Origin of the sequence: Streptomyces sp. yr375 (assembly GCF_900110755.1) — a bacterium.
Classification (GTDB): Bacteria; Actinomycetota; Actinomycetes; order Streptomycetales; family Streptomycetaceae; genus Streptomyces.
The window spans coordinates 1-115343 of record NZ_FOFF01000017.1 but is presented as its reverse complement, the minus strand read 5'-3'; the positions used below and the strand labels follow the sequence as shown (position 1 = coordinate 115343).

Here is a 115343-nt window from a genome sequence, read left to right as displayed (position 1 = left end):
GTTCAGCCGCAGTTTCAGGATCAGGAACCCGTTGACGGCGCCGATCACCATACCCACCAGCAGGCAGAGCGGGACGGCCGTCCACTCGGGGAGCAGCCCGAGCCCCGTGAACCGCGCCCCGCTCGTCGGCAGGACCAGCCAGACGGCGATGACCGGAGCCACGCCGATGGTGGACTCCAGGGACAGGTCCATGCGGCCGCAGATCAGGATCAGCGCGGTGGCGAGGACGAGCAGGCTCAGCTCCGTGGACTGCTGGGCCACGCCGATCAGGTTGTCGTAGGTCAGGAAGGCCGGCGAGACGATGAACCCGATCAGACCCAGGACCAGGATCGCCGGGATCAGCGACAGCTCACGGAACCGGCCGAGGTCGAGCCCACGCCCGCGCCCGGGCTCCTCGGCGGTCTTGCGCGCCACGCCCGCTGCGGGGTCGGTGACATCAGTGGTGGCGGACATGACTACCTTTCGTCCTCGTCGGTCTCGATACCTTCACCGGCACCGGACACCTCGCCGGTGTTGTCGGGTGCTTCGTCCGTGCCAAGTGCCGTGTCTGTAGCCGGTGTTGTGGCCCGGTCGGCGACGCCCTCCATGGCGGCGACCACCTGCTCGTCCCGCCAGCCGGGCGCGAACTCCGCGACCACACGGCCGTGGAACATCACGACGACCCGGTCGCAGACCCGCAGGTCGTCCAGCTCGTCGGAGACGATCAGCGCGGCCCGCCCGCCGTCCGCGACCTCGCGGATCCGGTGCAGCAGGAACTCCTTGGACTTGACGTCCACCCCGTTGGTGGGCCGGACGGCGACCAGCACCCGCGGGTCGGTGGCCAGCGCCCGGGCGACGACGACCTTCTGCTGGTTGCCGCCGGACAACGCGGAGACCGGGGTGGCCGCGCCCGGCGTCTTGATGTCGAGATCCCGGATCATGCGCTGGGCGAAGATCCGGGTCCGGGACGGCAACACCGTGCCGAACGGGCCCAGTTGGTCGGTGACGGTGAGCGTCGCGTTCTCCGCCACGCTGCGGTTGTGCACCAGCCCCTGGAGATGACGGTCCTCCGGGACCAGACCGACGCCCGCGGCCAGCGCCGCCGGAACACTCCCGGTGCGTACGGCACGGCCGCCGACCGAGATCCGGCCCTCCGCGGCGCGATGCAGACCGGCGACGGCCTCCCCGACCCGCACATTGCCGCTTGCTGCCGCTCCGGCCAGCCCCACCACCTCACCGGAGCGGACCGACAGCGACAGGCCGTCGCAGGCACCGGGGAGCGTGAGCCCCTCGATCGCGAGCAGTTCAGGGCCTTCACTGGGCACCACGGCACCGTCCCCACGGGCAGCGGTACGGGAAGTGGTGGCGGTCGTGGTGCTGGACGTCTCCCCGGTCATCGCCTCCACCAGGGCCTGGTGGCCGACCTCGGCCACGGGCGCGGTGAGGATGTGGGTCGCGTCGCGGTAGACCGTGACCGTCGTGCAGAGGTCGTACACCTCTTGGAGGTGGTGCGAGATGAACAGGAAGGCGACGCCCTGGCGTTGGAGGTCGCGGAGCTTGTCGAAGAGCCGGCCGATACCGCGCGCGTCGAGCTTCGCGGTCGGCTCGTCGAGGACGATGAACCGCGCGCCGAACGACAGCGCGCGGGCGATCTCCACGAACTGCCGCTGCTCCACGGTGAGTTCCCTGGCCCGCGCGCCCGCGTCGACGTCCACGCCGTACTCGCCGAGGAGTTCCTCGGCCCTGCGCCGCAACTCCCGCCAGCGGATGGGCCGGAGCGGACCGGCGCTCTGCCGGTTCAGGAAGAGGTTCTCCGCGACCGTCAGGTCCTGGATGATCGTGGACTGCTGGTAGACGCAGGCCACCCGGGACCGCCAGGCGTCGATGTCACCGACGGGCGGCGCGAGTTCGCCGTGGAAGCGCACGGTGCCGGTGTCGGGCCTGCGCAGTCCGGTCAGGAGCGACACGAGCGTCGACTTGCCGGCCCCGTTGCGGCCCACCAGCGCGTGCGACTCGCCGGGGGCGACGGCGATACGGGCGTCGCGCAGCGCGACGGTGGCGCCGAACCGCTTGCCGACCGCGATGGCCTCGGCCACCGGGGTCGGTCCGGTGTCTCCGTGCCCCGTCACGGGCGCGGTCGCGGTGTCCGCCATGGGGATACCGTCCTTCCAGGGGTACGGGCGCGGTTGCCGGTCCGGTCGGTCACTGGCCGACGGTGTTGCCCCACAGGGTCTTGTCCTCCACGTTCTCCTTGGTCACCAGCGGCGCCGGCAACTGGTCCTCGAGACCGCCCGGGATCTTGATGATCGTGGAGTCGTGGTCGGTCTTGCCCGGCTTGAACGTCTTGCCCTCGGCCCCGGCCTTGGCGTAGTACAGCGCGTACTTGGCGTAGAGGTCGGCGGGCTGGGAGACGGTCGCGTCGATCTGGCCCTTGCGGATCGCGTCGAACTCCTGCGGGATGCCGTCGTTGGAGATGATCGAGATGTGCCCCTTCTGGCCCGCCGGCTTGAGCAGGCCCTTCTGCTCCAGCAGGGCCAGGGTCGGCTGCAGGAAGACACCGCCCGCCTGCATGTAGATGCCGTTCAGATCGGGGTGCTGGGCGAGCAGGCTCTGCAGCTTGGCGGAGGCCACGTCGCCCTTCCAGTCGGTGGGCAGCTCGAACACCTTGATGGCGGGGAACTTCTCCTTCATGCACGCGGCGAACGCCTCGGAGCGGTCCCGCCCGTTGATGGAGTCCAGCGCGCCCTGCAACTCGGCGACCTTGCCCTTGCCGCCGAGCTGCTTGCCGAGAAACTCGCAGGCCTTGGTGCCGTACGCCCGGTTGTCGGCGCGTACGACCATGTAGACGTCACCCTTGTCGGGGCGGGTGTCGACACTGACCACCGGGATCTTCTTCGACGCGAGGGTGTCCAGCGTGGAGGCGATCGCGCCGGTGTCCTGCGGGGCCATGACGACGGCCTTGGCGCCCGTGTTCTGGAACACCTGCACATTGGCGACCAGCTTGGTGACGTCGTTCTGCGAGTTGCTCAGCGGCAGCGCCTTGATGCCCTCGGACTTGATGCCCTTCTGGACGTACTCGGCGTAGGAGTTCCAGAAGTCGGAGTCGGAACGCGGCAGGTCGATCCCGATGGCGGGAGCGTCGCCGCCCGAGCCGCCAGAGCCGCCCGATCCCGCGCTGTCGCGGTTGCACGCGGTGAGAAGAGTGAGGGCCGCGACGACGACGCCGACTGCGGCGGCGCGGGTGGAGCGGGTGCGAGCGAGCTGGGCGAGCTTCATGGCCGGGTTTTCTCCTTAGCCAGGGCTGGGAGCCGCACGAGGGCGGGAGGAGGAAAGGGGGAGAAGGATGAGAGAGGGAGCAGAGAGGGAGCAGACAAGGAAGGGGAGGGGAAGGAAGAGGAAGGGAGGCGAGGCGCGGTGATTCCTCCGATGTATCTCGAACGTCGAGGACGTTACGACGGCGTTGCCTGTGCTGACAAGGGGTTGTGTTCAAACGTATCTGCGGATTTTCTGGGGGTGTTGTCAGGGCGTCACGAGGCCCCTACAGTCGCAGTTCCGTCATTCCTCCGACCTCCGATGAATGAGGGCCGGCAAGCAAGAAAGGCGTCCCCTTGACCGCAACCCCCGCCCGGATCATCGCGGTGGACACCCACGACATCCGCTTTCCGACCTCGCGGGAGCTGGACGGCTCCGACGCGATGAACCCGGATCCCGACTACTCCGCCGCCTACGTCGTGCTGCGCACCGACGCCGGCGACGGGCTGGAGGGCCACGGCTTCACCTTCACCATCGGACGCGGCAACGACGTCCAGGTCGCCGCGATCGCCGCCCTGCGCCACCACGTCCTGGGGCGGACTGTGGCCGAACTGTGCGCCGACCCGGGCTCCCTCAACCGCGACCTGATCGGCGACAGCCAACTGCGCTGGCTCGGCCCGGAGAAGGGCGTGATGCACATGGCCGTCGGCGCGGTGGTCAACGCGGTGTGGGACCTCGCCGCCAAGCGCGCCGGACAGCCGCTGTGGCGGCTGCTCGCCCACGCCGACCCCGAATGGCTGGTCTCCCAGGTCGACTTCCGCTACATCGCCGACGCCCTCACCCCCGAAGACGCCCTCACCCTGCTGCGGGACGGGCGCACCGGGCTCGCCGAGCGCGAGGCGGCGCTGCTGGAGCGCGGCTACCCCGCCTACACCACCTCACCGGGCTGGCTCGGCTACTCCGACGAGAAGCTCACCCGGCTCGCCAAGCAGGCCGTCGCCGACGGCTTCACCCAGATCAAGCTCAAGGTCGGCGCCGACCTCGACGACGACCTACGGCGGCTGCGCACCGCCCGCGCCGCCGTCGGCCCGGCCATCCGCATCGCCGTCGACGCCAACCAGCGCTGGAACATCGGCGAGGCCGTCGAATGGACCCGCGCGCTCGCCGAGTTCGACCCGTACTGGATCGAGGAGCCGACCAGCCCCGACGACATCCTCGGCCACGCGGCCATCCGCGCGGCGGTCGCGCCGGTGAAGGTCGCCACCGGCGAACACGTCCAGAACCGCATCGTCTTCAAGCAGTTGCTCCAGGCCGACGCCCTCGACGTGCTCCAGATCGACGCGGCCCGGGTCGGCGGCGTCAACGAGAACCTCGCGATCCTGCTGCTCGCCGCCAAGTTCGGCGTACCGGTCTGCCCGCACGCCGGCGGCGTCGGCCTGTGCGAACTCGTGCAGCACCTCTCGATGTTCGACTACCTGGCCCTGTCCGGCACCACCGAGGACCGCGTCATCGAGTACGTCGACCATCTGCACGACCACTTCCTCGCCCCGGTGGTGATCCGCGACGGCCACTACACCGCCCCGCTCACCCCCGGCTTCTCCGCCGCCATGCACTCAGCCTCCCTCGCCGAGTACCGCTACCCGGACGGCACGTTCTGGGCGGCCGACCTCGCGGGTCGGGCGCAGGGAGCCTGACGGTCAGGGGTACCCCCAGCGGCGTCTTGGCGGTTGCCGGGGGACCCCGCCATGCGCGATGCCTTGACGTGTACTTGGTGCGATGGCTTGATGGGAGCGCTCCCACATGCAAGCTCCGAACCCCATCTGCCACCTGAGTTTCTTGGCCTCACTCCTGGAGTCGCAGTGAGAACAACAAGAAGCACGACAAGCAGCACGACGAGCAGTTCGACACGAAGCACAGCAGCAGGAAGCGCGACCAGAGGTACGACGAGCGGCACCCCACGACCGCGCCCCTCGACCGCCCTGCTGGCCAGACTCGCCGCTCTGCTGGGCCTGTTGGCCCTCGTCGGCGCTCTCTGCCCGGCCGCCGCGCAGGCCCAGGGCGGGGTCCTGGCCGGGGCCTCGTCGCCGCGCGCCCTCGCCACCGGTCTCCACATCAGCGAGGGCCGGCTGGTCGAGGGCAACGGGAACGACTTCATCATGCGCGGCGTCAACCACGCCCACACCTGGTACCCGGGCCGGACGCAGCAGTCGCTGGCCGACATCAAGGCGATGGGCGCCAACACCGTGCGCGTCGTCCTCGCCGACGGCCACCGCTGGAGCGCCAACAGCGCCGCGGACGTGGCGAACGTCGTCGCCCAGTGCAAGGCCAACCGGCTGATCTGCGTACTGGAGGTGCACGACACCACCGGCTACGGCGAGGACAGCGCGGCCGGCACGCTCGACCAGGCGGCCGACTACTGGATCGGCCTGAAGGACGTGCTCGCCGGCCAGGAGAACTACATCATCGTGAACATCGGCAACGAGCCCTGGGGCAACACCAGCCCCGAGGGCTGGACCGATCCCACGATCGCCGCGATCAAGAAGCTGCGCACCGCCGGCTTCCAGCACACCATCATGGTGGACGCGCCCAACTGGGGACAGGACTGGCGGGGCGTCATGCGGGCCAACGCCCGGTCCGTGTACGCCGCCGACCCCACCGGCAACCTGATCTTCTCGATCCACATGTACAGCGTCTTCGACACCGCCACGGAGATCACCGACTACCTGAACGCCTTCGTCGACGCCAAACTCCCCCTCCTCATCGGCGAGTTCGGCGGCCCCGCCGACCAGTACGGCGACCCCGACGAGGACACCATGATGGCCGCCGCCCAGCAGCTCAGGCTCGGCTACCTGGCCTGGTCGTGGAGCGGCAACACCGACCCGATCCTCGATCTGACGCTCAACTTCGATCCCACGCAGCTCAGTTCGTGGGGTCAGCGCGTCTTCAACGGCGTCAATGGCATCGCCCAGACCGCCAAGGAAGCCACCGTCTACGGCGGCGCCACCCCGGGCGACACCCAGGCCCCGACCGCCCCCGGCACCCCGACCGCCGGTACCGTGACGGCCACCTCCGCCGCCCTCGCCTGGCCCGCCGCGACCGACAACGTCGGCGTCGCCGGCTACGACGTCGTACGGATCAGCGGGACCACCGAGACGGCCGTCGCCGCGTCCACCAGCAACGCCGCGACCGTCACCGGCCTGACGGCGAACACCGCGTACACCTTCGCCGTCTACGCCCGCGACGCCGCCGGGAACCGCTCCGCCCGCTCGGCCACGGTGAGCGTCACCACCGGCAGCGCGCCCGCCGTGGCCTGCTCCGTCGGCTATCGCGTCGTGGGGGAGTGGCAGGGCGGCTTCCAGGGCGAGATCGTCCTGCGCAACACCGGCACCTCCGTCATCAGCGGCTGGAAGCTCGGCTTCGCCTTCGCCGACGGTCAGACCGTCACCAACATGTGGGGCGGGACCGCCACGCAGACCGGCGGCACGGTGAGCGTGGCCCCCGCCTCCTACACCTCCACCATCCCCGCCGGCGGCTCGGTCACCGTCGGCTTCATCGGCAGCAAGAGCGCGGCCAACACCGCGCCGACGGCGTTCACGCTCAACGGCGGTGCCTGCACGATCAGTTGACGGAACGTCATATGACGTCGTGTCGACCGGCGGTGGTGGTGACGGGCGCACCACCGCCGCCGGTCGGGGGCCGGTACCCGTCGGGCGAGAGGGCGCGGAGGGGTTTTGCCGAGATATGGTTGAACCGTGAAGTAGATATCATGGTAGGTAATGTGTGCGCATGTCCACGACGCCCCGTTGGCTCAACTCCGACGAACGACGAGCCTGGCTGGCCTACGTCGACTTCTCCGTCCTCCTCGCCGACTACCTCAACCGGCAGTTGCGGCGCGACGCCGGGATGACGCACGCCGACTACAGCCTGCTGGCCTACCTCTCCCTGGAGTCGGACGGGACCCTGAGCATGTCGGAGCTCGCGGAGCGTCTGAAGATCACCCGCAGCCGGCTCACCCACGCGGTGAACCGGCTGCGCGAGGTCGGTCTCGTGGACCGCAGGGAGGACCCCACCGACGGCCGTGGCCAGCTCGCCTTCCTCACCGACGAGGGCAAGGCCCTGCTGGAGAAGGTCGCCCCCGGGCATGTGGAGGCCGTGCGCCGGGCGGTGTTCGACGCCCTCACCCCCGAGCAGGTGCACCAGCTCGCGGAGATCGGCGAGGCGATCAGCGATGCCCTGCACCGGGCCGAGAACGTCGGGTCCGACCCCGCCGGGCTGCCCTGGAGACGCAGATAGCGGCTGCCCGGTCCGCGGTGATCGGCGCGCGGAACAGGAGCGGAAAAAGGAGCGGAAAAGGAATCGGCGCGGTATCGAGAAGAACCGGCCGACGGTCCGTACCTGGTGGTACCGGGGGCCGCGCGCCCCTCCGACCACGGCACCGATCCTAGGGACGTACCTCGTGAACGCAACCGCCGCCATCGGCGTCACCGGCCTCGGCGTGATGGGCCGCAACCTCGCGCGCAACTTCGCCCGCAACGGTTACCCCGTCGCCGTCCACAACCGCACCGCCGGACGCACGCGCGCGCTCGTCGAGGAGTTCGGCCACGAGGGCACGTTCGTCCCCGCCGAGTCGGCCGCGGACTTCGTGGCCGCGCTCGAACGCCCCCGCCGGTTGATGATCATGGTGCAGGCGGGCGCGGTCACCGACGCGGTCATCGACGAGTTCGCCCCGCTCCTGGAGCCCGGCGACATGATCATCGACGGCGGCAACGCCCACTACGCCGACACCCGCCGCCGCGAGGAGGCCCTGCGCGAGCGCGGCCTGCACTTCGTCGGCGCCGGCGTCTCCGGCGGCGAGGAGGGCGCGCTGAACGGGCCGGCCGTCATGGTCGGCGGCTCCACGGAGTCGTACGACGTCCTGGGCCCCATGTTCGAGTCGATCAGTGCGAAGGTCGACGGCGAGCCGTGCGCCACGCACATCGGCACCGACGGCGCCGGACACTTCGTCAAGATGGTGCACAACGGCATCGAGTACGCCGACATGCAGCTCATCGCCGAGGCCTACGACCTGCTGCGCCAGGTGGCCGGCTACACCCCGGCCGAGATCGCCGACATCTTCCGCACCTGGAACGAGGGCCGGCTCGGCTCCTACCTGATCGAGATCACCGCCGAGGTCCTCGCCCACACCGACGCCGCCACCGGCGAGCCGTTCGTCGACGTCGTGACCGACGCCGCCGGCCAGAAGGGCACCGGCCGCTGGACCGTGCAGACCGCCCTGGACCTGGGCTCCCCGGTCACCGCCATCGCCCAGGCCACCTTCGCCCGCGCCGCCTCAGGACAGCGTGAACTGCGCGCCGCCTACGCGGGGTTGCCCGGCGGCACCACGCCCCCGCTGAGCCGCACCGAGGCCACCCGCTTCACCTCGCAGGTCGAGCACGCCCTGTACGCGTCGAAGGTCGTCGCCTACGACCAGGGCTGGAAGATGATCCAGGACGCGGCCGGCGAGTTCGGCTGGAAGATCGACCTCGGCGCGGTCGCCCGGATCTGGCGCGGCGGCTGCATCATCCGGGCCTCGTTCCTCGACCGGATCCGCGCCGCGTACGCCGCAGACCCGGAACTGGTCAGTCTGCTCGGCGAGATGGAGTTCGCCATGGAGATCACCGACGCGCAGGTGCCCTGGCGGGAGACCGTGGCCTCCGCCGCCCGCCGCGGCATCCCCGTCCCCGCCTTCTCCGCCGCGCTCGCCCACTACGACACCCTGCGCGCCGGCCGGCTGCCCGCCGCCCTCCTCCAGGGCCAGCGCGACTACTTCGGCGCCCACACCTACGGCCGTACCGACCGCCCGGGCGCTTTCCACACCCACTGGGCCGAGCCGGGCCGCCCCGAGACCTCGGCCTGACCGGCCCGGCACACAGGAGCGGGGCGCCCTCCGGTCGGGGGGCGCCCCATGCTTCCCGCGGTCAGCCGGTCTCAGACGCCCGTCGCCGGGTACGTCGGGTACTCCACCCCGGAGACGTGCTGGACGACGCGGACGACCTGGCAGGAGTAGCCGAACTCGTTGTCGTACCAGAGGTAGAGGATCGCGTTGTCGCCGTCGACCTTGGTGGCGCCGGCGTCGATGATCGAGGCGTGGCGCGAGCCGATGAAGTCCATGGAGACCGCGTCCGGCGCCGTGGTGAAGTCGATCTGGCGCTTGAGCGGCGAGGTCAGCGAGACCTCGCGCAGGTACTCGAGGACCTCCTCGCGGCTGGTCTCGCGCCCGAGGCGCAGACTGAGGATCGCGATCGACACGTCCGGCACCGGCACCCGGATCGAGCTGCCGGTGATCGGCGCCTTGAGGTCGGGCAGCGCCTTGGCGACGGCGGACGCGGCGCCCGTCTCGGTGATGACCATGTTCAGCGGCGCCGAACGGCCGCGCCGGTCCGCCTTGTGGTAGTTGTCCAGCAGGTTCTGGTCGTTGGTGAACGAGTGGACGGTCTCCACGTGGCCGCGCAGCACGCCGTACTCGTCCGCCATCGCCTTCAGCGGCGGGACGATCGCGTTGGTCGTGCAGGACGCGCAGGACAGGACCTGCTCGTCCTGCTTGATCGTGTCGTGGTTGACGCCGTGCACGATGTTCGGCACGTCGCCCTTGCCGGGCGCGGTCAGCACGACCTTGTCGATGCCCGGCCGCAGATGCTTCGAGAGCCCCTCGCGGTCGCGCCACTTGCCGGTGTTGTCGATCAGGATGGCGTTGTCGATGCCGTACGCCGTGTAGTCGACCTCGGTCGGGTCGTCGGCGTAGATCACCGTGATCTCGTTGCCGTTGGCGATGATCCTGCTGTTGGCCTCGTCGACCGTGATCGTGCCCTGGAACTGGCCGTGGACGGAGTCCCGGCGCAGCAGTGACGCCCGCTTGACGAGATCCTGCTCGCCGCCGCCGCGCACCACGATGGCGCGCAGCCGCAGGCCGTTGCCGGAGCCGGACTTCTCGATGAGCAGGCGGGCCACGAGCCGGCCGATGCGGCCGAAGCCGTACAGCACGACGTCGCGCGGCTCACAACGGTCGATCTTGTTCGCGCCGGTGGCGCCGGCCACGGCCTCGGCGGTGAACTCGACCACCGACAGACCGCGGTCGTCGGCCCGGTAGGTCGCGGCGAGCATGCCGATGTCGATCTGGGACGGCCCGAGGTCGAGCGTGGTGAGGGCCTGGAGGAAGGGCAGCGTCTCGGTGACCGAGAGCTCCTCGCCCGCGATCTGCCGGGCGAACCGGTGGGTCTTGAGGATGCTGACCACCGACCTGTTCACCAGGGAGCGGCTGTGCAGCAGGATCGTCACGTCCCGCTCGCGGTGCAGCTTCCCGATCATCGGGATCATCGACTCCGCGATCTCCTCGCGGTTCTTCCAGTTGGTGAACGAATCGTCGTTGAGCGTCACGGGCCTATCTTTCGAGCTAGGTGGCGCTCATATGCTAACCCCCTGGTTTTTCGATCATTCAAGCGGGCCCGCGCTCAGGTGTGCACGCGGCCGGGCTGCCCGCCCGCCGCGGCCTCCTCGGGTGCCTGCTGCCGGCGCGGGATGCCCAGGGCGCACAGCGCGCCGGCGAACACCACCGCGACGCCCACCCACACGGCGGGGTGCAGCCCGTCCACGAACTCCTGCGGCCCGCGCGTGCTGCCGTGCGCCACGAACACCGTGCTCAGTACGGCGATGCCGAGCGCGCCGCCGATCTCGCGGACCGTGCTGTTCGCGCCGGACGCCTTGCCCGCGTGCTCCTTGGCGACCGAGCCGAGCACGACCGCCGCCGTCGGCGCGAACACGAAGCCCATGCCGACACCGGCCACGATCATCGGGCCGACCAGCGACGCGTACGCCGTGTCGACGTCCGCGACCAGGTTGATCCAGCCCAGGCCGACGCCCTGGAGGAAGAGGCCGAGGGCCATCAGCCGGCCGCCGCCCACCTTGTCGGTGAGCAGACCGGCCACCGGGGCGACGAACATCGGCATCAGCGTCCACGCCAGGGTGCGCACACCGGCCTCCAGCGGGGTGCGCGACGGCACGATCTGGAGGTACTGGGCCAGCAGGAACAGCGAGCCGAACACGCCGAAGTACATGGCCGCCGACACGATGTTGGTGAGCGTGAAGGACCGCACCGCGTAGAAGGACAGCGGCAGCATCGGCTCCGGCACCCGGGCCTCCCACGCCACGAACCCGGCCAGCAGCACCACGCCCGCCAGGAACGTGCCCAGCACCTTCGCCGACGTCCAGCCGTCCGGCTCGCCGTGCACGATCGCCCACACCACCGCGCACAGACCGGCCGCCGCGAGCGCCATGCCGAGCAGGTCGAGGCGGACGCCGGGCAGCCTGCTCTCCCGCAGCGCGAACAGGACCAGCGGGATCGCGATCACACACACCGGAACGTTGATCCAGAAGATCCACCGCCAGTCCAGACCGTCGACCACCGCGCCGCCCACCACCGGGCCCATCGCCACGGCCAGACCGCTCACCCCGGACCACACGCCCAGCGCCATCCCGCGCAGCCGCTCCGGCACCGCCTGCGACAGCAGGGTCAGCGACAGCGGCATGACGGCCGCCGCGCCGAAGCCCTGGATCGTCCGGAAGGCGATCAACTGGGCGCTGGTGTCGGCCAGTCCGCAGCCGATGGAGGCCAGCGTGAACAGGGCGATGCCGACGACGAACACCCTCCGCCGCCCGAACCGGTCGCCGAGCGCGGCGCCGGTCATCAGCAGGCAGGCGAAGCTCAGCACATACGCGTTGACGAACCACTGCAGTTCCTGCGTGTCCGCCTTCAGGTCCACGGCCAGGGTGTGCAGAGCGGTGGAGACGACGAGGTTGTCGAGCGCGACCATGAACATCGGCACGCTCGCCGCGACGATCGCGAGCCAGAGGGGTATCCGGCGGCCCTCGGCCACGGGGGCGGGGGCGGCCGATTTGTCGAGGACCGGCGTCTTTGTGGTCCGGCGTGGGGTGGGCATGGCTGAGGTCCTTCTCTCCGGAGGCGCGAGGCAATATTGGATACCTCCACTATCCATGTTAGACAGTGCAGGTATCCAGTTTCCAGAGCGGAGTCGAACCGAATGCGCATCTCCGAACTGAGCCGCCGTAGTGGGGTCTCCGTGACGACGATCAAGTACTACCTTCGCGAGGGCCTGCTCCAGCCCGGCCGGCAGACGTCGGCCACCCAGGCCGAGTACGACGAGCAGCACCTGCGCCGGCTCCGCCTGATCCGCGCGCTGACCGGGGTGCGCGGGCTGTCCGTCAGCACCACCCGCGAGGTGCTGGACGCGCTCGCCGAGCACAGCGGCGACACCCACCGGCTGCTCGGCCTCGCCCTGGGCTCCCTGCGGGTGGCCGGGGAAGCCACCGAAGAGACCCCGGAGGCGGCCGAAGTGGGGGAGTTGGTCCAGGAGTTGGGCTGGCATGTGCACGAGTCGGCCCCCGCCCGCGCCACCCTCGCCGAGACCCTGTCCACGCTGCGCTCTCTCGGCGTCCCGCTGGACTGGCGCACCCTGCTGCCGTACGCGCACCTCGCCGAGCGCACCGCCGCCCTCGACCTCGACCAACTCGACGGCCTCACCGACCCGTTGGAGGTGGCCGAGCGCGCCCTGCTGCTGACCGTCCTGCTGGAACCCGCCCTGATGGCGCTCAGGCGCATGGCCCAGGAGAACGAGTCGGCCCACCGGCACGCTCCCTAGTCACCCAAGTCGCCGGTCGCCCAACATCAGGGAGGGACCCCGGCCCCGAAGCCGCCCCTCCGGGCCGGGCATGTCATGGACCTGCACCCGGCCGCTCGCCCGGCGCTCGGTGTCCGGCGTCCGGCGTCCGGCGGGACGACCGTCGTGGCACTGCCGCGGACCCGTCCGGCGCGAGCCCGACCCCCACCGGGGGATTGATCCTCCGCCGGTCGGGTACGCGAGGCCGGACCGCCGCTACCAGGGAGAGCTGCCATGGAGACACCCGCGAACAACCGCCCCGACAACCCCGCCGCGCTGGCGCTGGACGCGCTGGCCCGGGACACCGAGGACAGGGCGGCGCTGGACACGCTCGCGCACTGCGACGTCCTCGTGCCCGTGCCCGACGACGCCACCGACGAGGACGTCAGCGACCCGACCACGGTCGCCCTGCCCGTACTGGAGCAGTCAGGGGGCGCGCCCGTGGTGCCGGTGTTCACCTCCGAACCGGAGATGGCGGACCTGCTGCCGAACGTCGCCCGCTACCGTCTGGTGCCCCTCGGGGCGCTCGCCGCGCAGTGGCCGACCGGTGAGCTGTCCCTCGCCATCGACGCGGCCGGCGACCATCCGCTGACCCTCACCTCGGAAGGCGTCCGCACCCTGCTCGCCCGCTGAGCCCTGTTCCCGTGCGGCTTCCTAGGGGGTTTCCCGGCTGGTTTCCCGGGCGGTGCCCAGCATCCGGTCCAGGGCCGCCCGCTGGAGCGGGAGCACCTCCGTGTGCAGGTCGCGGCCCTTGCGGGTGAGGGCGACCCACACGCCGCGCCGGTCCTCCATGCAGACGGAACGCTCCACCAGGCCTTCCTTCTCCAGGCGGCCGATGAGGCGGGACAGCGCGCTCTGGCTGAGGTGCACCCGGCCGACGAGGTTCTGCACCCGGCAGTGGTCGCCCTCGCGGGGGGCCTCGGAGGCGAGGATGTCGAGCACCTCGAAGTCGCTCGCGCCGAGGCCGTGCGGATGCAGTGAGCGATCGATCTCGCACATCGTGCGGGCGTGCACGGACAGAATGTCCCGCCACCGCTCCTCGAGGCCCGCCCCGGCCGTCTTCGCTGCCATACCCGCACGGTAACACCGATCCGGCAGTCATTGACCGTGCAACTAGTGCGGGCGCAAGCAGTCTGTCAGGACGGGTCCTGGAGGAGCCCCACGAGGTTTCCGTCCGGGTCCTTCACGGAGGCGATCAGCCGGCCGTTGCCGACGTCGCGCACGTCCTGGAGCACCTCGGCGCCCGCCGCCACCAGCGCCGCGAGGCGCTCCCTGAGGTCGGTGACGTGCCAGAACGGCACCGGCCCGGTCATGCCCTGGGCGTGCCCGTTCGGGTCGAGGCCGACGTCCTGGCCGGCGGCCTTGTAGCCGACGTAGTAGGGCTCGTCCGCGTACGGCTCGACCTCCAGCAGCGCGCTGAACAGGGCCTTCGCCCGGACGACGTCCTTGACGGGGTAGATGATCGTCTGCAGCCCGGTGGTGGTCATGAGGGTCACTCCTCGCTGGTGCGTGGTCCGACGGGATCGCGTCGGTGGTTTCACGCTAAGCCGGGGAGGGGGCGGCCCGCTTCTCCGATCCTGACCGAAACGGAGGGGGAACGGGGGACGGGGAAAGGGGGCCGGTCGCTGGGACCGGCCCCCTTCATGCCCGAGGCACCCGAGGGACCTCGTGCGCCTCAGGTGGACTCGCGTTTCACCAGTTCCGTCGGGAGGATCACCGCCGCCGGGTCCTCGCCCCCGATCTGTGCGAGCAGCACCCGGACCATCTCGTTGCTGATCCGGTCCCAGGGCTGGCGGATCGTGGTGAGGGAGGGGCTGGCCGCGGTCGCCGCGGGGGAGTCGTCGAAGCCGCCGACCGAGACGTCCTGCGGGACCCGCCGGCCCGCCCGGTGCAGCGCCGTCAGCACGCCCTGCGCCATCAGGTCGGACGCCACGAACACCGCGTCCAGGTCCGGCACCCGGGCCAGCAGCCGCTCGGCGCCCGCCTCACCGCTGGCCCGGCTGTAGTCGCCGGAGACGACGAGCCGCTCGTCGTAGGCGACCTCCGCCTCGGCGAGCACCTCCCGGTACCCGGCGAGCCGCTCCACACCGCCGGGGGTGTCCAGCGGACCGGTGACCACACCGACGCGCTGGCGGCCCTGCGCCAGCAGATGCCGCACCATGTCCCGGGCGCCGTCCCGGTCGTCGGCGGCCACGTAACTCACCTTGGAACCGATCCCGATCGGCTTGCCGCACGCGACCAGCGGCACGCCCGCCTCGCGCAGTTCGGTGGCGATCGGGTCCCCGGAGTGGCTGGAGACCAGCAGCACCCCGTCGACATGCCCGGCGGTGATGTACCGCGTGATGCGCCGGCGTTCGTCCTCGGTGCTGGCCAGCATCAGCAGCAGGGGGATGTCGTGCGCGGCCAGCGCCTGCGTGCAACCGCGCAGCAGGACATTGAAGTTGGGGTCCTCGAAGAACCGTTCCTGAGGCTCCGTCAGCAGAAAGCCCACCGAGTCGGAGCGGCCGGTGATCAGCGAGCGGGCGTGCCGGTTGACGACGTAACCCGTCCTGCGGATGGCGGAGTTGACCGCCTCCGCCGCCGAAGGGCTGACGTAGTGCCCGCCGTTGAGCACGCGCGAGACGGTCCCCCGGGAGACCCCCGCCTCCCGTGCCACGTCGTGGATCGTCGGCGGTTTGCGCCTGCCCCCCGCAGCGTTGTTCATGGTCATGACTTTACGGCTCCGGACAGCAGATCCAGGCTCCAGAACCGCTGAATGACCAGGAACAGCGCCACCAGCGGGACGACCGCCAGGAACGCGCCGGTGATCACCAACGTGTACAGCGCCGGGGTGTTGGCGCCCTGTTCCAGGAGCGTGAACAGGCCGAGCGTGATCGGGAACTTCTCGTCGTCGCTGAGCATGATGTACGGCAGCAGGAAGTTGTTCCAGATCGCCACGAACTGGAACAGGAACACCGTCACCATGCCGGGCACCATCATCGGCAGCGCGATCCGCGTGAAGATCCGCCACTCGCTCGCCCCGTCCATCCGCCCGGCCTCCACCACGTCGCTCGGCACGGCCGCCGTCGCGTAGATGCGCGAGAGGTAGACGCCGTACGGGGAGAGGATCTGCGGCAGCAGCACCGACCAGTAGGAGTCCGTCAGGTCCGCCTGCGCCATCAGCAGGTACTGCGGGATGGCGAGGATGATCGGCGGCATCAGCACGCCCGCGAGCAGCACGTTGAACATCGCCTCGCGGCCCCGGAAGCGGTACGTCGCCAGCGCGTAGCCGCTGAACGCCGACACGCACGTCGACACCAGCGCGCCGAGCACCGCGTACAGGGCGGAGTTGCCCATCCACTGCCAGTAGATGCCGTCGCGGTAGGCGCCGAGGTCCGCGAGGTTGTCGGCGAAGCCGGTGCCCGGCAGGAAGGTGAAGGTGGAGAACAGCTCACTGCCGGACTTGGTGGACGCGATCACCACCCACGCCACCGGCAGCAGGCAGTAGACCGCGCCCAGCAGCAGCGTGATCGTCGGCACCAGCGCGATCCGGCTGCGCAGCGGCGGGCGGCGGTGGGCCGTGCCCGTGGCGCCGGCCGCGGCGGGGGTCTTGTGGACAGCGAGAGAACTCATCGGGCCGCCTCCTGCTTGTTACGACGGTTCGCGGCGCGCAGGAACCCGAAGGACAGCACCAGCGTGGCGATCGCGATGAGCACGGCCTCGGCCGCCGCCTGGTAGATGTCACCGGTGCCGAACGCGTCCCGGTACACCTTCATCAGCGGACTCCAGGTCGTGGACACGGAGTTGGTGAGCGGCTTCAGCGTGGTCGGCTCGCTGAACACCTGGAGCGTCGCGATGATCGAGAAGAAGAAGGTCAGCACCAGCGAGGACGCCACCATCGGGATCTTGATCCGCAGCGCGATCTGCAGCGGGGTGGCGCCGTCCAGCTTCGCCGCCTCGTACACCTCGGCCGGAATGGCCTGCAACGAGGTGTAGATGACGATCATGTTGAAGCCGGTGCCGCCCCAGACCGCGATGTTCGACAGGGCGAGGTACAGCGGACCGCCGTCCAGCAGGTCCGGCTGCGGCAGGCCGAGCCGCTCGAGCACGTAGTAGAAGGGGCTGACGTCCGGCAGGTACAGGAAGCCCCACAGCAGCGCCGCGACCACGCCGGGGATGGCGTACGGCAGGAAGATCGCGAGCCGGGTGAAGGGGGCGAGCCGCACCTTGTCGGAGTCCAGCATCAGCGCGAACAGCAGCGCCACGCCCAGCATCAGGGGGATGACGATGCAGCCGTACCCGAGGACGCGCAGCGTGCCGTCGAGCAGCTCGCTGTCGGTGAGGGCGTCGGTGTAGTTCTCGATGCCGGCCCAGACCTCCTTCCGCGCACCCGACCCCAGGCCGAGGCCGGAGACGTGCACCTTGTGGAGGCTGAGCCACACCGCGTACCCGATGGGCAGCGCGAAGAACAGGGCGAACAGGATCGTCGCGGGAAGGAGGAAGGCGTACGGGGCCCCCTTGACCCCGTACGACGTCCGGCGGGGTGCGGTGGTCACTCGGAGACCTCGAAGCCCTGCTTCTTCATGTCGGCGACGGTGGCCGACTGCATCTTCGCCAGGGCGGCGGAGAAGTCCGACTTGTCCTTGGCGGCGGCGCCGAACGCGTCCTTGAAGGTCGTGTAGGCGACGTTCACGTTCGGGCCCCAGGCCGCCGGCGCCGTGGTCTTCGCGATCTTCGCGGCGGTGGTGTAGAAGTCCGGCTGGTTGGAGAAGAAGGCCGGCGGGGTGGTGAAGGCGCCGCTGAGCTGGGCGGAGCTGGAGGCCGGGTAGATGCCGCTCTCCTTGGCCAGCGCGTTCAGGGCGTCGCCGTCGGTGTTGAGCCAGGCGGCGAACTTGGCGGCGGCCTCCTTGTGCTTGGAGTCCGTCGTCACGGCCGTGGAGGAACCGCCCCAACTGCCCGTCACGTTCTTGGCGTTGGACCACTGGGGGAGCGGGGCCATGGCCCACTTGCCCTTCGTGTCGGGCGCGGCGGTGGTCAGCGTGCCCGGGGCCCACACGGCGGAGACCCAGGCGATCTGCTTGCCGGTGTTGAGCGCCTTGTTCCACGCCGGGGTGTACATCGGCTGGTTGTCGACGGCGCCCTCCTTGACGAGGCCGCCCCAGAAGTCGGCGACCTTCCTGGTGGCCGCGTCGTCGATGCCGACCTTCCACTTGTCGCCGGCGGTGGTCCACCACTGGGCGCCGGCCTGCTGGGCGAGGCCCGCGAAGAGACCGGAGTCGTTGGCGGAGAACGTGGTGAGGTCGGTGTCCGGGGCCTTCTCCTTCAGCGCGCGGGCGGTCGCCGCGAACTGCTCCCAGGTCGCCGGGACCGTCAGGCCGTACTTCTTGAAGAGGTCCGCGCGGTAGTAGAACATCATCGGGCCGATGTCCTGCGGCACCGCGTACACGGCGTCCGTGCCCAGCGTCGTCTGCTGCCAGACACCGTCGGCGAACTTGCCCTTGGCGTCCCCGACGTTCTTCGCTATGTCCGCCAGCGCGTCATTGCTGACCAGCGTCGGCAGCGCCTGGTACTCGGCCTGGACCAGGTCCGGCGCCTTGCCCGCCTTGTGCGCGGTGAGGATCTTGGTGACCAGCGTGTCGCCGGACGCCTGCTTCTTCACCGTGACGGAGATCTGGTCCTTCTTGCCCGGGCCCTTGTTCCACAGGTCCACGACCTTGTCCATGCCGGGCGCCCACGTCCAGTACGTGAGCGAGACCGGACCGGACGCGGCGTCGCTGTCGTCGCCGGACGAGCCGCAGCCCGCGAGGGCGGTGCTGCCGAGGGCGACGGCGACGACGGATGTCACGAGGCGGCGGCGCTTCGTGTTGGGCATGGATCTCTCCCCTGACCTGGGTTCTGACGTCTGTGAGCGTTCACAGTAGAGAAACATCCCGGACACTTGTCAATGGTTGTTGCTGTGCGGTTATGTTGGGCTCGCACCGCCAGTTGGATGTGTGCACGTTCCCAAATGTTCGATCAAAGCGGGAGAGATCCATGCCGGAGACCACGCCCACGGGCCTCACCAGGCTCGCGTTCGGCGGGGACTACAACCCCGAGCAGTGGCCGGAAACCGTCTGGCAGGACGACGTGCGGCTGATGCGGGAGGCCGGCGTCACCATGGTGAGCGTCGGGATCTTCTCCTGGGCCCTGCTGGAGCCCGCGCCCGGGGTGTACGACTTCGGCTGGCTGGACCGGATCATCGACCTGCTGCACGCGAACGGCATCCGCGTCGACCTCGGCACCCCGACCGTCTGCCCACCGGTCTGGTTCTACCGCGACCACCCGGACGCGCTGCCCGTGACCCCCGAGGGCGTGCGCTACGAGTTCGGCTCCCGCGCCGCGATCTGCCATAGCAACGCCCACTACCGCGCGGCGGCGGCGAACATCACCACCCGGCTCGCCGAGCGCTACGGCGACCACCCGGCGCTCGCGATGTGGCACGTGCACAACGAGTACGGCGTCCCCGTCTCCGCCTGCTACTGCGACTCCTGCGCCGCCCACTTCCGCCGCTGGCTCGCGACGACGTACGGCACGGTCGAGGCGGTCAACGAGGCCTGGGGCACCGCCTTCTGGGGCCAGCGCTACGCGAGCCTCGACGACGTCAACCCGCCGCGCGCCACCCCGACCGTCGGCAACCCGGGCCAGGCGCTGGACTACAAGCGGTTCGCCGACGCGACCATGCGCGAGAACTTCGTGACGGAGCGGGACATCCTGCACCGCCTCGCGCCGGGCCTGCCGGTCACCACCAACTTCATGACCGCCCTCAGCCAGTGCGACTCGGTCGACTACTGGGCCTGGGGCCGCGAGGTCGACATCGTCACCAACGACCACTACCTGATCACCGACGGCCGCCGCACCCACGTCAACCTCGCGATGGCCGCCGACCTCACCCGCTCGGTCGGCGCGGGCGCGCCCTGGATCCTCCTCGAACACTCCACCTCGGGCGTCAACTGGCAGCCCCGCAACCCCGCCAAGGCCCCCGGCCAGATGGCCCGCAACTCCCTCGCGCACGTGGCCCGCGGCTCCGAGGGCGCCATGTTCTTCCAGTGGCGGCAGTCCCGGCGCGGCGCGGAGAAGTTCCACTCGGCGATGCTCCCGCACGGCGGCACCGGCACGCGCGTGTGGCGCGAGGTCGTCGAACTCGGCACGTCCCTCGACTCCCTGTCCGCGATCCGCGGCACCCGCACCGAGGCCGACGTGGCGATGCTGTGGGACTGGAACTCCTGGTGGGCGCAGAACCTCGCCTGGCGCCCCAGCGAGGACGCCGACCCGCGCGAGCGCGCCGACGCCTTCTACGAGGTCCTCTACGACCGCCACCTCACCGTCGACTTCGCCCACCCCGAGGCCGACCTGTCGAGGTACCCGCTGGTCGTGGTGCCCGCGCTGTACCTGATGACCGAGGCCGCCGGGAACAACCTCAAGGAGTACGTCGAGAACGGCGGCACCCTCGTCGTGTCGTACTTCTCCGGCATCGTCGACGAGCACGACGCCGTCCACGAGGGGGCCTACCCCGGCGCGCTGCGGGACGTCCTCGGCCTCACGGTCGAGGAGTTCTCCCCGCTGCTCCAGGGCGAGAGCGTGCGCGTCACCGGCCCCGACGGCTCCGAGCTCGCCGGCGACGTGTGGACGGAGTTCGTGGTGCCGCAGGGCGCGGAGCCCGTCTGGACGTACGCCGACGGCCTCACCGCGGGACACCCGGCCGTCACCCGCCACCGCCTCGGCGAGGGCACCGCCTGGTACGTCTCCACCCGCCTCGGCCACGAGGGCCTGGACGCCCTGCTCGGCTGGGCCGCCGAGGACGCGGCGATCGCCCCGCGCGCCGACCTGCCCCACGACGTCGAGGTCGTGCGCCGCACCGGCGCGAGCGGCAGCTACCTCTTCGTCGTCAACCACACCGCCACCGACGCCAAGGTGCCGCTGGGGACCCCCGGCACCGAACTGCTGACGGGCGAACCCGCCGCCGGCCGCCTCGCGGTCCCGGCGGGAGCCGTACGGGTCGTACGACTCGACGGCTGAGCCGACTCCCCCTTCGCCCGTGGAGCCGCGAGCCGCGGGCGGAGGGGGTCCTCCCCCACCGGGAGAACCCACCGGGAGAACCCACCAGGAGGACCCTCCGGGATCTCACGGGGAACCCCCCCATCCCCATCACGTCGAAGGGACGACGGACGACGATGTTCCATCCCAGACGCACTGTGACCAGGCGCACTCTGAGGGCCCTGCTGCTGCCGCTCGCCGCGGGGCTCGCCCTCACCGCCCTGCCGGCCCAGACCGCGACGGCGGCGAGCACGCTCACCAACGCCGGCTTCGAGACCGACGGCACCGGCGCGGCCTCCCCCAACGGCTGGACCGAATACGGCGACACCGGCGCGAGCTTCGTCGAGTCCGGTGGACACGGCGGCAGTTACCGGCTGTCGCACTGGGCGTCCACCGCCTACAAGGTGGAGACGTACCAGTACCTCTCGGGTCTGACCAACGGCAGCTACAAGCTGACCGCGTGGGTCCGCTCCGGCGGCGGCCAGAACGCGGCCTACATAGCCCTCAAGGGCTGCGGCGGCACCGACCAGCGCACCGACCTCCCGGTCTCGTCCAGTGGCTGGGTCCACATCGTCACGCCGGTCAATGTGACGAACGGTCAGTGCACCATCAGCATCAACAGCGACGCGAACGCCGGCAACTGGATCAATGTCGACGACCTGGCCTTCACGTCCGGCACGACCGGACTGGCGATCAAGGGATCCGACATCTCCTCCCTCGCCAAGAGCGAGGCCAAGGGCGGCGTCTACAAGACGAGTTCGGGCACCACCGGCGACGCGGTCACCATCCTGAAGAACGCCGGCATGAACTACGCGCGCCTGAAGGTCTGGGTCGACCCGGCCGACGGCTACAACAACAAGACGCGCGTCCTCGCCATGGCCAAGCGCGTCAAGGCCGCCGGCATGAAGCTGCTGGTCGACTTCCACTACTCGGACACCTGGGCCGACCCGGGCGCCCAGTCCAAGCCGGCCGCCTGGTCGGGCCACTCGTACAGCCAACTCAAAACCGACGTGTACAACCACACGTACGACGTGTTGAACGCGTTGAAGGCTCAAGGCACCACCGCCGACATGGTCCAGGTGGGCAATGAGATCAACGGCGGCATGATGTGGTCCGAGGGCTCCACCGACAACTGGGGCCAACTGGCCGGGCTGCTCAACTCCGGCTACGACGCCGTCAAGGCGGTCGACTCGTCCACCACCGTCGCCCTGCACCTCGCCAAGGGCGGCGACCTGACCGGCACCCGCTGGTGGTTCGACAGCGCGCTCTCCAACGGCGTGAAGTTCGACGCGATCGGCCTGTCGTACTACGGCTACTGGCACGGCACCCTCGCCGACTTCCAGACCACCCTGGACGACGCCGCCGCCCGCTACGCCAAGCCGGTGTTCGTCGCCGAGACGGCCTACCCCTTCCGGCTCGACAGCGACGACTCGCTCACCAACCAGATCGACCTGTCCTCCGAACTCGTCACCGGCTACCCGGCCACCGCCGCGGGCCAGTTGGCGTGGATGAACGCCGTCGCGAACATCGTCGAGGCCGTCCCGAACGGCCGCGGTCTGGGCATCTTCTACTGGGAGGCGACCTGGACGGCCGTCACCGGCAACGGCTGGGACCCGGCCGACGCCGCCTCCGGCAACGGCTGGGAGAACCAGGCCCTGTTCGGCTACGACGACAAGGCCCTGTCCTCGATGGCGTGGTTCAGCCACCGCTGATCCCGCCACCCGACCCGACGCGTGGAGAGGGGGCCCGGCCGCAGCCCGCGGCCGGGCCCCCGCCCGTTCGGAAAAGCCCTGCAAAAGACCACGAAAACGACCCACCCACGCCACGTCTGCCTGCGAGGATGGCCGCCTCCCGAAGGAAGGGCGGACCTCATATGGACCGTCGGACGCCTCTCGTCCCCCTCAGGTACATCACACTCCCCGGGCACGGCCCGGAAGACGTCGTCGCCGACCCGAGAGGGCGGGTACTGACCGGGGTGGCGGACGGGAGGATCCTGCGGATCGACGGTCTGGAGGACCCGCCCGCCGCCCGGGTCGAGCACATCGGCGAGATCGGCGGCCGCCCGCTCGGCCTCGAACTCCTCCCGGACGGCGACCTGTTGGTGTGCTGCGCCGACGGCGCGCTGCTGCGCCTGGACCCCGACGGCGGCACCTGCAAGGTCCGCGTCCTGACCGACTCGGCGGCGGGGGAGCGGCTGCGGTTCTGCAGCAACGCCGTCGCCCTGCCCGACGGCACCGTGTACTTCACCGTCTCCAGCCGGGTCCACCCGCTGCGGGACTGGCTCGGCGACATCGTCGAACACGGCGGCACCGGACGCCTGCTGCGCCTCGCCCCCGGCGCCCGCGAGGCCGAAGTCGCCCTGGAAGGACTCCAGTTCGCCAACGGCCTGGCCCGCAGCGCCGACGACTCCTGCCTGATCGTCGCCGAGACCGGCGCCCGCCGCCTCACCCGCTACCGGCTCACCGGCCCCCGCGCCGGACAGGCCGAACCCCTCGTCGAGAACCTGCCCGGCTTCCCGGACAACCTGTGGCGCGGCGCGCCCGACGGCCCCGTCTGGGTCGCCCTGGCCGGCCCGCGCGTGCCACCCCTCGACCTCCTGCACCGCGCCGCCCCCGCCGTACGCCGCCGCGCCGCCCGGGTGGCCCTGAGGGCGCCCTACCGTCCCGCCGCCCGGGCCGGCGTGCTCGCGGTCGACGACGACGGCCAAGTCCTGCACCACCTCACCCGCCGCCGCTCCGGATTCCGCATGGTCACCAGCGTCTGCGAGACCGGCGGCAAGCTGGTCCTGGGCAGCCTCTGGGAGCGGGGCATCGCGGTCTGCGAGGCGCCCGTCACCAAATGAGGCGGCGCTAGGCTGGTGCCCGGCCGTGATCACCCCGACGACACGGGGTCGTCCCGGCCGGGCAGGAGACGTACGACATGACAACTCCGGAGGCGGGCAGCCTCCGTACCGGCGTACCGCGGCGCACCACCGGGGCCGGTCAGCTCCCGGTGGTCGCCGTCGTGGCGGTCGGCGGCGGGATCGGCGCCGCCGCCCGCTACGCGGCCTCGCTGTGGTGGCCCACGCACAGCGGCGGCTTCCCCTGGACGACCTTCTGGGTGAACGTCGTCGGCTGCGCCGTGATCGGCGTCTTCCTGGTCCTCGTCACCGAGGCCCTGACCGTCCACCGGCTGGTGCGCCCCTTCTTCGGCACCGGCATCCTCGGCGGCTTCACCACCTTCTCCACGTACACCGTGGACATCCAGCGCCTCGTCGACGCCGGCCGCCCCGGCACGGCCCTGGCCTATCTCGCCGCGACCCTGTGCGCGGCGCTCACGGCGGTGTGGCTCGCGGCCACCGCGACCCGCCGCGCTCTCCAGTGGAGGCTGCGATGACGCGACTCACCGGCAGCGCCCTGCGGCTGACCGTCTTCGTCGGCGAGAACGACACCTGGCACCGCAAGCCCCTCTACACGGAGATCGTGCACCGCGCGCACACACGGCGGGTCTGGCCGGCGCCAGCGTGTTCCGGGGCATCGAGGGCTTCGGCGCGTCGTCCCGCATCCACACCTCCCGGCTGCTCTCGCTCAGCGAGGACCTGCCGGTGGCGATCGTCGTCGTGGACACCGAGGAGCGGGTACGGGCCTTCCTCCCGCAGCTCGACGAACTCGTCACGGAGGGGATGGTCACCCTCGACCCGTGCGAGGTCATCAGGTACGTCGGCCGGGTCGAGAAGCCGGCCCAGGGCCGCCACGGAGACCAGGGCGATTCGGACACGAAGGGTAAGAAGTCGTTGTGAACTGGCTGGTGGTCGTCGTCGGCGGCATGATCGGCGCCCCGCTGCGCTACCTGACCGACCGCACGGTGCAGGCGCGGCACGACTCGGTCTTCCCCTGGGGCACCTTCGTCGTCAACATCACCGGCTGCCTCATCCTCGGCACCCTGACCGGCGCCGCCGACATCACCCCCGACCTGCGATTGTTCCTGGGAACGGGGCTGTGCGGGGCCCTGACGACGTACTCCACGTTCTCGTACGAGACACTCCGGCTGACCGAGACCGGCGCGGGCCTCTACGCCGCCGCCAACGCCGCCGCGAGCGTGGTCGTCGGCCTCGGGGCCGCGTTCGCCGGGGTCGCGATAGGCCAGACGGTGTGGGCGTAGACCCCTTAACCGGCTGAGGGCCTGGTAGGACTGTCTACGACACCGGACCGTCTACAACGTTGTCGACCGATTCGTCTTCTCAGAACTGGATCCCATGAGCGCCATCTCCGTCGGCCAAGCCGTCGTCCTCGGAGCCGTCGAGGGAGTGACCGAGTTCCTCCCCGTCTCCTCGACCGGACACCTGAAGATCACCGAAGGCCTGATGAACATCCCGGTCGACGACGACGCCGTCGTCGGCTTCTCGGCCGTGATCCAGGTCGGGGCGATCGCCGCCGTGCTGGTGTACTTCCGCAAGGACATCGTGCGGATCGTGTCGGCCTGGTTCCGGGGACTGCGCGACCGCGGGGAACGCCACCACCACGACTACAAGTTCGCCTGGTGGGTGATCTACGCGACGATCCCGATCGTCGTCGTGGGCCTCGCCGCCAAGCCGCTCATCGAGGGGCCGCTGGCCTCCCTGTGGGTGGTCGCGGGCTCGCTGATCGTCGGCAGCGGTGTGATGTGGGCGGCCGACCAGATGGGCCGCCACAAGCGCGGCGAGGACGACACCTCGTTCAAGGACGCGATGCTCGTCGGCAGTTCCCAGATCCTGGCGCTGCTCTTCCCCGGCTTCTCCCGCTCCGGCGCCACCATGTCCACCGCGCTCATCCTCGACCTGGACCGGGTCGCCGCCACCCGCCTGTCGTTCTTCCTCGGCATCCCCGCCCTGACGGGCGCCGGGATCTACGAGCTGAAGGACGCCCTGGGCACCGGCGCGGGCGCGGCGCCGCTGGTCGTCGGCACGGCCGTGTCCTTCGTCGTCGCCTACGCGTCCATCGCCTGGCTGCTGAAGTTCGTCGCCAAGCACTCCTTCAACGCGTTCGTCGTCTACCGCATCGTCGTCGGCCTGGCGCTGTTCGGACTGCTGGCCACCGGGGTCCTCGCCGGCTGAGCACCGAAAACCCCGCAGGGGGCGAGGCGTTGCCATTCAGGCCGCCCGCCCCCTGAATTTTTGTTTTCAGTTTGTCTTGACAGCGACCTTCGGCCACCCGCAGGATCACTCCCGTGAACCTGTCAGACAGCCAGACAGGTGGCTCGGCACCGCGGCGCGTCAGCGCGATGGAAGCGGTCCTCACCCACCTCCGCGTCGCCATCGAGCGCGGTGAGTACGCCATCGGCGACAAGCTCCCCTCCGAGGCGGAGCTCTGCCGAACCCTCGAGGTGTCCCGGCCCGTCCTGCGCGAGGCCCTGCGCGCGCTGCAGACCATGGGCCTGACGGTCGCCAAGACCGGCAAGGGCACCTTCGTGATCGCGAACACCGTCGAGGACCCCACCTTCGGCGACTACGCGGCCAGCGACCTGCTGGAGGTGCGCCGGCACGTCGAGATCCCGGTCGCCGGGTACGCGGCGCTGCGCCGCACCCCCGAGAACCTGGACCACCTGGCGCACCTCCTGGACCGCATGGAGCGGGAGACGGACACCACCGCGTGGGTCGCGATGGACAGCCTCTTCCACCTGACCGTCGCCGAGTCCGCCCAGAACCCGGTGTTCCGCCGGGTCATCGAGGAGATCCGGGACGCGCTGGCGCGTCAGTCCGCCTTCCTCAACGAACTGGGCGGGCGGCGCGAGCAGTCCAACCGCGAGCACCGGGCGATCGTCGAGGCCCTGATCGACGGTTCCGAACCCGACGCGGTGGAGGCGATGAGCCATCACCTCGACCGCGTCGAGACCACCCTCACCGACATCGTGCGCGCCCCGCGCACGCACTCCCCCCTGGAAGGCGGACCCGCGGCGTGAGCGACCAGCACCTCGAAGACGAGACGCGCACCTCCCCCCGTCACGTCGACGCCGGAGACGAGGGCTACAGCAAGTCGCTGAAGTCCCGGCACGTCAACATGATCGCCATCGGCGGAGCCATCGGCACCGGCCTCTTCCTCGGCGCCGGCGGCCGCCTCGCCGACGCCGGACCCTCCCTCTTCATCGCCTACGCGGTCTGCGGAGTCTTCGCCTTCCTCGTCGTGCGCGCCCTCGGCGAACTCGTCCTGTACCGCCCGTCCTCCGGCGCGTTCGTGTCGTACGCCCGGGAGTTCCTCGGCGAGAAGGGCGCGTACACGGCCGGCTGGATGTACTTCCTGAACTGGGCCACCACCGGCATCGCCGACATCACCGCGGTCGCCACCTACACCCACTACTGGGGCATGTTCTCCGACATCCCCCAGTGGGTGATCGCGCTGATCGCCCTGGCCGTGGTCCTCACCGTGAACCTGATCTCGGTGAAGATCTTCGGCGAGCTGGAGTTCTGGTTCGCCATCGTGAAGGTCAGCGCGCTGGTGATCTTCATGTGCATCGGCATCTTCCTGCTGGTCACCCAGCACCCCGTCGACGGCACGACCCCCGGCCCGTCCCTCATCACCGACAACGGCGGCATCTTCCCCAACGGCCTGCTGCCCATGCTGCTGATCATCCAGGGCGTCGTCTTCGCCTACGCCTCGGTCGAACTCGTCGGCGTCGCGGCGGGCGAGACGCAGAACCCCGAGAAGATCATGCCGAAGGCGATCAACTCGATCATGTGGCGCGTCGGCCTGTTCTACGTCGGCTCGGTCGTCCTGCTGTCGATGCTGATGCCGTGGAACAAGTACACGTCCGGCGAGAGCCCCTTCGTGACGGTCCTGTCCAACATCGGCATCCCGGCGGCGGGCGGCGTGATGAACCTGGTGGTGCTCACCGCCGCCATGTCGTCCCTGAACTCCGGCCTGTACTCCACCGGCCGCATCCTGCGCTCCATGGCCATGTCGGGCTCCGCCCCCAGGTTCACCGGCGTGATGAGCCGCAGCCAGGTCCCGTACGGCGGCATCCTGCTCACCAGCGGGATCTGCGTCCTCGGCGTCGGCCTGAACTTCGTCGTCCCGGCGGACGCCTTCGAGATCGTCCTCAACTTCGCGGCGCTCGGCATCATCTCCACCTGGGGCATGATCATGATCTGTCACCTCCTCTTCTGGCAGAAGACCCAGAAGGGCGAGCTGACGCGCCCGAGCTACCAGCTCCCGGGCTCCCCCTGGACCGAACTCGTCACGCTGTTCTTCCTCGCCTCGGTCCTGGTCCTCATGTACGCCGACGGCGGCGCCGGACGCACCACCGTGCTGTGCCTGCCGCTGATCGTCGCCGCGCTGGTCGCCGGCTGGTACGCCATCCGCCGCAACCGCGCCCGTACGGCGGCCAAGGCCGACGCGTGACCCCGGCGCCGCTCCCCGACACCCCACCCGAGACCCAGGCAGTGATGTACGGCAGTTCCCTCGCCCAGGCGCCCGCGATCCGCGAACCCCGCCACGCACCCGTCGCCCAGCTCGTGCGCGGCGGGGTGACCGAGGGGATCCACTACGGCTCCGTCGTCGTCCTCGGCGCGGGCGGCGAGGTCGAGTTCCAGCTCGGCGACATCGAGGCCGCGTGCTACCCGCGCTCGGCGCTCAAGCCCGTCCAGGCCGTCGCCATGCTGCGGGCCGGGCTGCCGCTCGAAGGCGAGCTGCTCTCGCTCGCCGCCGCCAGCCACTCCGGCGAGGAACGCCACCTCGCCGGGGCCCGGCGGATCCTCGAACTGGGCGGTGTCACGGAGGACGACCTGCGCAACGTGCCGGACCTGCCGTACGGCCCGGCGGTCCGCGACGCGTGGATACGGGAGGGCCGCGAGCCCTCCCGGCTGGCCCAGAACTGCTCCGGCAAGCACGCGGCCATGCTGTACACGTGCGTGCTCAACGGCTGGTCCCTCGACGGTTACCTCGACCCGGGGCACCCGCTCCAGCAGGCGATAGCCGAGATCGTCGAGGACCTCACCGGGCAGCGGATCGCCCGGGTCACCGTCGACGGGTGCGGCGCCCCGCTCTTCTCCGTCTCCCTGCACGGCCTCGCCCGGGCCGTCGCCCGCATCACCACGGCGGCCCCCGGCACCCCGGAGGCCCGCGTCGCGGACGCCATGCGCGACCACGCCGAGATGGCCTCCGGCGCCGGCCGGGACGTCGCCGCCCTGATGCGGGCCGTCCCCGGCCTCCTGGCCAAGGACGGCTTCGAGGGCGTCGGGGTCGCCGCCCTCCCCGACGGCCGGGCGGTCGCCGTCAAGATCTCCGACGGCGCGAACCGCGCCCGCGTCCCGGTGACGGCGGCGGCCCTCGCCCGAGCGGGCGTGGACCCCGCCCTCCTCACCGAATTCAAGGGCGAGCCCCTCCTCGGCGGCGGCCAACCAGTCGGCCACATCCACCCAACCCAAACCCTCGACCCGGCCGGTCCCAGCACCTGACCCACACGAACCAACGCGGCCGCTGCGCCGGTGCCCTTCCGGCCGGTCGGACACCGGGAGCCGTCCGGCGACCGGCCGTCACGGCCGGTCGCCGGTCGGACGGCCCACCGCCACCCTGCCGGTCGGACCGTCACCGCCGGTCGTCGGGCGGGGCCGTCGGGCCGTCACCGTCGTCCGGTCGGGACCGGCTCGGCGTCCACCGGGCAGGTGCGCGGCCACAGCGAGGTTGTCGCCCTGGAGGTGCCGTCCAGCCGCTGGATCAGCGGGGCTGTCGGCACCGCCGAGTGGACCGGGGACGTGTCCATCGGGGGCGTCGGCCGTCTGGGCCGGCCACCGGGGGTGCCGCGGTCGCCGTTCGGCCCTACCGGCCGAGTCGGGCCCCCGTCGGACGTCAGTCATCCTCTTCTCGCCCTCACCCTCAGAAAGAGGCCGTGCTCTCATGACCGTCGCTGTCAGCCGTAGCGAACACGATCTGCTCGGTGATCGGGATGTTCCCGTCGACGCGTACTGGGGTGTTCACACCCTGCGTGCCACGGAGAACTTTCCGATCACCGGGACGCCGATCTCCGCCTACCCGCACCTCATCGACGCCCTCGCCGCAGTCAAGGAGGCCGCCGCACTCGCCAACGAGGAGCTTGGTCTGCTGGCGCCGGACAAGGCGGCCGCCATCGTCGCCGCCTGCCGTGAGATCCGGGCCGGAAAGCTGCACGACCAGTTCGTCGTGGACGTCATCCAGGGTGGCGCCGGCACCTCGACGAACATGAACGCCAACGAGGTCGTCGCCAACCGTGCGCTGGAGCTGCTCGGCCACGCGAAGGGGCAGTACGAGCATCTGCATCCCAACGAGGACGTCAACCTGGGCCAGTCCACCAACGACGTCTACCCGACCGCCGTCAAGATAGCGACCGTCTTCGCCGTACGTGGACTGCTCAAGGCGATGTCCGTACTCCAGGACGCGTTCGCCCGTAAGGCCGTCGAATTCCGTGACGTGCTCAAGATGGGCCGTACACAGTTGCAGGACGCGGTCCCCATGACGCTCGGTCAAGAATTCTCCGCATATGCCGTCATGATTGACGAGGACCGCAACCGTCTTGACGAGGCAGTCCAGTTGATCCATGAGATCAACCTGGGCGCCACGGCCATCGGCACCGGCCTCAACGCCCCCGCCGGATACGCCGAGTCGGCCCGCCGCCACCTCGCCGAGATCACCGGACTGCCCCTCGTGACCGCCGCGAACCTGGTCGAAGCCACCCAGGACTGCGGTGCGTTCGTCCAGATGTCGGGCGTGCTCAAGCGGGTCGCCGTCAAGCTCTCGAAGAGCTGCAACGACCTGCGACTGCTGTCCTCCGGGCCGCGCGCCGGCCTCGGCGAGATCAACCTGCCGCCCGTGCAGGCCGGTTCGTCCATCATGCCCGGCAAGGTCAACCCGGTGATCCCCGAGGTCGTCAACCAGGTCGCCTTCGAGGTGATCGGCAACGACGTCACCATCACCATGGCGGCCGAGGCCGGACAGCTCCAGCTCAACGCCTTCGAGCCGATCATCCTGCACTCGCTGTCGGAGTCCATCACTCACCTACGGGCGGCCTGCCTGACCCTCGCCGAGCGCTGCGTGGAAGGGATCACCGCCAACACCGACGCCCTGCGCGCGAGCGTGGAGAACTCCATCGGCCTGGTCACCGCCCTCAACCCGCACATCGGATACACGGCGGCCACCGACATCGCCAAGGAGGCCCTCGCCACCGGCCGCGGCGTCGCCGAACTCGTCCTGGAGAAGGGCCTGTTGCCCGCCGAACGACTCGCCGACCTATTGCGCCCGGAGATCCTCGCAGGCAGCGGAACACCGGTGTCCTGACCGGCAGACGTCCGACCGGCAGGCGTCCGACCTGCGGCGACGCGCCAGAACCGGCGCGGAGGGAGAATAGTGATCATGACAATGACGTCGTCCCGTACCTTCCAGCCGGTCCTGGAGCGGATAGCCGCGGAACTCGCCCTGGCCCCCGGCCGGGGCCGCCCCGCCGACTACATCCCGGCCCTCGCGGCCCGCGACCCGCGCAGCTTCGGCATGGCCGTCGCCGAACCGGACGGCACGGTGTACGGCGTGGGGGACTGGCGGGAGCCGTTCTCCGCCCAGTCGCTCACCAAGGTCTTCACCCTCGCCCTCGTCCTGGACCGCGAGGGCGACGCGCTCTGGGAGCACGTGGGCCGCGAACCCTCGGGCAACCCCTTCAACTCCCTGGTCCAGTTGGAGTACGAGAACGGCATCCCGCGCAACCCGTTCATCAACGCCGGCGCGCTGGTGGTCACCGACCGCCTCCACACCCGTACCGGGGACGCGGCCGGTGAACTCCTCGCGTTCCTGCGCGCCGAGAGCGGCAACCCCACGCTCGGCTTCGACGAGGACGTCGCCGCCTCCGAGTCCGCGCACGGCGACCGCAACGCCGCCCTCGCCCATTTCATGGCGTCCTACGGCAACATCGACAACGACGTACCGGTCCTCCTCGACCAGTACTTCCGCCAGTGCTCCCTCACCGCGTCCTGCGCCGACCTCGCGCTGGCCACCGGCTTCCTCGCCCGGCCCGGCATCCGCGCCGACGGCACCCGGCTGCTCACCCGCAGCCAGGCCAAGCAGGTCAACGCGGTGATGCTGACCTGCGGCACGTACGACGCGGCCGGTGAGTTCGCCTACCGGGTCGGCCTGCCCGGCAAGAGCGGCGTGGGCGGCGGCATCATCGCCGTCGTACCGGGCCGCTGCACGCTGTGCGTATGGAGCCCGGGCCTGGACGAACACGGCAACTCGGTGGCGGGAGTCGCCGCCCTGGACCGGTTCACCACCCTGACCGGCCTGTCCGTGTTCTGAACCCGCAGGTGTACGGAACCCGCAGGTGTCCTGAACCCGCAGGTGTCCTGAACCCGCAGGTGTACTGAACCGCTCCCGCTCACACGCCGGTCACGCGCAGGCCGCCGCCCGGAAGGCGGGACGTCGCTCTCCGGCCACCCGGCGTTGACACCATGACGGAGTGTTGGCCAAGGCATTTCCCATCGATCTCCGTCGCTGTCAGGTGCTGGGCCTGGCCGGCACGGCCTGTCTCGCGCTCGGCGGTGAGACGGCCGGCGCGCTGCCCGCCCGCGAGCTGCTGGCTCCGTCGTCGGTGCACGCCGCGCTCGGTCTGGTCGGCGTGTACTGCGGACTGGCGCTGCTGACCACGGCCTGGGTCCTGCTGGGCCGACTGGTGCGCGGCACGGATCCGCCGACGCCGCGCGCCCTCGTCCTGGTCCTCGTCGTCTGGGCGGCGCCGCTGCTGATCGCACCCCCGCTGTTCAGCCGGGACGTGTACAGCTACCTGGCCCAGGGCGCCATGGTGGACGCCCATCTCGACGTGTACACGCACGGTCCGGCCCGGCTCGGCGGCCCGCTCGCCGACGAGGTCGCCCCGCTGTGGCGGCACACCGGAGCCCCGTACGGCCCCGTCTTCCTCGCCCTCGCCGGGGCGCTGGCCGGTGTGACCCGGGGCGCGCTGCCCGCCGGGCTGTTCGGCATGCGGTGCGTCGCGGTGATCGGGGTGGCGCTGATGACGGCCGCCCTGCCCCGGATCGCCCGGCACTGCGGCGCGGACCCGGCCGCCGCGCTGTGGCTCGGCGCCCTCAACCCGCTGGTGCTGCTGCACCTGGTGGCCGGCGCCCACAACGACGCGATCATGCTCGGCCTGCTCGGCGTCGGCCTGGTCGCCGCGCTCGGCCGCCGACCGGTGGCGGCAGCCGTCCTGATCACTCTCGCCGCCCTGGTCAAGGCACCCGCCGCGCTGGGCCTCGTCGCGGTCGTGGTCCTGCAACTGCGGGCCGGCCGCCGCCCGGTCCCGGCCCTGCTGACGACGGGGGCCGCGACCGCCGTCACCACGGTCGCGGCGACCGCCGTCGCGGGCACCGGATACGGCTGGATAGGAGCCCTGGACACCCCCGTCTCCGCACAGAACTGGGCGCTCACCAGCCTGTTCGGCCGCGCCACCCGCGCCCTCCTCGAACACCTCGACAGCGACCTGGCGCCCCTCGCGATCCCGGTCTGGCACCTGCTGGGGCTCGCGGTGACGGCCGTCGCCCTCGTCGTCATCTGGTGGCGGCTGCGCCCGCGTCCGGTGTACGCGCTCGGACTGAGCCTCGCCGCGGTCGCCGCGTTCGGCCCGGCGATCCGCCCCTGGTACGCGCTGTGGGGCCTGTTCCTCATCGCCGCGGCGGCCCCCGACGCCCCCGACACCCTGATACGGCACCGTACGGCGGCCGTGGCGGGCGTCCTCGCCCTCGCCGTCCTGCCCGACGGCGGGCCCGCCGACACCGGCCGCCTGATGCTCGCCGTCTCCGGCGTCGCCCTCGCCGTGGTCGTCCTGTGGCAGGCCCACCTCGCGGCACAGGCACCGAACGCCCTGGGAGGGACGGCATGAGACCGACAGCCGTCCGGGGCCTGAAACCGCCCGGCACCGACCGCGGCCGCCTTCTGCTGCTGCTCACGCTCGCCACCCTCGTCGCCGTCTTCACCGCCACGGTTCCGCTGCTGCGTGACTGGTTCGATCTGCGCGTCTACTACGGCACCGTCAACAGTTGGATCCACGACGGCGGACGCGTCTACGACTACCGGGTGCCGGGCACGTCGTACGGCTTCACCTACCCGCCGTTCGCGGCCGTCGTCATGCTGCCGATGGCGCTGGTCGGCCTGCGCACCGCGATCCTCACCGCCCTGCTGCTCAACCTGGCGGCGCTGGCCGTCGTCGCGCGCGTGCTGGTCGGGCCGCGCAGGCGGCGCCACGGCTGGTACGGCGTCGGCCTCGCCGCCTGCGCCCTCGCCCTATTCGAACCGCTGCGCGACACCTTCAGCTTCGGCCAGGTCAACCTGCTGCTCCTGGCCCTCGTCCTGGTCGACGCCTGGCTGCTGACGACCGGCCGGACCCGCTGGGCGGGGGTCGGTATCGGGCTGGCGGCGGCGGTGAAGCTGACGCCCGCGCTCTTCATCGGCCTGCTGCTGGTCACCCGCCGTTGGCGGGAGGCGGCCGTGGCCACGGCCGTGGCGGCCGCCGCCACGGCGTTCGCGGCCCTGGTCGCCCCGGACGCCTCACGCTTCTACTGGACGGACGCCCTGTGGGACACGAGCCGGGTGGGCCGGCTCGACTACGTCTCCAACCAGTCGCTCCAGGGCGTCCTGGCCCGGCTGGGCGTGGAGAGCCGCGCGGTGTGGGGGGTGCTGGTCCTGGCGGTGCTGTGCTGGTGGGCGTGGCGGGCCCGGCGCGCGGTGGCCGTGGGGGACTGGCAGGCGGCGTTCGCCCTCACCGGCCTCACCGCCTGCCTGGTCAGTCCCGTCACCTGGGTGCACCACCTGGTCTGGCTGCTGCCGTCGTTCGCCGTGCTGATCCGCGCGGGGCGCCGACGCGTCGCGGGCGTCCTCTACGCGGTGCTGTGCACCAGCGTGGTGTGGCTGTGGTTCCACGACGCGTCGGGCGTCGACGGCTTCCTCGGCAGCAACGCCTACACCTGGATCACGCTCGGTCTGCTCCTGTGGCTGCCGGTCGGTCACCTGTCCGACGGGCGGCGGCCCGTGAGCCGCAGTACGAGTGCCACGGCGGCCCCGCCGAGCCCGGCGACGCCCGCGATCAGCGCCGCCGCCGACCAGCCCGACCAGCCCGACCAGCCGCCGGTGTCGTCGACGGCGGTCGCCGCCGGGGCGGGTGCCGACGCGGCCACCGGAGCCGACCGTTCCGGGAGGATCGGGCCGGGTCCCGGCTGAGGACGCCGGACGGGCTGCGGGCGCGCCGGTGCCCGCAGCCCGTCCAGCGAGCCCACCGCGTCGACCCGCCCGGCGGCCGCGAACCCCCAGTCCAGCAGCTCGCGCGCCTCCTCGTAGACGGTGAACCCGCCGCCCGCCTGCGGGTTCATCACCGTCACGACGAGGGTGCGGCCGCCGTGGCGGGCGGCGGCGACGAGGGTGTTGCCGGCGTTGCTGGTGTAGCCGTTCTTGATCCCGATCAGCCCCGGATACGGCTCGACGCCGTCCGCCCCGGTCAGCAGCCGGTTGGTGTTCGCGATCCCGTACGACCCGCCCCCGTCGCCGGGGAAGCTGGCCTCCGCGGTGCCGCAGTACCGCGCGAAGTCCGCGTTGCGCAGCCCCGCCCGCCCGAACACGGCCAGGTCGTACGCCGACGACACCTGGCCCGGCGTGTCGTACCCGTCGGGCGACCGCACCTGCGTGTCCAGGGCGCCCAGGGACCGCGCCTTGGCCTGCATCCGGACGGCCGCGACGTCCCAGCCGCCGCTGAGCGCCGCGAGGACGTGCACGGCGTCGTTGCCGGAGTTGAGGAACACCCCGCGCCACAGGTCGGCGACCTGGTACGTGTGTCCCTCGGCGACGCCGACGAGGCTGCTGCCGGGCCCGATGCCCATCAGCTCCTCCTCGCTCACCCGGTGCCGTAGACCGCCGGGCAGGGTCGGCAGCACCGTGAGCGCGAAGAGGGTCTTCAGCGTGCTGGCGGGGGGCAGTCTGCGGTGCGCGTTCGACGCGGCGAGCACCTCGCCGGTGCCCGCGTCGGCCACCAGCCACGACAGGGCGGAGACGTCCGGCACCTCGGGGCTGTCCCGGTGCGGTCTGACCTGCGTGCCGGACCGGTACAGCAGGGACGGCAGCGGCGCCAGCACCCGTGGCCCACCGGGTCCGCCGGGACCGCCGGGCACGGCGAGGCCGCCGGGCGCCGGTGCCGCGGGGTCCGCGTCGGCGAAGGAGGCCACGGCGGTGGGGGCGGCGGGCCCGAGGGCCAGAGCGCCGGCCACGCAGAACGCGCAGGCCGCCACAGCAGCCCGGGAAGAGAATCCGATCGTCATATGATCAACGTAGGAACGAACCGGGCATTCCCCGCGCTGCCCGTGCCGAACAGCCACCCGCGAGCACCCGGATGCCACACGCCGTACGTCATACCTCGGGCGTCGTACCTCGTACGTCATACATGGTGTGTCAGGCGGCGGGCAGCGTCGGCTGGATGCGCCGCAGGAAGGTCGCGTTGTCCGGGGTCGCGCGCATCCGCTCCAGGAGCGTCTCCAGGTTCGCGTGGCCGTCCCGGGTCTGAAGAGCCCGGCGCAGGCCGCGCGTGGCGGTCAACTCGCCGGGGGAGAGCAGGAGTTCCTCGCGGCGGGTGCCGGAGGTGTTGATGTCGAGGGCCGGGAAGACGCGCCGGGAGGCGGTTTCGCGGTCGAGGCGGAGCTCCATGTTGCCGGTGCTCTTCAGTTCCTCGAAGTAGAAGTCGTCGGCGCGGGAGCCGGTTTCGACCAGGGCGGTGGCGAGGACGGTGAGCGAGCCGCCCTCCTCGGCCGCCCGCGCGGCGCCGAAGAACCGCTTGGGGCCGATCAGCGCGGTGGCGTCGACGCCACCGCTGAGGGTGCGGCCCCCGGCGGCGGCCGCGTTGTTGTGGGCCCGGCACAGCCGGGTCAGCGAGTCGAGCAGGATGACGACGTCCTCGCCCGCCTCGACGAGCCGCTTGGCCCGCTCGATGACGAGTTCGGCGAGGGCGATGTGCTGCTTGGGCGTCCGGTCGAACGTCGACGCGTACACCTCGCCGCGCACGGAGCGCCGCATGTCGGTGACCTCCTCGGGCCGCTCGTCGAGCAGCACGACCATCAACCGCGCCTCGGGATGGTTGCCGGCGACAGCGGCGGCGAACTGCTGGAGCAGTACGGTCTTGCCGGTCTTCGGCGGGGCGACGATCAGCCCGCGCTGGCCCTTGCCGACGGGCGCGAGGAGATCGGCGACCCGTCCGGCGAGCCCGGCCGCCGGGTGTTCCAGACGGAGCCGCTCGTGGGGGTGCAGGGGGGTGAGGTCGCGGAAGTGACGGCGCGCGTGCGGCGCGTCGGGCGTACGGCCGTTGACGCGCGCGATCTCGGTCAGGGCACGCTGGGTGCCGCGCACGCCTTCGACGAGGTCGCCCTTGCGCAGGCCGTGACGGCGGATCAGCGCGGCCGGGACCTGGAGGTCGGCGGCCGTGGCCAGGAGGTCCGCGGGGCGCAACTGCCCCTTCCCGCTCGCGTCGACGTCGAGGACGCCGGCGGCGACCCGGGCCGGAGACTGCTGCACCGGGGGGTGTTCGAGAGTGGTGGTCATGAGGGTGGTTGTCCTTTCACGGACGGAAGCCATGAGCCAGGAGGCTTGAGCCACAAGGCATGAGGCATGAGGCATGTGGAGAGGGGGAGCGGCCGCGAAGGGAGGGCGCTCGGCGCACCTCGTGCGGCGGGAACAGCACCTCGGCCACGGCGGAACCGCGCCGGGCGGCGAGATGATGCGGGAAAGCCGATGCACCGGCCGGAAAGAGGCGGGTGACGCGGCGAACTGAAGAGAAATCGGAACTCGCACCGGCGCCCGGACTCGGGGCGTACACAAGTGCTACCGGCACTGTAGCACGCCGGTCGGTTCCGCGCCCCGCAGGGGTCGAGTCCGGGGACGAAAAGTCCGGGCCTCGCCGTTGTTTACGGCAGATGTCCCCAGACCATAACGATCCATGACGGCACGGGACTTGACCCCTCTTTCTGCCTTATCTTCACGTCATGTCCACGCCGTCTCAGCCTCCGGAGCAGCCGGAGCAGCCGTCCGGGGCGCCGGCCCAGCCGAGCGCGTACCCCTATCCGCATCCGCATCCGCAGCCGCATCCGCAGTCGTCTGGCCCGGTCGGGCCGCCGACCCAGCAGACCTTCTACGCCCAGCCGACCCTGGCCGGCAATCCGTACGCCCAGCACGCCCCGTACCCCGTCGTCGGCCCGCCGCCCACCGGGGGCGGCGGCGCGGGACGGGCGGTGCTGTGGGCCGTGGTCGGCGCGGTGGTGACGTCGGCCGCATGGGCCGCCGGAGTCTTCCTGATCGGCACCGGAACCGACCCCGACCTGCGCGGCTACACGGCGCCGTCGAACCTGTGCAACGCCACCGACTACTCGTCCTTCAAGGAGGAGTACCCGGCGAGCGACACCGCCCCGACCCACAACAACCTCGAGGACGACGCCCTCGACGAGGGGCTGTGCAGCCTCAGCCTGAAGAAGACCGGGTCGACCTACTCGGACGCCTACCTCTCCGTCCAACTGGACCGGCACAAGAAGACCGACCCCGGCCCGGAGTTCACCGCCACCTGGAAGAACTACGCCGACAGCCACACGGGTTACGACGTGGAGACCGTCACCGGCATCGGCGACGAGGCCTACCTCGTCAGCGACGACACCACCGCCGGCTCGTCGACCGGCTCCCTCTACGCCACGCTCGCCGTACGGGACGGCTGGGTGACCTACACGATGAGCTACAGCGCCTACTACACCTCGTACGACACGGACACCGATCCGCCGAAGCTCGACGAGGTCTCGGACTGGCTGAAGACGGACACCAGGACGACCCTGGGCGACCTCAGGGACTGAAGTACTGGCGCGGCCTGACGTCAGGTCAGGAGGCGGCGGCCGACCGGGTCTCCGCCTCCTGCGCGATGTCCGCGAACTGCGCGCCCATCGCCGCCGCGAGAGCCTGCGCACCCGACAACGGGCGGACCATGACGGTGAGTTCGTCGATGAGCCCGGCCTCGTTCAGGTGGATGAAGTCGCAGCCGGTCAGCTCCCGTCCGCCCACCCGCGCCGTGAACACCAGCGCGTGGTCGCGCCCGTCGCCCCCGCCGAGCTCCCGCTCGTACCGGAAGTCCTCGAAGACCTTCACCACCCCGCGCAGGATCGCCGCGGTGATCGCCTTGCCCGGGTACGGCTTGAACACGACCGGGCTGGTGAACACCACGTCCTCGGCCAACAGCGCCTCGACGGCGTCGAGATCGCCGGCCTCGACCGCCTCACGGAACGCGCGCATCGGATCACCTCGTGGATATATGGATCGACATGAACAGATAGTGATGGACAGTACAGTTGTCGGGTGCTGCACCCGGCGGACGCCGTAGGCTGACGCGGATGTTCAGCCCCGAAGGTCCCACTCTGCGCGAACTCGCCGTCCAGGCCCTGTCGTCCGTCGAGCACGGCTACGACCTTCTCGCGCCGAAGTTCGACCACACCCCCTTCCGCACCCCGGACTCCGTCCTGACCGCGGTCGCCACGGCGCTGAAGGAGTCCGGGCCGTACGAGGACGGACTCGACCTGTGCTGCGGCACGGGGGCCGGGGTCGACGTCCTGGCCACGGTGTGCCGGGGCCGGGTGACCGGCGTCGACTTCAGCGCGGGCATGCTCGACGAGGCGCGCGGGCGCGGCCGTCCGGCGGGGTCGCGGGTGTCGTGGGTGCGCGCGGACGCCCGCGCGCTGCCGTTCACGGCCCGCTTCGACCTCGTCGTCAGCTTCGGCGCGTTCGGGCACTTCCTGCCCCGCGAACTGCCGGGCCTGTTCGCGCAGGTGTACGGCGTGCTGCGGCCGGGCGGCCGCTTCGCGTTCCCCGTGCCGGCCCCGCCCCGGCCGTCCGCCCCGGCCTTCTGGGCGCTCCTCGGCTTCGACGCGGTGATGCGGGTGCGCAACGCCCTGTGGCGGCCGCCGTTCGTGATGTACTACCGCGCCTTCCGGCTCGGCGAGGTCCGGCGCGAGCTGGAGCGCGCCGGGTTCAGCGTCGCCCTGCGCGCCCTGCCCGAGTTCGGCACGCGGAGCGACGGCAGCCCACGGGTCCGTATGGTCGAGGCGCGCCGGCCGGACTGAGCCCGTCACAGCGCGCTGTACAGGGCGTCCACCAGCGCCTTCTTGCGCGGGTCGCCGGAGATGTGCGGCCCCATGCGGTTCATCACGTACCCCAGCGACACCCCCGCCTCCGGGTCCGCGAGGCCGAAGGAACCGCCGAAGCCGTCGTGCCCGTACGCGCGCGGGTTGGGTCCGTACGAGCCGTTCGGGCCGCTGAGCCACAGCCCGAGCCCGGCCTCCGTGTCGTGTCCGAAGGCGGCCCCCAGCACCATGTCCCGGCACCTGCCCTGCCCTTCCCGCACCCGCTCGGCCGCCTCGGCGGAGAGGATGCGATGGCCGCCGTACGTGCCCCGGCCGGCGAAGATCCCGTACAGCGCGGCGACGGCGCGCGCGGTGCCGTGGCCGTTCGCGGCCGGCAGCTCCGCGGCCCGCCACCGCGGCGAGTTGGCCTCGGTCGGGCCCACCGGCGGGTTGGTCAGGGCGGCGAGAACCGCGGGCGCCAACTGGCTGAACACCGCGGCCTGTTCGCCGGCCGAGGCGGACGGCGGAGGCACCAGCTCGGCCGCCCGGCCGGCCTCCTTCTCCGGCAGCCCGATCGTGAAGTCGATGCCCAGCGGGCCGGTCACCTCCCGCTCCAGGAAGGCCCCCGGCAGCAGCCCCGACACCCGCCGCACGACCTCCCCGACCAGGAAGCCGTAGGTGAGGGCGTGATAGCCGGACCGGGAACCCGGCTCCCACCAGGGCTCGGTGGCCGCGAGGCGCTCGGTGGTCACCTCCCAGTCGTAGAGCTGCTCCAGAGAGTGCGGCTCGCGCAGTCCGGACAGGCCCGCGCGGTGCGACAGCAGATGCCGGACGAGCACCCGCTCCTTGCCCGCCGCGGCGAACTCCGGCCAGTACACGGCCACCGGCGCGTCCAGGTCGAGCAGCCCCCGGTCGGCGAGGAGGTGCGCGCACAGCGCCGTCGGCCCCTTCGACGTGGACCAGACGTTGACCAGCGTGTCCCGCTCCCACGCGCGCGTGCGCGCCGGGTCGGCCCAGCCGCCCCACAGATCGGCCACCGGCACGCCGTCGACCGTGACGCTCACCGCCGCGCCCAGTTCGCCGCGCTCGCGGAAGTTCTCCTCGAACGCGGCGCGCACCGCGGCGAACCGCGGGTCGCAGTGGCCGTGAACCTGCGGCACGTGCTCGGACATGGGGCCTCCGTGGTCCGGGTGGACTCCGGACCGCGACGATGCGACCCGGGCACCCCGAACGTACCGACTGGTCGGACCGGAGGGAAGTCGTCGGCCGGTCAGGTGTACGAGCGCAGCCAGCGCAGTCGGGCCGCGTCCTGGTAGGGGCCGCCGCCCTCGTGGTCGTTGAACTCGTACACCTCGATCGCCTTGTCCTGGTGCGCCCACGCGTTGAAGGCGGCGAAGACGGTCGACGGCGGGCAGGTCTGGTCCTCCAGGGCCACCGAGAACAGGGCGGGCGCCGAGCCACGGGACGCGAAGTGCACGCCGTCGAAGTACGACAGCGTGCGCAGGGTGTCCCGGGCGCGCCCCCGGTGCGTCTTGAGGAACAGGCCTATCTCGCGGTACGGGTGACGGTCCGTCAGCGTCGTGGCGCGCGGGAAGTCGCACAGGAACGGCACGTCCGGGGCGATCGCCGCCAGGTCCGGCACCAGTCCGCCGACGGCCAGCGTGAGACCGCCGCCCTGACTCTCGCCGAGCGCCACGGTCCGCGACGCGTCGGTCAGCGGGTGGGAACGCGCCGCCTCGACCGCGCGCACCGCGTCCGTGATCACCCGGCGGTAGTAGTAGTTCTCGGGGGCGTCGACGCCCCGGGTCATGAACCCGGGGTAGGAGGGCGCACCGCCCACCGGGTCCGGGGTGCCGCCCCCGCCGCCCCACGCGCTGCCCTGGCCTCGGGTGTCCATGACGAAGTGCGCGCGGCCCGTCGACGCCCACAGCAGACGCTCGTGCGGCAGACCGCGCCCGCCGCCGTACCCGAGGAACTCCACGACCAGGGGCAGCGGTCCGGCGGCGCTCGCGGCGTCGGCGGGCAGCACCAGCCAGCCCTTCACCGGGTGCCCGCCGAACCCGGCGAACGTCACGTCGTGCACCCGCACCGTGGTCAGGCCCGTGTCGACCGGCTCGAAACGCGCGTTGAGGTCGTGCTCGCGGGCTTCCTGGAGGGTCCTGGACCAGAACGCGTCGAAGTCCTCGGGCTCGGTGGACGCGCTGCGGTACTCGCGGAGCTCTTCGAGAGACAGGTCGAACACAGCCATGAAGGACCGCCTTGTGGTGAGCGCCCATGCGGATGATCACACCGTACGGTCGCGGTCCGCCCCTCGCCAGCCTCTGGTCAGCAGCTTTGCGAAGCGTCAGAGGCTAGAGGCGGTTCAGGCGGGCCTGCGCCGGGTCCACTGCGGCTCCGTGCGGGTCCATTCCCGCTCCCACTCGTCCAGCCGGTGCCGCATCGCCACCCGGCGGACGACGACATGCCCGAGAAGCACCACGGCGGCCGTACCGCCCGCCGCGCAGGTGGCCATGGTGAGGGTGTGCTGCCACACCAGGGTGCCGCTGGTCGGCGGCGCGACGCTCCGGCCGTGCGTGTCGAGCCACACGTCGACCGTGTCGCCCCGGCGCGCGCTCTCCGGAACCCGCGCGGTGACCGTGCGCGCCTTCTCACCGGACGGCGTCCAGCGCACCGTCACACGGTAGGTCCGCTCCCGGGCGCCGTCCGCCGAGGGCAGGGTCTCGGGCACCTGGCCGACGACCTCGGCGCGCACCCGGTGCCGTTCGGCGCGCTGCTGGGTCGCGACCGCCTGCGCGTCATCATGGGCCCACCGACCGGCCAGCACCCCGGCCAACGGCACGGCGACCAGCAGCAGCACGGCGACGACCAGCGCCGTCCATGCCTCCACGACGTCCGACCGGCGCCGCAGCGGATTGCTCCGCCGCTGCCAGTCGTGCACCCGGATTCGCATGTCGACCTCCTCGCCGTCACGCGTACGAGTGCCCACATGAGTGGCGTACCCCGTTTGGAGTACATCGTTTCACGCATCGCCCACGACGGCCCTCTGGGAGACGGGCGGAGGGACGGGAGAGGCGGGCGAGGCGGGGGTCAGCCGAAGCGTTCGATGCGGATCCGGTCCACCGGCTGCCCGGCCTCGACCAGCAGCCGCGACGCGTGCTCGGCGAACGCGTTGGAGCCGCACACATACGCCTCCCAGCCGCCCGCCGGCCGCCCGGCGTCGGCGAGCAGCGGAGCCACGTGCGCGGCGGACAGCCGGCCCACGGGCGTGCCCGCCGGCGCGCTCCGGGTGAACACGGGCGTCGTCTCCGCGCCGTACTCGCGCGCGTAGATCAGCTCCTTTGGGGTGCGCGCGGACACCAGCAGCCGCAGCGGTACGTCGAGGCCGCGGGCCCGGTGGTGGCGGACCATCGACATCAGCGGGACGACCCCGGAGCCGGCGCCGATCAGCAGCGCGGGCCGGTCGCCGGGCCAGGCGAAGAAGCCGCTGAGCGGGCCGCGCACCTCGACCTCGTCGCCCGGCGCGGCGACCGTGTGGAACCAGCCCGAGACCTCACCGCCGGCCACGTGGTCAAGGGTCAGTTCGAGGTGACCGTCGTCCTCGGGCGCGGAGGCGATCGAGTAGTGCCGCTGGGCGGTGTAGCCGTCGGCGGCGGCCAGCCGCAGCATCAGGTGCTGGCCGGGCAGGTGGCCCGCCCAGGCCGGCACCGCGAAACGGAAGGTGGCCGCGTGCGGGGTCTCGCGCCGGATCTCGGTGAGCGTGGCCGTCTGCCACACGGCGGCGGCCCGGTTGCTCACGGCGATCCGGCCCGGCACGGCGAACCGGGTGACGGGCGCGAACGTCTCAGTCACCGGCGTACCTCTGCTCCTGCCAGGGGTTGCCCCGGGCGTGGTAGCCGTTCTGCTCCCAGAAACCCGGCTCGTCATGGTCGAGGAGGCGCAGGCCCGCGATCCACTTGGCGCTCTTCCAGAAGTACAGGTGGGGCACCAACAGCCGTGCCGGGCCGCCGTGTTCGGCCGCGAGGGGCTTCCCGTCGTACTCCCAGGCGATCCAGGCGCGCCCGCCGGTGAGGTCGGACAGGGGCAGGTTCGTGGTGTACCCGGTGTGCGAGTAGGCGACGGCGTGGGTGGCCGACGCGGCGGGCCGGACGGCCGCCAGGAACGCGTCCAGGGACACGCCCCCGAACCGCACGCCGAACTTCGACCAGCTCGTCACGCAGTGGATGTCGCCCTCGTACGCGGACTCCGGCAGCGCGTGCGCCTCGTCCCAGTCCCAGGTGCGGGGCGCGGCCACCAGACCGTCGACGCGGAAGGTCCAGTCGGCGGGTGTGAGGTCGGGGGTGACCTCGGCGGACAGCACGGGCCAGTCGTCGCCCGCGTCGTACTGGCCGGGGGGCAGCCCCGGATCGAGGACGCGCGGGCGTCCGGTGAAGCCTCGGGTGACGTTCATGGGGTTCCAGCGTGAGGACGGCGTTTGGGTACGCCGTCCACCGTACGTGCAAGTCAGCGGTGCTCCGCACCGGGTCCGCCCACCGATCATGAAGCCCGTGTGAACACTCCCGGGGGCGAGGAATACCCACCCGGTGCCCCGCCCTTGAACGTGGTGTCGTTGCCCATGCAGCGGTCCGGCGCCAGTGAAGGAGAGTGGGAGCAATGCCGAAGGCGTACGTCTTCACCCGGTACGGCGGCCCGGAGACCGAGGCGCTCGTCGAGCTGGACCGGCCCCGGCCCGGCCCCGGCGAGGTGCTCGTCGCGGTGCGCGCGGCGGGCGTGAACCCGGTGGACTGGAAGCAGCGCACGGGCTTCCGACGCCCCGGCGAGAGCGGCGAGCGCGCGTTCCCCGTGGTCCTGGGCAACGAGGCGGCCGGCGTCGTCGAGGAGACCGGCGAGGGCGTCACCGGCTTCGCGCCCGGCGACGAGGTGTTCGGCAACACGGTCGCGGGCGGCTACGCCGAGTACGCGCTGCTGGCCGCCGGCATCACCGCGCACAAGCCCGCCGAACTGTCCTTCACCGACGCCGCGACCCTCCCGGTCGCCGCCGCGACGGCCTACGACGGAGTCCACCAGCTCGGCCTGCCCGCCGGGGCGACCCTGCTGGTCACCGGCGCGGGCGGCGGAGTCGGCGTCGCCGCCGCGCAGATCGCCCGCGCCCTCGGACTGCGGGTGCTCGGCGTCGCGAGCGACGGCAAGAAGGACCTCCTGGAGTCGCTGGGCGCGGTGCACGTCCCGTCCGGCGACGGGTGGGCGGACGCCGTACGGCTGACCGCCCCGGACGGCGTCGACGGCGTCTACGACCTCGTCGGCGGCGAGGTGCTGCACGCGGCGGCGGGCCTGGTGCGCGACCGCGCCCGGCTGATCACCGCCGGAGCCTCGCCGGAGGACGTCGAGCGACTGGGCGGCGCCCGCGTGGGCCGCGCCCGCGACGCGGCCGTCCTGCGGGCGGTGGCGGACCTCGTCGTCCGCGGCGACCTGAACCCGCACGTCACCCTCACCTTCCCCCTGGAGCGGGCGGCCGAGGCCCTGCACGAGGTAGAGACCGGCCACGCCCGGGGCAAGGTCGTCCTCGAGATCGGATCCCCGGCATGACCGAGCCCGCGCACGCCCCAGCTCACGCCCCTGGCCAGGGCGGCGGCGAGGCCCGGCACGTGCTGGACAATCCCGCCCTCGCGGCGCTCACCGGTCCGCACGCGCGCTTCGCCGAGCGCCGGGGGCGCATCCTGCGCTACCCCGTCGACGTGACGCCCTGGCTGGCGTTGCCGGACGATCCGGACGCCGGTGACTGGGCGGACCTCGCGGCGCTCGCCGGTCCCGGCGCGGAGGTGCCGCTGCTCGGCTTCCGGGGTGCGGTGCCGGCCGGCTGGGAGATCACCTTCCAGTTCGAGGGCGTGCAACTCGTCGGCGACGCGGTGGCCGCCGCGCCCGACCCGGAGGCGACCTTGCTCGGGCCCGCCGACGTACCCGAGATCCTCGACCTCGTCGCCCGCACCAGGCCGGGCCCCTTCGAAGCCCGCACCATCGAACTCGGCACCTACCTGGGCCTACGCCGGGACGGCGCGCTGATCGCCGTCGCCGGTGAGCGGCTGCGTCCGCCGGGCTGGACCGAGATCAGCGCCGTCTGCACCGACCCCGCCTTCCGCGGCCAGGGGCTGGCGAGCCGCCTGATCCTCGCCGTCGCCCACGGCATCCGCGAACGCGGCGAGACCCCCTTCCTGCACACCGGCGCCGACAACACGAACGCCATCCGCCTCTACGAGTCCCTGGGCTTCCGGCTGCGCCGCACCACCCGGTTCCTGGCGGCACGGGTGCCCGAGCGGCTGGGGGAGGGACGGGAAGCCGTACCGGTGGGGTAGGGAGTCAGTCGTTCTCCGAGGCGGGGCCGGGCCAGGCGTTGTAGCGCACCAGGTACTCCGCGAACCGTGCCAGATCCCCCGGCGGCCACTGCGCCAGCCGTTCCCGGAAGGCCGTACGGCGGCGCTCGGTGACCTGGGCGAGGATGTCGCGGCCGGTGCCGGTGAGGTGGAGGACCTGGACGCGATGGTCCTCGGGGTCCTGGCGCCGTTCGATCAGCGCGGCGCGCTCCAGGGCCGCGACCTGGCGGCTCACCGTGGACTTGTCCAGGGCGTAGTGCGCGGCGAGGTCGGTCGCCCGGCAGCCGCCGCTCTCCTCCAGATGCCCGAGGAGCGTGTACGACACCAACGACAGCTCGGGGTGCAGCCGGCCCGCCGACGCACGGGCGCGCCGGGCGAAGACCGTCATCTCCCGCTGGATCGTCTCCACGGCCTCGGCCGCCTCGGCTGCTCCGGGTGCTTCCACGGGGACTCCCTCACTCGCACTCGTCACGTGCGCCCGCTCACGCGCACTCGTCTAGTTGCGTAGTACAACTGTAGGCGTTGGGGTAGGGTGGCCGTCCGGCTGCGGAGGCTCCCAGTCGTGCGAGGCCGAGGAGGTGGGACCCATTACCGCAGTGTCAGGTCGGGTGCTCTCACCTCGTGCCGGCGTGGACCGCCGCCCGTAGGCGACCAGCGAGAGCGCCCTTCGGCTTCCGAAAGGCACCTCGGCTCCATGCCCTCTCCTCTTTCCCCGCCCTCGCCCCACTCCGCCCGACCCCCTCGTTCCGCTGCCCCGCGTTCGGCTGCCTCCGGTGACGACCTCGTCGCCGTGCTGCGGGCCGCCGGGTGCGTCTTCGCCGAGGACGAGGCGGAGTTGATCCGCACGGCGGCCCGGACCCCGGACGAGGCCGCCGCCATGGCGGAGCGCCGCGCCGCCGGCCTGCCCCTCGAACACGTCGTCGGCTGGGCCGAGTTCCACGGTCTGCGCATCACCGTCGAGCCGGGCGTCTTCGTGCCCCGCCGCCGCACCGAGTTCCTCGTCGACCAGGCCCTCGCCGCCGCGCCGCACGCCTCCGTCGTCGTCGACCTGTGCTGCGGCTCGGGCGCGGTCGGCGCGGCCCTCGCCGCCTCCCTCGGCCAAGTCGAGCTGCACGCCGCCGACATAGACCCGGCGGCGATGAGCTGCGCCCGGCGCAACATCGCCGAGTACGGCGGACTCGCCTACCAGGGCGACCTGTTCGAAGCGCTGCCCGCCCAACTCCGCGGCCGGGTAGGCATCTTGGCCGCCAACGTGCCGTACGTCCCCACCGGCGAGGTCCCCCTGCTGCCGGCCGAGGCCCGCGAGCACGAGCCGCTCACCGCCCTCGACGGCGGCGGGGACGGACTGGACGTACTGCGCCGCGTCGTCGCCGAGGCGCCGCGCTGGCTCGCCCCCGGCGGCTGCCTCCTCGTCGAGACCAGCGAGCGACAGGCCCCGGCCGCCGTCGAGGCGTTCACCCGCAGCGGCCTGGCGGTGCGGCTGGCGCGGGACGACGAGCTGTACGCCCACGTGGTCGTCGGAACCAGAGTCACCGGGGACGCCGGGGACGCCGGGGACACCGGGGCTGCCGGGGTCAGCTAGCGGTGCCGTTGTCCGTGGGGTCGGCGGAGCGGTCGTCCCCGCGGTCCCATGGGCCGTGCCCCGGGAAGCCGTCGTGCCGGTCGCCCGGGTCATGGTCGCCGAAGGTGCCGGACACGACGCGCTCGGCCGTGTTCGTGTCGCCGGAGCGGGACCCGGCGACGAACACCGTCTCGCCCTTCTTCAGGGCGCCGGGCCCGGAGCCGGAGGTGCCGTCGGAGAACACGGACGTGCCCGAACCCACCGTCCACGTCCAGGAGACGCCGTCCTCGCTCTTGACGGTGACATGGTCGTCGTTCACCTTCTCCACCGTGCCCCGCTGCCACACGCGGACGACCCAGTCACCGGTGTCGCGATCCTTGACGGTCGCCTCACCGTGCACCGCGTCACCGCCGAGACCGGACCACGGGCCGCCACGGTCGTGCCGTCCGCCCGGCCCGTCGCTGGCGGACGCGGACGGCGACGCGGACGGCGAGCCGCCGTCGGAGCCGTTCGCCGCCGCGTACGCGACGGTGCCGCCGAGCGCCAGGACGGCGACGGCCGTGGCCGCGATCACGGCCCGGCCACGGGCCGACCGACGCCGCCACCGTCCACCCGGACCGGCACGCTCCCGTTCCTCGTCGTGCGCCCCTGCCGCCCCTGCTGGCTTTTCCGGCTCCTGCATCACGGGCTCACCCTCCTCGGCCACGACGGTGGCACCACTGCCACACCTCCCTGTGATTGTCCGAGATGTCCGGTAAAGGGTGGGTAACGGCAGCCTGTGAATCGGGGTGGGCGGCGTCGTCTGCGCGCTGGTGCGCTACGTGGTGGCCCGCGCCCGTGCCACCAGCAGGGCCACGTCGTCGTGGTTGTCGGAGTGGTGGAGTGCACTCAGCAGTCGGTCGCACAGCTCCTCCAGGGGGCGCGAGGGGTCGTCGAGGAGCGCCAGCAGCGCGTCCAGACGCTCGTCCAGGGAGTCCGTGCGGGTCTCGACCAGCCCGTCCGTGTACAGCACGAGCTGGTCGCCGGGCGCGAAGTCGACGTCCGTCGTGGCGAACGCCACCCCGCCGACGCCCAGCGGCACCCCGGTCGGCAGATCGAGCAGCTCCGGCGGGTGGCCGGGGCGGACGCGGGCCGGTGGCAGGTGCCCGGCGTTGGCGATCCGGCACCGCCCCAGCCGGGGGTCGTGGACGACGTACACGCAGGTGGCGATGGAGTGGTCCAGGCCCTGGGTGATCCGGTCGAGGTGCTCCAGCAGGACCGCCGGGTCCAGCTCGAGGGAGGCCAGGGTGGTCGTCGCGGTGCGCAGCCGGCCCATCGTGGCGGCGGCGTCGATACCGCTGCCCATCACGTCGCCGACGACGAGCGCCGTCTTGCCGTCCTCCAGCGGGATGACGTCGAACCAGTCGCCGCCCACCTCGGTGGTGGCGCCCGCCGGCTGATAGCGGGAGGCGACCTCCAGACCGCCGGTGACGGGCGGATGACTGGGCAGCATGCTGCGCTGGAGGGTGAGCGCGGTGGTGCGGGCGTTCTGGTACCAGCGGGCGTTGTCGATCTGCACGGCGGCGCGCGCCGCCAGCTCACGGGCGAGCAGCAGGTCGTCCTGGCTGAAGGGCAGCGGATGGTGGATCCGCTTCAGGTCGAGGGCGCCGAGCACCTCGCCGCGCGCGATGAGCGGCACGGCCAGATAGGAGTGCACGCCCGCCCGGGCCAGCAGCTCGGCCGACTCGGGTGAGCGGGCGATGCGCGCGAGATCCTCGGCCTTGACCTCCGCGACCATGATCGGCCGGCCGGTGCGCACGCACTCCGTGATGAGCCGCTGCGACCCGTAGCGGGCGACCTGGCCGGGCGGGTCGGACGCCTGGAGGGCCTCGGGCGCGTTGTACACCCGCACCGCCAGGGCGCGGATCACGGCGCCCTCGGCGGGCCCGAGGCTGGTGCGGTGGCCCGCGACCACCGCGTCGAGCAGATCCACCGCGGCCACGTCCGCCAGCACCGGCACCGCCACGTCGGCCAGTTCACGGGCGGTGCGTTCCAGGTCCAGGGTGGTGCCGATGCGGGCCGAGGCGTCCGCGATCAGCGCCAGCCGGCGGCGCGCCGCCTCGGTCTCGACGGCCGCCCGGTGCCGGTCGGTGACGTCGACCATCGAGATGGCCACGCCCAGCACGGTGCCCCGGGCGTCCTCCAGGCGGTACAGGGAGATCGACCAGGTGTGGTCCTCGTCCGGGTCGGCGGGGGTGCGGCCGACGGTGAACCGGTCCACGAGCGGCTCCCCGGTCCGCAGCACCTCGCGCGCCTCGGACTCCAGGACGTCCGCGTCCAGCTTGGGCAGCACCTCGCGGACCGTCCGCCCCAGGTGGTCCCCGGCCGGGACGCCGTTGATGCGCGCCAGCGCGGGGTTGACCGAGACGTACCGCAGGTCGGTGTCCAGGACGGCCAGACCGTTCGGGGACTGCGCGACCATCCGGGTGGACAGGGCCATGTCCCGCTCCAGCCCGCGCACCGTCGTCTGGTCGGTGGCGAGGCCGAGGGCGTACACGTTTCCGCGGTCGTCCGTGAGCCGCATGTTGCGGAACTCGACCAACCGGGTGGTGCCGTCCTTGCGCCGGATGGGGAACGCGCCGGCCCAGCTCCGGCCGGTGGCCATGACGTCCGCGAAGAGTTTCACGACCAGGTCGACATGCTGCTCGTGGACCATCACCCGGGCCGCGAACCGCCCCAGCGCCTCCTTGGCCGAGTAGCCGAACAACTCCTCGGCCTGGGGACTCCACAGCGCGATATGGCCCTCGGTGTCCAGCACCACCGAGGCCACGTTCAGCACGTCCAGCAGTCCGCTGGGGCCCGTCGGGCCACCACCGTCTTCCGCGGACGATCCGGGTGCGCTCATGCCACGTACCGCCTCCGCACGTCGATGCGGCACGCCGTCCCCTGTGCCGACTCCCCCTGTTCTACCGCGCTCAACCCTTTTCTCCCACGCCTCGGGGGCCCTTCCCCATCGTCCTCCAGTACGGCTTCGTGCGCCGTTCTCCTCAGGGTCCGCACCTGTCCACCGATTGGTCTGTACATGACTACGTCACCGGGCCAGACTGTCCGCCGAGCTCGCCCCCACCCCCCTCGACGAGGAGTCCCATGCCCCCGCGCCCTGCCCGCAGCAGCAGCCGTCGCAGCCGTAGCCGTAGCGGTAGTCCCTTGCGCTCCGCCCTCCTCGCGCTGGCCCTCGCGTCGGCCGCCGCCCTTTCCGCCGCGCCGCCCGCCGCTGCCGCCGACACCTGGACCGAGGTCGGCTCCGACCGCGCCGAGCCGCTGACCGAGAGCCAGGGCATGACCTCGGTCGAGGTCCCGGCCGGCAGCGGCAACCGCTACACCGGCATCGGCACCATCCCGCTCTCCGTGTCCACCCGGGGCTGGAACCACGTCGGCGACCCGGACGCCTCCTACGACGGCTACTACGTCGAGCCGTACCAGAGCGACTCGGGCACCTCGAAGATGTACCGCGTGCAGGCGCCGGGCGGGGGCTGGTCGGAGTACGTGCACGCGCTCGGCCCGGGCGAGGCCCTCAACAACTCGTGGGTGGCCATCACGCCGGACAGCCGGTGGATGCTGTCGGGCGAGTGGGGCACCATGACCCGCTTCCTCGTCTTCCCCACCCCCGGCGCCAACCCGAGCACCTCGCCCTCGGCGAACCTGCCGCAGGTGTCGACCGTCCGCCTCGACCACGCCGTACGCGACGTCCAGGGCTGCGACTTCACCGGCCCGACCACGCTGCTCTGCTCCTCCGACGACCCGGCCGGAACCCTCTTCGGCATCACCAAGCCCCTCCTGCAGATCGACCTGTCCGCCGCGCCGAACGGCACGGGCGACGTCACCGGCCATGTCACGGCCCTGCGCCAGGTGCCGCTGCGCAGCTCCTGCTCGGGCACCTTCGAGACCGAGGGCATCGACTACGACCGCCGCAACGGCACCCTGCGCGTGATCGTCGTCTCGCCCGGCTTCTGCGTGCTGACCGACAGCAAGACGTACCGCTTCACGCGGAGCTGAGTCCGGGGCCGGCGGCTTCCGCCGCTGGTTCCGTGCGGAAAGTGGTGCTTTTCTGGGGATGTGGCGCGGTTCGCGGGAACCCGTACGGCCGCGCCACCGCCACGAGAGGAGCGATCACGATGGACCGCGAGCGACCGCACGAGGAGTCCGTCTCCGTCGAGATCAGCGGATGCAGCAAGGAGGACGCCCGCATCGTGTTCGACACGCTGGGCGAGTGCTTCGCGTCGGACCGCGGCGCCGACGAAGCGCCGCAGCAACTGCACGAGACCCGCCCGATGGTGTGGCTCGGCACCTTCGAGGTCACCGAGACGCACGACTGCGCCCGCCCGGCCCGGCTCTCGTCCTCCGTCGAGGCCGACGCGCAGGGCGGCTACTGGGCGATCGAGCGCCTCCGTACGGCGCTGGACTCGGCGTTCGCGGTACGCGACCTCTCCTCCGCCTCCGGAGACCAGGAGCGGGAACTGCACGTCCTGCTCGAAAGCCGGTGATCAGGTGATCAGGTGATCAGGTGATCAGGTGAGCCGGTGACCTGCGGCACATGACCCCAGGCTCATTGTGCAACTAGTTGCATAAACCGGGTGCGGTCCTCTAGAACTGGAGGGACTACCGCCGCGCACGGAGGCCTTGCCATGAGCCGTTACCCGCACCTGCTGAGCCCGCTCGACCTGGGCTTCACCACGCTGCCCAACCGGGTCCTGATGGGCTCGATGCACGTCGGCCTGGAGGAGGCCGAGCGCGGCTTCGAGCGCATGGCCGCGTTCTACGCCGCCCGGGCGCGCGGGGGAGTGGGCCTCATCGTCACCGGCGGCATCGCCCCCAACGACGAGGGTCGGCCCTACGAGGGCGGCGCGAAGCTCACCACGGACGCGGAGGCCGAGCAGCACCGGGCGATCACCGACGCCGTGCACCGCGAGGGCGGCCGGATCGCGATGCAGATCCTGCACTTCGGCCGCTACGCCTACCACCGCGACCTGGTCGCCCCGAGCCCGCTCCAGGCCCCCATCAGCCCCTTCGCGCCCCGCGAGATGACCGACGCCGACGTCGAGCGCACGATCGACGACTACGCGCGCACCGCCCGCCTCGCCCGGCAGGCCGGTTACGACGGCGTCGAGATCATGGGCTCCGAGGGCTATCTCGTCAACGAGTTCATCGCCGCGCAGACCAACCACCGCACCGACCGCTGGGGCGGCTCGTACGAGAACCGGATGCGGTTCCCCGTCGAGATCGTGCGGCGGGTGCGCGAGGCGGTCGGCGAGGACTTCATCGTCGTCTACCGGCTGTCCATGCTGGACCTGGTGCCCGGCGGTTCGACGCTCGACGAGGTCGTCACCCTCGCCAAGGCCGTCGAGACGGCCGGCGCGACCATCATCAACACCGGCATCGGCTGGCACGAGGCCCGCATCCCCACCATCGCCACCTCCGTGCCGCGCGGCGCGTACACCTGGGTGACGAAGAAGCTGATGGGCGAGGTGTCGGTCCCCCTCGTGACCACCAACCGCATCAACACCCCCGAACTGGCGGAGGAGTTGCTCGCCGACGGCTGCGCGGACATGGTGTCGATGGCCCGCCCGATGCTGGCCGACCCCGAGTTCGTGGCGAAGGCCGCGGCCGGCACGCCCGAGGCCATCAACACCTGCATCGGCTGCAACCAGGCCTGTCTGGACCACACGTTCAGCGGGAAGATCACGTCCTGCCTGGTCAACCCGCGCGCCTGCCACGAGACCGAACTCGTCCTGTCCGCAACGCGGTTGAGCAAGCGCGTCGCGGTGGTGGGCGCGGGTCCGGCAGGCCTCGCCTGCGCGGTGAGCGCCGCCGAACGCGGCCACCAGGTCACGCTGTTCGACGCCGCGAGCGAGATCGGCGGACAGCTCAACGTCGCCCGAAAGGTGCCGGGCAAGCAGGAGTTCGACGAGACACTGCGCTACTTCCGCCACCAGCTCGCCGCGCACGGCGTGGACGTACGTCTCAACACCCCCGTGACCGCAGGGGACTTGACGGACGCGCAGTACGACGAGGTCGTCGTCGCCACCGGCGTCAGCCCCCGCACCCCCGACATCCCCGGCGTCGACCACCCGAGCGTCGTCGGCTACCTCGACGTCCTGCGCGACGGCGCGCCCGTCGGCGACCGGGTCGCGATCCTCGGCGCGGGCGGCATCGGCTTCGACGTCGCCGAGTTCCTCACCGACGGCGGCGACAAGGCGAGCGAGGACCCGGCGACCTACTTCCGCCAGTGGGGCGTCGACACGGACTACCGGGCCCCCGGCGGCCTCACCGCCCCCGAGCGCCCCGCCCCGCCCCGCACGGTCCACCTCCTCCAGCGCAAGACCGGCAAGGTCGGCGCGGGCCTCGGCAAGACCACCGGCTGGATCCACCGCACGGAACTCAAACACCGGGGCGTCACGATGGTCCCGGGCGTGCGCTACGACCGGATCGACGACGCCGGACTGCACGTCACCGTCGGCGAGCAGAGCACGGTCCTGGAGGTCGACACCATCGTGCTGTGCACCGGCCAGGACCCGCGCCGTGACCTGTACGAGGCGCTGATCGCCGCCGGCACGGCCGCGCACCTCATCGGCGGTGCCGACCTGGCCGCCGAGCTGGACGCCAAGCGCGCCATCCAGCAGGGCACGGAACTGGCGGCGGCGCTGTAGGCACCCGGGCCGCGCCGGCGCCGTCCCTAGGATTGACCGCATGTCACTCCCGCACGCGATCCTCACCGCCTTGCTCGAGAGGCCCTCGTCGGGGCTGGATCTGACCCGCCGGTTCGACAGGTCGATCGGCTACTTCTGGTCGGCGACGCACCAGCAGATCTACCGCGAGCTGGGAAGACTGGAGGCCGACGGCCACATCCGGGCGCTGCCCGCCGAGCAGCCGGCCCGCGGCCAGAAGAAGGCCTACGAGGTCCTGCCCGCGGGCCGCGCCGAACTCGCCCGGTGGACGGCGGCCGGCCAGGACCCCAAGCCGCACCGCGACGCCCTGCTGCTGCGGCTGCGCGCCGCGGCCGTCGTCGGCACCGCCGGTCTGGAAGCCGATCTGCGTCGCCATCTCGACCTGCACCGACGGCAGTTGACCGAGTACGAGGAGATCGAGAAGCGCGACTTCCCGCCCGGCGACACCCGCGCGCAGACCAGGCTGCGACACCTGGTCCTGCGCGCGGGCATCGAACTGGAGACCTTCTGGACCCAGTGGCTCACCGAGGCCCTGGAAGAGCTGCCCGCGGCGGCCGACCCGGCCGACCCCGGCTCCCAGCAGGGCGGGTCCCGGGAGGGCGGGTCCCGGTAGGGGTGAATTCCAGGGGTTCTAGAACCGGTGCGGCTTCGAGCGGCTGCGCAGGAACCACGCCGCCCCGATGACACCCGCCCCGACCAGCGCCCCGCCCACCCCCATGGTGACGGGGCCGTAGTCACGGGCCGTCCCGCCGAGGCCGCCCATGACACCGCGCGAGGGCGAGGCGGTCGCGGAGATCGTCGGGATGGACGGCGCCGAGACGATCACCGACTGGGTGCCGGCGGTCGCGCCGCTGGAGCACATGACGACGACGGTGTACGTGCCCGGCGAGACGCCCGACCAGGCGGCGGACTGGCTCGAGGCCGTCCCGGACAGGGCGACCTGACGCCCCTGGGAGAAGCTCCCCTGGCCGCTGCTGAGCAGCGCGGCCGTGCCCCAGCTCCCGTTGCTCTGGGTGCAGGCGCTGGTCACCACCGACGCCGTGGAGCCGGTCGTACTGACGGAGATGCCCGAAGCCCGGGCGGCGGCCGGCCCTGAGGCCAGGGTGAGAGGAAGCGTGGCTGCGGCTGCCACGGTCAGTCCTGAGCGGATGAGAAAACGGGAAGTGCGCATGGGATGTCCTCCGGCGGCGGCACGGTTGGCGGTACATCCCTTGCGCCGCCGAGATCGGATACGCCCGTGCTGCCTCAGGGGCAGCCAACGCGCCCCGGCCCCGTCCCGCACCCGGACCGCCTCCGGGCAGGTGACGGATTCCTCCGTACGGCCCAGGCAGGCGCGCACCCGCGCCCCCGTCCGCAGCTCTGTGACGGCCGTCGCCGGCTGGGTCCCGTCCAGGCTGTGGATCTGCATGCCGCCCTGCCGATGAGTTCACGCCGGACGCCCCTGTACCCCGCCCGCTGGCGGCCCGTCAAAAACCGGGCCGTGTACGCCGTGCACCGTACGGCCCCCTCGAAGTGGCCCCGTGCCGTGGTCGACACCAGATTGATCTGAGTGTCCGTCAATGTCCCACGAGAGGGTCCCGTATCGTGCGCGCCCAGTCGCTGACGCTGGCCGCGGCCGGCCTTGCCCTGCTGGCCCCGACCACCCCGCCCGCCGCCGCGCACCCGTCCCCGGGCGCTCCCGGGGCACCGGCGCTCCGCCAAGAAGGCTCGGTCCGGGCCGCCGATCTGATGTCGCGGGTCCGCGACTGCGCCCCCGTCTCGCGCGGCCGCTACCGCACCGACGACGACGCCCCCGCCACGATCCCGGTGTGCGGCACCGACGAGGCGGTGTTCTGGACGGCCGACATGGACATCGACTGCGACGGCCGCCCCAGCCCGCAGTGCAACAGCGGCACCGACCCGCTGTTCTCCGACGCCACGGCCTACCAGCAGTCCGACGGCCGCTATCTGAGCGCCGAGGCGCTGCCCTACATCGTCGTGCCGGGGGTGAGCGCCCTGTGGGACCACCGCGAGCACGGGGTGGGCGGGGGCTCGGTCGCGGCCGTCGTCTACCGGGACCGGGTGCAGTACGCGGTCGTCGGCGACACGGGACCGAGCGGCATCATCGGCGAGGCGTCGTACGCCACCGCCCAGGCCCTCGGCATCCGCCCCGACCCCCGTGGCGGCGGCACCCCGTCCGGTGTCACGTACATCGTCTTCAAGAACTCCCGGGCGACCCCCATCGAGAGCCACGCGTCGGCGGTGGAGGTGGGGGAGCGGTTGGCCCGCCAGTTCGTCGGGGCGTCGGCAACGAGCGACGGGACGGCCGCCGAGCCCGCCCAGCCCGCCGATTCCGCCGAGTCCGGCCGGGACGAGTGGTAGGGCTGAGAGGGGGAGTGGGCGGAAGCCTGTAGACGACGTAGGCGGGCCGTCAGACCGCCGACCAGCCGTCGTCGACCGGCAGGACCACGCCGTTGATGTTGCTCGCCGCGTCCGAGGCGAGGAACACGATCGCGGCGGCCTGCTCCTCGGCCTCGGCCAGGCGGCCGACGTTGACGAAGTGCGGGCCGAGCGTCGCCGGGCCGTGGGCGCCCTGCTCAGCCTCCACGACGATCGAGGTCTTCGTGGCGCCCGGCGCGATCGCGTTCGCGCGGATGCCCTTGCCGCGGTACATCACCGCGAGGGACTTGGTCAGCCCCACCACGCCGTGCTTCGACGCGGTGTAGGCGGCACCGGCCGCGCTGCCCCGCAGCCCGGCCTCGGAGGCCGTGTTGACGATCGCGCCCCGGCCCGCGGCCAGCATGTGCGGCAGCACCGCGCGGGTGAGCAGGAACGGGGCGGTGAGGTTGACCCGCACGACCCGCTCCCACTCCGCGTCGCTCACGTCCGCGAGCGCGGACATACGGTCCATGATCCCCGCGTTGTTCACCAGCACGTCGATCCCGCCGAACCGCTCCACCGCGGTCGCGGCCACCTCGTCCACGACCGTCTGCTCGCTGAGGTCGCCGGTGACGGCCACGGCCGTGCCGCCCGCCTGCTCTATCTCCTTGACGACGGCCTGCGCGCCCTCCGCGTTGAGGTCGGCCACCAGGACCCGGGCCCCCTCCGCGGCGAAGGCCAGGGCCGTGGCGCGCCCGATGCCCGAGCCCGCTCCGGTGACGACGACGCTGCGGCCTGCCAGTCCAGTGGCCATGAGGTGCTCCCAGTAACTTGTGCCGCCCTTGCCACAGCCACCCTACGACTTATTGTCTGCGAGTGACATAAAGTCGTAGGGAAGAATCTCGTGACCTCAGAGCTGGGACCGAGACGGGAGGACGACGGGATGACCGCATCCGGTGGACGCACGGGCCGACCGCCCCTGACGGACGAGCGCAAGGCGCAGATCCGGCTGGAGATCGCCCGCGCCGCGGTGGACCTGTTCGTGGGGCAGGGCGTCGCCGCGACCACCGGGGAGCAGATCGGCCAGGCGGTCGGGGTCTCCGCGCGGACGGTCTGGCGGTACTTCCCGAGCAAGGAGAGCTGTGTGCGCCCGCTGCTCACGGCGGGCATCGACACGATCGCCGCCCGCCTGCGGGAGTGGCGCCCGGGCCGCCCCCCGGGCGACGTCCTCGCCCGGCTGGACACCGACGAGCGCGTCATCGTCGGCCCCGACCCCGCCACCGTCGGGGCCCTGGTACGGCTCACCCGCACCGAACCGGGCCTGCGCGCGGTCTGGCTCCAGACCTACGACGAGGCCGAGCCGGTCTTCGCCCGCGCCCTCGCCGACCGGGCCGGCCGGCCGGTCGACGACCTCCGGCCGGCCATCCAGGCGGCTATGTTCAACGCGGCTTTGCGCGCCGCCGTCGAACACCACGCGTGGCACGCCGACGCCCCCACCATGAACCCGACGACGGCACGCGCCGACCTGGCGGAGGCCGTCCGCACGGCCTTCGAGGTGGCGTCGGAGGGACTTGTCTGAGGTGCCTGAGGTGCCTGAGATGTCGGAGGGTGAACGTGCCGTCCGGGCCCGGGGCGGTTACACCTTGCGGTAGTTGTACGCCTCCGTCGCCGCCGCCTCCACCGTGTCGAGGTCGGCGCCTGTCGACGCCGTGACTACGGCGGCCACCGCGCCCTCGACGAACGGGGCGTCCAACAGGCGGGCGGTATCGGGTAGTTCGTCGCCCTCTGCGAGCATCGCCTTGACCGTGAGGACGGCGCTGCCCAGGTCGGCGAGGACCGCGACCCCCGCGCCCCGGTCCACCGAGGCGGCAGCGGCGGCGATCAGTTCGGCGCTGGTGCCGAGCGCGCCTCCCTCCGTACCGCCGGCCGCGGCGACCGGCACGGCCGTGCCGCCGCCCACCAGCCCCCGCGCCAGTTCGGCCACGGCCGAGGCCACCGCCGCGCTGTGCGACACCAGGACGATGCCGACCAGTTTTTCGTCACTCACCGGTGCCTCGCTCCCCGTCCGCTTCGGCCAGGGCGGCGATGAGCAGCGCCGCCGACGTGGCGCCCGGGTCCTGGTGGCCGATGCTGCGCTCGCCGAGGTAGCTGGCCCGGCCCTTGCGGGCCTGCAACGGTGTCGTCGCCTCCGCGCCCTGCTCGGCGGCGGCCCGGGCGGCGCGGAAACCGTCGGGGAGGGCGTCGACCGCCGGCACCAGCGCGTCGATCATGGTCTTGTCGCCGGGCGCGGCACCACCGAGCTGCATCACGGCGGCCACGCCCACGCGCAGCGCCTCGGCGAAGCCCGCCGCGTCCACCTCGGCCGTGTCGCCGAGCGCCTTCCCCGTCCGGCGCAGCAGCGTGCCGTACAACGGACCCGCAGCCCCGCCCACCGTCGAGATCAGCCGGCTCCCCGCGAGGACCAGAACGGCGCCCGGGGTCGCGGGCGTCTCCTTCTCCAGTGCCACGGTCACCGCGGTGAAGCCGCGGCGGAGGTTGCTGCCGTGATCGGCGTCCCCGATGGGGGAGTCGAGGGCCGTGAGCCGGTCCGCCTCACGGTCGACGGACGCGGCGGTCGCCGTCATCCAACGGCGGAAGAAGTCGGCGTCGAGCACGGGGTCTCCTTGCATGGTCGTCACGTCGTCGCATGGTCCGTACGGTCGTCCGGACGGCTGCCCCCCCGGCTTCACACGCCCCAGCGCAGTGCGGCCGTCTTCACCGGCGCGTCCCACAGCCGTAGCAGTTCCTCGTCGATCTGGCACAGGGTCACCGACGCGCCGGCCATGTCGAGGGACGTCACGTAGTTGCCGACGAGCGTACGGGCGACGGGCACGCCCCGCTGGGCCAGCACGCGCTGCACCTCGGCGTTGAAGCCGTACAGCTCCAGCAGCGGTGTCGCGCCCATGCCGTTGACCAGGACGAGGACGGGGTTGCGGGGCGTCAGGTCCTCCAGGATCGCGTGGACCGCGAAGTCGGCGATCTCGCCGGACGTCATCATCGCCCGCCGCTCCCGGCCGGGCTCCCCGTGGATGCCGACGCCCAGTTCCAGCTCGCCGGGCGGCAGGTCGAAGGTCGGGCTGCCCTTGGCCGGAGTCGTGCACGCGCTGAGGGCCACGCCGAAGCTGCGCGCGTTCCCGTTCACCTGCCGGGCCAGCGCCTCGACCCGCTCCAGCGGCTGCCCCTCCTCGGCCGCGGCCCCGGCGATCTTCTCAACGAACAGCGTCGCGCCCGTGCCGCGCCGCCCGGCCGTGTAGAGACTGTCGGTGACGGCCACGTCGTCGTCGACCAGGACCCTCGCGACCCGGATGCCCTCGTCCTCGGCCAGCTCGGCGGCCATGTCGAAGTTGAGGACGTCGCCGGTGTAGTTCTTGACGACGAACAGCACACCCGCCCCGCTGTCCACGGCGGCCGCCGCCCGCACCATCTGATCCGGCACCGGCGACGTGAACACCTCACCGGGGCAGGCCGCGGAGAGCATCCCCGGCCCGACGAACCCACCGTGCAGCGGCTCGTGCCCCGAGCCGCCGCCGGACACCAGTGCCACCTTCCCGGCCACCGGGGCGTCCCGTCGCACGATCACCCGGTTCTCGACGTCGACGGTCAGCTCGGGATGGGCGGCCGCCATCCCGCGCAGCGCGTCCGCGACCACGGTCTCCGGAACGTTGATCAACATCCTCACGGATACCTCCAGGTGAGACGAGCACGTGAGACGAACAAGGGAGCCGAGCAGGTGAGTCCCAGATCTTTATTTTCGCAGTGCGGGGCGGGCTGGGCCAGACAGCGATCCGCAGTGGAGAGCGCGCTCCGGGGTGCCGTTCCCGCCGATCTCGAACAGCCCGGAAAAGGCCTCTTCGCGCGCCCCCTGGAGCGGCTCGGGTGCGACGCGCGCGCGTCCCGTCACTCGTACCGGTACTTCAGCGAGTCCGCCTCCGTCTGCTCGATGTCGGCGATCGTCAGCTCCGGCAGCCGCAGTTGGGCCAGCGTCACCTCGGCCGAGGTCGGCTGGGCGTCCGCCGGCAGCCACTGCTCCGGCTTCCACGCCGCGCTGCGCAGGAGCGCCTTGGGGCAGTGCGGGTAGACCTCCTCGATCCCCACCACCAGCGCACTGGCCGGCGGCTTGCCCACGGCGGTGAGCTGTGACAGCAGCTCCGGGCGGGTGGAGACGCAGGCCCGGCCGTTCACCCTGAGCGTCGTGGTGCGCCCCGGGATGACGAACAGCAGCCCGGCCCGTCCGGTCGCGATGACGTTCTGCAGGGTGTCCAGACGCTTGTTGCCGGTCGCGTCCGGTATCGCAACCGTCCGTGCGTCCAAGACGGCCACGAACCCGGCGGGGCCGCCGCGCGGGGAGACGTCGCAGTTGCCCTCGGCGTCCGCGCTGGCGACCAGGACCAGCGGCGAGCAGCCGATCAACCGCCTTGTCTGCTCGGTGAGTTCGGTCATCTGCTTGCGAATGGCCGCGTCGCCGGGGAGCGCGTAGGCGCGGCGCAGCGTCTCCTGGTCGGACACGGCGTCGAGGCGGAGCGAGTCGAAGGCGCTGTCGGCAAGAGGTGTCGTCATGTCTCCGACCCTAGGGGTCGACCTTAGAGGTCCGACCTTAGGGGAAGGGCGGGTCGTGCGGGTGGTCAATCATACGTGCGTGCATGTATGATGCCCTCATGCGTAAAACCGCCGAAGAAGCCGCACAGACCCGGGTCTCGCTGATGGAGGCAGCCCTCTTCGTCTTCGCCGAGCAGGGGCTGTCGTCGGCACGGCTGGCAGATGTCGCTCAGCGGGCCGGTCTGACACGTGGTGCGCTTTATTACCATTTCGCGGACAAGTCCACTCTGCATGCCGCCGTCATGGCCCACACCTGGTCGACCGTGACGGAACCGGTGTGGGGCATTCTGGCCTCCGACGCGCCGCATGACGAGCGCCTGGGCGCGTTTCTCACGACCTGGCTGCGTCGACTGCGGCACGACGCCCGGTTCCGCGCGCTGCTCACCCTGACCCTGGACGGTTCGCACGACGCGGCCGGCCTGCCCGAGGCGCGGGCCGCGAAGGCGTCCGGACTGGCCGACTGGCAGCGGGAGCTCGAAGCGTTCTTCGCCGGCCACGCGGCGGCGTCGGCGGCGGTGGCTTCGGCGGCCCTCCCGGCCGGCGCCGTCGGACCGCCGCGCGAGCCGGTCTCCCCGGTCAGCGCCGCCGCCAGCCTCCTTGCCTGGCTGTGCGGAACGGCCCTGCTGGCCGCCACCGACCCGGCCCTCCTCCCCCCGGACGACGCCGTCGGCGTCGCCCCTCTCGTCAGAGGACTCCTGTCATGACTGAACTCCGCTCGGGCACCCGTCCCGGGGCCGCCGTCGCGGTCACCGCACTGGCGCTCGGCGTCGACATGTTCCTGTACGGCAGCATCGTCCCGCTGCTGCCCACCCTGCCCGCCGTGGACGGTTCGCCGCTGATCGCCGGTCTGCTCTTCGCCGTCTACGCGTTCGCACTGCTGGCGGCCACCCCCTTCGTCGGGGTCTGGGTGGACCGGCGTGGCCCGCGCGCCCCGATGCTCGTCGGACTGTTAGGGCTCGCGGCGGCGACGGTGCTGTTCGCCTCGGCGGTGGACATCGACGGCACCGCCGGACTGACGCTGCTGTTCCTGGCGCGTGGCGCGCAGGGCATCGCGGCGGCCGCCTCCTGGACCTCCGGGCTGGCCCTGATCGCGGCCACCCACGAACCCGAGCGGCGCGGCCGCGTCATGGGGCTCGCGCTCTCGGCGGTCGGGGTGGGAGTGCTGCTCGGCCCCGCCGTCAGCGGCCTGCTCAGTGACGCCTGGGGTCCGCACGCGCCGTTCCTCGTCATCGCCGTGTTCGCCGCCGCCGACGCGGTGGCCCGTATCGTCCTCGTCAAGGAAACCCCCGCGCGCGAGGTGCGTACCCCCTACCGGGTGGTGCTGCGCGGCCCCCGGGTCGGACTGCTGATCGCGCTGACCGGGCTCGGCGCGGCGGCGATCGCCTTCCCCGAGCCGGTCCTGCCGCTGCATCTGAGCGACCTCGGGCTGGGCACGACCGGCATCGGCCTCGTCTTCGCCGCCGCCGCGCTGGGCGGCAGCCTGGCAGCGCCGGTTGCGGGACTGCTCACCGACCGGGTCGGGGCGACCCGGGTCGCGTCCTGCGGCGCGCTCGTCGCCGCCCTCGGCTTCTTCCTCACCGGACGCGACTCGACGGTGTGGTCGGTCACCGGGCTGATCGTGGTGGGCTTCGGCGCGCAACTCGTCCTCGCCCCCACGCTGGTCCTCATCGGAGTGCTCGCCGAACACACCAAACCCGCCGCCTACGGGGCGGCGTACGCCCTCTACAACCTCGCCTACACCGGCGGTCTCGCGGTCGCGCCGCTCGTGGCCGGTGCCACGGCGAAAGCGGCCGGTGTCCCCACGACGACGCTGGTCGCCTGCGGTCTGGCGGTCGCCGTAGCGGTCGTTCTCCTGGCGCGCCGGGATCAGCCAGCAGCCGACTCGACGGGTTCGACGGGTTCGACGGGCTCGACCGACTCGGCCAAGTCGCCGGAACCCGCCTGGCCGGGCTCCAGTACGGACGCGTAGTACCCCACGTTGTGGGCGAAGCGGCGGTGGACCGTGCGGAGCAGTTCGCGGTCCACCGCCAGACCCTGCTGCGGGCGCGAGATCATCACACAGCGCGGGCAGGGGGCCTCGATCCGCAGCGTCGCCTTCCCGAACCGCATGACCCGGCCCGTCCAGTCCTCGTCCGACTCGGCGGGGCCCTCCACCACGAGATTGGGACGCAGCCGACGGACGTCGACCGGCCTGCCGAGCGCGGCGTCGAGGGCGTCGAGGGTGCCGGTGGTGATCACATGCACCGGGTAGGCGTCGAAGTAGCCTCCCGGGATCGTCTGGAACTCCATCACGGCGGGCGGCAGTTGTGAGAGATCGGGGATCTCCTCCAGCTTGGCGACCCCGAACAGGCCGGTCAGATAGCCCTCCACGTCCTCGGGGTAGACCCGCGCGTAGTGCTCGCGCCGGTCCGCCGGAACCCGGGGCCACAGGGTGACCTCGGTGCCCAGGTACGCGCTCAGCGCGTCGTGCACGCCGGGATCGTCGGAGGTCGTCGGCGGCATCCCCGGCAGGCGCAGTTCGACCTGCGGGGCGGCCTTCCCCGGCACCGGCGGGTGTACGTACCGCACCGCGATGTCGAGCAGCGCGGGCAGCGAGCGCGCGTCGGTGACGCAGCCGCGTTTCTCGTCCCGGACCGCCCAGCACCGGTCCCCGGTGACGCCGTCGGCGCTCAGCTCACCGGTGTCGAGCCGTTCCCCCGCCATGCTCTTGACGGGGTAGCGCCAGATTTCCCGTATCGCATGGCTCATGTCCCGTGTCTCCTGAATCATCTGAATCATCTGAGTCGTCGCTCGCGTCGATGTACCGCTGTGCCACACGCCGTATGTCATGGCGTGTCACCCGCGTGAGCCGGTGCGGGTAACGGGCGCTCTCGCCCGGGTCGAGGCCCGCGAGCGCGTAGCCGCAGAGCCGCTCGGTGATGCCGCGGCTGCTGTGCGCCGCTCGGTGGTACTGGATGACCAGCCGTTCCCTGGCGGATTCGAGCAGCGCGTCGGGGAACTCCCCGCGTCCCAGGGCGGCGATGACGGCCCGTGTCCCGGCCGCCACCTCGTCGAGCGCGCCCGGCGCACACGTGGCGATCGTCAGGCCGTAGCCGCCGCTCGCGAACTCCCGGCTGAAGGCGGCCGACGAGTAGGTGAGGGCCCGCTCGCCGCGCAGCCGCCGGTCCAGCAGCCCGTCGCGCCCGCCGAGCACCGCCCATGCCAGATGCACGGCAGCCTTGTCCGGACTGCCGAGCGGAACGCCCGGGGTGCCACGGAGGTGATGGACCAGGTCGGCACCGGCGGGGACGGAGACCGTCACCGGGCGCGTGGCGGCGGGCGGTTCTGCGGCGGGGTGGTCTGTCGGCCGGTGCGCGTTGGGCAGGGCGGCGCGCGGTTGCCGTAGGCCCCCGCCGGGTTGCCGTAGGTCCGCGAGGTCCGCCGGGTCGGCAGGGTTCTCAGGGTTCGAGGGGGAGAAGGCCAGTACGGGTCGCGCCGCCGCCAGCAGCCCGTCGGACAGGGCCGCGCCGGGTTCCCGTAGGTCCGCGAGGTCTGCCAGGTCCGCAGGGTCCTCAGGGTTCCGAGGGGAGAAGGCGAGTACAGGTCGCGCAGCCGCCAGCAGCCTCTCGGACAGCCGCGTCACCTCGTCCGGTTTGAAGGCGGCGATGGACGCGGTGCGTTCGTCGTGGCCGATGCCGTATCGGTGCGCGGGGCCGAACAGGGTCCGTCGTACGCCGTCCGACCAGCGTTCGTCGGTCGTGAGCCGTGCCAGACACTCTGCCCGTACTCGCTCTAACTCCGGTTCCGGGCGTCCTGCCCCGGCGAACCACTCCGGCAGCGCGTGCAGGGTCCGGCGCTCGGAGTGCAGGCTCTCCACCGTGACTCCCGCGTAGTCCGCGGTGACCACCGGTTCGACACGGACCGCGGCCCCGGACCGCCGGGCGGCCCGGGCCACCTGCCGGGCCCAACAGGCCGCGAGGAGCGGCGCGGCGACGGCGGCCGGTCGGTCGCCGGTGAGGGGCACGGCCAGTGTGACGGCCGCCACGGCGGCGCTGTCGGCCCGCGGCTCGCCGTTCACGTTGTTTCCTGCGTCGGCACGGGCTGGCATGGGGACGCCGGTCCCGTCGGCCGTCGGGTGCCTCGCAGCGGCGCGGCCAGCGTGACGGCCGCCACCGCAGAGCCGTCGGCCCGCCGACCGCAGATCAGGATGCTTCCGGCGTCGGCACGGGCCGGCATGGGGGGCGGCAGCCCCGGCCGGTGTGTGTTCACGGGGCGTCTCCCACGTGGCGTAGCTCCTCGATGTGCCGTTCCCATGACGTCGTCACCGCTGCGACGTCGGCCGTGGTTACCGTCTCCGGTGGGGTTGCCGGGGCGGCCGTCGCCCGTATCGCGGTGGCCTCGGGGTCGTCGGTCGTGCGGAGTTCGGGGATCAGGGCCTCGGCGCGCAGCCAGGTTTCGCCGTCCGGGGCGAGCAGGTGGTCGCGGGTCCGGCGTAGCGCCCTGTGTACCGCGCGGGTGGCGGTCCCGGTGTCCGGTGCGGAGAGCATGGCCCAGACGCATGTCAGGCCCCGCAGCTCCTGTACCTGGATGTCGAGGCCGCCCGCCGCGCGGATGGCCCGCCGGGCGAGGTGCTGGCAGGTGCGCAGATGCGGATCGGGGTGCCCGGTGGTGAAGGCGAGACCGACCGTGCGGTGCGTCGGGTGTGGTGGCGGCGTGGGGAGTTCGAGGCATACGCCGGGTGTCGCAGGTCTCGCGCCGCAGGCGGCGGATCCGGGGGGTTGCCCGGGGGTACCGGTGCGGTCCTTGGGCCAGGCTTCGGCCGTGGCCGTCAGCACGTCCGTCGGCCGGTTTGCCACGATCACCGCCGTCGCGTGCGACGGCCGGTACCAGAGTGCGTGGAAGCGGCGCACGTCGTCCGCCGTGAGGGCGTCGAGCACCGGCCGGTCGCCGAGCGGGGAGTGGGCGTAGGAGGTGTCCGCCCACAGGGCGGTCAGCAGCGCTTCCTGGAGACGCCAGCGGACGTCCGCCGTGCGCTGGGCGGTCTCCTGCCGGATCGCGGCCAGTTCGGCGTCGAGCACGGCGGACGGCACCCGCAGCTCGCCGAAGGCGGCGGCGAGGGTGCGTACGGCGGCCGGGGCGTCCGCGCGGCGGACCAGCACGCTGTACCCGGTGTGCTCGCGCCCCGTCCGGGCGTCGACCAGGGCACCGCTCCCCACCCGCCCACCGGCCAACAGGCAGCGCACGACCAGGTGTTCCACCACATGGGCCACCCCGTGTTCGCCCGGCCGCTCGTCGGCGCTGCCCACCCGCACGGTCAGCCGTACGGCCGCGAGCGCCCCGGGACGGTCCACGGCGATCAGCCGCACGGGAGTGCTCACGACCGCCATGCGGAAGCCTCGGCGGGGGTCAGCGTCACCAGGGTCTGCGCGAGCAGCCGGCCCTTCTCGTCGGTCGCGATGACCACCCAGTCGCCGGGCGCCAGCCGCGCGTTGTCGTCCAGCGGCATGTCGTGCCGGAGCTGCGGTTCCTCGGGGGTGCACAGCAGCTCTTCGGCGTGCACCAGACCGGCCGCCTCCCAGGCCACGTTCACCCGTTCCGGCGCGTCCAGACCGTCGAGGCCGACGCACCAGCGGGCCACCCGGCGCCCGGCGTCGTCGCGGACCACTTCCAGCGCGGCACGGCCCAGTCGCAGGGGCGAAACGTACTGCTCGGTGAACGCGTACGGCACATACCGGCCGCGCCGGTCGAAGACCACGGCGTGCGCGGCGATCAGCCGGTTCTCGGCGTCGTAGACGGACGCGTGGCAGTAGTCCCGCTCCTGGCCCTCGGCGAAGAGGACCAGCAGTTCCGAGGTGGCGGCGGGCTGTTCGGCGGACAGGGCGTGCATACGGATGCGGCACTCCTCCCGGTCCACGAAGAAGAACTTGTGCGTCACGACCGCGCCCGACCCGATACGCCCGGCGTCCACGGCGCTGGTGAACGTCAGTTTCACTCCGCCGTCGACCGCCTCCACGGCGATCGCACACTCCACCGGGCTGTCCTGCAAAGGTAGTTGACGGCTCGTCAGGTGACCGGCGAAGACGGCGGCGATGTCGGAGGTGTGCGCGAAGTCCTCGTTTCGTACGACGGACATCGCGGGGGTGGCGGTGAACGAGGCGGGCATCTGTGGCTCCTTCGCGGGCGGGGTGCTCACGGCAGCGGATGCGGATAGGGGTTGTCCGGCGCGGAGTCGTGGCCGAGCCCGGCCACGACCTCGCGCAGCCTGCGGCCACCGAGCAGCCGGCAGCCGTGGATGCCCGCCAGATGCTGGAGGCCGGGTACCAGGACGCGTACGACGTGCACGCCGAGCCGACGGGTGTCGGGGGTCGTCAGATCCACCGCGTACACGGAGTGGCCGGCCGAGCGCACCGCGCCGACCAGCGCGTCGAGCGGGTCGGCGGGGGCCGCCGTCTCGTCGTACGGGGGGCGCTGCGGGCGGGTGCAGGGGGTCGGCGCGGAGGGGTGGACGAGGTAGCCGGCCTCTTCGCGCAGGGCGGGGTACTTCGAGTAGAGGATGGCGTGCTTGTTGAAGTCGTCCACGTTGGAGAAGTCCGCCGCGACCTCCCAGTCCTCGTACTGCCGCAGCAGCCGGCGGACGTAGGTCAGCCCCTGCGCCGCCTCCAGGAACGCCTTCTCCACCGCCTTGACGGGGGAGGGGCGGCAGGCGCTGCCGAACGACATGACGCGGTCGGCGCCGCTGCCGTGCTCCATCACCGCGACCACGGCCGCGGGGGCCAGGTCGAGCGACAGGTCGTAGAACCGCACGCGCCAGGACGTCGCCCGTTCGATCAGGTACGACACCTGGGAGGACGCCGCGACGACCTCCTGCGCGACCGGGCGCGGGGGCAGGCGGTGCAGCCAGGAGATCGCCAGCGCGTCCCGCTCGATGATCTCGCAGAGCCCGCTGACCAGCGCCTGCCGGTACGAGGGCCCGGCGGCCAGACCGGTGGAGATGGAGGGCGCGACGGGGCTCTCCGCCTCGACCCGCCGGTAGTGCATGTAGACCTGCGAGGCCGGTACGAGTACGGCGGCACCGGTCGCCAGGTCGGTCGCGGGTGTCCAGCGGACCCGGGTGCCGTCCTCGAACGGGGCGAACGGGAACCCCGGTTCGGTGTACTGGCTCGCGGCGAAGAGACCGAACTCGCTTGGTGCGACGGCCGGTTCGGCCAGCTCGCGCCAGGCGGCCAGCCGGAGCCGCGACGGGTGGTAGAAACCGGCGGCGTAGCGCTCCAGCGACTCCCCGAGCGTCGCGTCGACGGCCTCGCCCTTGGAGAAGCCCGCGCCGCCGTTGCGGGTCACGCGCATCGGGGGCTTGATGAGCGAGAGGTCGGCCGAGGTGCTGCCGCTGAGGTAGACCGGAGGACCGCTCTCCGCGCGCCGCACACTGGCGGCGTGGACGATGCCGACGCGGTCGTCCTCGGCGTCCCGCAGGGTACCGGTCACCGGCCCGGAGGCCGTCTGCGCCGTCTCGTCGCCGCCCGGACCGCCGTGGCACGACGGGCAGTTGGGCACGACGGACAGATGCCGCTCGACGCGGCCGGGGCTGCTCGGATCGTGCCACAGGACGGCGTCGGAGGCACCGGCCGGATCGGTGCGCCAAGCGGCGAACCGACTGCCGACGGTCCCGGCGAGCCGCGCCGACGTCCACGGCGCCACCTCGTGCGCGTACGGCCGTCCCCCCGTGTCCGACAGATGCCGCATGTACGCGCGCCACGTCGCGCCGTGCACCGAGTTGGAGCTGACGCGGATGCGCAGACACTCGTAACAGGCGACGGTCCGCCCCGCCGCCCACAGCGGTCCGACGAACGTCACGTCGGCACTGGCCGCCCCGTACACCAGGTGCGGCTGTCCGGCGCGCACGCAGTGGTCCGCCGCGCCAGCCGTCCTGGGGTCGAAGAGGGAGGTGGTGGCGATGACGACCAGCGCGGGGCGCGGTCCCTCCGGCGGGGCGATGAGCGGCCCGGGGTCGCCGTCCTCGTCCGCCGTACGGGTGGCCGGGCCGGGCACGTCCGCCAGGACCGCGCCGAGCTGACGGGTCAGCGCGGGCGGGCCGAGGAGCAGGACGCCGCCGCCCGGGTCGCCGGGAACCGGCTTCGGCGGGGCCGGTTCGGCGGCGAGGCGCGCGGCGAGGCGGAGCAGACCGGTGCCCTTGATCCGGTGTACTTCCGAGGCGGTCTCGACGAAGCCGTTCTCGTCGTCGAGCGGGTGCAGCACGCGCGTCGCCTCGGTGGTCATGCCGTCTCCTCGGGCTGGGAACGGGGCCCGGAACGAGGGCCGAGCAGGGTGAGGTAGAGCACCGCGTCGTCGACTCCGTCCACGCCCACCAGGTCGTTGAAGTAGTCGTCGATGAAGGCGATCATCGGGTGCGCGACGAGGCCGAGCGCGGTGGCGGTGAGGACGACGCTCTGCGCGAGATGGCCGCAGTCGAGCAGGACGGTGCGGTAGCCGCGCTCCCGGTACTTCCACTGGTTGCGGCGGAACGCGCCGGTGTAGATCACCATCGCGGCGGCCTGGTCCGCCCGGTCCCGGTAGCCGGTCTGCGCGGTGACCTCGGCCCAGGTGCGGTCGGCGCGCACGAGTTGCAGGACCTGGCGGCCGGGCTGCAGGTAGTACAGCCCGGGTTCGATGCCGGTGACCCGGTTGACCAGCAGGAACAGGTCGCAGGAGTAGAGGCCGCCCGCCGACGGCGTCGCCCGCAGCGGCAGCCGCACGTCCCCGCCGGCGAGACCGCTGCCCGTGGTTCCGTAGGACAGGCCGAGCAAGTGGGCCAGTTGGTCGCGGCTCAGCGCGCCGCCGCCCATGGGCGCCCAGGAACGGCGGCGGCGTACGCACTGGTCCAGCGGTGCGAGGTCGGCCGGCCGGCCGTCGGTGCCGAGGTCGTAACTGCGGGCCGCGTCGCGGAAGTCCCGGTAGGCCTGGCCGATGAGCCGGCGGGCGGCGGGGGCCATGTCGTTGACGTCGACCGCGGGCAGGGTGCCGAAGCCGGTCCGCATCTTGGAGTTCTCGTGGAAGATCCGGCTCAGCCGCACATCGGCGGGCCGGTAGGTGAGGGAGAGCTGCCGCGGGGCCCGCAGTCCGGTCGGTACGACGACGACGGCGGGGGCGGGCGGCACCGGCCCGTCGGCGTCGGCCGCGTCGCCGGCGTCGACATCGGCCGGAGCGATGCGGCAGGCCACGACCGTGATGCCCGCGCCCGCCGGGCTGAGCGTCCGGACCCGGGCCCGCAGTCCGTGCCCGGCCAGCGCGGCGCGCAGCAGGGCCGCCTCCGTGCCGGGGGCGGGTCCCGCGGCGAGATCGGCGTGGGCGATCACGCCGGTCTCGACGATGTCGCCGAAGTCGGCGATGGTGCCGATGTCGTGCGGCGGCGGGGCGGTGTCCGTTTCCGGGCCTGCCAGGGTCGCGAGGGTCAGTCGGCGCAGCACGGCGTGCACGGCGCGCCGGACGCCCCGGCGCAGGTCGAGGTCGCAGACCTGCGCGTGCAGGGGGCGGCCCAGCCGGGGCAGGCGGAGTACGGCGCCGATGACGGGGACCGACGCGGACTCGCCCAGCAGGTAGCAGTCGATACGGCCACCGGTGCCCCGCAGCGCGGCTCGGGCGGGCTCGCAGTCCGCGATGCGTATGCCCTCGGTGCGTACGTCCTCGATGGTGCCCGGGTGGGGCCGGCGGCGCGCGAGCCCGGCGTAGATCGCCTGGGCGACGGCTTCGTCGTGGTCGGCGGCGGCCCCCGTGTCGGCGGACTCGCCCGCTCGGGCGAGCCTCGACCGGGCCGCCGAGGCGGCGAGTCGGAGGGCGGCCCCGGCCTCGTCGGCGGCCACGGCGACGTCGAGGACCGGGATGTCGGCGGCGGTGAGGTCGAGTCGTTCGGCCACGTGGCCGAGGGGCACGAGCGCGGCGGCGTGGGCCCGTACGTACAGCGGCAGGGGCAGCGCGCGGACGCCGTAGCCCTGGCCGGTCACCGCTGCCTCGGCCGGTGGGGTGAGGAGGTCTGTCATGGGTTCAGAACTCCAGCCATTCCTGGGCGGTCGGACCTGCGGAGGCGCAGGACGCGCAGTAGGGGTCGCGCCAGGCGCGCACGGAGGTCTGCTCGCAGGCGGCGGGGTCGAGCGTCACGACCCGGCCCCACGGGTGCTCGGCGCCCTGCGGCATGAACGCGCGCAGCGTGAGGTGCGCGGTGAGCCCGGCGGCCCATTCGAGGCAGCCGGACTGGAGCGTGGGCCAACTGTCGTGCGCGACACCGCTGTCCCGCGCCGCAGGCGTGGCCGTGGCCGTGGTCGCCGTGTCGTACGGGGCGCAGCAGTCCAGGCACGCGGATTCGCCGGGCATCGTCCAGGGGCCGATCCTGATCGTGCGCGGGGTGACCAGCAGCGGCAGGAAGGAGCGTCCCGCCGCGCAGAGTTCGCGGTTGGTCCGCCGCAGTACGGCCTCGTCCGCGAGGGAGACCACCACGTTCAGGGCGCTGTCCCCGGCGTCGCCGTCCCGCACCCGCAGCCCCTGTCGGCGCAGTGCCCCGCCCAACGCGTCGGCCATCCGGGGCGGACCGGTGACGCCGATGTCCCGCCGGACCGAGGCGAAGACGCCGTCGGGCGCGGCGGAGCGGCGGGCGATGAAGGAGTAGAGCCGCAACTCCCCCTCCGTACCGATCGGTTCCTTCGGATAGAGGAGCACGCCCATCGCGGCGAGTTTCTCCATGTAGGGCAGCAGCCGTTCGGCCTCGGGCGCGGACAACTGCTCGCGTACGGCGGCGGTACGCCGGAGTTTCGGGACCACGTCGGCCATCACGTACCGCAGCGCCTCGCCCTTTTCGCCTTTCGCTTCGACGACGAACTTCCGGGCGCCCACCAGTATTTCGAAGCGGGAATTCCCAAGCGTCTTCCATTCGACGTCGGTTGCTCCGACAACGACGTCTCTTGTCGCGTCCACATTGGTCATGTTTCCAACCTAACGACGATTCGACGCCGCTCCGATACCGATTTCCCGTAGTACGGAACTACGGTTTCCAGCAGGATCCGAAACCGGACAGCGCGGCTAGGGAACGTCCACCGCCTCACCGCGCAGGTATTGCACCAGCGCCGCGGTGCCGGCCGCCCGGGACGGCGGGTGGAACGCGAGACAGCGGGTGGCCGCACAGAGGTAGGCGACCTCCGGATCGTTGAGGTACGCGCCGCCGCCGAGCGCCTCGGCGGCCAGCGCCGCCACCGTGACGGCGGCGTCCTGGGCGGCGAAGCGCGCCGCCAGCGAGGGGCCGAGCAGGGCCGCCGGATCGGGTTCCGTCTCGGAGCGCGCGGCGACGCCCTCCAGCGCGTACGTCGCCGCTTCGAGGAGGACGGCCATCCGCGCGAGGTCGGCCGCGCCGACCCGGGGCGCGGCGGCGGCCCGTTCGACGAGCGCGGCCGCCATGCCGAGGTACGAGGCGGCGATCAGTACCTCGAACCACACCAGCGAGCGGCGCAGCGGCGCACTGGTGGTCCCGACCGGGCCGAGGTCGGTGACGAGCCGTTCGGGCACGAACACGTCGTGCAGGACGAGTTCGTCGCTCTCCGCTCCGGCGAGGATCTCGCTCTTCCAGAACGGCCGGCTGCTCAGCCCCTCCGACCCGGCGGTGACGACGGCGACCGCGCACCGTTCGCCCCCCGGCCCCTGGACTCGTACGGTGGCGAAGAGCAGGTCCATCGAGTGGCTGAGGCTGCACGGCTTCTTCGTACCGCTGACCAGGACGCCGCCGTCGGTCGGCCGCGCCGTCATGACCGGCGTGAGGATGCCGGCCCCGGGCCGCCCCTCGGCCGCTCCGGACGCCACGAGCATCGAGTTGCCGGCGATCGCCTCGGCGAGCAGCCATTCGAGGCCGGCGCCCAGGTGCTCCCAGCCGATCAGCGAGGCCACCGAGAAGTGGTGCATGGTGGTGGCGACGGCCAGCGACGGCGCCCGGCTGGCGATGGCCCGCTGGAGGCGCACGCCCTCCCGCAGCCCGGCGCCGAGGCCCTGGTGCTCGGCGGGCACGAACAGGGCGCCGGCCCCGCAGCGGCGGAACCAGTCGACGGCGGGGGACCCCGGACGCTCCAACTTGTCCAGCCCGACGGACGCCAACTGGGCGTCGAGACCCGGCAGTCGGCGCTCCAGCAGGTCCCGGTCGGCGGTGAGGAAACCGGCCGAACCTGCCCCGCCGCTCACGACCGCGCTCCGTCCTGGACGAGGAGCGCGTCCTCGTCCAGGACGATGCCGTCGACGAGCGCCCCCAGAATGACCGCGATGTAGTCGCGCAGCGTGTGTTCGGCGATCGGCTCGATGACGTCGGCCAGGGTGGGAATTCCCATGTCGAAGTCGCAGGAGAAGTGCACCCGGCAGTCCTCGCCCACGTCCTCCACCCGCCAGTGACCGACGAGCCGGTCGAGATCTCCGGCCAGGAGCGAGAAATCGACCCGGTGATTCTCCTTGTCGTAGCGGTCCTCCTCGGTCCATTTCAGAATTCCCCGGCGGAAGGTGACCTCCCAGGCGCAGCCGGTCCGTCCGCCGCCGAGATCGAGGATCTCCACACTGCGCACGGCGTCGGTCAGTTCCGGATAGCGGGCGAAGTCACAGACGACGGGATAGATTTCGTCGGCCTTGCGGCGGTGAACCGTGCCCGCCATGCGTACGTATCGCATTCACAACTCCTGGAGAGGGGAGGGCCTCACGTGCCGTGCCGGCGCGCGAGGGCCGCGGCGGAGCCTTCGACGGCCGCCGCCAGTTGACCGAGCTCCCGTTCACCGAAGAAGGCGGACGGGGTGAAGCGCACGGTCGCCAGCGCGTTGCCCGTCGGGCACACGACGACGCCGCGTTCCAGCAGTTCGAGGACGAACTCCCCGGCGTGCGACCGCCGGTGGAACTCCACGCCGAAGAGCGCGCCGCGCCCCCTGATCTCCTTGACCAGATGCCCGCAGCCGGTCAGCGCCGTGGTCAGCAGGGTCCGCAGCCGCCCCTCCAGCAGGGCCGCCCGGCCCGGTACGTCCTCGCGCAGCACGGCCTCGACGGTGTGCCGCACGGCGACGGCCGCCAGCGGGTTGCCGCCGTACGTCGAGGTGTGCAGCACGGGGTCGTGGTTGAGCGGGGCGAACGCCTCGGCGGTGGCGACGACCGCGCCGACCGGCATCACGCCGCCGCCGAGCGCCTTCCCGCAGAGCAGGATGTCCGGGACGACGTCCTCCGCCTCGACGGCCCACATCCGGCCGGTGCGGCCGAGGCCGGTCTGCACCTCGTCGACGATGAGCAGGGCGCCGGCGGCCCGGCAGGCGGCTTCGACCCGCCGCAGATAGCCGGGCGGCGGGATCCGCACCCCGCCCTCGCCCTGGACCGGTTCGACGATGACGCAGGAGTCGGCGGTGAGGCGGGCGGCGAGCGCGTCGGCGTCGCCGTACGGCACGAAGTCGACCGGCCCCGGCAGGGGTTCGCACGGGGCGCGGAAGGCGGCCTTGCCGGTGACGCCGAGCGCGCCGAGCGTCTTGCCGTGGAAGCCGCCCTCGGTGGACACCGTGTGCCGCTTGCCGTTCATCCGGGCCAGCTTGAGCGCCGTCTCGCAGGCCTCGGCACCCGAGTTGGTGAGATACACGTACTCCAGTCCGGGCGGGCAAACGGCGGCGAGCACGGCAGCGGCCCGCGCCAGCTCCTCGTGGTAGACCATGGGGCCGGTGAGCGCGAGCCGGTCGAGCTGGCGGGCGACCGCCGCCACCACCGGTCGGTGGCCGTGGCCCAGCAGGAAGACGCTGAACCCGCCGCAGTTGAGCAGCCGTTCGCCGTCCTGCGTCCAGACGTGGTCGCCCTCGGCGCGCGCGATGACGGGCGCCGCCATCAGCGTGGCCAGCCGGGCGAGCCCGGAGTTCACATGCCGCCCGTACAGGTCGAGGACCTCGTCGCGCCCGAGCCGCTCCTCGGTGCTCTGGTGCGTGATCACACGCGCACCCCCGGTCGCACGAGGCGCACCCGTTCGCCCCAGTACTCCAGCGCGGCGTCCAGCGCCTCACCGAGATCGGGCGGGGCGGGCAGTCCGGCTGCCGGGTCCGGCAGCGTCTCGTTCGTGGCCAGCGGCCCGACGATGTCGGTGAACAGCTCAAGACGCTTGCGCAGGTCGGCCGCCAGGCTGTCCCCGAAGGCGGGCAGGATCAGCCGATGCACCATCTCCGAGTCGACCAGCCGGGGCCGCGCCGCCACCGGCCGGCCGCGCCGCTCGGCGTACCGCAGGCAGTGGTCCACGAACCGCTCGATGGTCAGCGCCCGTCGACCGGCGGTGATCCAGTGTTCGCCGAGGGTCCCGCTGTCCAGCAGGGCCGTGACACAGGCCGCGACATGGTCACGGGGCAGGAAGTCGATGTACGAGCCGGGCGCGACGGGCACCAGCGGGGCGTCCCCGGTGACGAGGGCCTTCATCGCGGCGTAGATCCCCTGGAAACGGGGGGTGGCGCCGGTGCGGCTGTCGCCGGTGACGACCGTGACGCGCAGGATCGTCCACGGCACGCGCGCGGTCCGTACGAGGTCCTCGGCGGCCTGTTTGGACTCCCGGTAGACCCGCGACCGCCCGGTCTCGACGCTGCCCTCGCGCCGGCGCACGTACACCGTGCTCACCAGATGGAACGGGACGCCGGCGGACTCCGCGAGCCGCAGCGCGTGCGCGGTGCCGTCGGTGTTGACCTGCCGGATCTCGTCGGCGGGCCGGGTGAAGGAGGTGACCGCGGCGCTGTGGATCACGCCGCCGACCCACCCGGAGAGGCGGCCGCGGACGGCGGGCGCCAGACCGAGTCCGGGCACGGTGACATCGCCGGTCACGGTCTCGATGCCGGGGCCGGGGCGGCCACCGCCCTCCCGGACCAGGCCGATGACGCGCCCCGGCCCGAGGGCCGTGGCCAGACTCTGGCCGATGACACCGCCCGAGCCGGTCAGCAGATAGGGAGTGGACGGGGACGTAACTCTCATGAGGGCCTCACATCAGGATGGAGTAGCCGCCGTCGATGACGAGGTTCTGACCGGTGATCATCCGAGCCTCGTCGGAGAGCAGGAACGCGGCCACCGCGCCGACGTCCTGAGGGAGCGTCAGCCGTCCGGCGGGCGTCCTGGCACGGGCCGTCTCGAACAGCTCCGCGTGCCGCCCGAAGCTCCGCGCCGCGTCCGTGTCCACCAGCCCCGGGGTCACCGCGTTGACGCGGCAGCGCGGCGCCAGCTCGACGGCGAGATAGCGCACCAGCGACTCCTGGGCGGCCTTGGACGCGGCCAGCAGCCCGTAGGCGTGCGGCATCACCCGGTGCGCGCCCGGGCTGGACACCGCCAGGACGGCGCGCAACTCCGGCGCGCACTGCACGAGCCGCAGCAGCGAGCGGGCGTGGGTCTCGACGGTCCAGTCCCAGTGGCTGCGCCGGGTGTCGAGGAGGGACAGCTCGACGCCGGTGCCCGCGTTGGAGACCAGCAGGGTGGGCGGGCCGAGCTCGGCGGTGACCCAGTCGACGACCGCGGCGGGCACATCGCCCTGCGGGTCCCCGAAGAACGCCCGCCGGGCGCAGGCCCGGACGCCCAGCTCCCGCAGCTCCGCCACCTTCTTGTCGGCGCTGGCCCGGTCCCGCAGATAGGTGACGGCCACATCGGAGCCGAGCGCGGCGAGCCGGCGGGCGATGCCGCCGCCGATCCCCTTGGTGCCGCCGGTGACGAGGGCGACGGCGCCCGCGAAGGGGCGGTCCCCGCCGGGGCCGTACGTCAGGGGCGGGATGTCGGTTTCCTGTTCGGTGGCCATGTCCTTCTCGGTGTCCCTCTCGCTGTCCTTCTCGGTGTCCATCGGGCTCAGGCCTTCGCCAGCGCCAGGGAGCAGTTGATGCCCCCGAGGGCGAAGGAATTGCTGAGGGCCAGCTCCACGTCGGCCTTGCGTGCCGCGCCCGGTACGACGTCGATGGCGCAGTCGGGGTCGACGGTGCGGTAGTTGGCGGTGGGCGGCAGCACACCGCGGTGCAGCGCGAGGGCGGTGGCGGCGGCCTCGGCGGCGGCCGTGGCGCCCATGAGATGCCCGTGCGTCGACTTGGTGGACGACACCGGGGGCAGCGTCGACCCGATCAGCTCGCGCAGCGCGAACACCTCGGCGGCGTCGCCCCACGGGGTGCCCGCCGCATGCGCGTTCACATAGCCGACGTCGGCGGGCTCGCGCCCCGCCGCCCGCAGCGCGAGCCGCATGGCGTGCAGGGCCCCGCGGCCGTCGGGACGCGGGCGGGACAGGTTGTAGGCGTCGGCGGTGTGGCCGTGGCCGACCAGCTCCGCGTAGACGCGGGCGCCCCGGGCCCGGGCCCGGTCCCAGTCCTCCAGCACGAGCACCACACCCCCCTCGCTCATCACGAACCCGTCCCGCTCGGCGTCGAAGGGCCGACAGGCGCTCCTCGGGTCGCCGGGGCGCGTCGACAGGGCGCGCGCGGTGGCGAACGTGGCCAGCGACACGGGATTGAGCGGCGCGTCACAGCCGCCCGCGAGCGCGATGTCCGCCACGCCGTGCCGGATCAGCTCGGCACCGCGCGACAGGGCGTGCCCGGAGGCCGCGCAGCCGGTGGCGGGACACTCGACGGGGCCCATGAGGCCGTACTCCATGGAGATGAGCCCGGCGGCCACCGAGGGCATCATGGCCATGCTCGACGTCGGCGAGACGGCCCGCCAGCCGCGGTCCTCCAGCACCTCCGCCTCGGCCGAGACCCGCGCCATCCCCGCGTACGCGGTGGCGATGATCACCGCGCCCCGCTCGGGGTCCGCCCCGCTCAGCAGGTCCCCCGCGTCCTCGACGGCGAGCCGGGCGGCGGCGATGCCGAACTGGGCGAACCGCTCGGCCCGCCGGATCAGCCGGGCGTCGAGGTACTCCCCGGGGACGAAGTCGCCGACCTCACCGACCGCGTGCACCGGGAAGCCGTCCAGCGCGAAGCGGGTGAGCGGGCCGATGCCGGACCGCCCTTCCCACAACGACTCCTCGAACGCCTTCACCCCGATGCCGATCGGGGTGACCGGCCCGATGCCGGTGATCGCGACGCGCCGGATCACGCCGGATCCAGCAGGCTCGTGAACCGGTCGACGACCCCGTTGATGACGAGCATGTCCTGAAGGTCCCCGTCGGACACCGACAGGTCGTAGCGCTCCTCCAGGATGGCGACGGCGCTCATCAGGTCCACCGAGTCGAGACCGAGGTCGTCGAAGAGATGGGCGTCGGGGGTGATGCGGTCGGCGGGCACGGCGAACCGTTCGGTGAGCAGGTCCCGGACATCGGACTCGATCTTCTCCCGGGTGTCTTCCACGGACTTCTCCTCGCTGATGGGTGTCGGCTTCTCGGATCTGCGAGCGGAGTGCACATATGGCGTCGGACTGCGGGTTTCGGGTGTCCGCGCTGCCGGGGGAGCGGTCAACCGAAGCCGCCGTCGACGTCGACGGACTGCCCGGTCAGCCCCGGTGTCTCGACGCAGAACCGGACGGCGCCGGCCACGTCCTCGGCGCTCACCAGGGCGCCGGTCGCGGCCCGTTCGAGGAATCCGCTGCGGGACGCCGCGCCGATGTCCGCGACGAGCGGCGACTCCACGAGCCCGGGCGCCACCACATTGGCGGTGACGCCGTGCCGGCCGCTCTCCCGGGCGACCGACCGGGTCAGGGCGAGCAAGCCCGCTTTGGCGGCGCAGTAGTTGGCCTGGCCGGGGGTGCCGAACGCGGCGGCGGCCGAGCCGATGCTGACGATGCGCCCGTACCCCGCGGCGATCATCGACGGCAGGGCCTGGCGCACACACCGGAACGGCCCGGTCAGGTTGGCGGCCAGCACCTCGTCCCAGTCCCGGTCGGTCATCCGCAGCAGCGGCCGGTCCCGGAGCACGCCGGCCGCGTTGACCAGCACGGTCACCGGTCCCGCCAGCCCCGCGATCTGCCGGAACGCGGCGCGGACGGCGTCGGGGTCGGTCACGTCGAGCGGTACGGCCAGCGCGTCCGGCAGTTCGGCGGCCAGCCGCCGGGCGGCGGCACCGTCCCGGTGGAATCCCGCCGCGACACGGAACCCGGCCCCGGCGAGTTCCCTGGCCACCGCGGAGCCGATGGTCCCGCTCGCCCCGGTGACCAGCGCGACGCGCGCGTCATCCGCCATGGCCCGGCTCACCCCCCGAAGGCCGCGCCGCCACCGCCGGGTGCGGAGACGAGGAGCCGGGGCGGACCCGCCCGGCCTGGAAGGGCTGCGGTGTACGGGCCTCCGCGTCGCTGGAGACCAGCCGCAGCCCCGGGTTGTCCTGCGGGAGTACGGCCCGGACCAGGCCGAGCAGCCGGGCGGGCGAGCCGGGACCGAGTTCGGCGAAGTCGCGGTGTCCGCCGTCGGCCGCCGCGCGCACGGCGGCGGCGAAGTCCACCGTGTGCGTCATCCCGAGCACCAGCAGTTCCTTGACCCGGGCGGGATCGGTGGTGGCCTCCGCCGTGATGCACGAGTACAACGGGGCGTTCAGCGGCCGGAGTTCGGCCTCTTCGAGGGCGGCGCGCAGCTCGGCGGCGGCCGGGGCCATCAGCCGGGTGTGCGCGGCGTACGGCACCCGCAGCGGCCGTACCCGGAACGCGCCCCGGGCCCGGCACAGCCGGGTCGCCTCGTCGAGCGCGGCGCGCTCTCCCGCGAGGACGACCTGAGCGGGACTGTTGATGTTGGAGATCTCCACCAGCCCACCGCCCTCGGCGACTTCGGCACAGACCGCGCGCACGGCGGATTCGTCCAGACCGAGCACGGCGGCCATGGCGGTCCCCGTCGCGGGGCAGCGCAGCATGGCCGCGGCCCGCAGGGCCGTCAGCCGCAGCCCGGTGCCGAACTCCAGCGCGCCTACGGCCGTGAGCGCGGCGTACTCCCCGAAGCTGTGCCCGATGACGGCCGTCGGCGCCGGAGCGTGCCGCAGCAGTGCCGTCGCGGCGGCCACGCCGACGACGAACAGCGCGGGCTGGACGAGGTCGGGCCGCCGGTCGGGGTCCGGGTCGTTCAGGCACAGCGTGGCGAGGTCCGCGCCCAGCAGCGTGCCCGCCCTGCGCAGCAGGCGCGGAGCCGCGTCGAACCCGAGCGCCATCCCCGGGCGTTGCGCGCCCTGACCGGGAAACATCCAGACGGTCATGTCACGCCACCGCCCCGGTGAACCAGGTGTCCTTGAGCACGGGCCGTCCACCGACGCTCGCGCTGAGGGCGAGCGGACCGTCGTCGTCGCGGTGCACCGCGAACTCGATGTGGTCGCCCGGCCGCACGGGCCGGGCGAAGCGGGTACGGACCTCGCTCCAGCGGGTCTCGTCGCCGCCGTAGAGCCGGTCCGCCAGTCCGGCGGCGGCCAGTTGCAGCGTGGCCATGCCGTGCAGGACGACGCCGGGCAGCCCGGCGCGGCGCGCCGCGGAGCCGTCGGTGTGGATCGGGTTGTGGTCGCCGCTGGCCTGCGCGTAGCGGCCCGGAAGGTCGTCCGGCACCTGGACCTGCCAGGTGAGCAGGGGCCGACCGAGGGGTGGGCGGGCCGGCGGCGTAGCGAGTCGTCCCCGGCCGACGGCGGGGCCGGTGGTGAGCGTGGTGACCAGCTCGGCCACGTCGTGACCGGCGGCGTCGCGCAGGGCCACGCCCAGCACCAGGGCCCGCTGGAATCCGTAGTCGCCGACCGCCTCGACGACCGCGTGCGCGGTGAGCCGCTCCCCGGCTCCCGGGCGGCGACGCAGGAGCAGCACCTGCCCGGCGTGGCGCACCGCCGCCGGATCGGCCCGGATGTCCGGCTCGCGGAGCGCGGCCCGTACGGCTCGGGGCAGTGCGCGGCACAGGAAGAACGCCGGCACTGGCCGCGACTCCTCGTCCCGGTCCGGGCCCGGACGCGTGGCCGACCCCGTCAGCCGCCGGAAGCGCGCCACCTCCGAAGGGGCGATCACGAAGTCGTACGCCGGGCAGGCGGCGCGCGGTGCGGGGGATATCCGGGTCACTGTCACGATCCCTTTCCGTCTCCGCATTCCCACCGGCTCGGATAATTTTTCTGCGGGAATGGGAAGAAGACTATGGAATCGGTACGACCGTCAACCACCCGGAATTCCGTAGTTATTTTTCGGTGTTTTCCTCAGGGTGTCGTCCTGGCCGTCACGAGAGCCGGGACGACAGCCCCTCCGAGGTACTCCTCGCGAGCGACCTCGAGCGTATCCAGAAGCGTCTGCGCCTCGTCCTCTCCGTACACCACGGCGACATCCCCGAAAAAGATCCGCATCACCTTGATGCGATCGTTCAGCAGTCCGCACGCCCAGGCGGTGAGATCACGTATGCCGATTTCGGTGAAGCCCGCCTTCCGTAACTGCTCGACGCGTTCACCGATTTCGGCAAGGAAGAAGATCTCGGGAGGGTGCAGCCGGCGGAATTCCGGGGACACTCCGCGCCCGGGAGCGAGCAGACTGACCTCCTCCGTCATGACGAGCGGGGCGCCGGGGCGCAGCGTGCGGGCGGCTTCCGCGAACACCTGCGCCACGTCGGCGAAGTGCGGCAGCGAACCGGTGCAGACGACGGCGTCGAGGGCGCCGTCCCTGACCGGCACCGCCCGCGCGTCCGCCTGCACGGGCTGCGCGGTGGCCACGGCGCCGGGGGCCGTCCCTCCGGAGGGGCTGCCCTGGATGGTGCGGAAGAGCCGGACGTGGTCCCAGACGATGTCGAAGCCCAGCGCCCGCCCCACCTCGACACCGTGTTCCCCCAGGCCGCGCACCACATCGCGGAGTGCGCCGCCGAATCCGCAGCCGAACTCGGCGAGCACCGGCGGCCGGTCCGTGCCGAGCCCGCGCGCCAGTTCCGCGGCGACCAGCGCGCAGCCCTGCGCGCCGAAGTGGCCGAGCTGGTCGAAGCCCAGCGAACGGGCCCGCTCCCCGCCCCCCGCCACGTCCAGCGCCCCGGCCCAGGACCGGTCCCAGTCGTGCAGGGCGTGGAAGATACGGCGGTGGTAGTCGCCCTGCAACTCCCGCTGGTCCCCTGCCGTCACATCGCCCATACGCCGGCCGCCTCCTGCCCGTGGAACATCACCGAACATCACTGAATACCGCTGAATAACGCTGAAACGGAGGCGCGTCCATAAGTCGCCCTTCGGCGACTTATGGACGCGTGTCCACGCAGCGGTCTGATTACTCGAACTCGACTCCGGAGATGTCGAGCGAGGAGCTGGTCGTGGTGGTGGAACAACCCTCGTCCACGCCGATCTCCTCGAGGCTGGAGACCTGCTCGTCCACAATCTCGAACGCGATGTCTTCCATGATTTCGCCGCTTTCCATCGGGAATCTCTGACCTTGCGGCAACAGATTATGAAGAGCTGCCCTGCCGTGACATCCCGGATAGCCGTAGTATCTGAGCGGTATATGTGACTCCGCTAAGCGAGCCCGAGCGACGTGGCCCGCTCCACGACCTCCAGCCGGTTGCGCGCGCTGAACTTCGAGAGCAGGTGGCGCATGTGGTATTCGATCGTGTTCTCGCTGACGAACAGCGCCCCCGCGATCTCCCGGTTGCGCAGCCCGCGCCGCAGCAGGTCCAGGACGTCTCGTTCCCGGCGGGTGAGATGCGGCGTCGGCCCGGTCGCGCGCTCCCGGACCGTCTCGGAGAACACTCTGTCCACCACGTTCACCCCCAGGGTGTGCGCGGCTCGGATGGCGGCGACCGTGTGCCGCGGTTCGACGGACTCGTCGAGGTAGACCCGGCAGCCGCGGCGCATCCAGCGGTCGCAGCGCCGCCAGTCCTGCCGATGCCCGAGGATCGCCAGCCGGACGCTTTCGCGGACCGCGTTGGCGCCGGCGAAGAAACACTGGATGTCCCCGTCGTCGAGCTCCGCGCCGGCCAGGATCCAGTCCGCCTGCCGGGAGTGCACGACCGATATCAGGTCGTCGCGATCCAAACAGCGATGGGCGTCGACTCCCGAACACTCTTCGATTTTACTTATCGAGACGGCCGACCAGGCGCCGACGAGGATGATGGAGCAATACTCCTGCTCGGTTTCGGTCGACGTGTGCGTGAATTGCTCGAGGGATGAGCGAGACACAGAAACCTCTTCCCATGAATGGCAGTCGAGTGCACGGCGACGGGACATTGCCGATTTTCGAGTTCAACGAGGCTAGGAACGCGGCCGGTCTTCCTCTGTGAGACCGAAGCGTGCGTGGACCCGCTGGAGGGAGCGCGGCGCCCACCAGTTCAGGTGACCCATGACCACCATGAACGCCGGTACGAGGATCCCTCGGACGAGTACGGCGTCCACCAGCACCGCCAGGAACATGCCCAGCCCCAGCAGCTTCAGCACCGAGATGTCGGAACTGGCGAGCGCGAGCAGCACGCCACCGATCAGTACGGCGGCAGCCGTGATGATCGGCCCCGTGCGCCCCAACCCTTCGATGACCGCCCGGGTATTGTCCCCGTGAATTGTGTACTGCTCACGGATCCGGGACATCAGAAATACCTCGTAGTCCATGGACAAGCCGAAGGCGGCACAGAACATCAGCACCGGGACGGTGACGTCAAGATAGCCCGTCGTGGTGAATTCGCCCACCAGCCACTTGAGATGGCCGTCCTGGAAGATGTAGACCATGGCGCCGAATGTGGCCGTGAGGCTGAGGGTGTTGAAGACGATCGCCTTGGCCGGGACGAGCAGGCTGCCCGTGAAGAGATACAGCAGCACGAACATGAGCACCACGATGACGCCCAGCGCATAGGGCAGTCGGTCGGCGATCACGGTCTTGGTGTCGGCGAACAGTGCGGAGTCGCCGGCCACATGGACCGTGCCGGGCGCCGGAGACGCTCTGATCTGCCGGACGATCTCCTCACTGCGCGGCGAGAACGCGCTGTCGACGGGCACCACCAGAAGCCGGGTCACCGCACCCCGCACATACGCGGCGGCCGGCAAGTCCGCCGTGCCCACCCGTTTTCCGCCCGCGAACATGCCCGCCTCGGTGTCGACGTACTCGACGCCGTCGAGCCGCGAGATCTGACGGAAGTAGGCGGCCCGCCGGTCCTCAGGCGCGCCGCCCAGCACGACATGGACGGGATTGAGCGCACCCGACACGAAGTCCCGCCCGATCTCGCGCGCCGTGCTGTGCGCCTCGGCGCCGACGGGCAGCACCCGCTCGTCGGTGAGCCCGAACTTCGCCTGGGAGAAGGGCAGACCGAGACCGATGAGCAGCACGACCACGGGCACCGCGAACAGCAGCGGACGCCTGGACACCCGCTCCGCGACCCGCGCCCAGAACGGCTGCCCGGGCCCGCCCGGCTTGCTGCGCCCCAACCTGCGCAACAGCGGGGTGATGTCGCCCTTGTCCAGCCACCGGCCGAAGACCAGCAGCGCGGCGGGCAGGACGACGACGGCGGCGACGCCGGCCGTGAGGACGGCCGGGATGGCCGCGTACGCCAGCGAACGCAGGAAGTAGAGCGGAAAGATCAACAGGGAGCTCAGGCACAGGGCGACGGTGAGCGAGGAGAAGAAGACGGTGCGTCCGGCGGTGCGGATCGTGACGACGGCCGCCGCATGCGGGGCGAGGCCCTTCGCCGTCTCCTCGCGGAAGCGCATCAGCAACAGGAGGCTGTAGTCGACGGCGAGGCCCAGCCCGAGCGCGGTCGTCAGGTTCAGCGCGAAGATCGACACCGGGGCGAACTCGGTGACCAGCCGCAGGATGGCCAGGGTGAGCGCCACCCCGATCACGCCGATCAGGAACGGCAGCAGCGCCGCTATGACCGTACGGAACACGAGGAGCAGGACCAGCAGGATCAGCGGGGCCGCGACCAACTCGGCCTTGACCAGATCCGCGTCGCTCTGGTCCTGCAACTCGACGTTCGCCTCGGCTTCTCCGGTGACGCCGACGTCGAACGGCGGCTGGGAGCCGCGCAGTTCGGGCACGATGCGTTCGGTGGTGTGCTGTACCGCGATGTCGTCGCCGGTCAGCCGCACCGCCACGACGGCGGAGCGGGCGTCCTTGGCCCGCATCGAGGAGTCGCCGGTCGTCCAGTAGGACACGGCCGACTCGACGCCGGGCAGTCCGGCGACGCGTTGCGTGTACGCGGTTCCGGCGGCCGCGGTCTCGGGGCTGTCGACCGAGGTGCCGGACCTCAGTAACAGCAGCAGGTGGGGTTTGACCACCCCGAAGTCGTCGCGCAGCGTGTCCTGCGCGATCCGGAGGTCGGCGGTCGAGGCGGTGTAGCCGCCGTTGGAGAGGTGCTTCACGGCTCCGGAACCGTAGGCCGCCGCCAGCGCTGTGATCAGGAACGTCGCCACGAGTACGGACCGGCGCCACCGCAGGGTCAACGCGGCGAGCCGGTCCGGCCTGGACGGGCCGTGTTCCGTGAGCCTCCCCTCGGCAGCCTGGTGCTGCCCGGCACGTAACGGCTTTTCCTGCCTGGCCATGCCTACCCCCGCAAGTTTTGACTTCAAATTAATCATACAGGAGTGTATGTATGATCACTATGAGGTCGCGGGACCCGCGTGTCGCCTGGACGGACGGCACGAGTTGGGGCGGGGGCGGCCGGCGCTAGCGGCCTGTGCCGTTCGCGTCGGGCAGGCCGTGAGGTTCCGTGTGATCTGTGGGTTTCGCGGGGTCCGTGGGTTCCGTGGCGAAGAGCTCCGTGTGGAGGTGGGCGGCGATCGCGGCGGGGGAGGGGTGGTCGTGGACGAGTGCGGCGTGGAGCCGTAGTCCGGTGGCCGATTGCAGGCGTTTGCGGATTTCGAGCGCGCCGACGGAACTGATCCCCAGATCGGTGAGCTGCTGGGTGCCCTCGACGCTCTCCGGTCCGTGGTGCCCGAGGACTTGGGCGATGTGGGTGCGGACCAGGTCGGTGAGTTCCCTGGCGCGTTCGACCGGGGAGAGGGTGGCGAGGCGGGCGGGGAGATCCTGTCCTTGCGCGGCGGTGCGCGGGGTGTTGACGGTGGGGCGGGACGGGAGCCGGGGCGGTGGGGCGGGCGCATCGATCCGGGCGGTGGCGGGCAACTCCTCGGTGGGTGTGTGACGGAAGGTGAGCGAGGCGGCGGTCAGCACCGGCCGACCGGTGTCGTCCGTCGTGCGGAGTGTGAAGTTGCCCCTGTCGGCGGGCGAGAGGTGGACGCGCAGGGTGCGGGCACCGGTGGCGTGGAGCTCGATCCCCGTCCAATCGGCCCTCGTCCAGTCGATGTCCGCCCAATTGGCGGCTGCCCGGTGCGACTTCGCCCGGTCCACGTCGTCGTCGGCAGCAGCGAGGTGTGCGGTGTGCAGTGCGGTGTCCAGCAGCGCAGGGTGCAGCCCGTAGTGGTGGTGGTCGGGCGCGGTGCCGTCGGGCAGGGCGGCTTCGGCGTAGAGGTCCCGGCCCAGGCGCCAGGCCGCGCGCAACAGGGCACCGGGGGCGGGATGTTCGTAGAGGTCGTCCACCGGGATCGGTGTCGCGCCCGGCGGCGGCCAGGCACTCTGGTCGGGCAAGGGCCGGTCGGCGGCCGGGCCCGTTGACGGTGGCGGTGACTGCGGGTGGACAAGGGGCCGGGGTGTCAGCGTGCCGTCGGCGTGGCAGGTCCACGGGGACGTGCCGTTCGGCCGGGAGTGGATCTCGACGTGCCGCCGCCCCGCCTCCCGTGCCGGGCCGACGGTGATCTGTAGGGCTGTCGTGCCGTTCGGGGAGAGCCTGAGGGGCGTGTGGTGGGTGAGGTCTGCGACGGTGGCGCAGCCGACCTCGTCGCCCGCCCGCACCGCCAGTTCCACGAACACGCCGGGCGGCACGGTGTGCGTACCCGCGACGCGCGGGCCCAGCAGCCACGGGTGGGCGGCGGGTGCGAGGAGACCGGTGAGCAGCGCGCCGCCGGTGCCGGCCAGCGGCACGGCCGCGCCCAAGAGGGGGTGCCCGGTGGGGACTTGGCCCACCGACGCGACATCGCCGCTTGCCGGGGCCGTCAGCCAGTAGCGGCGCCGCTGGAAGGCGTACGTGGGCAGGTTTACCCGGCGGGCCCCGCTTCCCTCGAAGCGGGGCCCCCAGCCGACCGGGGCGCCGTTGACGAACGCCTCGGCCAGCGAGCGGGTGAACCGTGGCAGCCCGCCCTCGCCTCGGCGGAGGGACCCGACGGTCACCGGTGCGACGCCGACCGACTCGCCGGTCTCCTCGATGCCCATGGTGAGGACGGGGTGCGGGCTGCACTCGACGAAGACTCCGTGGCCCCGCCGCAGCAGTTCCCCGGTCGTCCTCTCGAAGAGGACGGTCTGCCGCAGGTTGGTGTACCAGTACGCGGCGTCCAGGGCGCGGGTGTCCAGCAGTTCACCGGTGACCGTCGAGTGGAAGGGAACCTCCGAGGCGCGCGGGGCGACCTCCGCGAGCTCCTTCAGCAGGCGCTCCCGGATCCGCTCCACGTGCGCCGAGTGCGAGGCGTAGTCCACGGGGAGGCGCTTGCAGCGGACGCCCTCGCCGCGCAGCTCCGCACCGAGCGCGTCCAGCGCGTCCGGGTCGCCGGACAGCACCACGGACGACGTGCCGTTCGCCGCCGCCAGCGACAGCCGGTCCGCCCAGGACGACAGCCGCCGCCTCGCCTGTTCCTCGGGCAGCGAGACGGCCAACAGGCCGCCGTCCCCGGCCAGTTCCTCCGCGATGGCCCGGCTGCGCAGCGCCACCACCCGCGCGCCGTCCACGAGCGCGAGCCCGCCCGCGACGCAGGCCGCGGCGATCTCGCCCTGCGAGTGCCCGATCACGGCGGCGGGCTCCACACCGTGCGAACGCCACAGGTGAGCCAGGGAGACCATCACCGCCCACAGCGCGGGCTGGACCACGTCGACCCGGTCCAACGACGGCGCGTCCGGCGCGTCCCGTACGACGTCGAGGAGACTCCAGTCCGTGAAGGGCGCCAGCGCGCGGGCGCACTCCTGCATCCGCCGGGCGAACTCGGAGGCCGAATCCAGCAGTTCGGCCGCCATGCCGGGCCACTGCGAGCCCTGCCCGGGGAACACGAAGACGACGCCCGGCGTGCCCGACGCCGAGCCCTCGACGGTCAGCCCCGAAGGGTCGCCCTCGGCCAGCGCCCGCAGACCGGACAGGAACTCCGCACGCCGCTCCGCCACGACGACGGCCCGGGTCTCCATGACCGTCCGCGAGGTGGCGAGAGAGTGGCCGACGTCCAGCGGCTCCAGCCCCGGACGCGCGGTGATGTGCGATACGAGAGCCGCGGCCTGGGCCCGCAGGGCGTCCCTGCTCCTGGCCGACAACACCCAGGGGACGACGGCCGGTTCGGTGGCGCTCGCGCGGTCCGGAGCGTCCTCGGCGGGCGCTTCCTCCACGATGACGTGCGCGTTGGTGCCGCTCATCCCGAAGGAGGACACCCCGGCCCGCCGCGGGTCACCGTTCGCGGGCCAGGGCACCGGCTCGGTGGCCAGCGCCACCCCGCCGCCGGACCAGTCGACATGCGGGGTCGGCTCGTCGACGTGCAGGGTCGCCGGTACGACGCCGTGGCGCAGCGCCAGAACCGCCTTGACGACGCCCGCGACGCCCGCCGCGGCCTGGGTGTGACCGATGTTCGACTTCAGCGAGCCCAGCAGCAGCGGACGGCCGGGCGGGCGGTGTTTCCCGTAGGCCGCGATCAGCGCCTGCGCCTCGATGGGGTCGCCGAGCGTGGTGCCGGTGCCGTGGGCCTCCACCATGTCGACCTGGTCGGCCGTCAGACCGGCGTCGAGCAGGGCCTCGGCGATGACCCGCCGCTGGGCCGGCCCGTTGGGCGCGGTCAGTCCGTTGCTGGCGCCGTCCTGGTTGACGGCCGAGCCGCGCAGCACCGCCAGCACGGGACGCCCGTGGCGCCGGGCGTCGGACAGCCGCTCCAGCATCAGCACGGCCGCGCCCTCGCCGAAGCCGGTGCCGTCGGCGGCGGCCGCGAACGCCTTGCACCGGCCGTCCACGGACAGCCCGCGCTGGGCACTGAACTCCACGAAGGTCTCCGGCGTGTGCATCACCGTCGCGCCGCCGGCCAGCGCCGCCGTGCACTCGCCCCGGCGCAGCGACCGCACGGCCCAGTGCAGGGCCACCAGCGACGACGAGCACGCGGTGTCCACGGTCACGGCGGGCCCCTGAAGACCGAACAGGTACGACAGCCGGCCCGACGCGACGCTGTTGGCGGTGCCGCTGCTGAGATAGCCCGACACCTCCTCGGGGACCCCGCCCAGCCGGCTGCCGTAGTCGCCGTAGGTGATCCCGAAGAAGACACCGGTCCGGCTGCCCCGCAGCGAGGCGGGGACGACGCCCGCCCGCTCGAACGCCTCCCAGGACGTCTCCAGCAGCAGCCGCTGCTGGGTGTCCATCGCGAGGGCCTCGCGCGGGCTGATCCCGAAGACCGACGGGTCGAAGTCCGCCGCGTCGTGCAGGAACCCGCCCTTGTGGGTGTAGCTCCTGCCCGGCGTCCCGGGCTCCGGCGCGTAGAGGTCGACGGGCCACTCCCGGTCCGTGGGGAAGTCCGAGATCGCGTCGCCGCCGTCCTCCAGCACCCGCCACAGGTCCTCGGGGCTGGCGATGCCGCCCGGGAGCCGGCATCCCATGCCGACGATCGCGATCGGCTCGGACTCCCGCTCCTCGATCTCCGTCAACCGCTGCCGGGCCTCGCGCAGTTCGGCCGCGGTCCGCTTGAGATAGGCGAGCAGCTTCTCTTCGTTGTCCATGGGGGTCACCTCGATGAGTCGGTCCGGCGGAGCGCACCGCGGAAGGCTGTCGTACGGGCGGCCCGGTCAGCCGGGGCCGTGCAGGTGCGGGGCGCGCAGCAGCGCCCAGCACGGGAGACCGAACAGGGCCATGACGATGAAGTACGGCCAGGGGCCGGCCGCGCCGAGAATCCCGCCGCCGACGACAGGGCCCAGGCAGAAGCCCGCGTACCGGAATTCCGCCAGACCGTAGTAGGCGCCCTTGCCGCCGTTCGGCGAGCGGTTGTGGATGATCATGTCCGGCAGCGGCAGCAGGATGACCTCGGCCAGGGTCCACGCGACGATGCCCGCGAACAGGAATCCGGTGCCGGACCGCAGCGCGCCGAAGAGCAGGAACGCCGCGGCGAACGCACCGCTGCCCAGCAGGACCATGGCCGACGCCGACAGCCGCTCGGCGAGCTGGGCCACGGGGACCTGCAAGGCGATGCCCAGCACCGCGTTCACGGCGAGCAGCGCCGAGTAGACGACGACGGCCGACTCCCCGCGCTCGGCCTTGATGACCAGCGGCAGTATCGAGTCCAACTGCTTGAGGACGAAGTACAGGACGACACCGGCGAGCACGACCCGCAGCAGCACCCGGTCGGCGAAGGCCTGCGACCAGGGGACCGGCTCCGCCTCCTCGGCGCTGCTCCGCGCCTCGATGAGCCGCAGCCGCGGCGCGTGCCTCCGCAGGAGGACCAGATAGACCAGGAGGACGATCCCCGGCGGCACGAAGATCATCCAGTCGGCCACGGCGTAGGCCGCCGCCCCGACCGCCGGGCCGACGATCGCCCCGACGCACCAGGTGAGATAGCGCAACCGGAACACCGATCCGTCCGAGTCCCGCGTCGCCTGCGACAGGATCTTCTTCGTCGACGGCTCGGTCAGCAGCCGGGCCACCCCCAGCGCCACGACCAGCGCGATGACGAGAGGCAGTTCACGGGTCACCGCGAGCAGGGCGTAGACGATGACATGGACGACCAGGCCCGCCTGGACGAGGCTGGTCGCGCCCACCCGGTCGCCCAGCACGCCGCCCGCGAGACCGCCGAACGCCGGCACGAGCGAGGCGCTCCCGACGACGACCCCGATCGCCACCGTGCTCATCGTCGAGATACCGGACAGGTACAGGGTGAGGAACGGCATCGTGGAGAAGAGCGCGAGGCTGTCAAGCAGGCTCCCGGCGAACAGCAGCCGCGTGGTCTCATCGCCGGACCACGGCCGTCGGCCACTGCTCCCGCCCGCGCCCCCACCTGCACCAGCGACGATGGACACGGACGCAGGTTCGCTGCCCGGGTCCGTCATCCGTCCCCCTCCGCGCCCAGGGATCCCAACTCGCCGTCGAGCAGGTCGAAGAGCTCCTCGGCGGAGGCCGCGCTCAGCTCGTCGGCGGGGCCGCCTTGCGCGCCCCACTTCTCGGCGAGGGCGCGGAGCCGTTCCGAGGCCGGGGCGGGCAGGGTTCCGGCCGCGGCGGTGGCCTCCAACACGGCTTCCAGTCGGCCCAGTTGGTCTTCCAGCAGGGCCGAGGCGCTCGCTTCGAGGTCCGCCGCGAGCTCCTCGAGGAGGTGGCCGACGATGGCCCCGGCGGAGGGGTGGTCGTAGACGAGGGTGGACGACAGGTGCGCGCCGACGGCCGACTGCAACTGGTTGCGGAGTTCGACGGCGGCGAGGGAGTTGAAGCCGAGGTCGGTGAGGGGCGCGTCCGGGTCGACGGCCTCCGGGCCGCTGTGGCCGAGAGAGGCGGCGATGTGTCCCCGTACGAGCGTGGAGAGTTCGCGCTCCCGCCGCGCCGGCGACAGGACCGCGAGCCGTTCCACGAGGGTCTCCTCGGTCTCTTCGGGCTTCTCGGGCTCCGGGGGTGCCTGCGCGGCGGTGTCCTGGAGGGGCGCGCGGATGGCGGCCTGGGCGGGGGCCGTCAGCCAGAAGCGGCGGTGCTGGAAGGCGTAGGTCGGCAGTCGCACCTGGCGTGCGCCCCGGCCGTCGAGCAGCGCCGCCGCGTCCAAAGCCGCGCCCCGGACGAACGCAGTGGCCAGCGCGGTGAGCAACTGCTGTGCGTCCTCCCGGTCGTGACGCAGGGCGGGGACCAGCACGGGAGCCTGGTCGGTGGGGCCGTCGGAGGACAGGCAGTGCTGGGCCATCGCGGTGAGGACGGCGTCCGGTCCGAGTTCGAGGTAGGTCGTGACGTGCTGGGACTCCAAGTGGCGGACGCCGTCGTGGAAACGGACCGCCTCGCGGACATGGCGGACCCAGTACTCCGGCGTGCAGATCAGGTCGGGGTCGGCGTTCGCGCCGGTCAGGTTGGACACCACGGGCGTCTTCGGCCGCCGGTAGGTCAGCGTCTCGGCGACGCGGGCGAAGTCGGCCAGCACGGGGTCCATCAACGGCGAGTGGAAGGCGTGCGACACGCGCAGCCGCTTCGTCTTGTACCCCTCGGCCGCCAGCCGCCGGGCGACCTCCAGTACGGCCGACTCCTCGCCCGAGACGACGGTGGCCGCGGGACCGTTGACCGCGGCGATGTCCGCCAGGTCCCGTACGTCCGCCAGCAGCGGGCGCACCTCGGCCTCGGACGCCCGCACCGACACCATGGCGCCCCCCGGCGGCAGCTCCTGCATCAGCCGGCCACGGGCGGCGACCAGCGCGCAGGCGTCCGCGAGGTCCAGGACGCCGGCCGCGTGCGCGGCCGTGATCTCCCCGATGGAGTGGCCCGCGACGAAGTGCGGGGCGCAGCCCGCCGATTCGAGCAGCCGGAACAGCGCCGTCCCGAGGGCGAACAGCGCCGCCTGGGTGTAACCGGTCTGGTCGAGCAGCTCCGCGTGCGCGGTGCCGGCGTCGGCGAAGAGCACCTCGCGCAGCGGCACGTCCAGGTGCGGGTCGAGCTGGTCGCAGACCCGGTCGAGGGCCTCGGTGAACGCGGGGAAGACCCCGTACAGCCCCCGCCCCATGCCGGGCCGCTGGCTGCCCTGCCCGGAGAACAGCACCGCGAGCCGCCCGCCGGGCGCACCGGGGCCGCGTACGACGGACGGCGTCGGCCGCCCGTCCGCCAGCGCCCGCAGCCCCGCCAGCACGCCGTCCCGGTCCGCCGCCACCACCACCGCCCGGGAGTCCAGGACCGTCCGGGTCCGCGCCGCCGACCAGGCCACGTCCACCGGACGCGGGCCCGGCTCGGCGCTCAGGTACGGGATCAGCCGCTCGGCCTGCGCCCGGAGCGCGGCCTCGCCCTTCGCGGACAGGATCAGCGGTACGGGTCCGCCCGAGACGTCGTCAGGCAAGGGTTGGGGCCCGGGATCGTCCTCGGTGTCCTCGGTGGCGGGCGGTGCTTGGAGGACGAGGTGGGCGTTGGTGCCGCTGATGCCGAAGGAGGAGACACCGGCCCGCCTGGGGTGGGCGTTCACCGGCCAGGGCACCGGCGCGGTCAACAGCCGTACCGTGCCCGCGGACCAGTCGACGTGCGGGGACGGTTCGTCGACGTGCAGCGTCTCGGGCAGCACCCCGTGGCGCATCGCCAGGACCGTCTTGATGACGCCGGCGACACCCGCGGCGGCCTGGGTGTGGCCGATGTTCGACTTCAGCGACCCCAGCAACAGCGGGCGGTCCGGCCGCCGCCCCTCGCCGTAGACGGCGATCAGGGCCTGCGCCTCGATGGGATCGCCGAGCACCGTGCCGGTGCCGTGCCCCTCCACCGCGTCCACCTGGTCCGCCAGGACCCCGGCGTCGGCAAGCGCCGCACGGATCACCCGCTGTTGCGCGGGGCCGCTGGGGGCGGTCATGCCGTTGCTGGCGCCGTCCTGGTTGACCGCGCTGCCCCGGATCACGGCCAGCACCGGGTGCCCGTTGCGCCGGGCGTCCGACAGGCGCTCCACCAGCAGCAGGCCCACCCCCTCGGCGAACCCGGTGCCGTCCGCCGCGCTCGCGAAGGCCCGGCAGCGGCCGTCCGCCGACAGACCGCGCTGCCGGGTGAACTCGACCATGGTGTCGGGGGTGGACAGCACGGTCGCCCCGCCGGCCAGCGCCAGCGCGCAGTCCCCGGCCCGCAGCGCCCGCACCGCCAGATGCAGGGCCACCAGGGAGGAGGAGCAGGCCGTGTCGACCGTCACGGCGGGCCCCTCCAGGCCCAGGGTGTAGGCGATGCGCCCGGAGGCGACACTGCCGCTGCCCTGACTGTCCGGGTAGTCGTGGTACATCAACCCCACGAACACCCCGGTCCGGCTGCCGCGCAGGGAGTGCGGGGCGATGCCCGCGTGCTCCAGGGTCTCCCAGGACGCCTCCAGCAGCAGCCGCTGCTGCGGGTCCGTCTCCGCCGCCTCGCGCGGTGAGATCCCGAAGAACTCGGGGTCGAAGTCGCCCGCGTCATGCACGAACCCGCCCTCGCGGCTGCGGCTGGAACCGGGGCGCAGGCCCTCCGGGTCGTGCAGCGCCGCCACGTCCCAGCCCCGGTCGGCGGGGAACTCGCCGATGCCGTCCCGGCCTTCGGACACCAGCCGCCACAGCTCGTCGGGGCTGCCGACCCCGCCCGGGTACCGGCACGCCATGCCGACGATCGCCACCGGTTCGTGCGCCGCCGCCGCGAGTTCACGGTTGTGCTCGCGCAGCCGCTCGGTCTCCTTGAGCGACGTACGCAGCGCCTCGACGAGCCTCTGCTCCGAACTGCTCATGATCCTGCGACCTTTCGTGTCGTACCGGTGTGGGTGTCGGCGTCGGTGGATCCGGCGAGGGCCAGGGTGATCAGGCTCTCGGCGTCCATCGCCTCGATGGAGTCGGCGGGGTGACGCACACCCCCGCCGGTCGGCCCGGTCGGCCCGCCCTGCGCGTCGGCGAGGGCGAGCAGGCGGTCCAGCAGTCCCGCGTCGCGCAGCCGCTGCGTCGGCAGGTCCCGCAGGAGTCGGCGGACCGTCTCCTCGGTGGGCTGCCCGGAGCCGTCGGGGCTCTCGCCGGCCGGGGCCAGCAGGGTTCCCAGGTGGGCGGCGAGGGCCTGCACGTTCGGGTGGTCGAAGACGAGCGAGGCCGAAAGGCGCAGCCCGGTGAGGGAGTTGAGCCGGTTGCGGAACTCCACGGCGGTCAGCGAGTCGAACCCCAGCTCCCGGAAGGCCCGTTCGGGCTCGACGGCGTCCGGCCCGGCATGCCCCAGCACGGTCGCCGTCTGCGCCCTGACCAACTCCAGCAGTACGGCGGGACGTTCGTCACCGGGCAGCGCGGCCAGCCGCTCCCGCCAGGTCGCCGCCGTCCCGTCCGCCGCCTCCCGTGCCGCACGACGCCGGCCGCCCCCGGCCCCCGTCAGGGCCCGGTAGACGGGCGGCACCCCGGCCGGGTCGGCGGCGATCGCCCGCAGGTCGACGCGCATCGGCAGGAGTACGGGGTCGCCGACGCCCCGGGTCGCGGCGTCGAAGAGGGCCAACCCCTCCTCGGCGGCGAGGCCCACCGTGCCCGCCCGCGCCAGCCGCGCCAGATCGGCTTCGCCGAGCCCACCGGCCATGCCGCCGCCCGTCTCGCCGGTGCGCGCCCACAGGCCCCACGCCAGAGCGGTGCCGGGCAGACCGTGGGCCCGCCGGTGCCGCGCCAGGGCGTCCAGGAAGGCGTTGGCGGCCCCGTAGTTGCCCTGGCCCGGCGAGCCCAGCTCACCGGCCGCCGAGGAGAACAGCACGAACGCGGCGAGACCGAGGTCCCGGGTCAGCTCGTGCAGGTGCAGCGCGGCGTCGACCTTGGGCCGCAGCACCGCGTCCACCCGCTCGGGCGTCAACGACCCGATCAGCCCGTCGTCCAGCAGCCCGGCGGTGTGCACCACCCCGGTCAGCGGACGGTCGGCGGGCACCGCCTTCAACAGCCGCTCCAGCGCGCCCCGGTCCGCGACGTCGCACGCGGCGACGGTGACCCGGGCCCCGGCCGCCGAGAGTTCCGCGCGCAGCCTCTTCGCGCCCTTGGCCGCCATGCCCTGACGACTCGTCAACAACAGCTCCCGTACGCCGTGTTCGGCCACCAGATGCCGGGCCACCAGACTGCCCAGTGCTCCCGTGCCGCCGGTCACGAGCACGGTCCCGCCGGTCGGCCACACCGAAGAAGTGACCGGGGTGACCGGGTCGGGATGTGCCCGCGCGAGTCGGGGAGCTTGCAACACCCCGTCCCGTACGGCGAGTTCGGGCTCGCCGGAGTCGAGCGCCGCGCGGACGGCGGGCACCGGCAGGCCGTCCTCGGCCGCGTCGGGGTCCAGGTCGAGCAGGGTGATCCGGCCGGGGTGCTCGGCCTGCGCCGCCCGGACGAGGCCCAGGACGGCGGCCCCGGCGAGATCGGGCGCGTCCTCCCCGGCGACCGACCGGGCACCCCGGGTCACCACCACCAGACGCCCGGCGGCGAAGCGTTCCTCGGCCAGCCAGGCCCGCAGCGCGCCCAGCGCCCACCGGGTCGCCTCGTGCACGGCCTCGGCACCCGCGCCGCCCCCGCAGCACAGCAGGACGGTCTGCGCGTCGGCCACGCCCCGCAGATCGGGGCAGGACGTCACGGTCACCGCCGCGGACTCGGCCCCGGGGACCGTCGACTCGCCGCCGGAGAAGACGGCCCAGGAGCCCTCGGACACCGCACCGGCAGACGCCTCGGCGGTGGGAGACAGGGCTGCTCCCATGGCCGTCCAGTCCACCCGGAACAGGGAGTCACGGTGCACGGCCCGCGTGGGGACCATCCCACCCGTGACCGGCCGTACGACCAGCGAGCCGACCGAGGCCACCGGCTCCCCGGCCGCGTCGGCGATCTGCAACGACAGCGCTCCACCGGGCTGTTCGGTAAGCCGTACCCGAAGCCGCGAGGCACCGGCGGCGTACAGCCGCACACCCGACCAGGAGAACGGCAGCGTCACCTCGTCCTCGCCGCCGTCCTGTTCGCCGGTGAGACCGGCCGCGTGCAGGGCGGAGTCCAGCAGCGCGGGATGGATCGCGAACTCCCGTCCACCGTCCACCACTTCGGCCTGCTCCAGCTCCACTTCGGCGAACACCTCGCCGTCGCGCCGCCAGGCCCTGCGCAGCCCCTGGAACAACGGCCCGTACTCCAGACCGCCCGCCGCCAGACGCGCGTACCGCCCGTCCAGCTCGACCGGTTCGGCGCCGGCGGGCGGCCACTGGGCCAGCGAGAACGCCTCGGGGCGGTCGTCGTAGGCCAACACGCCCTCGGCGAGCCGGGTCCACGGCAGGTCGTCCGAGGCGTCCTCGGCGCGCGCGTGGACCGTGAAGCGGCGCGTCCCGGACTCCGTCTCGGCGTCGACCAGGAGTTGGAGCTGCACCACCGTGTCCGCCGGGAGCGACAGCGGTGCCAGCAGGGTGAGTTCCTCCACCGTGGGGCAGCCCAGCCGCTCCCCGGCATGCAACGCCAGCTCCACGAACCCGGCCCCTGGGAAGAGGACCACGCCCGCCACCGCGTGCTGGGTCAGCCACGGTTGGGTACGCGGCGCGAGACGCCCGGTGAAGAGATGCTGCTCCGACCCGACCAGACCGACCGACGCGCCCAACAGCGGATGCTCGGCGGAGGCGATTCCGGCCGAGACCATATCGGCCGCCGCCGGGGTCGGTTCGAGCCAGTAACGGTCGTGCTGGAAGGCGTAGGTGGGGAGTTCGGCGGGCCGGGCGTCCCAACCGGCATACAGAGCAGACCAGTTGACGAAGGCACCCCGGCCGTAGGTGAGCGCCACCCCCTTCAGCAGTTCGCGTTCCTCGTCCTGGTCGCGGCGCAGCAACGAGGCGGCCCGGACGCCGGCTTCGGGCAGGGCACGCCCGACGAGGCTGCTCAGTACGGCGTCGGGGCCCAGCTCCAGGAAGGTGGTGACGCCCTGACCGCGCAGATGCAGCAGGCCGTCGTGGAAGCGGACGGTCTCCCGGATGTGCCGGGCCCAGTAGTCGGCGCTCCCCATGGTGTCCGGGTCGGCGGTCCGCCCTGTCACGTTGGACACCAGGGCTATCCGCGGCGGGTGGTAGGTCAACGACTCGGCGACACGGGTGAACTCCGCCAGCACCGGATCCATCAGCGGGGAGTGGAAGGCATGGCTCACCTGAAGGGGCCGGGTCCGGTGACCGAGGGCCGCCAGCCGTTCGGCGACCTCCCGCACGGCCCGCGCCTCCCCTGAGACGACGGTGGCGTCGGACGCGTTGACGGCGGCGACCGCGACGCGGTCCTCGTGACCGAGGAGCAGGGGGAGTACGTCTGTTTCGGCGGCCTGTACGGCGATCATGGCCCCGCCTGCGGGAAGGGCCTGCATGAGGCGGCCTCGGGCGGCGACCAGCGTGCAGGCGTCCGGGAGGTCCAGGATTCCGGCGGCGTGGGCGGCGCTGATCTCACCGATGGAGTGACCGGCGAGGTGGTCGGGGACGACACCCCAGGACTCCAACAGCCGGAACAGCGCGGTCTCCAGCGCGAAAAGGGCTGCCTGCGTGTACCCGGTCCGGTCGATCAGCCCGGCGTGCGGTGAGTCGGCGTCCGCGAAGAGGACTTCACGCAGCGGCACCTCCAACTCCGGGTCCAGATGGGCGCAGACGGCGTCCAGCGCCCGGGCGAACACCGGGTGGGCACGGTAGAGACGGTGACCCGCACCGGCGCGCTGACTGCCCTGTCCGGTGAACAGGAACGCCAACTGCCCAGTGGAGACGGGCTCGTGGACCAGACCCGGCGCCGGACGGCCCCCGGCGAGCGCGTCCAGCCCCGCCACCAACTCGGCACGGTCCGCGCCGATCACGACCGCGCGGTGCTCAAGACCCGCCCGGGAGCGGGCCAACGACACGCCCACGTCCACGGGGGACACCTCCGTGGCCGACGGATGCGACAGGTGCGACGGATGCGACACATGCGCGCCGAGCTTCGCGGCCTGCGCCCGCAGTCCCCGCTCGCTCCTCGCGGACACGGGCCAGACGAGCAGCCCGGGCACCGTGTCCGGGGTGGTGGTCGCGGGATCGGCGGCGGGAGCCTGTTCCAGGACGACATGGGCGTTGGTGCCGCTGATCCCGAAGGACGACACGGCACCGCGCCGGGGACGGCCGGTGTCCGGCCAGGAGACCGTCTCCGTCAGGAGTTCCACCCGGCCCTCGGTCCAGTCGACGTGCGGGGTGGGGGCGTCCACGTGCAGCGTCCGGGGCAGCACCCCGTGGCGCATCGCCATGACCATCTTGATCACCCCGGCCACCCCGGCGGCGGCCTGGGCGTGCCCGATGTTCGACTTGACCGAGCCCAGCCACAGGGGCCGGTCGGCGGGGCGGCCCTGACCGTAGGTCGCGATCAGCGCCTGGGCCTCGATCGGGTCGCCCAGCCTGGTGCCCGTCCCGTGCGCCTCCACCGCGTCCACGTCGACGCCGTCCAGCCGCGCGTTCGCCAACGCCTGCCGGATCACACGCTGTTGGGCAGGCCCGTTGGGCGCCGTCAGTCCGTTGCTGGCGCCGTCCTGGTTGACGGCGGAGCCTCGTACCACTGCGAGGACCCGATGACCGGCTCGCCGCGCCTCCGACAGCCGCTCGAGGACCAGCATGCCGACTCCCTCGCCCCAGCCCGTGCCGTCGGCCGCGGCGGCGAAGGACTTGCAGCGGCCGTCCTCGGCCAGTCCCCGCTGGAGGCTGAAGTCGAGGAACGCCTCGGGCGTCGACATGACGGTGACGCCGCCGGCCAGCGCCAGCGAGCATTCGCCGCGCTGGAGGGCCTGGATCGCCCAGTGCAGGGCGACCAGGGAGGACGAGCAGGCGGTGTCGACGGTGACGGCGGGGCCCTCCAGACCCAGCGTGTACGCGACCCGCCCGGAGGCGACACTGCCGAGACTGCCGCTGCCGAGATAGCCGACGACGTCGGCGGGCACTTCGCCGGGGCGGCTGCCGTAGTCGTTGTACATGACCCCGGCGAAGACGCCGGTCGGGGTCCCGCGCACGGTGGTCGGATCGAACCCGGCGCTCTCCACGGCCTCCCAGGACACCTCCAGGAGCAGGCGCTGCTGGGTGTCGGTGCCCAGCGCCTCCCGGGGGCTCATGCCGAAGAAGCCCGCGTCGAACTCGGCGGCGTCGTGCAGGAATCCGCCCTGGTCGGTGTAGGTGCGGCCGGGCTTGCCCGGCTCCGGGTCGTACAGGGCGTCGATGTCCCAGCCACGGTCCGCCGGGAAGCGGGTGACCCCGTCGCGGCCCTCGGCCACGAGGTCCCACAGCGCCTGCGGGGAGTCGACGCCGCCCGGATAGCGGCAGGCCATGCCGACGATCGCGATCGGCTCGTCGTCGCCGACGACGGCGGCCACGGCCGGCCCGGCGGACGTACGGCCCGACGTGCCCGGCAGCAGGGTGGCGAGGTGCTCGGCGAGCGCCCGCGAGGTGGGATGGTCGAAGACGAGGGTGGCGGGCATCCGCAGCCCGGTGACCGTGCCGAGGGCGTTGCGGAGTTCGACGGCGGCCAGCGAGTCGAAGCCGAGATCACGGAACGCCCGGTCGGGTTCCACCGGCTCCACCGTCGCGTGCCCGAGCACAGCGGCGACCTGGACACGGACGAGATCCAGCAGCGCCCGGTCACGCTCCGCAGGCGGCAGCCCCGCCAACCCCGCGAGCCCCTCGGCTGCCGGTCGGCCGGCATCCCCGTCCGCGCCGGACGCGCCGGTCCGGGCGGTGCGCCGGATCGGCGTACGGACCAGCCCGCGCAGCACGGCCGGCAGCGCCTGCCCCCGGGCCCGCAGGGCCTGATGATCGAGCCGCAGCGGCAGCAGCACGGGGTGGTCGTCCGTGGCGAGCGCCGTGTCGAACAGGGCCAGGCTCTCCGCCGCGTCCAGCGGTGCCAGCCCCGAGCGCCGGATCCGCCGTACGTCGGCCTCGGCCAGTCGGCCGCCCATGCCGACGGCACCGCTCCACAGCCCCCACAGCAGCGAGTGGGCGGGCAGCCCGGCGGCGCGGCGGTGCCGGGCGAGCGCGTCCAGGAAGGCGTTGGCGGCCGCGTAGTTGCCCTGTCCGACGGCGTCCAGCACCCCGGCCGTGGAGGAGAAGAGCACGAAGCACCGCAGTGGAAGGTCCCGGGTCAGGTCGTGCAGATGCCACGCGGCGTCCACCTTGGGCCGCAGGACGACGTCCATCCGCTCGGGGGTGAGCGAGCCGATCAGCCCGTCGTCCAGGACCCCGGCCGTGTGCACCACGCCGGTCAGCGGATGCGCCGCGGGGACCTGGGCCAGCAGGGCGGCCAGCGCCGCACGGTCGGCGGTGTCGCAGCCGACCACGCTCACCCGGGCCCCCTGCGAGGTCAGCTCCGCCACCAGGTCGGCGGCGCCCGGTGCCGCGAGGCCCCGCCGAGACACGAGCAGCAGATGCCGTACGCCGTGTTCGGCCACCAGATGCCGGGCCACCAGCGCGCCCAGGCCGCCGGTGCCGCCGGTGACGAGCACGGTGCCGTGGCCGTCCCAGCGGGGCACGCCACCGGGCGTGGGGGCCGCCGTGGCGGCGGGGCGGGCCAGGCGCGGCACCAGCAGCCGTCCGCCGCGTACGGCGATCTCGGGCTCGCCACTGGCCAGCGCGGCGGCCAGCAGCGGCCCGGGGACGTCCGGCCCGCCGTGTTCGTCGTAGGTGGGGACGCCGACGAGAGCGATCCGGCCGGGGTGTTCCGCCTGCGCGGCGCGCACCAGGCCCCGCAGCGGTGCCGTCACCAGGTCCGCCGTGTCCTCGTCCGGTACGAGCAGCACGAGCCGCGCCGCCGTGAACCGTTCGTCGGCCGACCAGTCGCGCAGTACGGCGAGCGCCCGGTCCGTCGCCGACCGGATCTCGTCGAGCAACTCCACGCGGTCCGTGCCGTGTTGCGCGGTGTAGGTCGCGGTGCGGTCCGGGAAGCAGGACACCAGTACCGCTTCGGGCGGAGCACAGCCCTCCCCGGCCCGGCGGGCCAGTGCGTCCAGATCGGGGTACGCGGGCACGGGTTCCCCCGCCCGCCCGGCGAGCCTCGGCTCCTCCGCGCCGAGCACGACCCAGCGCCCGTCCTCGGCCGCGTCCTGCCGCGCCGCGTGCGGCAGGGGCGTCCACTCCAGGACGAACAGCGACTCCCGGTCGTCGCCCCGGGCCGCCGTCAACTGCTCGGCCGACACCGGCCGTACGACCAGGGAGGCGACCGTGGCCACCGGCTCGCCGGCCTCGTCGGCCAGGTCGAGCGACACGCCGTCCGCTCCGGTGGGGCGGATCAGCGCCCGCAGCGCGGTGGCCCCGGCCGCGTGCAGCGCCACCCCGGACCAGGCGAACGGCAGCCGGGTCTGCCCCGCACCGCCTCGCGCGGCACGGTCGGCGAAGTCGGTGGCGTGCAGCACCGCGTCCAGCAGCGCGGGATGCAGACCGAAACGGCCGTCACCCGGCAGGGCGTCCCCGGTTGGCTCGGGCAGCCGGACCTCGGCGTACACGTCCTCGCCGTGCCGCCAGACCGACCGCAGCCCCCGGAAGGCGGGACCGTAGCCGTAACCCTGCGCGTCCATCTCCGCGTACAGGCCGCCGATGTCCACCGACCGCGCCCCACGCGGCGGCCACACCCGCAACTCCGGTCGCCCGGCGGCGGAGGACGGCGATGAGGTCGGCGGGTCGTCCGTGGTGAGGACGCCACGGGCGTGACACGTCCACGGCGACTCCGTCGGCGTGCCCTCGGCCCGCGAGTAGATCTCGACGCTCCTGCGCCCGCCGTCCCGCGCGGCCCCCACGGCGACCTGGAGAGCGACCGCGCCCCGAAGCGGCAGGACGAGCGGTGTCTGAAGGGTGAGTTCCTCCAGGACGGGACTGCCCACCTCGTCGCCAGCCCGGACGGCCAGGTCGACGAGGGCGGTGCCGGGCAGCAGCGGCACACCGGCGATGCTGTGGTCGGCCAGCCAGGGGTGACCGGCCAGGGAGACCCGGCCGGTCAGCACGGCACCGTCGCCGTCCGCGAAGGCCACGGCCGCGCCCAGGAACGGGTGGCCGGCCGGGGTGAGCCCCGTCGAGGCCAGACCGGCGGCCTGCGGCACGGCGTCGAGCCAGTACCGCCGGCGCTGGAAGGCGTAGGTGGGGAGGTCGACGTGCCGGGCGGCGGCACCCTGCCCGCCGAGGGCCGGCCAGTCGACGGGGACGCCTCGCGTGTAGGCGAGGGCGACCGCGCCGAGGACCTCCCGCTCCTCGTCCCGGTCACGGCGCAACAGGGACGCCGCCGCCACGCCTTCCGGCACCGTGCGACGGACGAGCCCGCTGAGCGTGGAGTCGGGGCCGAGCTCCAGAAACGTGGTGACGCCCAGCGCGTGCAGATGCTCGACGCCGTCGCGGAACCGGACGGCCTCGCGGACGTGCCGCACCCAGTACTCCGGCGAGCCGATCACGTCCGGCTCGGCGGTGGCCCCGGTCAGATTGGACACCACGGGGATACGGGGCCGGTGATACGTCAGCATCCTGGCGACGCGCGCGAAGTCCCGGAGCATCGGCTCCATGAGAGGCGAGTGGAAGGCGTGACTGACCGTCAGGCGCTTGGCCTTGTGCCCCAGCGCCCGCAGCCGCTCGGCGGCCTCGACGACGGCCTGTTCCTCCCCGGAGACGACGGTGGCGTCGGGCGCGTTGACGGCGGCGACGGCGAGGTGGTCCTCGTGACCGGTGAGCAGGGGGAGTACGTCTGTTTCGGCGGCCTGTACGGCGATCATGGCCCCGCCTGCGGGAAGGGCCTGCATGAGGCGGCCTCGGGCGGCGACCAGCGTGCAGGCGTCCGGGAGGTCCAGGATTCCGGCGGCGTGGGCGGCGCTGATCTCACCGATGGAGTGACCGGCGAGGTGGTCGGGGACGACACCCCAGGACTCCAACAGCCGGAACAGCGCGGTCTCCAGCGCGAAAAGGGCTGCCTGCGTGTACACCGTCTCGTGGATCAGCGGCGCGAGCGCGGAGTCCGGGTCGGCGAACACCACGTCCCGCAGCGGTACGTCGAGTTCGGCGTCGAAGTGGTCGCACACCTCGTCGAGGGCTTCGGCGAAGACGGGGTGACGTGCGTACAACCGCCGTCCCGCACCCGGGCGTTGGCTGCCCTGCCCCGTGAACAGGAACGCCAATCCGCCCTCGGCCGCAGAACCCTGCACCACGCCAAGTGCCGTGCCCCCGTCGGCCAACACGCCCACTCCCGCGAGCAGTTCATCGCGGTCCGCGCCGATCACGACGGCCCGGTGCTCCAGCCCCGCGCGGGAACGTGCCAGGGCCGCGCCCACGTCGACGGCGGTGTCGCGGGCGGTGGTGTCGGCGTTCTCGGTGTCGCGGAGGTGGGTGCGCAGCCGGGTGGCCTGGGCCTGGAGAGCCTGCCGGTTCCTGGCGGAGAGGGGCCAGGCGTGGAGTGCGGGCCGGGTGCCGGCAGGAGACGCGTCGGTGGGCGGCGGCTCGGTGGGCGGCTGTTCGAGGATCACATGCGCGTTGGTGCCGCTGATGCCGAACGAGGACACGGCGGCGCGGCGCGGGCGGCCGGTCTCGGGCCACGGCATCGCCCGGGTGAGGAGTTCGACCGCGCCGGCGCTCCAGTCGACGTGCGGGGTGGGGGCGTCGACGTGCAGGGTCCGGGGCAGGACGCCGTGCCGTATCGCCATGACCATCTTGATCACCCCGGCGACACCGGCGGCGGCCTGGGTGTGGCCGATGTTGGACTTCAACGAGCCGAGCCACAGCGGCCGGTCGTCGGGACGGCCCTGGCCGTACGCCGCGATCAGGGCCTGCGCCTCGATCGGGTCGCCCAGGGTGGTCCCGGTGCCGTGCGCCTCGACGGCGTCGACGTCGGTGGCGGTCAGCCGTGCGTCGGCGAGCGCCTGACGGATCACGCGCTGCTGGGAAGGGCCGTTCGGCGCGGTCAGACCGTTGCTGGCGCCGTCCTGGTTCACCGCCGAGCCGCGCAGCACGGCCAGCACCCGGTGGCCGCCTCGCCGGGCGTCCGACAACCGCTCCAGCACCAGCACGCCCACGCCCTCGGAGAAGCCCGTGCCGTCGGCGGCGGCGGCGAAGGGCTTGCACCGCCCGTCCTCGGCCAGCCCCCGCTGCCGGCTGAACGCCGTGAAGGTCCCCGGCCCGCCCATCACGGCGACCCCGCCGGCCAGCGCCAGCGAGCACTCGCCGCGGCGCACCGACTGGGCGGCCAGGTGCAGGGCGACCAGCGAGCCCGAGCACGCGGTGTCCACGGTGAGCGTGGGCCCCTCCAGCCCGAGCGCGTACGCGACGCGGCCGGACACGACGCTGGGCGCGTTGCCCGTCAGGAGATATCCGTCGAGGCCCTCGGGAGCCTCGTACAGCCGAGGGCCGTACTCCTGGGGCTCCGCCCCGATGAAGACCCCGGTGAGGCTGGAGCGCAGAGCGGTCGGATCGATGCCCGCGTGCTCCAGTGCCTCCCAGGACGTCTCCAGGACGAGCCGCTGCTGCGGGTCCATCGCCATGGCCTCACGCGGGCTGATCCCGAAGAAGTCCGCGTCGAACTCGGCCGCCCCCGCGAGGAATCCGCCCTTGCGGACATAGCTCTTCCCGGGCTTGCCGGGGTCCGGGTCGTACAGCCCGTCGAGGTCCCACCCACGGTCCGTGGGGAAGTCGACGAGCGCTTCCTCGCCCGCGAGCACGAGACGCCAGAGCTGGTCGGGGGAGGCGACGTCCCCCGGGTACCGGCAGCCGATGCCGACGACGGCGACGGGTTCGTCGTCGGCCCCGGACCGGGCCGTGGCGACGGGCGCTGCCTCCTCGGCCACGGACGACGTCACCCCCAGCACCTCCGCCTGGAGGAACCGGGCCAGCGCGGCGGGCGTCGGGTGGTCGAAGACCATGGTGACGGGCAGTTCCCTGCCCAGGGCGGAGACGAGCCTGCCGTGCAGATCGACGGCGGCCAGTGAGTCGAACCCCAGATCCTTGAAGGTCTGCCCACTGTCCATCGTGCCAGGCGTCCCCGGCGCTCCCGGCGTCCCCCGATCGACGGCCCGCACGACCGCGACCGCCTCCGCACGCACCAGGGCGAGCAGGGAGGGGAAATCGTTGAACTCGCTCATCTGTGCACTCCCTGGGCAGAAATGGGGTCGGCCGAGCCACCCTCGTCGAATTTCCTTCGTACATAGGAGAGCGATCTCAGGAGTTCGGCCGAGGAAAGAGCGTGCGCGTAACTCGTGTCCACGACGTCCCTGAGCGGCAGCAGGCCGATGTTTCCCCAGCGGAGCCGCCCACGCTGATCGATATAACTCCGCGTCCGTCCCATGTTGTCCGGATGGACGCAGTATGGAATATCGAGAAACCCTCTCCTGAAGGCGATGAGCAGTGCTTTCCCCATGTCGTCGTGAAGGTTGAGAACGGCTTCGACGAGGGTGCGCGCCTCGGCGTACACCTGTGAATCCTCGGCGAAGTCACCGGATATGAGAATCGGTCGCGCGCGCCGCGCCGCGCCGGCCGCGTACTCCAGTGCGGCCACGTTCTCCGCGATGGTGGGAATCCTGCTGGCCTCGGCCTCCGTCTTCACGATCAGCCGCTCCGAACCGGTGGCGACCGCCAACTCGGCGGCCTGCCCGAGCAGTTGATACGCCCCTTCGCGGGAAGCGGGATACATCCCCATGTACGTGTAGATCACCACGTGCCACCGCGTGTCCGGAAGGAACTCCGCGCACAGTCGGCGCAGCGCGAGCACCGCCTCCTGGTCCTGCGCGGCGTTGGTCTGCTGGGCGTAGCTGACGGACAGGTCGCGCAGACCGTGGCGGTGGAAGAACAGGGCTTCCAGCAGGCTGATCGCCACCAGCAGGCCGGGCGGGCACAGTTGGCCGAGCATGCAGCCGCCGAAGGTCTCCAGATGCGGTTCCACTCCGGACTCCCGGGCCCGGCAGAGGATCTCGCAGGCGCGGTCCCAGTTCCTGACGGACGTCTCCAACGGGGTCCGGCCGTACGGCAGGCAGTACGAGACCGGGCCGCCCTCGGTCGCCGAGAGACCGACCCGCAGCAGCGCCCGGAAGATGTCCACCGGGTTCGCCGAACCGTGGCGTACCTGCACGGGGAAGTCGTCGCCGACCAGCCCGGCGAGGACGCGCCCGGTGACGGCGTCGGGATGGCTGACGATCGGATAGCCGTTCAGATCCGCCCCGTCGCGCAACGCGGCCTCCACGGCGCGCAGATCACCGACCCGGGTGTAGCTGTCGAGGGTGATGGTCCCGGCGGTCGTCGCGGCGGCGTTCCTCGTGGCCGTGAGGCCCGCGCGCATCTCGGCGGGCCCGCCGAAGCCCATGCGCGGCTGGACGACCAGCGCCCCGGCCTGCCGCGCCGTGCGCACGAACCGGCCGAAGTCGACCGCGGCACGCGACACCCGAGAACCCACCCGTGAGAGGGGCGGCCCGGCCCGCCGGCCGTCACCGCTCACGAGACCGCGCGCCTTTTCGGCAGCGCCCCCGCGAAGCGACGGAACTCCTCCAGTCCGGCCGCCCCTTCCTCGAATACGGCGGTGTAGCCGGCCGCGACCAGGGGATCCACGTATCGGGCGTTCCGCCGTCCGCCGGTGCCGAGCTTTCCGCCGATCACCACCGGAATGCCGGACAGCTCTTCGGAATCGCGCATCCTCTCGATGAGACGCATTCCGTCCTGATAGCCGTGGCCGTTGACACTGCTGATGACCACCAGCCCCGGAGAGAGGCGTCGGCATTCGGAGACGAGAAGCCCGTCGGGAACACAGGGCCCCAGATTGACCACCTCATGACCGAGTTCCTCGATCAAAAGCTGGAGAAAGACGAGGTTCCAGGTGTGCGAGTCGGAGGACAGGCCACTGACGACGACGAGCTCCCGGTTCCCCGGAACCGGTAGGTTCACCGGACTTCCCCGTGGACGCGATGGTGCTCCAGCCGGGACACCGACACCACCTCGCCGCCGCGCACGGCGACCTCGGTCGGGGCGGGCCGGCCGAGGAACATCAGCAGGCTCGCGGTGACCCCGTACGCGCCCGCGTTCGGGATGGTGACGAGGTCACCGCTCGCCAGTCGGGGCAGGCTGATCTCCCTGCCGAGGAGGTCCCCCGGCGTGCACAGGGGCCCGACGAGGCTGGCCGACTCCGTGTCACCCGGCTCCGCGCCCTCCCGGGGCCGGACCGCCACCGGGAGCAGCCGGCCCAGCCCCGACATGCCGCCGAAGGTGTTGATCCCCGCGTCGAGGATGACGAACTTCCGCCCGCGGCTCTCCTTGACGTTGACCACCGAGGCCACCAACTCGCCGCAGCCGCCCACCAGATAGCGCCCCGACTCGCAGAAGACCCGAAGGCCGTTCGCGCGCCGATCGGGAAAGTGCACGTCGAGCGCCGCGGTGAGTTCCGCCCGCAGCTTCCCGTACCCGGGCCGCTCGCCCGGCACCGCGTACGGCATGGCGAAGCCGCCCCCGATGTCGAGGAACCGGAACGCGCATCCGACGTCCCGCTGCACCCGGGCGGCCACCTCGATGGTGTGCCGGAACTCGGCGATCAGGCTCTCCTCGTCCTTCGCGTTGCTCAGCGGGAAGAGGTGGGCGCCGGCGATCCGCGTGCCCGGGACGCTCGTCAACCGCGGCGCCAGCTCGGCCAGCGTCTCGCTGTCGATGCCGAACTGGGACGGGGTGCCGGTCATCCTGATACTGGTCGTCGCGCTCGCGGACGCGCTGTTCACCCTGAGCAGGCAGTCCACGACCACGCCCCGGCCGACGGCCACGGAGCCGACGCGGCGCAGGTCGGAGAGGGATTCGACCGAGAACTTCCGCACGCCCTGGCCGATCGCGGCGGCCACCTCGGCCGTCGTCTTGCCCGGCCCGGTGTAGAGGATCTCGGCCCCTCGGTAACCGGCGGTGAGCGCCGCGGTCAGTTCCCCGGTGGAGCTGATCTCGGCACCGCAGGCGCGGGCGTCGTCCTCGCGCAGGGTACGGGCGATCTCCGGATGCGGGTTGGCCTTGAAGGCGTAGAACACCCCGAACTCCTCGGGGAGCGCGTCGAACAGAGCACGCCGGGCGGCGGCCACTTCGTCAAGGTCGTAGACGTAGAGGGGAGTTCCGTAGACGGCTGCCAGTTCCTCGGCGAGGCTCACCGCGCGCTCCCGTCGACGAGCAGTGCCAGTTCCTGCTTCGCGTTCTTGCCGTGCGGGGTCAGCGGCATCTCGGCGACCGTGCGGCACACGGCCGGCACCTTCTGCGCCTCCAGCCGCTTCGCCAGCTCCCGCAGCACGGTGTGGGGCGGGAGTTCGGTCTCCGCGAACAGCGTGAGATCCCGGCCGTCGGCGGGGGGCAGCACGGCGGCGGCCCGCACTCCCGGAATGTCCGTCGCAGCGGCCTCTATCTCGATCGTGCTCATCCGGATTCCCTTGCGCTTGAACATGTCGTCGCGCCGGCCCTCGTAATAGAGGTAGCCGTCGTCGTCGAGGCGGCCGTAGTCACCGGTGTGCAGGCGTGGTTGCCCGTCCTCGCCGTCGCGCCGGAACGTGCGTCGCGTCAGCTCCGGTGCGCGCCAGTAACCCGGCATGACATGCGGTCCCGTCACCACGATCTCGCCGGTCTGCCCGGTCGGCACGGGCACCCCGTCCTCGTCCAGGATGAGCACGCGGGTGCCGGGCAGCGGCCGGCCGACCGAATCGGGCTTCTCCCGCTCCATCTCCGGCGGCAGGACGGATATCCGCTTGCACTCGGTCTGCCCGAACTGCCGGATCACCTGCGCGCCGGGGAACGCGGCGCGCAGCGCCCCGACGGTGGCGGGGGACAACGCGGCACCGGTGTTGGTGAACATCCGTACGCGCGGCGCGGGTTCGGTGTCCCGCTTCGCCAACGCGGTGATCATGGCGGCCAGGGACGGCACGATCGGGACCACCGTCGCGCCGGTCTCCCGGATGCGCCGCAGCAGGACGAGGTCCGACTCACCGTCGGCCAGGACGAGTTCCGACCGGCCCAGACAGGCCAGCAGCACCTTGTAGAGGCCGTAGTCCCAGGAGATCGGGAACCGGCAGAAGATCACGTCGTCCGGCCGGTACTCGATCTCCGCCGCGATGGCCCGGGTGGCGAAGACCATCTGGGCGTGCGGGCACACAACTGCCTTGGGGGCGGCGGTACTTCCCGAGGTGTAGACCAGCACGGCCACGTCGCCCGGGGCGGGCCGGGTGGCTGGAGTGGTTGCGGTGGCTGGGGTGGTCGAAGTGGCAGGGATGGCGGGGGTGGTGGGATCGGCGCTGGTCGTTTGTCGGGGCGCGGTCCGCAGGTCGTTCCACACCTCTGCGATGCCGTGGACCGGCACCCGGGTGATCTCCCGCATGTCGTCCACGAGTTGGTCGGCCACGATGATCAGCCGGGGCTCGGAGTTCTCCAGCACGGCTTCCAGGTGGTACCTCTTCATCGCCGCGTTGACCGGTACGAAGACCGCGCCCCGGCGGGAAGTCCCGTAGAAAATCGCCGCGAGTTCGCGGGTGGTGGGCAGTTGGGTGAGGACACGGTCGCCGTGCCGTACGCCCTGTTTCTCCAGCCAACGGGCGAAGTCATGGCTGTGCCGGTCGAGTTGAGAGTAGTTCCAGACCCCTGTCGAATCTCGGATCGCACTGGATTCCGGCACTGCCGAAGCGGCGTCGTCCAGGAAGCTGTGAACAAACCCGCTGTCCAATATCTTTCTCCCCTTTATCGGAAGACGGTTCCCTACTGGAGGCTATGGAGCGTCGAAGTCTCGAGACACCCCAGGGCGCGCCCCCTGTACCCCCTATTCGCGCCGGGCTTCTTACCGTGTTCCTTGTTCACGCGACCCGATCAGTTCCGCGGCCAGGGAGCGCAGCGTCGGCCTGTCTGTCTTCCGGTTGGAATTCAGCGGGATGTCCGTCAGATGCCGGTAGTGCCTGGGCACCAGCCCCTGCGGCAGAACTCGCGTGAGGTCCTTGGCGAGTTGGCCGGGCGGTACCGGAACACCTGTGTAGAAGACGACGAGTTCGTCCCGTCCGTCGGCCCGCGCGGTGACGGTCACCGCCTCGGCCACGCCCGCACAGCCCCTCAAGGCGTGGTCGATCTCGGCCAGTTCGACCCGCCAGCCCTGTATCTGGACCTGTCCGTCCAACCGGCCCAGGTAGGCGAGTTCACCGCCGTGGACGCGCCGCACGCGGTCGCCGGTCCGGTACCAGCGGCGGCCGGACCGCTCCAGGAACCGCCCGTCGTCGTCCCCGGGATCGAGGTACCCCGCGGTCGTCTGCGGCCCCGCGACGCACAGTTCGCCCTCGGTGCGGGACTCCTCCCCGTCCTCGTCCAGGAGCAGATGCGGGTGCCCTTCGTGGATCGCGCCGATGGGGACGACCCCGTTGACGGCCAGCGCCGGCGTCCGCTCGGCGGACCAGCGGTGGGCGGCGACCGTGACGGTCAGCTCGGTCGGCCCGTACAGGTTCTCCACGACGGAACGGGGAGCCGCCCGCTGCCAGTCGGCGGCGTCCGCGCAGCGCAGCGCCTCCCCGGCGAAGAAACTCCAGCGCAGGCCGGGCATCGCCGCCTCGCCCAGCCCGCCCGTCCGACGGACCAGGGAGATGCTGCTCGGCGTGGAGAACCACACCGACATCCCGCTCGCCGCGACGAACCCGGGCAGGTCGCGATAGGCCTGGAGCGGTACGGCGAGCGCGGTCGCCCCCGCGCCCCAGGCGCAGAACAGATCGAACAGCGCGCAGTCGAAGTTGAGGTCGAACGTCTGCGAGAACACGTCCTGAGCGGTGAAGTCGTAGCGCGCGTCGAGGAGTTCGAAGTAGTGACGGGTACTGCCGTGGGAGATCGGGACGCTTTTGGGGCGGCCGGTGGACCCCGAGGTGAAGAGCACGTACGCGGTGTCGGCGGGCGACACGGGAAGCGGCGCGTCCAAGGCCCGTACGCCGTCCAGCGGTACCGTTCGGACCGGCTCGACGCCGACCGCGCGCCCCGGTGTCAGCACCGTCAAGTCCGGTTGGCCCGCGACGAGTTCCGGCAGCAGCCGACGGCTCTGCTCATCGACGAGGAGCGCCGTCAGGCCCGTCGCGTCGAGCATCTGCCGGGTGCGGGCCACCGGGAAGTCCGGGCGCAGCGGCACGACGGTACTGCCGGAGTAGAGGGCCGCCAGGATCCCGGTGCAGGCCGGTATCCCCTTGGCGGCCAGCACGCCCACGGCCCGGGGCTGCCCGGGGGCGGCGGCGACGATCGCACCGGCCCAGCGCAGCGCGGTCCGGTGGGCCGCCTCGTAGGTGATCGCATCGGACCCCACCCGGACCGCCTCGCGGCCCGGCGAGGTGTGCAGACCGCGCAGGAATCGCGCGTGGAGTGCCGGACCGTCCAATCCGCCCATATTTCCTCCCGAGTTCGGTCGAGAACAAATTTTCAAAATCACTGTTGACGTATGCGGAAGGGGTTCCTAGCCTGAAATGAAACCAGCCGGAAAATAGATCCGAAATATCGATTCGGATCATTCCGGGAATGACTGGAGATGTCATGTGGGATGCCCCTTTCGAGACAATTCTGCGCCGTTATCTTCCCTTCTTTTCGCCGGATGAAGGGCTCGCCGCGGAGACGTCGCTGACGGACCTCGGGCTGGACTCGCTGGGAAAGGTCGAACTTCTCGGAGAACTGGAGAGCGCCTACGACGTGCGATTCCGTGACGAGGCGCTGAACGCCGAGACCTTCGAGAACCCGGGTTCGCTCTGGACGGCTCTCGACGCGATGCGCACGCCGGCCGTCTGAGAAGGACGGGGCCCGCGGCGGACCGGTGGACCGTGCTCCCTCCTCTCCGGAATCACCGAGGAGGGAGCACGGTCACGTCGACACGCGGCGACGCGGCTGCATGGCGAGCCGCGGATTGACGGGCACCACCTCGAAGTTCCGCGTGGTGATCCCCACCCGCCCGAACAGACTGTCCGCCCCCGACACGTACACCCGGGCCACGCCCATGTCCCGCATCGTCGCCACCACATCGGTCCAGCGCAGCGGCTTCACGATGCCGTCCAGGAGCAGCGCCCGCATTCCCTCCGCCGACGTGACGACCGAACCGTCCTGATCGGAGACCACCGGCAGTTTCGGCGTCGTGAAGTCCAGCGCGCCCACTACCTCGTCCTCGACCTTCCGGCGCAGCGGACCGAAGACACTCGCGTGCATGGGCGGACGCATGGTGTACAGCGACAGCGCGCCGATGTTGCGCAGCCTTCGCTCCAGCCAGTCGAGATTCCGCTCCCGCAGCGAAAGCATGTAGAAACCGTCGTCGATGTAGCAGGACACTTCGTGCCACTCGCCCTGCGCCGTCAGCTCGTCCAGCAGCTCGCGGAGCGTCTCCTCGGGAGCGCGGGTGAAGGAGTGGGTGACCACGTCGGAGTGTTCGTCCCGGAAGTACTCGGCCACGCACCGGGCCATCCGCGCCGTCATCCGCACCGCGTCCGCGACGGGCAGCGAACCCGTGTACGCGGTGGCGGCCTTGGCGCCGAAACTGGGTCCGGCGCACACATCGGGAGCGCACCCGATCGTCTCCCCGGCCCATTCGGCCAGCGCCAGGCAGTTCACCATGAAGGCGACCTGAGCCGCCTCGCTGTAGTCGTCCGTGGACTCCCCGAGCCGGTCCACCAGCGAGTAGCCGAGCGCCCGGTCGGCGACCGCCACCATCCGCCGGGCGACCGCGTTGCCCACCATGAACCGCCCGCTCTCGGCGAACGAGGCCGGCCCCATGCCGGGAAAGACGATCGCGGTACCCCGTCGTCCAGTGGTCTCACTGCTCTCGTTCATCTTGTCCATCTCGTTCATCCTGTTCTCCCTCACCACGTGGCGTTCTCATGCGGGGCGAGGCTCTTGAGGAACGCGCTCATGACCGTACGGAAACGCTCGGGCTCCTCCAGGTGCGGCACGTGGCTGGACTCCTCGAACACCTCCCACCGCACGTTCGGAATACGGTCGTGGAAGGGCTGCACGGTGGCCGGTGTCGCCTCGTCGTGACGCCCGGATAGGAGGAGCGTGGGAGCCGTGATCCGGGAGACGTCGTCGATGACGGACCAGTCCTTCAGGGTTCCGATGACGTGGAACTCGCTCGGCCCGTTCATCGTGTGGTAGACCGTCGGGTCGTTGTAGATCTCCATGAACGAGGCGAGGTAGTCGCGCGGCCATGGGGTGATACGGCAGACATACCGCTCGTAGAACACCTTCATGGCCTCGAAGTACTCTTCCGTGTCGGTGGTCCGGGCCGTCTCGTGGCGGATCAGCGTCTGCTGGACCTCGGCAGGCAGCCGGGAGCGGAGCACCCGCATCTCCTGTAGCCACAGCGGCATCGAGGCGGGTGAGTTCGCGATGACGAGGCCGCGCAGCCCCGCCGGCCGGGCGGAGGCGTGCAACGCGGACAGCATTCCGCCCCACGACTGACCGAAGAGAATGTAGTCGTCCGCTATGCGGAGACTTTCCAGGAGGTTTCTCAACTCGTCCAGAAAGAGCTGCACGGACCAGAATTCCGCGGGGCGGTCGGGGAGATGGGTGGATCCGCCGTTCCCCAGTTGGTCGTAGTGCACGACCGGCCATCCCTCGTCGGCGAGGGCGGACACCGCGAGCAGATAGTCGTGGGTGCTTCCAGGACCTCCGTGCACCACGACCACGGGCGGCCGGCCCGTGTGAAGTCTGCCCGTCACGCGATACCACGTGCGGAAGTCACCGAATGCGATGGTGCCTTTCTTGACCGGCTGAGGCGCCATACAACCCCCTTTTCCCTGCCCGGTGCCATGCGTCGCGCCGAGAGCCATCAGGCTAGAGAGCGGGTGAGCGGGCCGGTGCCCCTAACCTGCCCCTAACACTCCTAGTGTCCTGAGTCGTTAGTTCGTTTGCGGTTGTAGGGTGGGGTGATGCCTGGTCCGAAGCCCTTGCCTCTGGAGCTGTCCGGTCACGAACGCCGGGTGCTGCGGGGCTGGTTGCGCAAGCAGACCGCGTCTCAGGCACTCGTACTGCGGGCGAGGATCGTGCTGGCGTGCGCGGACGGCCGGTCGAACGCGCGAGTCGCGGATGACCTGGGCATCTCGCGGGAGACGGTGCGTAAGTGGCGTTCCCGGTTCGCCGCGGACCGGCTGGAGGGCCTGGTGGACCGGCCGCGGTCGGGGGCGCCGCGGAAGATCACGGACGAGCAGGTCGAAGCCTT

94 protein-coding genes and 2 pseudogenes (1 of these 96 running past the window's edge) are annotated in these 115343 nt (G+C 72.3%); 35 read left to right on the top strand and 61 right to left on the bottom strand.

All coding sequences use genetic code 11. The features are described 5' to 3' along the window. The 3 genes in view from BMZ82_RS18995 to BMZ82_RS18985 are tightly spaced (at most 49 nt apart) and all read right to left on the bottom strand, a layout consistent with a single transcriptional unit that may run on beyond the window. A protein-coding gene (locus BMZ82_RS18995; protein WP_093777302.1) for an ABC transporter permease crosses the window boundary here: on the bottom strand, positions 1–453 show its 5' portion. 594 nt of this gene lie to the left of the window's left edge; the window shows 453 of its 1047 coding nt (coding positions 1–453); its start codon is at positions 451–453; its stop codon lies off the left edge, out of view. A 2-nt stretch (positions 454–455) separates the two neighbouring features. Further along, positions 456–2132, bottom strand: a complete 1677-nt coding sequence (locus BMZ82_RS18990) for a sugar ABC transporter ATP-binding protein (protein ID WP_093777300.1) — start codon at positions 2130–2132, stop codon at positions 456–458. 49 nt (positions 2133–2181) lie between these two features. Next, complete coding sequence (locus BMZ82_RS18985; RefSeq protein ID WP_093777298.1) at positions 2182–3255, bottom strand: sugar ABC transporter substrate-binding protein; 1074 nt, start codon at positions 3253–3255, stop codon at positions 2182–2184. A 332-nt stretch (positions 3256–3587) separates the two neighbouring features. Between BMZ82_RS18985 and BMZ82_RS18980 the strand changes: the two genes are divergently transcribed. From BMZ82_RS18980 to gndA, 4 genes are all read left to right on the top strand, one after another. Then, a complete protein-coding gene (locus BMZ82_RS18980; protein WP_093777296.1) occupies positions 3588–4925 on the top strand; it encodes an enolase C-terminal domain-like protein in 1338 nt (445 codons plus the stop codon). Positions 4926–5213: 288 nt separating this feature from the next. Then, positions 5214–6857, top strand: coding sequence for a cellulase family glycosylhydrolase (locus tag BMZ82_RS18975; protein WP_093777350.1), 1644 nt, complete (start codon positions 5214–5216; stop codon positions 6855–6857). Positions 6858–7017: 160 nt separating this feature from the next. After that, on the top strand, positions 7018–7524 hold the full coding sequence (locus BMZ82_RS18970; protein WP_093777294.1) for a MarR family winged helix-turn-helix transcriptional regulator: 507 nt from the start codon (positions 7018–7020) through the stop codon (positions 7522–7524). Between the two features lie 163 nt (positions 7525–7687). Continuing rightward, entirely contained in the window at positions 7688–9127 is a 1440-nt protein-coding gene (gndA, locus tag BMZ82_RS18965; protein ID WP_093777292.1) for an NADP-dependent phosphogluconate dehydrogenase, read from the top strand. Between the two features lie 71 nt (positions 9128–9198). Here the strand turns inward: gndA and BMZ82_RS18960 are convergent, their stop codons facing one another. Next, positions 9199–10644 (bottom strand): glyceraldehyde-3-phosphate dehydrogenase, encoded by a 1446-nt coding sequence (locus BMZ82_RS18960; protein WP_093777290.1) that lies wholly within the window; start codon positions 10642–10644, stop codon positions 9199–9201. Positions 10645–10718: 74 nt separating this feature from the next. Next, on the bottom strand, positions 10719–12203 hold the full coding sequence (locus tag BMZ82_RS18955; RefSeq protein ID WP_093777288.1) for an MFS transporter: 1485 nt from the start codon (positions 12201–12203) through the stop codon (positions 10719–10721). Positions 12204–12305: 102 nt separating this feature from the next. Between BMZ82_RS18955 and BMZ82_RS18950 the strand changes: the two genes are divergently transcribed. Then, positions 12306–12923, top strand: a complete 618-nt coding sequence (locus BMZ82_RS18950; protein ID WP_093777286.1) for a MerR family transcriptional regulator — start codon at positions 12306–12308, stop codon at positions 12921–12923. Between the two features lie 252 nt (positions 12924–13175). Then, on the top strand, positions 13176–13574 hold the full coding sequence (locus tag BMZ82_RS18945; RefSeq protein ID WP_093777284.1) for an SseB family protein: 399 nt from the start codon (positions 13176–13178) through the stop codon (positions 13572–13574). A gap of 21 nt (positions 13575–13595) precedes the next feature. Here BMZ82_RS18945 and BMZ82_RS18940 read toward each other — a convergent pair whose 3' ends face one another. The 6 genes from BMZ82_RS18940 to BMZ82_RS18915 form a co-directional block, all read right to left on the bottom strand. Next, positions 13596–14012 carry a MarR family winged helix-turn-helix transcriptional regulator gene (locus BMZ82_RS18940; RefSeq protein ID WP_093777282.1) on the bottom strand — a complete coding sequence of 139 codons (417 nt, stop codon included), beginning with the start codon at positions 14010–14012 and terminating at the stop codon, positions 13596–13598. A gap of 65 nt (positions 14013–14077) precedes the next feature. Further along, the gene (locus BMZ82_RS18935; protein WP_093777280.1) at positions 14078–14428 is read right to left on the bottom strand and encodes a VOC family protein; all 351 of its coding nucleotides are present in this window, start codon (positions 14426–14428) and stop codon (positions 14078–14080) included. A 188-nt stretch (positions 14429–14616) separates the two neighbouring features. Further along, positions 14617–15651, bottom strand: coding sequence for a LacI family DNA-binding transcriptional regulator (locus tag BMZ82_RS18930; RefSeq protein WP_093777278.1), 1035 nt, complete (start codon positions 15649–15651; stop codon positions 14617–14619). Beyond that, positions 15648–16553, bottom strand: coding sequence for a carbohydrate ABC transporter permease (locus tag BMZ82_RS18925; RefSeq protein ID WP_093777276.1), 906 nt, complete (start codon positions 16551–16553; stop codon positions 15648–15650). The genes BMZ82_RS18930 and BMZ82_RS18925 overlap by 4 nt, the downstream gene beginning before the upstream one ends. Then, on the bottom strand, positions 16550–17476 hold the full coding sequence (locus BMZ82_RS18920; RefSeq protein WP_093777274.1) for a carbohydrate ABC transporter permease: 927 nt from the start codon (positions 17474–17476) through the stop codon (positions 16550–16552). Before BMZ82_RS18920 ends, BMZ82_RS18925 begins: the two co-directional genes overlap by 4 nt. Then, the gene (locus tag BMZ82_RS18915) at positions 17473–18792 is read right to left on the bottom strand and encodes an ABC transporter substrate-binding protein (protein WP_093777272.1); all 1320 of its coding nucleotides are present in this window, start codon (positions 18790–18792) and stop codon (positions 17473–17475) included. The genes BMZ82_RS18920 and BMZ82_RS18915 overlap by 4 nt, the downstream gene beginning before the upstream one ends. 161 nt (positions 18793–18953) lie before the next feature. Here BMZ82_RS18915 and BMZ82_RS18910 point away from each other — a divergent pair, with 161 nt between their 5' ends. From BMZ82_RS18910 to BMZ82_RS18865, 10 genes and pseudogenes are all read left to right on the top strand, one after another. Next, the gene (locus BMZ82_RS18910) at positions 18954–20975 is read left to right on the top strand and encodes a beta-galactosidase (RefSeq protein WP_093777270.1); all 2022 of its coding nucleotides are present in this window, start codon (positions 18954–18956) and stop codon (positions 20973–20975) included. A gap of 155 nt (positions 20976–21130) precedes the next feature. Further along, entirely contained in the window at positions 21131–22705 is a 1575-nt protein-coding gene (locus tag BMZ82_RS18905; RefSeq protein WP_093777268.1) for a glycoside hydrolase family 53 protein, read from the top strand. A 161-nt stretch (positions 22706–22866) separates the two neighbouring features. Next, entirely contained in the window at positions 22867–23835 is a 969-nt protein-coding gene (locus BMZ82_RS18900) for an SMP-30/gluconolactonase/LRE family protein (protein WP_093777266.1), read from the top strand. 77 nt (positions 23836–23912) lie between these two features. Then, positions 23913–24368 carry a fluoride efflux transporter CrcB gene (gene crcB / locus BMZ82_RS18895; RefSeq protein ID WP_093777264.1) on the top strand — a complete coding sequence of 152 codons (456 nt, stop codon included), beginning with the start codon at positions 23913–23915 and terminating at the stop codon, positions 24366–24368. Continuing rightward, positions 24365–24771, top strand: a pseudogene (locus tag BMZ82_RS18890) (DUF190 domain-containing protein). The gene crcB (BMZ82_RS18895) and the pseudogene BMZ82_RS18890 overlap by 4 nt, the downstream one beginning before the upstream one ends. Further along, positions 24768–25133, top strand: coding sequence for a fluoride efflux transporter CrcB (gene crcB / locus BMZ82_RS18885; protein ID WP_093777262.1), 366 nt, complete (start codon positions 24768–24770; stop codon positions 25131–25133). Before BMZ82_RS18890 ends, crcB (BMZ82_RS18885) begins: the two are co-directional and overlap by 4 nt. Positions 25134–25227: 94 nt before the next feature. Next, positions 25228–26064: an undecaprenyl-diphosphate phosphatase gene (locus BMZ82_RS18880; RefSeq protein ID WP_093777260.1), complete on the top strand. Its 837-nt coding sequence runs from the start codon at positions 25228–25230 to the stop codon at positions 26062–26064. Positions 26065–26231: 167 nt separating this feature from the next. Next, positions 26232–26909, top strand: coding sequence for a FadR/GntR family transcriptional regulator (locus BMZ82_RS18875; RefSeq protein WP_093777258.1), 678 nt, complete (start codon positions 26232–26234; stop codon positions 26907–26909). Then, a complete protein-coding gene (locus BMZ82_RS18870) occupies positions 26906–28345 on the top strand; it encodes an amino acid permease (protein ID WP_093777256.1) in 1440 nt (479 codons plus the stop codon). Before BMZ82_RS18875 ends, BMZ82_RS18870 begins: the two co-directional genes overlap by 4 nt. 44 nt (positions 28346–28389) lie before the next feature. Further along, positions 28390–29400, top strand: coding sequence for an asparaginase (locus BMZ82_RS18865; protein WP_093777254.1), 1011 nt, complete (start codon positions 28390–28392; stop codon positions 29398–29400). A 164-nt stretch (positions 29401–29564) separates the two neighbouring features. On the opposite strand, the gene BMZ82_RS40745 is transcribed toward BMZ82_RS18865, so the two are convergent. Next, complete coding sequence (locus BMZ82_RS40745; protein WP_177244554.1) at positions 29565–29705, bottom strand: hypothetical protein; 141 nt, start codon at positions 29703–29705, stop codon at positions 29565–29567. A gap of 134 nt (positions 29706–29839) precedes the next feature. Between BMZ82_RS40745 and aspA the strand changes: the two genes are divergently transcribed. From aspA to BMZ82_RS41875, 4 genes and pseudogenes are all read left to right on the top strand, one after another. Continuing rightward, positions 29840–31252, top strand: coding sequence for an aspartate ammonia-lyase (gene aspA / locus BMZ82_RS18860; RefSeq protein WP_093777253.1), 1413 nt, complete (start codon positions 29840–29842; stop codon positions 31250–31252). Between the two features lie 75 nt (positions 31253–31327). Then, on the top strand, positions 31328–32257 hold the full coding sequence (locus BMZ82_RS18855; protein ID WP_371271259.1) for a glutaminase: 930 nt from the start codon (positions 31328–31330) through the stop codon (positions 32255–32257). Between the two features lie 160 nt (positions 32258–32417). Next, a complete protein-coding gene (mptB, locus tag BMZ82_RS18850; RefSeq protein WP_093777249.1) occupies positions 32418–33833 on the top strand; it encodes a polyprenol phosphomannose-dependent alpha 1,6 mannosyltransferase MptB in 1416 nt (471 codons plus the stop codon). Further along, a pseudogene (locus BMZ82_RS41875) lies at positions 33830–34729 on the top strand (glycosyltransferase family 87 protein); the annotation flags it as partial. The gene mptB and the pseudogene BMZ82_RS41875, both read left to right, overlap by 4 nt. Positions 34730–34953: 224 nt before the next feature. Here the strand turns inward: BMZ82_RS41875 and BMZ82_RS18840 are convergent. Further along, positions 34954–36255 (bottom strand): D-alanyl-D-alanine carboxypeptidase family protein, encoded by a 1302-nt coding sequence (locus BMZ82_RS18840; RefSeq protein WP_256251988.1) that lies wholly within the window; start codon positions 36253–36255, stop codon positions 34954–34956. Between the two features lie 130 nt (positions 36256–36385). Continuing rightward, complete coding sequence (gene rho / locus BMZ82_RS18835) at positions 36386–37525, bottom strand: transcription termination factor Rho (RefSeq protein WP_093777245.1); 1140 nt, start codon at positions 37523–37525, stop codon at positions 36386–36388. A 440-nt stretch (positions 37526–37965) separates the two neighbouring features. Here rho and BMZ82_RS18830 point away from each other — a divergent pair, with 440 nt between their 5' ends. Next, a complete protein-coding gene (locus BMZ82_RS18830; protein ID WP_256251987.1) occupies positions 37966–38817 on the top strand; it encodes a hypothetical protein in 852 nt (283 codons plus the stop codon). Positions 38818–38842: 25 nt separating this feature from the next. Here the strand turns inward: BMZ82_RS18830 and BMZ82_RS18825 are convergent, their stop codons facing one another. Beyond that, complete coding sequence (locus BMZ82_RS18825; RefSeq protein WP_093777243.1) at positions 38843–39250, bottom strand: nuclear transport factor 2 family protein; 408 nt, start codon at positions 39248–39250, stop codon at positions 38843–38845. Between the two features lie 98 nt (positions 39251–39348). On the opposite strand from BMZ82_RS18825, the gene BMZ82_RS18820 reads away from it, so the two are divergent. Beyond that, a complete protein-coding gene (locus BMZ82_RS18820; protein WP_093777241.1) occupies positions 39349–40074 on the top strand; it encodes a class I SAM-dependent methyltransferase in 726 nt (241 codons plus the stop codon). Positions 40075–40079: 5 nt separating this feature from the next. On the opposite strand, the gene BMZ82_RS18815 is transcribed toward BMZ82_RS18820, so the two are convergent. From BMZ82_RS18815 to BMZ82_RS18795, 5 genes are all read right to left on the bottom strand, one after another. Beyond that, entirely contained in the window at positions 40080–41246 is a 1167-nt protein-coding gene (locus BMZ82_RS18815) for a serine hydrolase domain-containing protein (RefSeq protein ID WP_093777239.1), read from the bottom strand. 98 nt (positions 41247–41344) lie between these two features. Then, the gene (locus BMZ82_RS18810; RefSeq protein ID WP_093777237.1) at positions 41345–42322 is read right to left on the bottom strand and encodes an acetylxylan esterase; all 978 of its coding nucleotides are present in this window, start codon (positions 42320–42322) and stop codon (positions 41345–41347) included. Between the two features lie 114 nt (positions 42323–42436). Further along, entirely contained in the window at positions 42437–43024 is a 588-nt protein-coding gene (locus BMZ82_RS18805) for an Rv1733c family protein (protein ID WP_177244553.1), read from the bottom strand. Positions 43025–43161: 137 nt separating this feature from the next. Further along, entirely contained in the window at positions 43162–43923 is a 762-nt protein-coding gene (locus tag BMZ82_RS18800; RefSeq protein ID WP_093777233.1) for a ferredoxin reductase, read from the bottom strand. Next, positions 43916–44521, bottom strand: a complete 606-nt coding sequence (locus tag BMZ82_RS18795) for a sulfite oxidase-like oxidoreductase (protein ID WP_093777231.1) — start codon at positions 44519–44521, stop codon at positions 43916–43918. The genes BMZ82_RS18800 and BMZ82_RS18795 overlap by 8 nt, the downstream gene beginning before the upstream one ends. 203 nt (positions 44522–44724) lie before the next feature. On the opposite strand from BMZ82_RS18795, the gene BMZ82_RS18790 reads away from it, so the two are divergent. Both BMZ82_RS18790 and BMZ82_RS18785 read left to right on the top strand, forming a co-directional pair. Then, positions 44725–45657, top strand: a complete 933-nt coding sequence (locus tag BMZ82_RS18790; RefSeq protein ID WP_093777229.1) for an NADP-dependent oxidoreductase — start codon at positions 44725–44727, stop codon at positions 45655–45657. Beyond that, positions 45654–46421 (top strand): GNAT family N-acetyltransferase, encoded by a 768-nt coding sequence (locus BMZ82_RS18785; protein WP_093777227.1) that lies wholly within the window; start codon positions 45654–45656, stop codon positions 46419–46421. The genes BMZ82_RS18790 and BMZ82_RS18785 overlap by 4 nt, the downstream gene beginning before the upstream one ends. Before the next feature lie 4 nt (positions 46422–46425). On the opposite strand, the gene BMZ82_RS18780 is transcribed toward BMZ82_RS18785, so the two are convergent. Further along, positions 46426–46827, bottom strand: coding sequence for a MarR family winged helix-turn-helix transcriptional regulator (locus tag BMZ82_RS18780; RefSeq protein ID WP_093777346.1), 402 nt, complete (start codon positions 46825–46827; stop codon positions 46426–46428). 306 nt (positions 46828–47133) lie between these two features. Here BMZ82_RS18780 and BMZ82_RS18775 point away from each other — a divergent pair, with 306 nt between their 5' ends. Beyond that, positions 47134–48021, top strand: coding sequence for a putative protein N(5)-glutamine methyltransferase (locus BMZ82_RS18775; RefSeq protein ID WP_093777225.1), 888 nt, complete (start codon positions 47134–47136; stop codon positions 48019–48021). Here the strand turns inward: BMZ82_RS18775 and BMZ82_RS18770 are convergent. Together BMZ82_RS18770 and BMZ82_RS18765 are read right to left on the bottom strand one after the other, a co-directional pair. Next, positions 48014–48682: a hypothetical protein gene (locus tag BMZ82_RS18770; protein ID WP_143098874.1), complete on the bottom strand. Its 669-nt coding sequence runs from the start codon at positions 48680–48682 to the stop codon at positions 48014–48016. The two genes, BMZ82_RS18775 and BMZ82_RS18770, sit on opposite strands and share 8 nt — an antisense overlap. A 135-nt stretch (positions 48683–48817) precedes the next feature. Then, the gene (locus BMZ82_RS18765) at positions 48818–50884 is read right to left on the bottom strand and encodes a SpoIIE family protein phosphatase (RefSeq protein WP_093777221.1); all 2067 of its coding nucleotides are present in this window, start codon (positions 50882–50884) and stop codon (positions 48818–48820) included. 242 nt (positions 50885–51126) lie between these two features. Here BMZ82_RS18765 and BMZ82_RS18760 point away from each other — a divergent pair, with 242 nt between their 5' ends. The 4 genes from BMZ82_RS18760 (at position 51127) to BMZ82_RS18745 (ending at position 55317) form a co-directional block, all read left to right on the top strand. Then, positions 51127–52035 (top strand): hypothetical protein, encoded by a 909-nt coding sequence (locus tag BMZ82_RS18760; protein WP_177244552.1) that lies wholly within the window; start codon positions 51127–51129, stop codon positions 52033–52035. 119 nt (positions 52036–52154) lie between these two features. Beyond that, complete coding sequence (locus BMZ82_RS18755) at positions 52155–52523, top strand: hypothetical protein (RefSeq protein ID WP_093777217.1); 369 nt, start codon at positions 52155–52157, stop codon at positions 52521–52523. Positions 52524–52664: 141 nt separating this feature from the next. Continuing rightward, a complete protein-coding gene (locus BMZ82_RS18750) occupies positions 52665–54686 on the top strand; it encodes an NADPH-dependent 2,4-dienoyl-CoA reductase (RefSeq protein ID WP_093777215.1) in 2022 nt (673 codons plus the stop codon). Between the two features lie 40 nt (positions 54687–54726). Further along, on the top strand, positions 54727–55317 hold the full coding sequence (locus BMZ82_RS18745; protein ID WP_093777213.1) for a PadR family transcriptional regulator: 591 nt from the start codon (positions 54727–54729) through the stop codon (positions 55315–55317). An 18-nt stretch (positions 55318–55335) separates the two neighbouring features. Here the strand turns inward: BMZ82_RS18745 and BMZ82_RS18740 are convergent, their stop codons facing one another. Then, a complete protein-coding gene (locus tag BMZ82_RS18740; RefSeq protein WP_093777211.1) occupies positions 55336–55875 on the bottom strand; it encodes a hypothetical protein in 540 nt (179 codons plus the stop codon). Between the two features lie 413 nt (positions 55876–56288). On the opposite strand from BMZ82_RS18740, the gene BMZ82_RS18735 reads away from it, so the two are divergent. Then, entirely contained in the window at positions 56289–57065 is a 777-nt protein-coding gene (locus tag BMZ82_RS18735) for a glycoside hydrolase family 75 protein (RefSeq protein WP_093777209.1), read from the top strand. Between the two features lie 49 nt (positions 57066–57114). Here the strand turns inward: BMZ82_RS18735 and BMZ82_RS18730 are convergent, their stop codons facing one another. Further along, entirely contained in the window at positions 57115–57876 is a 762-nt protein-coding gene (locus BMZ82_RS18730) for an SDR family NAD(P)-dependent oxidoreductase (RefSeq protein ID WP_093777207.1), read from the bottom strand. 129 nt (positions 57877–58005) lie between these two features. On the opposite strand from BMZ82_RS18730, the gene BMZ82_RS18725 reads away from it, so the two are divergent. Further along, complete coding sequence (locus BMZ82_RS18725) at positions 58006–58641, top strand: TetR/AcrR family transcriptional regulator (RefSeq protein ID WP_093777205.1); 636 nt, start codon at positions 58006–58008, stop codon at positions 58639–58641. Positions 58642–58698: 57 nt separating this feature from the next. Here the strand turns inward: BMZ82_RS18725 and BMZ82_RS18720 are convergent, their stop codons facing one another. The 4 genes from BMZ82_RS18720 to BMZ82_RS18705 all read right to left on the bottom strand — a co-directional run bounded on the left by BMZ82_RS18720 (position 58699) and on the right by BMZ82_RS18705 (position 61658). Continuing rightward, positions 58699–59109 carry a PTS-dependent dihydroxyacetone kinase phosphotransferase subunit DhaM gene (locus tag BMZ82_RS18720; protein WP_093777203.1) on the bottom strand — a complete coding sequence of 137 codons (411 nt, stop codon included), beginning with the start codon at positions 59107–59109 and terminating at the stop codon, positions 58699–58701. Further along, positions 59102–59716 (bottom strand): dihydroxyacetone kinase subunit DhaL, encoded by a 615-nt coding sequence (gene dhaL / locus BMZ82_RS18715; RefSeq protein ID WP_093777201.1) that lies wholly within the window; start codon positions 59714–59716, stop codon positions 59102–59104. Before dhaL ends, BMZ82_RS18720 begins: the two co-directional genes overlap by 8 nt. A gap of 71 nt (positions 59717–59787) precedes the next feature. Further along, on the bottom strand, positions 59788–60780 hold the full coding sequence (dhaK, locus tag BMZ82_RS18710; protein WP_093777199.1) for a dihydroxyacetone kinase subunit DhaK: 993 nt from the start codon (positions 60778–60780) through the stop codon (positions 59788–59790). A 218-nt stretch (positions 60781–60998) separates the two neighbouring features. Beyond that, positions 60999–61658 (bottom strand): MSMEG_1061 family FMN-dependent PPOX-type flavoprotein, encoded by a 660-nt coding sequence (locus tag BMZ82_RS18705; RefSeq protein WP_093777197.1) that lies wholly within the window; start codon positions 61656–61658, stop codon positions 60999–61001. A gap of 98 nt (positions 61659–61756) precedes the next feature. On the opposite strand from BMZ82_RS18705, the gene BMZ82_RS18700 reads away from it, so the two are divergent. Both BMZ82_RS18700 and BMZ82_RS18695 read left to right on the top strand, forming a co-directional pair. Further along, positions 61757–62401: a TetR family transcriptional regulator gene (locus BMZ82_RS18700; protein ID WP_177244551.1), complete on the top strand. Its 645-nt coding sequence runs from the start codon at positions 61757–61759 to the stop codon at positions 62399–62401. Beyond that, on the top strand, positions 62398–63666 hold the full coding sequence (locus BMZ82_RS18695) for an MFS transporter (protein ID WP_093777193.1): 1269 nt from the start codon (positions 62398–62400) through the stop codon (positions 63664–63666). The genes BMZ82_RS18700 and BMZ82_RS18695 overlap by 4 nt, the downstream gene beginning before the upstream one ends. Here BMZ82_RS18695 and BMZ82_RS18690 read toward each other — a convergent pair. The 30 genes from BMZ82_RS18690 to BMZ82_RS18555 form a co-directional block, all read right to left on the bottom strand. Beyond that, complete coding sequence (locus BMZ82_RS18690) at positions 63564–64445, bottom strand: MOSC domain-containing protein (RefSeq protein WP_177244550.1); 882 nt, start codon at positions 64443–64445, stop codon at positions 63564–63566. The genes BMZ82_RS18695 and BMZ82_RS18690 overlap by 103 nt on opposite strands. Further along, positions 64372–65754, bottom strand: coding sequence for a M16 family metallopeptidase (locus tag BMZ82_RS39495; RefSeq protein ID WP_107487673.1), 1383 nt, complete (start codon positions 65752–65754; stop codon positions 64372–64374). The genes BMZ82_RS18690 and BMZ82_RS39495 overlap by 74 nt, the downstream gene beginning before the upstream one ends. 187 nt (positions 65755–65941) lie before the next feature. Beyond that, positions 65942–67054, bottom strand: coding sequence for a M16 family metallopeptidase (locus tag BMZ82_RS18685; RefSeq protein WP_177244549.1), 1113 nt, complete (start codon positions 67052–67054; stop codon positions 65942–65944). Further along, complete coding sequence (locus tag BMZ82_RS18680) at positions 67051–67839, bottom strand: DUF5944 family protein (RefSeq protein WP_093777187.1); 789 nt, start codon at positions 67837–67839, stop codon at positions 67051–67053. Before BMZ82_RS18680 ends, BMZ82_RS18685 begins: the two co-directional genes overlap by 4 nt. 26 nt (positions 67840–67865) lie before the next feature. Next, positions 67866–69950, bottom strand: a complete 2085-nt coding sequence (locus BMZ82_RS18675) for a YcaO-like family protein (protein ID WP_093777185.1) — start codon at positions 69948–69950, stop codon at positions 67866–67868. After that, the gene (locus BMZ82_RS18670) at positions 69947–71707 is read right to left on the bottom strand and encodes a SagB/ThcOx family dehydrogenase (RefSeq protein WP_093777183.1); all 1761 of its coding nucleotides are present in this window, start codon (positions 71705–71707) and stop codon (positions 69947–69949) included. Before BMZ82_RS18670 ends, BMZ82_RS18675 begins: the two co-directional genes overlap by 4 nt. Before the next feature lie 4 nt (positions 71708–71711). Then, positions 71712–72644 carry a hypothetical protein gene (locus BMZ82_RS18665; RefSeq protein WP_143098873.1) on the bottom strand — a complete coding sequence of 311 codons (933 nt, stop codon included), beginning with the start codon at positions 72642–72644 and terminating at the stop codon, positions 71712–71714. A 96-nt stretch (positions 72645–72740) separates the two neighbouring features. Then, on the bottom strand, positions 72741–73883 hold the full coding sequence (locus tag BMZ82_RS18660) for an acyl-CoA dehydrogenase family protein (RefSeq protein WP_093777179.1): 1143 nt from the start codon (positions 73881–73883) through the stop codon (positions 72741–72743). Further along, positions 73880–74356 carry a type II toxin-antitoxin system RatA family toxin gene (locus tag BMZ82_RS18655; RefSeq protein WP_093777177.1) on the bottom strand — a complete coding sequence of 159 codons (477 nt, stop codon included), beginning with the start codon at positions 74354–74356 and terminating at the stop codon, positions 73880–73882. Before BMZ82_RS18655 ends, BMZ82_RS18660 begins: the two co-directional genes overlap by 4 nt. Before the next feature lie 26 nt (positions 74357–74382). After that, on the bottom strand, positions 74383–75639 hold the full coding sequence (locus BMZ82_RS18650; protein WP_256251985.1) for an aspartate aminotransferase family protein: 1257 nt from the start codon (positions 75637–75639) through the stop codon (positions 74383–74385). Beyond that, on the bottom strand, positions 75636–76655 hold the full coding sequence (locus BMZ82_RS18645; RefSeq protein ID WP_093777175.1) for an SDR family oxidoreductase: 1020 nt from the start codon (positions 76653–76655) through the stop codon (positions 75636–75638). Before BMZ82_RS18645 ends, BMZ82_RS18650 begins: the two co-directional genes overlap by 4 nt. 7 nt (positions 76656–76662) lie before the next feature. Beyond that, the gene (locus BMZ82_RS18640; protein ID WP_093777174.1) at positions 76663–77505 is read right to left on the bottom strand and encodes an SDR family oxidoreductase; all 843 of its coding nucleotides are present in this window, start codon (positions 77503–77505) and stop codon (positions 76663–76665) included. Positions 77506–77510: 5 nt separating this feature from the next. After that, a complete protein-coding gene (locus BMZ82_RS18635; RefSeq protein ID WP_093777173.1) occupies positions 77511–78740 on the bottom strand; it encodes a beta-ketoacyl-[acyl-carrier-protein] synthase family protein in 1230 nt (409 codons plus the stop codon). After that, on the bottom strand, positions 78737–78991 hold the full coding sequence (locus BMZ82_RS40740; protein WP_177244548.1) for an acyl carrier protein: 255 nt from the start codon (positions 78989–78991) through the stop codon (positions 78737–78739). Before BMZ82_RS40740 ends, BMZ82_RS18635 begins: the two co-directional genes overlap by 4 nt. Positions 78992–79095: 104 nt before the next feature. Next, positions 79096–79818, bottom strand: coding sequence for an SDR family NAD(P)-dependent oxidoreductase (locus tag BMZ82_RS18625; protein ID WP_093777171.1), 723 nt, complete (start codon positions 79816–79818; stop codon positions 79096–79098). Beyond that, on the bottom strand, positions 79808–80812 hold the full coding sequence (locus BMZ82_RS18620; protein ID WP_093777169.1) for an ACP S-malonyltransferase: 1005 nt from the start codon (positions 80810–80812) through the stop codon (positions 79808–79810). Before BMZ82_RS18620 ends, BMZ82_RS18625 begins: the two co-directional genes overlap by 11 nt. A gap of 1 nt (position 80813) precedes the next feature. After that, complete coding sequence (locus tag BMZ82_RS18615; protein WP_177244547.1) at positions 80814–81647, bottom strand: MaoC/PaaZ C-terminal domain-containing protein; 834 nt, start codon at positions 81645–81647, stop codon at positions 80814–80816. 131 nt (positions 81648–81778) lie between these two features. Next, positions 81779–82687, bottom strand: a complete 909-nt coding sequence (locus BMZ82_RS18610) for a class I SAM-dependent methyltransferase (protein ID WP_107487672.1) — start codon at positions 82685–82687, stop codon at positions 81779–81781. A 130-nt stretch (positions 82688–82817) separates the two neighbouring features. Continuing rightward, positions 82818–82946, bottom strand: coding sequence for a hypothetical protein (locus BMZ82_RS41870; protein WP_256251984.1), 129 nt, complete (start codon positions 82944–82946; stop codon positions 82818–82820). Positions 82947–83059: 113 nt separating this feature from the next. Then, the gene (locus tag BMZ82_RS18605) at positions 83060–83578 is read right to left on the bottom strand and encodes a helix-turn-helix transcriptional regulator (RefSeq protein ID WP_177244546.1); all 519 of its coding nucleotides are present in this window, start codon (positions 83576–83578) and stop codon (positions 83060–83062) included. A 216-nt stretch (positions 83579–83794) separates the two neighbouring features. Continuing rightward, complete coding sequence (locus BMZ82_RS18600; protein WP_177244545.1) at positions 83795–86068, bottom strand: MMPL family transporter; 2274 nt, start codon at positions 86066–86068, stop codon at positions 83795–83797. Positions 86069–86192: 124 nt separating this feature from the next. Next, positions 86193–90317 carry a type I polyketide synthase gene (locus tag BMZ82_RS18595; protein ID WP_371271258.1) on the bottom strand — a complete coding sequence of 1375 codons (4125 nt, stop codon included), beginning with the start codon at positions 90315–90317 and terminating at the stop codon, positions 86193–86195. 57 nt (positions 90318–90374) lie between these two features. Next, complete coding sequence (locus BMZ82_RS18590) at positions 90375–91598, bottom strand: MFS transporter (RefSeq protein ID WP_177244543.1); 1224 nt, start codon at positions 91596–91598, stop codon at positions 90375–90377. A gap of 26 nt (positions 91599–91624) precedes the next feature. Then, on the bottom strand, positions 91625–94975 hold the full coding sequence (locus BMZ82_RS18585) for a type I polyketide synthase (protein ID WP_093777157.1): 3351 nt from the start codon (positions 94973–94975) through the stop codon (positions 91625–91627). After that, positions 94972–106242, bottom strand: coding sequence for a type I polyketide synthase (locus BMZ82_RS41865; protein ID WP_371271263.1), 11271 nt, complete (start codon positions 106240–106242; stop codon positions 94972–94974). Before BMZ82_RS41865 ends, BMZ82_RS18585 begins: the two co-directional genes overlap by 4 nt. A gap of 35 nt (positions 106243–106277) precedes the next feature. Then, positions 106278–107573: a methylaspartate mutase gene (locus BMZ82_RS18575; protein ID WP_093777153.1), complete on the bottom strand. Its 1296-nt coding sequence runs from the start codon at positions 107571–107573 to the stop codon at positions 106278–106280. Between the two features lie 50 nt (positions 107574–107623). Next, positions 107624–108070 (bottom strand): cobalamin B12-binding domain-containing protein, encoded by a 447-nt coding sequence (locus BMZ82_RS18570; RefSeq protein ID WP_093777151.1) that lies wholly within the window; start codon positions 108068–108070, stop codon positions 107624–107626. Beyond that, complete coding sequence (locus BMZ82_RS18565; protein WP_093777149.1) at positions 108067–109302, bottom strand: type III PLP-dependent enzyme domain-containing protein; 1236 nt, start codon at positions 109300–109302, stop codon at positions 108067–108069. Before BMZ82_RS18565 ends, BMZ82_RS18570 begins: the two co-directional genes overlap by 4 nt. Then, positions 109299–110855 carry an AMP-binding protein gene (locus tag BMZ82_RS18560; RefSeq protein ID WP_371271257.1) on the bottom strand — a complete coding sequence of 519 codons (1557 nt, stop codon included), beginning with the start codon at positions 110853–110855 and terminating at the stop codon, positions 109299–109301. Before BMZ82_RS18560 ends, BMZ82_RS18565 begins: the two co-directional genes overlap by 4 nt. A gap of 111 nt (positions 110856–110966) precedes the next feature. Further along, positions 110967–112535: an AMP-binding protein gene (locus tag BMZ82_RS18555; RefSeq protein ID WP_093777145.1), complete on the bottom strand. Its 1569-nt coding sequence runs from the start codon at positions 112533–112535 to the stop codon at positions 110967–110969. Between the two features lie 128 nt (positions 112536–112663). Here BMZ82_RS18555 and BMZ82_RS18550 point away from each other — a divergent pair, with 128 nt between their 5' ends. After that, positions 112664–112927, top strand: a complete 264-nt coding sequence (locus BMZ82_RS18550; RefSeq protein ID WP_371271255.1) for a phosphopantetheine-binding protein — start codon at positions 112664–112666, stop codon at positions 112925–112927. 72 nt (positions 112928–112999) lie between these two features. Here BMZ82_RS18550 and BMZ82_RS18545 read toward each other — a convergent pair whose 3' ends face one another. Together BMZ82_RS18545 and BMZ82_RS18540 are read right to left on the bottom strand one after the other, a co-directional pair. Beyond that, positions 113000–113965, bottom strand: a complete 966-nt coding sequence (locus tag BMZ82_RS18545) for an ACP S-malonyltransferase (protein ID WP_218159036.1) — start codon at positions 113963–113965, stop codon at positions 113000–113002. Between the two features lie 20 nt (positions 113966–113985). Further along, positions 113986–114906 carry a proline iminopeptidase-family hydrolase gene (locus BMZ82_RS18540; RefSeq protein ID WP_093777141.1) on the bottom strand — a complete coding sequence of 307 codons (921 nt, stop codon included), beginning with the start codon at positions 114904–114906 and terminating at the stop codon, positions 113986–113988. Between the two features lie 147 nt (positions 114907–115053). Between BMZ82_RS18540 and BMZ82_RS18535 the strand changes: the two genes are divergently transcribed. Next, a partial coding sequence (locus tag BMZ82_RS18535) for a helix-turn-helix domain-containing protein (protein ID WP_143098838.1) occupies positions 115054–115343 on the top strand: 290 nt, incomplete at its 3' end.

Coding starts and splice junctions, on each gene's coding strand:
- BMZ82_RS18990 (WP_093777300.1), bottom strand. CDS start 2,132: ATGGCGGACACCGCGACCGCGCCCGTGACGGGGCACGGAGACACCGGA.
- BMZ82_RS18985 (WP_093777298.1), bottom strand. CDS start 3,255: ATGAAGCTCGCCCAGCTCGCTCGCACCCGCTCCACCCGCGCCGCCGCA.
- BMZ82_RS18970 (WP_093777294.1), top strand. CDS start 7,018: ATGTCCACGACGCCCCGTTGGCTCAACTCCGACGAACGACGAGCCTGG.
- BMZ82_RS18955 (WP_093777288.1), bottom strand. CDS start 12,203: ATGCCCACCCCACGCCGGACCACAAAGACGCCGGTCCTCGACAAATCG.
- BMZ82_RS18950 (WP_093777286.1), top strand. CDS start 12,306: ATGCGCATCTCCGAACTGAGCCGCCGTAGTGGGGTCTCCGTGACGACG.
- BMZ82_RS18945 (WP_093777284.1), top strand. CDS start 13,176: ATGGAGACACCCGCGAACAACCGCCCCGACAACCCCGCCGCGCTGGCG.
- BMZ82_RS18940 (WP_093777282.1), bottom strand. CDS start 14,012: ATGGCAGCGAAGACGGCCGGGGCGGGCCTCGAGGAGCGGTGGCGGGAC.
- BMZ82_RS18935 (WP_093777280.1), bottom strand. CDS start 14,428: ATGACCACCACCGGGCTGCAGACGATCATCTACCCCGTCAAGGACGTC.
- BMZ82_RS18930 (WP_093777278.1), bottom strand. CDS start 15,651: ATGACCATGAACAACGCTGCGGGGGGCAGGCGCAAACCGCCGACGATC.
- BMZ82_RS18925 (WP_093777276.1), bottom strand. CDS start 16,553: ATGAGTTCTCTCGCTGTCCACAAGACCCCCGCCGCGGCCGGCGCCACG.
- BMZ82_RS18915 (WP_093777272.1), bottom strand. CDS start 18,792: ATGCCCAACACGAAGCGCCGCCGCCTCGTGACATCCGTCGTCGCCGTC.
- BMZ82_RS18910 (WP_093777270.1), top strand. CDS start 18,954: ATGCCGGAGACCACGCCCACGGGCCTCACCAGGCTCGCGTTCGGCGGG.
- BMZ82_RS18905 (WP_093777268.1), top strand. CDS start 21,131: ATGTTCCATCCCAGACGCACTGTGACCAGGCGCACTCTGAGGGCCCTG.
- BMZ82_RS18900 (WP_093777266.1), top strand. CDS start 22,867: ATGGACCGTCGGACGCCTCTCGTCCCCCTCAGGTACATCACACTCCCC.
- crcB (WP_093777264.1), top strand. CDS start 23,913: ATGACAACTCCGGAGGCGGGCAGCCTCCGTACCGGCGTACCGCGGCGC.
- BMZ82_RS18880 (WP_093777260.1), top strand. CDS start 25,228: ATGAGCGCCATCTCCGTCGGCCAAGCCGTCGTCCTCGGAGCCGTCGAG.
- BMZ82_RS18875 (WP_093777258.1), top strand. CDS start 26,232: ATGGAAGCGGTCCTCACCCACCTCCGCGTCGCCATCGAGCGCGGTGAG.
- BMZ82_RS18865 (WP_093777254.1), top strand. CDS start 28,390: ATGTACGGCAGTTCCCTCGCCCAGGCGCCCGCGATCCGCGAACCCCGC.
- BMZ82_RS40745 (WP_177244554.1), bottom strand. CDS start 29,705: ATGGACACGTCCCCGGTCCACTCGGCGGTGCCGACAGCCCCGCTGATC.
- aspA (WP_093777253.1), top strand. CDS start 29,840: ATGACCGTCGCTGTCAGCCGTAGCGAACACGATCTGCTCGGTGATCGG.
- BMZ82_RS18855 (WP_371271259.1), top strand. CDS start 31,328: ATGACAATGACGTCGTCCCGTACCTTCCAGCCGGTCCTGGAGCGGATA.
- BMZ82_RS18840 (WP_256251988.1), bottom strand. CDS start 36,255: ATGACGATCGGATTCTCTTCCCGGGCTGCTGTGGCGGCCTGCGCGTTC.
- rho (WP_093777245.1), bottom strand. CDS start 37,525: ATGACCACCACTCTCGAACACCCCCCGGTGCAGCAGTCTCCGGCCCGG.
- BMZ82_RS18830 (WP_256251987.1), top strand. CDS start 37,966: ATGTCCACGCCGTCTCAGCCTCCGGAGCAGCCGGAGCAGCCGTCCGGG.
- BMZ82_RS18825 (WP_093777243.1), bottom strand. CDS start 39,250: ATGCGCGCGTTCCGTGAGGCGGTCGAGGCCGGCGATCTCGACGCCGTC.
- BMZ82_RS18820 (WP_093777241.1), top strand. CDS start 39,349: ATGTTCAGCCCCGAAGGTCCCACTCTGCGCGAACTCGCCGTCCAGGCC.
- BMZ82_RS18815 (WP_093777239.1), bottom strand. CDS start 41,246: ATGTCCGAGCACGTGCCGCAGGTTCACGGCCACTGCGACCCGCGGTTC.
- BMZ82_RS18810 (WP_093777237.1), bottom strand. CDS start 42,322: ATGGCTGTGTTCGACCTGTCTCTCGAAGAGCTCCGCGAGTACCGCAGC.
- BMZ82_RS18805 (WP_177244553.1), bottom strand. CDS start 43,024: ATGCGAATCCGGGTGCACGACTGGCAGCGGCGGAGCAATCCGCTGCGG.
- BMZ82_RS18795 (WP_093777231.1), bottom strand. CDS start 44,521: ATGAACGTCACCCGAGGCTTCACCGGACGCCCGCGCGTCCTCGATCCG.
- BMZ82_RS18790 (WP_093777229.1), top strand. CDS start 44,725: ATGCCGAAGGCGTACGTCTTCACCCGGTACGGCGGCCCGGAGACCGAG.
- BMZ82_RS18785 (WP_093777227.1), top strand. CDS start 45,654: ATGACCGAGCCCGCGCACGCCCCAGCTCACGCCCCTGGCCAGGGCGGC.
- BMZ82_RS18780 (WP_093777346.1), bottom strand. CDS start 46,827: ATGACGGTCTTCGCCCGGCGCGCCCGTGCGTCGGCGGGCCGGCTGCAC.
- BMZ82_RS18775 (WP_093777225.1), top strand. CDS start 47,134: ATGCCCTCTCCTCTTTCCCCGCCCTCGCCCCACTCCGCCCGACCCCCT.
- BMZ82_RS18770 (WP_143098874.1), bottom strand. CDS start 48,682: ATGCAGGAGCCGGAAAAGCCAGCAGGGGCGGCAGGGGCGCACGACGAG.
- BMZ82_RS18765 (WP_093777221.1), bottom strand. CDS start 50,884: ATGAGCGCACCCGGATCGTCCGCGGAAGACGGTGGTGGCCCGACGGGC.
- BMZ82_RS18760 (WP_177244552.1), top strand. CDS start 51,127: ATGCCCCCGCGCCCTGCCCGCAGCAGCAGCCGTCGCAGCCGTAGCCGT.
- BMZ82_RS18755 (WP_093777217.1), top strand. CDS start 52,155: ATGGACCGCGAGCGACCGCACGAGGAGTCCGTCTCCGTCGAGATCAGC.
- BMZ82_RS18750 (WP_093777215.1), top strand. CDS start 52,665: ATGAGCCGTTACCCGCACCTGCTGAGCCCGCTCGACCTGGGCTTCACC.
- BMZ82_RS18745 (WP_093777213.1), top strand. CDS start 54,727: ATGTCACTCCCGCACGCGATCCTCACCGCCTTGCTCGAGAGGCCCTCG.
- BMZ82_RS18740 (WP_093777211.1), bottom strand. CDS start 55,875: ATGCGCACTTCCCGTTTTCTCATCCGCTCAGGACTGACCGTGGCAGCC.
- BMZ82_RS18730 (WP_093777207.1), bottom strand. CDS start 57,876: ATGGCCACTGGACTGGCAGGCCGCAGCGTCGTCGTCACCGGAGCGGGC.
- BMZ82_RS18725 (WP_093777205.1), top strand. CDS start 58,006: ATGACCGCATCCGGTGGACGCACGGGCCGACCGCCCCTGACGGACGAG.
- BMZ82_RS18705 (WP_093777197.1), bottom strand. CDS start 61,658: ATGACGACACCTCTTGCCGACAGCGCCTTCGACTCGCTCCGCCTCGAC.
- BMZ82_RS18700 (WP_177244551.1), top strand. CDS start 61,757: ATGCGTAAAACCGCCGAAGAAGCCGCACAGACCCGGGTCTCGCTGATG.
- BMZ82_RS18695 (WP_093777193.1), top strand. CDS start 62,398: ATGACTGAACTCCGCTCGGGCACCCGTCCCGGGGCCGCCGTCGCGGTC.
- BMZ82_RS18690 (WP_177244550.1), bottom strand. CDS start 64,445: ATGAGCCATGCGATACGGGAAATCTGGCGCTACCCCGTCAAGAGCATG.
- BMZ82_RS18680 (WP_093777187.1), bottom strand. CDS start 67,839: ATGCCCGCCTCGTTCACCGCCACCCCCGCGATGTCCGTCGTACGAAAC.
- BMZ82_RS18675 (WP_093777185.1), bottom strand. CDS start 69,950: ATGACCACCGAGGCGACGCGCGTGCTGCACCCGCTCGACGACGAGAAC.
- BMZ82_RS18670 (WP_093777183.1), bottom strand. CDS start 71,707: ATGACAGACCTCCTCACCCCACCGGCCGAGGCAGCGGTGACCGGCCAG.
- BMZ82_RS18665 (WP_143098873.1), bottom strand. CDS start 72,644: ATGACCAATGTGGACGCGACAAGAGACGTCGTTGTCGGAGCAACCGAC.
- BMZ82_RS18655 (WP_093777177.1), bottom strand. CDS start 74,356: ATGCGATACGTACGCATGGCGGGCACGGTTCACCGCCGCAAGGCCGAC.
- BMZ82_RS18645 (WP_093777175.1), bottom strand. CDS start 76,655: ATGAGAGTTACGTCCCCGTCCACTCCCTATCTGCTGACCGGCTCGGGC.
- BMZ82_RS18640 (WP_093777174.1), bottom strand. CDS start 77,505: ATGGACACCGAGAAGGACAGCGAGAGGGACACCGAGAAGGACATGGCC.
- BMZ82_RS18625 (WP_093777171.1), bottom strand. CDS start 79,818: ATGGCGGATGACGCGCGCGTCGCGCTGGTCACCGGGGCGAGCGGGACC.
- BMZ82_RS18620 (WP_093777169.1), bottom strand. CDS start 80,812: ATGACCGTCTGGATGTTTCCCGGTCAGGGCGCGCAACGCCCGGGGATG.
- BMZ82_RS18610 (WP_107487672.1), bottom strand. CDS start 82,687: ATGGGCGATGTGACGGCAGGGGACCAGCGGGAGTTGCAGGGCGACTAC.
- BMZ82_RS41870 (WP_256251984.1), bottom strand. CDS start 82,946: ATGGAAGACATCGCGTTCGAGATTGTGGACGAGCAGGTCTCCAGCCTC.
- BMZ82_RS18600 (WP_177244545.1), bottom strand. CDS start 86,068: ATGGCCAGGCAGGAAAAGCCGTTACGTGCCGGGCAGCACCAGGCTGCC.
- BMZ82_RS18585 (WP_093777157.1), bottom strand. CDS start 94,975: ATGAGCAGTTCGGAGCAGAGGCTCGTCGAGGCGCTGCGTACGTCGCTC.
- BMZ82_RS18555 (WP_093777145.1), bottom strand. CDS start 112,535: ATGGGCGGATTGGACGGTCCGGCACTCCACGCGCGATTCCTGCGCGGT.
- BMZ82_RS18550 (WP_371271255.1), top strand. CDS start 112,664: ATGACTGGAGATGTCATGTGGGATGCCCCTTTCGAGACAATTCTGCGC.
- BMZ82_RS18545 (WP_218159036.1), bottom strand. CDS start 113,965: ATGGACAAGATGAACGAGAGCAGTGAGACCACTGGACGACGGGGTACC.
- BMZ82_RS18540 (WP_093777141.1), bottom strand. CDS start 114,906: ATGGCGCCTCAGCCGGTCAAGAAAGGCACCATCGCATTCGGTGACTTC.